Annotated in this window: 110 protein-coding genes, 4 tRNA genes, 2 pseudogenes and 1 riboswitch (2 of these 117 cut by a window edge); of the genes and pseudogenes, 49 read left to right on the top strand and 67 right to left on the bottom strand. The window is 46.8% G+C overall.

The window, feature by feature from the left end:
- From BMY75_RS03985 to BMY75_RS03895, 20 genes are all read right to left on the bottom strand, one after another.
- Nucleotides 1-115 carry the beginning of an elongator complex protein 3 gene (locus BMY75_RS03985; protein WP_074830041.1) on the bottom strand. Its footprint begins 899 nt before the window's first position, so the window shows 115 of its 1,014 coding nt (coding positions 1-115); its start codon is at nucleotides 113-115; its stop codon lies off the left edge, out of view.
- A gap of 488 nt (nucleotides 116-603) precedes the next feature.
- Nucleotides 604-1,302, bottom strand: a complete 699-nt coding sequence (rnc, locus tag BMY75_RS03980) for a ribonuclease III (protein ID WP_074830038.1) — start codon at nucleotides 1,300-1,302, stop codon at nucleotides 604-606.
- Nucleotides 1,302-2,306 carry a phosphate acyltransferase PlsX gene (plsX, locus tag BMY75_RS03975; protein WP_074830036.1) on the bottom strand — a complete coding sequence of 335 codons (1,005 nt, stop codon included), beginning with the start codon at nucleotides 2,304-2,306 and terminating at the stop codon, nucleotides 1,302-1,304. Before plsX ends, rnc begins: the two co-directional genes overlap by 1 nt.
- A 4-nt stretch (nucleotides 2,307-2,310) precedes the next feature.
- Nucleotides 2,311-3,027, bottom strand: a complete 717-nt coding sequence (locus BMY75_RS03970; RefSeq protein ID WP_139199692.1) for a hypothetical protein — start codon at nucleotides 3,025-3,027, stop codon at nucleotides 2,311-2,313.
- Nucleotides 3,028-3,035: 8 nt separating this feature from the next.
- Complete coding sequence (locus BMY75_RS03965) at nucleotides 3,036-3,779, bottom strand: hypothetical protein (protein ID WP_074830029.1); 744 nt, start codon at nucleotides 3,777-3,779, stop codon at nucleotides 3,036-3,038.
- A gap of 9 nt (nucleotides 3,780-3,788) precedes the next feature.
- The gene (locus BMY75_RS03960; RefSeq protein ID WP_074830026.1) at nucleotides 3,789-4,472 is read right to left on the bottom strand and encodes a hypothetical protein; all 684 of its coding nucleotides are present in this window, start codon (nucleotides 4,470-4,472) and stop codon (nucleotides 3,789-3,791) included.
- A gap of 103 nt (nucleotides 4,473-4,575) precedes the next feature.
- Nucleotides 4,576-4,992: a hypothetical protein gene (locus BMY75_RS03955; protein ID WP_074830022.1), complete on the bottom strand. Its 417-nt coding sequence runs from the start codon at nucleotides 4,990-4,992 to the stop codon at nucleotides 4,576-4,578.
- A gap of 227 nt (nucleotides 4,993-5,219) precedes the next feature.
- On the bottom strand, nucleotides 5,220-6,542 hold the full coding sequence (gene trmFO / locus BMY75_RS03950) for a methylenetetrahydrofolate--tRNA-(uracil(54)-C(5))-methyltransferase (FADH(2)-oxidizing) TrmFO (protein ID WP_074830019.1): 1,323 nt from the start codon (nucleotides 6,540-6,542) through the stop codon (nucleotides 5,220-5,222).
- A gap of 41 nt (nucleotides 6,543-6,583) precedes the next feature.
- A complete protein-coding gene (locus tag BMY75_RS03945; protein WP_074830015.1) occupies nucleotides 6,584-7,054 on the bottom strand; it encodes a GNAT family N-acetyltransferase in 471 nt (156 codons plus the stop codon).
- A gap of 6 nt (nucleotides 7,055-7,060) precedes the next feature.
- Complete coding sequence (gene topA / locus BMY75_RS03940; protein ID WP_074830012.1) at nucleotides 7,061-9,166, bottom strand: type I DNA topoisomerase; 2,106 nt, start codon at nucleotides 9,164-9,166, stop codon at nucleotides 7,061-7,063.
- 111 nt (nucleotides 9,167-9,277) lie between these two features.
- Nucleotides 9,278-10,417 (bottom strand): DNA-processing protein DprA, encoded by a 1,140-nt coding sequence (locus BMY75_RS03935; protein ID WP_074830009.1) that lies wholly within the window; start codon nucleotides 10,415-10,417, stop codon nucleotides 9,278-9,280.
- 2 nt (nucleotides 10,418-10,419) lie between these two features.
- Nucleotides 10,420-11,235: a TrmH family RNA methyltransferase gene (locus BMY75_RS03930; protein WP_074830007.1), complete on the bottom strand. Its 816-nt coding sequence runs from the start codon at nucleotides 11,233-11,235 to the stop codon at nucleotides 10,420-10,422.
- Nucleotides 11,236-11,388: 153 nt separating this feature from the next.
- Nucleotides 11,389-11,742, bottom strand: coding sequence for a 50S ribosomal protein L20 (rplT, locus tag BMY75_RS03925; protein ID WP_002847137.1), 354 nt, complete (start codon nucleotides 11,740-11,742; stop codon nucleotides 11,389-11,391).
- Nucleotides 11,743-11,794: 52 nt separating this feature from the next.
- Nucleotides 11,795-11,995 (bottom strand): 50S ribosomal protein L35, encoded by a 201-nt coding sequence (gene rpmI / locus BMY75_RS03920; RefSeq protein ID WP_074830003.1) that lies wholly within the window; start codon nucleotides 11,993-11,995, stop codon nucleotides 11,795-11,797.
- Nucleotides 11,996-12,019: 24 nt separating this feature from the next.
- A complete protein-coding gene (infC, locus tag BMY75_RS03915) occupies nucleotides 12,020-12,544 on the bottom strand; it encodes a translation initiation factor IF-3 (protein WP_024857901.1) in 525 nt (174 codons plus the stop codon).
- A gap of 679 nt (nucleotides 12,545-13,223) precedes the next feature.
- Nucleotides 13,224-14,435: an NADP-dependent isocitrate dehydrogenase gene (locus BMY75_RS03910; protein WP_074830000.1), complete on the bottom strand. Its 1,212-nt coding sequence runs from the start codon at nucleotides 14,433-14,435 to the stop codon at nucleotides 13,224-13,226.
- Nucleotides 14,436-14,521: 86 nt separating this feature from the next.
- The gene (locus BMY75_RS17860; protein WP_170844241.1) at nucleotides 14,522-14,686 is read right to left on the bottom strand and encodes a hypothetical protein; all 165 of its coding nucleotides are present in this window, start codon (nucleotides 14,684-14,686) and stop codon (nucleotides 14,522-14,524) included.
- Nucleotides 14,687-14,719: 33 nt separating this feature from the next.
- The gene (locus BMY75_RS03905) at nucleotides 14,720-15,790 is read right to left on the bottom strand and encodes a DUF456 domain-containing protein (protein WP_074829995.1); all 1,071 of its coding nucleotides are present in this window, start codon (nucleotides 15,788-15,790) and stop codon (nucleotides 14,720-14,722) included.
- A gap of 29 nt (nucleotides 15,791-15,819) precedes the next feature.
- On the bottom strand, nucleotides 15,820-16,014 hold the full coding sequence (locus tag BMY75_RS03900; protein ID WP_074829991.1) for a hypothetical protein: 195 nt from the start codon (nucleotides 16,012-16,014) through the stop codon (nucleotides 15,820-15,822).
- Nucleotides 16,015-16,146: 132 nt separating this feature from the next.
- Nucleotides 16,147-18,087 carry an aconitate hydratase gene (locus BMY75_RS03895; RefSeq protein WP_074829986.1) on the bottom strand — a complete coding sequence of 647 codons (1,941 nt, stop codon included), beginning with the start codon at nucleotides 18,085-18,087 and terminating at the stop codon, nucleotides 16,147-16,149.
- A 339-nt stretch (nucleotides 18,088-18,426) separates the two neighbouring features.
- On the opposite strand from BMY75_RS03895, the gene BMY75_RS03890 reads away from it, so the two are divergent.
- From BMY75_RS03890 to BMY75_RS03855, 8 genes are all read left to right on the top strand, one after another.
- Nucleotides 18,427-18,747 (top strand): hypothetical protein, encoded by a 321-nt coding sequence (locus BMY75_RS03890; protein ID WP_074829981.1) that lies wholly within the window; start codon nucleotides 18,427-18,429, stop codon nucleotides 18,745-18,747.
- 71 nt (nucleotides 18,748-18,818) lie between these two features.
- The gene (gene hisA / locus BMY75_RS03885) at nucleotides 18,819-19,592 is read left to right on the top strand and encodes a phosphoribosylformimino-5-aminoimidazole carboxamide ribotide isomerase (RefSeq protein WP_074829977.1); all 774 of its coding nucleotides are present in this window, start codon (nucleotides 18,819-18,821) and stop codon (nucleotides 19,590-19,592) included.
- Nucleotides 19,593-19,639: 47 nt separating this feature from the next.
- Nucleotides 19,640-20,071, top strand: a complete 432-nt coding sequence (locus BMY75_RS03880; protein ID WP_074829972.1) for an acyl-CoA thioesterase — start codon at nucleotides 19,640-19,642, stop codon at nucleotides 20,069-20,071.
- A complete protein-coding gene (locus BMY75_RS03875) occupies nucleotides 20,068-21,405 on the top strand; it encodes a GH25 family lysozyme (RefSeq protein WP_074829969.1) in 1,338 nt (445 codons plus the stop codon). The genes BMY75_RS03880 and BMY75_RS03875 overlap by 4 nt, the downstream gene beginning before the upstream one ends.
- A 5-nt stretch (nucleotides 21,406-21,410) precedes the next feature.
- Nucleotides 21,411-22,382, top strand: a complete 972-nt coding sequence (locus BMY75_RS03870; protein WP_074829966.1) for a biotin--[acetyl-CoA-carboxylase] ligase — start codon at nucleotides 21,411-21,413, stop codon at nucleotides 22,380-22,382.
- A gap of 34 nt (nucleotides 22,383-22,416) precedes the next feature.
- Complete coding sequence (locus BMY75_RS03865) at nucleotides 22,417-22,989, top strand: site-2 protease family protein (RefSeq protein ID WP_242940157.1); 573 nt, start codon at nucleotides 22,417-22,419, stop codon at nucleotides 22,987-22,989.
- A 2,347-nt stretch (nucleotides 22,990-25,336) separates the two neighbouring features.
- Nucleotides 25,337-25,669, top strand: coding sequence for a DUF1292 domain-containing protein (locus BMY75_RS03860; RefSeq protein ID WP_074829960.1), 333 nt, complete (start codon nucleotides 25,337-25,339; stop codon nucleotides 25,667-25,669).
- A 530-nt stretch (nucleotides 25,670-26,199) separates the two neighbouring features.
- A complete protein-coding gene (locus tag BMY75_RS03855) occupies nucleotides 26,200-27,303 on the top strand; it encodes a phosphonoacetaldehyde reductase (RefSeq protein ID WP_074829956.1) in 1,104 nt (367 codons plus the stop codon).
- Nucleotides 27,304-27,381: 78 nt separating this feature from the next.
- On the opposite strand, the gene BMY75_RS03850 is transcribed toward BMY75_RS03855, so the two are convergent.
- The 6 genes from BMY75_RS03850 to BMY75_RS03825 form a co-directional block, all read right to left on the bottom strand.
- Nucleotides 27,382-28,443: an ABC transporter permease gene (locus tag BMY75_RS03850; protein ID WP_074829953.1), complete on the bottom strand. Its 1,062-nt coding sequence runs from the start codon at nucleotides 28,441-28,443 to the stop codon at nucleotides 27,382-27,384.
- 20 nt (nucleotides 28,444-28,463) lie between these two features.
- Nucleotides 28,464-29,558 (bottom strand): ABC transporter permease, encoded by a 1,095-nt coding sequence (locus BMY75_RS03845; protein ID WP_074829950.1) that lies wholly within the window; start codon nucleotides 29,556-29,558, stop codon nucleotides 28,464-28,466.
- A complete protein-coding gene (locus BMY75_RS03840) occupies nucleotides 29,545-31,068 on the bottom strand; it encodes a sugar ABC transporter ATP-binding protein (RefSeq protein WP_074829947.1) in 1,524 nt (507 codons plus the stop codon). The genes BMY75_RS03845 and BMY75_RS03840 overlap by 14 nt, the downstream gene beginning before the upstream one ends.
- Nucleotides 31,069-31,237: 169 nt before the next feature.
- Nucleotides 31,238-32,311, bottom strand: coding sequence for an ABC transporter substrate-binding protein (locus BMY75_RS03835; protein ID WP_074829945.1), 1,074 nt, complete (start codon nucleotides 32,309-32,311; stop codon nucleotides 31,238-31,240).
- A 170-nt stretch (nucleotides 32,312-32,481) separates the two neighbouring features.
- On the bottom strand, nucleotides 32,482-33,180 hold the full coding sequence (locus BMY75_RS03830; protein WP_074829941.1) for a helix-turn-helix domain-containing protein: 699 nt from the start codon (nucleotides 33,178-33,180) through the stop codon (nucleotides 32,482-32,484).
- A 163-nt stretch (nucleotides 33,181-33,343) separates the two neighbouring features.
- Nucleotides 33,344-34,474 carry a GntR family transcriptional regulator gene (locus tag BMY75_RS03825; RefSeq protein ID WP_074829938.1) on the bottom strand — a complete coding sequence of 377 codons (1,131 nt, stop codon included), beginning with the start codon at nucleotides 34,472-34,474 and terminating at the stop codon, nucleotides 33,344-33,346.
- 392 nt (nucleotides 34,475-34,866) lie between these two features.
- Here BMY75_RS03825 and BMY75_RS03820 point away from each other — a divergent pair, with 392 nt between their 5' ends.
- From BMY75_RS03820 to BMY75_RS03790, 6 genes are all read left to right on the top strand, one after another.
- Nucleotides 34,867-36,369: an L-aspartate oxidase gene (locus BMY75_RS03820; RefSeq protein WP_074829933.1), complete on the top strand. Its 1,503-nt coding sequence runs from the start codon at nucleotides 34,867-34,869 to the stop codon at nucleotides 36,367-36,369.
- Between the two features lie 21 nt (nucleotides 36,370-36,390).
- Nucleotides 36,391-37,230, top strand: a complete 840-nt coding sequence (gene nadC, locus BMY75_RS03815; protein WP_074829930.1) for a carboxylating nicotinate-nucleotide diphosphorylase — start codon at nucleotides 36,391-36,393, stop codon at nucleotides 37,228-37,230.
- 290 nt (nucleotides 37,231-37,520) lie between these two features.
- Nucleotides 37,521-38,033 carry a DUF3592 domain-containing protein gene (locus BMY75_RS03810; protein ID WP_074829928.1) on the top strand — a complete coding sequence of 171 codons (513 nt, stop codon included), beginning with the start codon at nucleotides 37,521-37,523 and terminating at the stop codon, nucleotides 38,031-38,033.
- 127 nt (nucleotides 38,034-38,160) lie between these two features.
- Complete coding sequence (locus BMY75_RS17440) at nucleotides 38,161-39,003, top strand: DUF3592 domain-containing protein (RefSeq protein ID WP_081350439.1); 843 nt, start codon at nucleotides 38,161-38,163, stop codon at nucleotides 39,001-39,003.
- Between the two features lie 122 nt (nucleotides 39,004-39,125).
- Nucleotides 39,126-39,914, top strand: a complete 789-nt coding sequence (locus tag BMY75_RS03795) for a nucleoside phosphorylase (protein ID WP_074829924.1) — start codon at nucleotides 39,126-39,128, stop codon at nucleotides 39,912-39,914.
- A gap of 98 nt (nucleotides 39,915-40,012) precedes the next feature.
- Nucleotides 40,013-40,429 (top strand): tetratricopeptide repeat protein, encoded by a 417-nt coding sequence (locus BMY75_RS03790; protein WP_074829920.1) that lies wholly within the window; start codon nucleotides 40,013-40,015, stop codon nucleotides 40,427-40,429.
- A 73-nt stretch (nucleotides 40,430-40,502) separates the two neighbouring features.
- Here BMY75_RS03790 and BMY75_RS03785 read toward each other — a convergent pair whose 3' ends face one another.
- Both BMY75_RS03785 and rny read right to left on the bottom strand, forming a co-directional pair.
- Nucleotides 40,503-42,083, bottom strand: a complete 1,581-nt coding sequence (locus BMY75_RS03785) for an O-antigen ligase family protein (protein WP_074829917.1) — start codon at nucleotides 42,081-42,083, stop codon at nucleotides 40,503-40,505.
- Between the two features lie 73 nt (nucleotides 42,084-42,156).
- Complete coding sequence (gene rny, locus BMY75_RS03780) at nucleotides 42,157-43,722, bottom strand: ribonuclease Y (protein ID WP_074829913.1); 1,566 nt, start codon at nucleotides 43,720-43,722, stop codon at nucleotides 42,157-42,159.
- A gap of 594 nt (nucleotides 43,723-44,316) precedes the next feature.
- Here rny and BMY75_RS03775 point away from each other — a divergent pair.
- The 3 genes from BMY75_RS03775 to thrS all read left to right on the top strand — a co-directional run bounded on the left by BMY75_RS03775 (nucleotide 44,317) and on the right by thrS (nucleotide 47,383).
- Entirely contained in the window at nucleotides 44,317-44,715 is a 399-nt protein-coding gene (locus BMY75_RS03775) for a hypothetical protein (protein WP_074829911.1), read from the top strand.
- Between the two features lie 28 nt (nucleotides 44,716-44,743).
- Nucleotides 44,744-45,370: a suppressor of fused domain protein gene (locus BMY75_RS03770; RefSeq protein WP_074829907.1), complete on the top strand. Its 627-nt coding sequence runs from the start codon at nucleotides 44,744-44,746 to the stop codon at nucleotides 45,368-45,370.
- A gap of 69 nt (nucleotides 45,371-45,439) precedes the next feature.
- Nucleotides 45,440-47,383 (top strand): threonine--tRNA ligase, encoded by a 1,944-nt coding sequence (gene thrS / locus BMY75_RS03765; protein WP_074829903.1) that lies wholly within the window; start codon nucleotides 45,440-45,442, stop codon nucleotides 47,381-47,383.
- Nucleotides 47,384-47,441: 58 nt separating this feature from the next.
- Here thrS and BMY75_RS03760 read toward each other — a convergent pair whose 3' ends face one another.
- On the bottom strand, nucleotides 47,442-48,830 hold the full coding sequence (locus BMY75_RS03760) for a sensor domain-containing diguanylate cyclase (RefSeq protein ID WP_074829898.1): 1,389 nt from the start codon (nucleotides 48,828-48,830) through the stop codon (nucleotides 47,442-47,444).
- 353 nt (nucleotides 48,831-49,183) lie between these two features.
- Here BMY75_RS03760 and BMY75_RS17855 point away from each other — a divergent pair, with 353 nt between their 5' ends.
- The 4 genes from BMY75_RS17855 to BMY75_RS03745 all read left to right on the top strand — a co-directional run bounded on the left by BMY75_RS17855 (nucleotide 49,184) and on the right by BMY75_RS03745 (nucleotide 52,124).
- A complete protein-coding gene (locus BMY75_RS17855) occupies nucleotides 49,184-49,336 on the top strand; it encodes a hypothetical protein (protein ID WP_170844240.1) in 153 nt (50 codons plus the stop codon).
- A 426-nt stretch (nucleotides 49,337-49,762) separates the two neighbouring features.
- Nucleotides 49,763-51,220: a sugar transferase gene (locus BMY75_RS03755; RefSeq protein ID WP_074829894.1), complete on the top strand. Its 1,458-nt coding sequence runs from the start codon at nucleotides 49,763-49,765 to the stop codon at nucleotides 51,218-51,220.
- 51 nt (nucleotides 51,221-51,271) lie between these two features.
- Complete coding sequence (locus BMY75_RS03750) at nucleotides 51,272-51,988, top strand: tRNA threonylcarbamoyladenosine dehydratase (RefSeq protein ID WP_074829890.1); 717 nt, start codon at nucleotides 51,272-51,274, stop codon at nucleotides 51,986-51,988.
- A gap of 62 nt (nucleotides 51,989-52,050) precedes the next feature.
- Nucleotides 52,051-52,124, top strand: a tRNA-Arg gene (locus BMY75_RS03745).
- A gap of 104 nt (nucleotides 52,125-52,228) precedes the next feature.
- On the opposite strand, the gene BMY75_RS03740 is transcribed toward BMY75_RS03745, so the two are convergent.
- From BMY75_RS03740 to metK, 3 genes are all read right to left on the bottom strand, one after another.
- Nucleotides 52,229-53,731: an L-fucose/L-arabinose isomerase family protein gene (locus tag BMY75_RS03740; RefSeq protein WP_074829886.1), complete on the bottom strand. Its 1,503-nt coding sequence runs from the start codon at nucleotides 53,729-53,731 to the stop codon at nucleotides 52,229-52,231.
- 404 nt (nucleotides 53,732-54,135) lie between these two features.
- Nucleotides 54,136-55,254, bottom strand: a complete 1,119-nt coding sequence (locus BMY75_RS03735; RefSeq protein WP_074829883.1) for an acyltransferase family protein — start codon at nucleotides 55,252-55,254, stop codon at nucleotides 54,136-54,138.
- 3 nt (nucleotides 55,255-55,257) lie between these two features.
- Nucleotides 55,258-56,430 (bottom strand): methionine adenosyltransferase, encoded by a 1,173-nt coding sequence (gene metK / locus BMY75_RS03730; protein ID WP_074829879.1) that lies wholly within the window; start codon nucleotides 56,428-56,430, stop codon nucleotides 55,258-55,260.
- Between the two features lie 134 nt (nucleotides 56,431-56,564).
- Nucleotides 56,565-56,676, bottom strand: a riboswitch (SAM riboswitch).
- 256 nt (nucleotides 56,677-56,932) lie between these two features.
- Here metK and BMY75_RS03725 point away from each other — a divergent pair.
- The 4 genes and pseudogenes from BMY75_RS03725 to BMY75_RS18710 all read left to right on the top strand — a co-directional run bounded on the left by BMY75_RS03725 (nucleotide 56,933) and on the right by BMY75_RS18710 (nucleotide 57,836).
- A tRNA-Gly gene (locus BMY75_RS03725) sits at nucleotides 56,933-57,003 on the top strand.
- A 22-nt stretch (nucleotides 57,004-57,025) separates the two neighbouring features.
- Nucleotides 57,026-57,099 (top strand) — tRNA-Arg (locus BMY75_RS03720).
- Between the two features lie 5 nt (nucleotides 57,100-57,104).
- A tRNA-His gene (locus BMY75_RS03715) sits at nucleotides 57,105-57,178 on the top strand.
- Between the two features lie 292 nt (nucleotides 57,179-57,470).
- Nucleotides 57,471-57,836 (top strand): annotated as a pseudogene (locus BMY75_RS18710) (GrpB family protein).
- Between the two features lie 120 nt (nucleotides 57,837-57,956).
- On the opposite strand, the gene rpe reads toward BMY75_RS18710, so the two are convergent.
- From rpe to recQ, 7 genes are all read right to left on the bottom strand, one after another.
- Entirely contained in the window at nucleotides 57,957-58,604 is a 648-nt protein-coding gene (gene rpe, locus BMY75_RS03705) for a ribulose-phosphate 3-epimerase (protein ID WP_074829875.1), read from the bottom strand.
- 48 nt (nucleotides 58,605-58,652) lie between these two features.
- A complete protein-coding gene (locus BMY75_RS03700; protein WP_139199688.1) occupies nucleotides 58,653-58,982 on the bottom strand; it encodes a DUF6054 family protein in 330 nt (109 codons plus the stop codon).
- A gap of 145 nt (nucleotides 58,983-59,127) precedes the next feature.
- The gene (locus tag BMY75_RS03695) at nucleotides 59,128-60,378 is read right to left on the bottom strand and encodes a glutamate-5-semialdehyde dehydrogenase (protein WP_074829867.1); all 1,251 of its coding nucleotides are present in this window, start codon (nucleotides 60,376-60,378) and stop codon (nucleotides 59,128-59,130) included.
- 207 nt (nucleotides 60,379-60,585) lie between these two features.
- Entirely contained in the window at nucleotides 60,586-61,020 is a 435-nt protein-coding gene (locus BMY75_RS03690; RefSeq protein WP_139199686.1) for a DUF6678 family protein, read from the bottom strand.
- Nucleotides 60,992-61,333 (bottom strand): hypothetical protein, encoded by a 342-nt coding sequence (locus BMY75_RS03685; protein ID WP_074829858.1) that lies wholly within the window; start codon nucleotides 61,331-61,333, stop codon nucleotides 60,992-60,994. The genes BMY75_RS03690 and BMY75_RS03685 overlap by 29 nt, the downstream gene beginning before the upstream one ends.
- Before the next feature lies 1 nt (nucleotide 61,334).
- Nucleotides 61,335-62,189 carry a glutamate 5-kinase gene (gene proB / locus BMY75_RS03680; protein WP_074829855.1) on the bottom strand — a complete coding sequence of 285 codons (855 nt, stop codon included), beginning with the start codon at nucleotides 62,187-62,189 and terminating at the stop codon, nucleotides 61,335-61,337.
- A gap of 26 nt (nucleotides 62,190-62,215) precedes the next feature.
- Nucleotides 62,216-64,432: a DNA helicase RecQ gene (gene recQ / locus BMY75_RS03675; RefSeq protein WP_074829851.1), complete on the bottom strand. Its 2,217-nt coding sequence runs from the start codon at nucleotides 64,430-64,432 to the stop codon at nucleotides 62,216-62,218.
- Nucleotides 64,433-64,650: 218 nt separating this feature from the next.
- Between recQ and BMY75_RS03670 the strand changes: the two genes are divergently transcribed.
- Nucleotides 64,651-65,328: a DUF421 domain-containing protein gene (locus tag BMY75_RS03670; protein ID WP_074829848.1), complete on the top strand. Its 678-nt coding sequence runs from the start codon at nucleotides 64,651-64,653 to the stop codon at nucleotides 65,326-65,328.
- A complete protein-coding gene (locus BMY75_RS03665; RefSeq protein ID WP_074829845.1) occupies nucleotides 65,325-65,696 on the top strand; it encodes a DUF4363 family protein in 372 nt (123 codons plus the stop codon). The genes BMY75_RS03670 and BMY75_RS03665 overlap by 4 nt, the downstream gene beginning before the upstream one ends.
- 294 nt (nucleotides 65,697-65,990) lie before the next feature.
- Here BMY75_RS03665 and BMY75_RS03660 read toward each other — a convergent pair whose 3' ends face one another.
- Nucleotides 65,991-66,911: a LysR family transcriptional regulator gene (locus BMY75_RS03660; protein ID WP_074829842.1), complete on the bottom strand. Its 921-nt coding sequence runs from the start codon at nucleotides 66,909-66,911 to the stop codon at nucleotides 65,991-65,993.
- A 136-nt stretch (nucleotides 66,912-67,047) separates the two neighbouring features.
- On the opposite strand from BMY75_RS03660, the gene BMY75_RS03655 reads away from it, so the two are divergent.
- From BMY75_RS03655 to BMY75_RS03620, 9 genes are all read left to right on the top strand, one after another.
- A complete protein-coding gene (locus BMY75_RS03655) occupies nucleotides 67,048-67,260 on the top strand; it encodes a hypothetical protein (protein ID WP_074829839.1) in 213 nt (70 codons plus the stop codon).
- Nucleotides 67,257-67,730, top strand: coding sequence for a cyclophilin-like fold protein (locus tag BMY75_RS03650; RefSeq protein WP_081350438.1), 474 nt, complete (start codon nucleotides 67,257-67,259; stop codon nucleotides 67,728-67,730). The genes BMY75_RS03655 and BMY75_RS03650 overlap by 4 nt, the downstream gene beginning before the upstream one ends.
- 15 nt (nucleotides 67,731-67,745) lie before the next feature.
- Entirely contained in the window at nucleotides 67,746-68,282 is a 537-nt protein-coding gene (locus tag BMY75_RS03645; RefSeq protein ID WP_074829836.1) for a flavodoxin family protein, read from the top strand.
- Between the two features lie 13 nt (nucleotides 68,283-68,295).
- A complete protein-coding gene (locus tag BMY75_RS03640) occupies nucleotides 68,296-69,291 on the top strand; it encodes an alpha/beta hydrolase (protein ID WP_074829832.1) in 996 nt (331 codons plus the stop codon).
- Nucleotides 69,292-69,330: 39 nt separating this feature from the next.
- Nucleotides 69,331-70,437 (top strand): MBL fold metallo-hydrolase, encoded by a 1,107-nt coding sequence (locus BMY75_RS03635; RefSeq protein ID WP_074829829.1) that lies wholly within the window; start codon nucleotides 69,331-69,333, stop codon nucleotides 70,435-70,437.
- 19 nt (nucleotides 70,438-70,456) lie between these two features.
- Nucleotides 70,457-71,068, top strand: a complete 612-nt coding sequence (locus BMY75_RS03630) for a sugar O-acetyltransferase (RefSeq protein WP_074829824.1) — start codon at nucleotides 70,457-70,459, stop codon at nucleotides 71,066-71,068.
- 81 nt (nucleotides 71,069-71,149) lie between these two features.
- Complete coding sequence (locus BMY75_RS18630) at nucleotides 71,150-71,284, top strand: hypothetical protein (protein WP_278289112.1); 135 nt, start codon at nucleotides 71,150-71,152, stop codon at nucleotides 71,282-71,284.
- 1,378 nt (nucleotides 71,285-72,662) lie between these two features.
- Entirely contained in the window at nucleotides 72,663-73,013 is a 351-nt protein-coding gene (locus tag BMY75_RS03625) for a plasmid mobilization protein (protein ID WP_242940156.1), read from the top strand.
- 198 nt (nucleotides 73,014-73,211) lie between these two features.
- Nucleotides 73,212-74,918 (top strand): recombinase family protein, encoded by a 1,707-nt coding sequence (locus tag BMY75_RS03620; protein ID WP_074829820.1) that lies wholly within the window; start codon nucleotides 73,212-73,214, stop codon nucleotides 74,916-74,918.
- Here BMY75_RS03620 and BMY75_RS03615 read toward each other — a convergent pair.
- Genes BMY75_RS03615 through nuoE form a run of 3 tightly spaced genes read right to left on the bottom strand, consistent with a single transcriptional unit; the run spans nucleotide 74,915 to nucleotide 79,075 of the window.
- The gene (locus BMY75_RS03615) at nucleotides 74,915-76,657 is read right to left on the bottom strand and encodes an NADH-dependent [FeFe] hydrogenase, group A6 (protein WP_074829819.1); all 1,743 of its coding nucleotides are present in this window, start codon (nucleotides 76,655-76,657) and stop codon (nucleotides 74,915-74,917) included. The two genes, BMY75_RS03620 and BMY75_RS03615, sit on opposite strands and share 4 nt — an antisense overlap.
- 19 nt (nucleotides 76,658-76,676) lie before the next feature.
- A complete protein-coding gene (locus BMY75_RS03610) occupies nucleotides 76,677-78,569 on the bottom strand; it encodes an NADH-quinone oxidoreductase subunit NuoF (protein ID WP_074829816.1) in 1,893 nt (630 codons plus the stop codon).
- A 14-nt stretch (nucleotides 78,570-78,583) separates the two neighbouring features.
- Complete coding sequence (nuoE, locus tag BMY75_RS03605; protein WP_013499541.1) at nucleotides 78,584-79,075, bottom strand: NADH-quinone oxidoreductase subunit NuoE; 492 nt, start codon at nucleotides 79,073-79,075, stop codon at nucleotides 78,584-78,586.
- A 582-nt stretch (nucleotides 79,076-79,657) separates the two neighbouring features.
- Between nuoE and BMY75_RS03600 the strand changes: the two genes are divergently transcribed.
- Nucleotides 79,658-80,287, top strand: coding sequence for a cytidylate kinase-like family protein (locus BMY75_RS03600; protein ID WP_074829813.1), 630 nt, complete (start codon nucleotides 79,658-79,660; stop codon nucleotides 80,285-80,287).
- 146 nt (nucleotides 80,288-80,433) lie between these two features.
- On the opposite strand, the gene BMY75_RS03595 is transcribed toward BMY75_RS03600, so the two are convergent.
- From BMY75_RS03595 to polA, 4 genes are read right to left on the bottom strand one after another with little or no spacing between them, the layout of a single operon-like run.
- Entirely contained in the window at nucleotides 80,434-81,399 is a 966-nt protein-coding gene (locus tag BMY75_RS03595; RefSeq protein WP_074829808.1) for an RluA family pseudouridine synthase, read from the bottom strand.
- 41 nt (nucleotides 81,400-81,440) lie between these two features.
- On the bottom strand, nucleotides 81,441-81,989 hold the full coding sequence (locus BMY75_RS03590) for a DUF6707 family protein (RefSeq protein ID WP_074829806.1): 549 nt from the start codon (nucleotides 81,987-81,989) through the stop codon (nucleotides 81,441-81,443).
- Between the two features lie 40 nt (nucleotides 81,990-82,029).
- A complete protein-coding gene (locus BMY75_RS03585) occupies nucleotides 82,030-82,578 on the bottom strand; it encodes a DUF6707 family protein (RefSeq protein ID WP_074829803.1) in 549 nt (182 codons plus the stop codon).
- A gap of 23 nt (nucleotides 82,579-82,601) precedes the next feature.
- Complete coding sequence (gene polA, locus BMY75_RS03580; RefSeq protein ID WP_074829799.1) at nucleotides 82,602-85,172, bottom strand: DNA polymerase I; 2,571 nt, start codon at nucleotides 85,170-85,172, stop codon at nucleotides 82,602-82,604.
- Between the two features lie 590 nt (nucleotides 85,173-85,762).
- Between polA and BMY75_RS03575 the strand changes: the two genes are divergently transcribed.
- From BMY75_RS03575 to BMY75_RS03560, 4 genes are all read left to right on the top strand, one after another.
- Nucleotides 85,763-86,992 carry a peptidylprolyl isomerase gene (locus tag BMY75_RS03575; RefSeq protein WP_074829796.1) on the top strand — a complete coding sequence of 410 codons (1,230 nt, stop codon included), beginning with the start codon at nucleotides 85,763-85,765 and terminating at the stop codon, nucleotides 86,990-86,992.
- A gap of 186 nt (nucleotides 86,993-87,178) precedes the next feature.
- Entirely contained in the window at nucleotides 87,179-88,129 is a 951-nt protein-coding gene (locus BMY75_RS03570; protein WP_074829793.1) for an ABC transporter ATP-binding protein, read from the top strand.
- A 2-nt stretch (nucleotides 88,130-88,131) separates the two neighbouring features.
- A complete protein-coding gene (locus tag BMY75_RS03565; RefSeq protein WP_074829790.1) occupies nucleotides 88,132-89,262 on the top strand; it encodes an ABC transporter permease in 1,131 nt (376 codons plus the stop codon).
- Entirely contained in the window at nucleotides 89,249-90,391 is a 1,143-nt protein-coding gene (locus BMY75_RS03560; protein ID WP_074829787.1) for an ABC transporter permease, read from the top strand. Before BMY75_RS03565 ends, BMY75_RS03560 begins: the two co-directional genes overlap by 14 nt.
- A gap of 534 nt (nucleotides 90,392-90,925) precedes the next feature.
- Here the strand turns inward: BMY75_RS03560 and BMY75_RS03550 are convergent.
- The 4 genes and pseudogenes from BMY75_RS03550 to BMY75_RS03535 form a co-directional block, all read right to left on the bottom strand.
- Nucleotides 90,926-91,345: pseudogene (locus BMY75_RS03550) on the bottom strand (GNAT family N-acetyltransferase); the annotation flags it as partial.
- Nucleotides 91,345-91,818, bottom strand: coding sequence for a 2-C-methyl-D-erythritol 2,4-cyclodiphosphate synthase (ispF, locus tag BMY75_RS03545; RefSeq protein WP_074829776.1), 474 nt, complete (start codon nucleotides 91,816-91,818; stop codon nucleotides 91,345-91,347). The pseudogene BMY75_RS03550 and the gene ispF, both read right to left, overlap by 1 nt.
- 3 nt (nucleotides 91,819-91,821) lie before the next feature.
- A complete protein-coding gene (locus tag BMY75_RS03540; protein ID WP_074829773.1) occupies nucleotides 91,822-92,934 on the bottom strand; it encodes a bifunctional chorismate mutase/prephenate dehydratase in 1,113 nt (370 codons plus the stop codon).
- A gap of 188 nt (nucleotides 92,935-93,122) precedes the next feature.
- A complete protein-coding gene (locus tag BMY75_RS03535; RefSeq protein ID WP_074829770.1) occupies nucleotides 93,123-94,769 on the bottom strand; it encodes a leucine-rich repeat domain-containing protein in 1,647 nt (548 codons plus the stop codon).
- Nucleotides 94,770-95,410: 641 nt separating this feature from the next.
- Here BMY75_RS03535 and BMY75_RS03530 point away from each other — a divergent pair.
- Nucleotides 95,411-96,253: a D-alanyl-D-alanine carboxypeptidase family protein gene (locus BMY75_RS03530; protein ID WP_074829767.1), complete on the top strand. Its 843-nt coding sequence runs from the start codon at nucleotides 95,411-95,413 to the stop codon at nucleotides 96,251-96,253.
- A gap of 49 nt (nucleotides 96,254-96,302) precedes the next feature.
- Here the strand turns inward: BMY75_RS03530 and BMY75_RS03525 are convergent, their stop codons facing one another.
- From BMY75_RS03525 to BMY75_RS03495, 7 genes are all read right to left on the bottom strand, one after another.
- Nucleotides 96,303-96,737, bottom strand: coding sequence for a chemotaxis protein CheW (locus BMY75_RS03525; RefSeq protein WP_074829764.1), 435 nt, complete (start codon nucleotides 96,735-96,737; stop codon nucleotides 96,303-96,305).
- Nucleotides 96,730-99,153, bottom strand: coding sequence for a chemotaxis protein CheA (locus BMY75_RS03520; protein WP_074829762.1), 2,424 nt, complete (start codon nucleotides 99,151-99,153; stop codon nucleotides 96,730-96,732). The genes BMY75_RS03525 and BMY75_RS03520 overlap by 8 nt, the downstream gene beginning before the upstream one ends.
- 30 nt (nucleotides 99,154-99,183) lie before the next feature.
- Nucleotides 99,184-99,576 (bottom strand): hypothetical protein, encoded by a 393-nt coding sequence (locus BMY75_RS03515; RefSeq protein WP_074829759.1) that lies wholly within the window; start codon nucleotides 99,574-99,576, stop codon nucleotides 99,184-99,186.
- A gap of 9 nt (nucleotides 99,577-99,585) precedes the next feature.
- Nucleotides 99,586-100,401 (bottom strand): hypothetical protein, encoded by an 816-nt coding sequence (locus BMY75_RS18375; protein WP_242940155.1) that lies wholly within the window; start codon nucleotides 100,399-100,401, stop codon nucleotides 99,586-99,588.
- 14 nt (nucleotides 100,402-100,415) lie between these two features.
- Nucleotides 100,416-101,915: a PH domain-containing protein gene (locus tag BMY75_RS03505; protein ID WP_074829756.1), complete on the bottom strand. Its 1,500-nt coding sequence runs from the start codon at nucleotides 101,913-101,915 to the stop codon at nucleotides 100,416-100,418.
- Nucleotides 101,912-102,385: a PH domain-containing protein gene (locus tag BMY75_RS03500; RefSeq protein WP_074829753.1), complete on the bottom strand. Its 474-nt coding sequence runs from the start codon at nucleotides 102,383-102,385 to the stop codon at nucleotides 101,912-101,914. The genes BMY75_RS03505 and BMY75_RS03500 overlap by 4 nt, the downstream gene beginning before the upstream one ends.
- A gap of 268 nt (nucleotides 102,386-102,653) precedes the next feature.
- Nucleotides 102,654-103,112 (bottom strand): dockerin type I repeat-containing protein, encoded by a 459-nt coding sequence (locus BMY75_RS03495; protein WP_074829751.1) that lies wholly within the window; start codon nucleotides 103,110-103,112, stop codon nucleotides 102,654-102,656.
- Between the two features lie 298 nt (nucleotides 103,113-103,410).
- Between BMY75_RS03495 and pta the strand changes: the two genes are divergently transcribed.
- From pta to BMY75_RS03475, 4 genes are all read left to right on the top strand, one after another.
- Nucleotides 103,411-104,427, top strand: coding sequence for a phosphate acetyltransferase (gene pta, locus BMY75_RS03490; protein WP_074829748.1), 1,017 nt, complete (start codon nucleotides 103,411-103,413; stop codon nucleotides 104,425-104,427).
- 187 nt (nucleotides 104,428-104,614) lie between these two features.
- Nucleotides 104,615-104,980, top strand: a complete 366-nt coding sequence (locus tag BMY75_RS03485; protein WP_013483422.1) for an ACT domain-containing protein — start codon at nucleotides 104,615-104,617, stop codon at nucleotides 104,978-104,980.
- 61 nt (nucleotides 104,981-105,041) lie between these two features.
- Nucleotides 105,042-105,947: a phosphotransferase family protein gene (locus BMY75_RS03480; RefSeq protein WP_170844239.1), complete on the top strand. Its 906-nt coding sequence runs from the start codon at nucleotides 105,042-105,044 to the stop codon at nucleotides 105,945-105,947.
- Between the two features lie 135 nt (nucleotides 105,948-106,082).
- Nucleotides 106,083-106,616, top strand: coding sequence for a nucleoside/nucleotide kinase family protein (locus tag BMY75_RS03475; protein ID WP_074829744.1), 534 nt, complete (start codon nucleotides 106,083-106,085; stop codon nucleotides 106,614-106,616).
- A 411-nt stretch (nucleotides 106,617-107,027) separates the two neighbouring features.
- Here BMY75_RS03475 and thrB read toward each other — a convergent pair whose 3' ends face one another.
- From thrB to dtd, 7 genes are all read right to left on the bottom strand, one after another.
- Nucleotides 107,028-107,921: a homoserine kinase gene (gene thrB / locus BMY75_RS03470; RefSeq protein WP_074829741.1), complete on the bottom strand. Its 894-nt coding sequence runs from the start codon at nucleotides 107,919-107,921 to the stop codon at nucleotides 107,028-107,030.
- Nucleotides 107,922-107,946: 25 nt separating this feature from the next.
- Nucleotides 107,947-108,567, bottom strand: a complete 621-nt coding sequence (locus BMY75_RS03465; RefSeq protein ID WP_074829739.1) for a TIGR04100 family radical SAM protein — start codon at nucleotides 108,565-108,567, stop codon at nucleotides 107,947-107,949.
- Between the two features lie 117 nt (nucleotides 108,568-108,684).
- A complete protein-coding gene (locus BMY75_RS03460) occupies nucleotides 108,685-109,374 on the bottom strand; it encodes a histidine phosphatase family protein (RefSeq protein ID WP_074829736.1) in 690 nt (229 codons plus the stop codon).
- Nucleotides 109,346-110,146: a CPBP family intramembrane glutamic endopeptidase gene (locus BMY75_RS03455; protein ID WP_074829733.1), complete on the bottom strand. Its 801-nt coding sequence runs from the start codon at nucleotides 110,144-110,146 to the stop codon at nucleotides 109,346-109,348. The genes BMY75_RS03460 and BMY75_RS03455 overlap by 29 nt, the downstream gene beginning before the upstream one ends.
- Entirely contained in the window at nucleotides 110,134-110,607 is a 474-nt protein-coding gene (locus BMY75_RS03450) for a GNAT family N-acetyltransferase (protein ID WP_074829730.1), read from the bottom strand. Before BMY75_RS03450 ends, BMY75_RS03455 begins: the two co-directional genes overlap by 13 nt.
- 21 nt (nucleotides 110,608-110,628) lie before the next feature.
- Complete coding sequence (locus BMY75_RS03445) at nucleotides 110,629-111,102, bottom strand: hypothetical protein (protein WP_074829727.1); 474 nt, start codon at nucleotides 111,100-111,102, stop codon at nucleotides 110,629-110,631.
- A gap of 15 nt (nucleotides 111,103-111,117) precedes the next feature.
- Entirely contained in the window at nucleotides 111,118-111,582 is a 465-nt protein-coding gene (gene dtd, locus BMY75_RS03440; protein WP_074829724.1) for a D-aminoacyl-tRNA deacylase, read from the bottom strand.
- Nucleotides 111,583-111,877: 295 nt separating this feature from the next.
- Here dtd and BMY75_RS18370 point away from each other — a divergent pair, with 295 nt between their 5' ends.
- From BMY75_RS18370 to BMY75_RS03430, 3 genes are read left to right on the top strand one after another with little or no spacing between them, the layout of a single operon-like run.
- Nucleotides 111,878-111,979 (top strand): DUF6019 family protein, encoded by a 102-nt coding sequence (locus BMY75_RS18370; RefSeq protein WP_242940154.1) that lies wholly within the window; start codon nucleotides 111,878-111,880, stop codon nucleotides 111,977-111,979.
- A complete protein-coding gene (locus BMY75_RS18365; protein ID WP_242940153.1) occupies nucleotides 111,960-112,118 on the top strand; it encodes a hypothetical protein in 159 nt (52 codons plus the stop codon). The genes BMY75_RS18370 and BMY75_RS18365 overlap by 20 nt, the downstream gene beginning before the upstream one ends.
- Nucleotides 112,097-112,681, top strand: a complete 585-nt coding sequence (locus BMY75_RS03430) for a helix-turn-helix domain-containing protein (protein ID WP_074829720.1) — start codon at nucleotides 112,097-112,099, stop codon at nucleotides 112,679-112,681. Before BMY75_RS18365 ends, BMY75_RS03430 begins: the two co-directional genes overlap by 22 nt.
- A 67-nt stretch (nucleotides 112,682-112,748) precedes the next feature.
- Here BMY75_RS03430 and typA read toward each other — a convergent pair whose 3' ends face one another.
- Both typA and BMY75_RS03420 read right to left on the bottom strand, forming a co-directional pair.
- Nucleotides 112,749-114,563, bottom strand: a complete 1,815-nt coding sequence (gene typA, locus BMY75_RS03425; protein ID WP_074829718.1) for a translational GTPase TypA — start codon at nucleotides 114,561-114,563, stop codon at nucleotides 112,749-112,751.
- 290 nt (nucleotides 114,564-114,853) lie between these two features.
- Nucleotides 114,854-115,343 carry the 3' portion of a hypothetical protein gene (locus tag BMY75_RS03420; protein ID WP_074829714.1) on the bottom strand. It continues 383 nt past the right edge of the window, so only the last 490 of its 873 coding nucleotides appear in the window; its start codon lies off the right edge, out of view — the gene reads right to left on this strand; the stop codon is at nucleotides 114,854-114,856.

Here is a 115,343-nt window from a genome sequence, read left to right as displayed (position 1 = left end):
CAACGTCCTCTTTATGGGGGAGTTTCTGCTCACCGGTGATAGTCCTCTGGTCACAGAATGCGCACTTATGCGGACACCCCACGTGGGGTACGAATATTGATATGTTGCTGTGCATTTGTGCGCCTCTTTTCTGTTGGATTATTTGGGGTTCTTGATCTTAGGGACTGCGGTGCGCTTTCACGAACATACTGCGATGTACAGGGGGTCGCCCCTTACGGGTCGAGCCATCGGAAACGCTATCGCTGTCCGATGGCGGGCGCGTGCGGTCATTCACGCAGGTAGTTTGTGCGGATATCATGCTTTTGCAGACGCGGTATTTTTTGTGACCGCCCGCGCCTTTATTGGTCAGTAGTTTGCTATGCTCTTATAGTTCGCTATGCATTTGGCTTTGCGCCTTGGTGATTGAGGGCTCTGCCCTCAAACTCCCGCAAGCCTTTCGCGAAAGGCTTGACCCAAAGCTCTCTTCGCCCACTTCTTTGTTGTGCTTATCAAGCTCAGTCTGCGTCAAAGTTTCCAGCGCTCACCGCCATGCTATCCTAAGCACAGCGTACTCACCGCCCTCACCCACAATTATGAATTGTGAATTATGAATTATGAATTAGATCAGATCTTGATTCCCATAAGTGCCAAAGCTTCTTTCGCCGCATTCTGCTCGGCATTCTTCTTCGACCTGCCTATGCCCTCACCTATCACATTGTTGTTCAGCTTCACCTGCACAGTGAATCTCTTGTCATGGTCGGGACCGTCCTCGCCCTTTAAAAAGTACTCAACCTTTTCTTCGGGATTGCGCTGGATTATCTCCTGCAATACGGTCTTGTAATCATGGAATGTGTCCGTGTGCGCAGGGCTGATATCCTTTGGCAGAAAGTTCATTATGTGCTTTCTTGCCGCTTCTATGCCGCCGTCAAGATATATGGCAGCGATAACTGCTTCCATCGCATCCGATACTATCGAAGCACGCTCTCTGCCCCCTGTAAGCTCCTCGCCCTTGCCGAGAAAGATGAACTTTCCAAGCTCTATCTTATGGGAGAACTCAAACAGTGCTTTCTCACATACCAGCGATGCTCTCAGCTTTGTCAGCTCACCCTCGGGCAAATGCTTGAAATGCTCGAAGATGTAATCAGATACCACTATGGAAAGCACCGAATCTCCCAGAAATTCAAGGCGCTCGTTGCTGTGGCGCTGTTTTTTGTTCTCGTTGGCAAAGCTGGAATGTGACAATGCTTCATAAAGCAGCTTGTCATTCTTGAATCGGTAGCCTATTTTCTTCTGAAATACTTCAAGGCTCTTTTGCTCGTCCATTATTCCTGCACCTTCTTCATCTGCGCGAGTGCGTCTGTTATCGTATCGATAACACCTGTCTCGGTAAACTGTTTCGCCTGCCTTACTGCATTATAGAATGCCTTTGCATCCGAACTTCCGTGGGCTTTTATAACAGGCTTTGCAGTACCCAGCAGGGGTGCTCCGCCGTACTCCGAATAATCTATCTTCTTCTTGAAATTGTTGATATCTTTCATTACCATAACAGCCGCAAGCTTGCTCTTTGCACTGCTCTTGAATATGCCTTTAAGCTCGCCCGCAAAGAACTTGCCCATGCCCTCGTAGAGTTTCAGCATAAGGTTTCCGCAGAAGCCGTCAGCCACGCATACATCGCAGTCGCCCAGAGGGAGCTGTCTTGCTTCGATATTACCCACAAAATTCACGGGAGCTGTTTTCAGCTGTTTGTAGGTCTCCAGTTCAAGCTCTCTGCCCTTGGATTCCTCAGCGCCGATATTTGCCAGAGCTACTCTGGGCTTATCCACGCCCAGTATCTTATTCATGTAAGCACTGCCCATTATGCCGAACTGTACCAGCATCTCGGGACGGCAGTCTGCATTTGCGCCGCTGTCCAGAAGCATGGTAGGCTTGCCTGCGGTAGGCAGTATAGTCGCCAGCGCGGGACGCTTGATGCCCTTTATCCTCTTTACGATGAAAGTAGCACCCACTACCAGCGCACCTGTTGAGCCTGCGGATACGAAAGCGTCGCCCTCGCCCTCAGCAAGCAGCTGCATACCCACAGCCATCGAGCAGTCCTTTTTGCCCTTGATGACCTCGGTAGGTTCTTCGCATATCTCTATAACGGTATCGGCATGGCGTATTTTCAGTGCCGATATATCAAGGCTGTTCTTAGCCGCACAGTCCTTTATCTTCTTCTCATCGCCCACCAGAGTGATATCAACACCGAAATCCCTGTGAGCGTCAACTGCGCCCTTTATAACTTCCAGCGGTGCATTATCGCCGCCGAATGCGTCCATTACTATGTTCATTGTTTTACCTCCCTGTCTGTGATACAGCCGAGCCATACCATTCTGTCATCGTATACCCCTCTGGTAATTTTATCTCACCGCAGTCCTCTGCAAAGCTGTTCACAGCTACATTTATCACGGCTTTATTGTCACCGGGTATAGAATCTGTTTCATATTCTATGTCTGTAAGTCCGCCTGTTTTTTCATCATAAGTAAAAACTGTCCTGATCCCGTCAATATCAAATATTTCCCGAATGTTCCCGTCTGAAAAATTTTCCGCCGAAACGAAGTCCCCGCTTTCGGGCACATTTCCCAGAACAGTTTCTGCATTGTTTGCTCCGAAAAAGCCGTTGCTGTTCAGAGGCTTTATCTCCTTTTTTTCGGGATAGACTACCCATGTTTTGCCTTCAGTCTGATAGAATTCAATATCGCCGCTTTCAAGACCTACAACAAGATGTCTGTTTTCTCCGTTAACTTCAAGCACTCGTGACATCCTGTCTTCGCCTATTTTCTCATTTTCATAGTCAATGGTAACAGTTACATCTATCGTGAGCTTTTCGCCCTCCAGCTTTTCGGTAAAGGCTTTTGTCAGGCTGTCCTCATAGCAGTCAGCAGTCTCCATTGTCACAGTATCACTGTCACCGATGGCTGAGGAAACATTCTCATCATTGCTGTTTTTTTCGCAGCCCGATAATGCCAAACATATCACAACTGCGGTCAGATATATCAAAACTCTTCTCATTATGTCCGTCAGTTGCCCTCAGGCAGTTTTATCTCGTCAACGCCGCCTTCTGTGAAGCCCTTGTAATCCCGCAGATAACCTGCACCATCGCAGGATGTCAGTTTGCCGTCAGCATATGTGCATACGAAAGTCACGTTGGTCTCATCGACAAAAGTTTCCTGAACTGTACCGTCGCTGTATGTTTCAGCGCCTTTGAATTCAGATTCTGCAGGTGAGAAACCAAATACCATGGAGCATATATCACCCATAACATTTCCCATTGCAGTTATCTGGAGCTCGCCGTTTTCATCAGCCGAATAGCAGGCACCGTCTACGATGTAGACCTCGTTTATGGAACCGTCTGCATTGATGATGGTCTGGTGTCCGCCTGTGCCGTTGACCTCTAAGGTCTCCTCATACTGCAGCTGCATACCCTCGCCGCTGTCGATATCGTTCTGTGCATAAGTCACCGAGAAATTTCTGGTGTTCAGCTGATCTGCAAAGGCTGCTGTGAGGCTGTGCTCATAGCTGTCTGCCCCTGTGGGGCCCTGAGCTTCGCCCTCATCGGAGGCTTTGCTGTCTTCTTCCTCAGCTTTGCTGTCCTCAGTCTTGCTTTCCTCGGCTGCTGTGTCCTCTTCCTGAGTAGTCACCTTTGTAACAGCCCCGCCTGCAACTCTTGAATCGTTATCAGCCGATGATGTATCATTTTTACTGCCGCAGCCTGTCAGCATAATGCAGACCGCTGCTATTGTAATAAATATCTTCTTATCCATAAAGATCTCCTATCCGTAAATATCCTTATTTTCTATCGCTGAACGAACATTTTCGGGCAATTGCAGTTCGCCTATGCCCTCTCTGAATTCCAGCACCTCATAGTGTGCCCCGCTACCCTCGTAGCTTCTGAGGACACCGTCATCACCGTAGGTGAACAATGATCCGGAACCATCGCTCTTACCGAGCATCTTCTCGACAGAACCTTCTGTCCGTCCGCCGTACTTTTCGGCATCTCCGATTGTCACGCAGTGGAAAACACATTCTCTAACATGGTCGTCGTAGCCGTTGTCAAAGCCCTGATAGGTGACATTCGAGCTGCCCTCGTTAGTCACGCACCATATGCCGCCGTCAACTATATAAAGCTCGGCAGTAACAATGCCGTCGGTATTCTTGTATACGTCATGCAGTATATTCCCGCTGACTTCCACCTCTTCGATGACCTCACCGCCGCCTGAACGTTCAGACTTCAGCTTTATGGCAAAGTCGTGGCTGTCTATCTTCGCAAGAAATGCCGCAGTGCGGCTGTTGCCGTAGGTGTCATCGGCATAGACCTCTTTCTCCTCAGCAAGCTGTTCGGGAGTTTCAACTTTCAGCCCCGCAGTGCTGTTATCATCGGAATTGACCTCTGCCGCCTTGCCGCAGCCTGCCAGCATCATCAGTGCAAGCACAGCCGCCAGTGTTTTTATCTTCATACTCTCTCCATATCAAAATCCGTTTTTCTTTTCCCTGATAATGTACATCAGGATCACTCCCTGCTTTCACAAAAAGTGTTTATCTTCTTTACGTTTTCTTATGTCAGTATATATCCTTGCGGTCACGTATTTCATGTCTATACCATATAAGTATGCACAGACCTATACACACTGCAAGCGATATAGAAGATCCTATCAGCGCACATGGCACACATTTTGTCTTCATCTCACTGACTGTGTATACGTCGTAGTTAATGAATTTTTCGGGATGTTTCTTTATCGTGAGATTCAAGATTATATGCTGACCCGTTATCGCCAGACCTATCAGCCAGTGGAGCAAACCTTTTTTCAAATAGTCCTTTGGTTTATATCTGTTTGCGACACCAATGATCAGTGTTAAAAGGAAAATCACGATACTGACCATTACTACACCAACTATCCCGTCGTCCGAATATGCCATCTCGGTATACAGCTTTTCGCCGTGACCCACATTGAAAAGAGAATTTATCAGAAAAAGCATTGCTATTAACGGTTCAAACATATTTCCTGTAATATTTAAAATATTTCCAAAACTAAGCTGCCTTTTTTCTTCCAAAGGCTTTTTAAACCATCTCACTATCGGAAATATAAACGCGAATAATAATACTGCAATATCTGTAAGTCTTAAAAAAATTGACATTATTTTTCTCCTGCGCCCTTTACGCTTTCTTATCAGTACATATCCCTGCGGTCACGTATATGCATTTCTTACAGGTCTGCGATGAACCTGTCCAGGTCAGCAAGACCTCTCTCAGCCAGAAGCTTGTATTTCAGCTTCTTGTCCTTTATACGCTCGCCCCATTCGGGAAGTATGCCCATATTACAGCCCATAGGCTGGAAGTTCTCGGTCTCGGGAGAGCTTATATACTTGCTCAGCGCACCCAGCATAGTGGTATCGGGCAGGCTTGCAGGAGAAAGTCCCTGTATCTGCCTAGCCATGTTAAGCCCCGCGAATATGCCGCTTGCCGCACTCTCGATATAGCCCTCAACGCCTGTCATCTGACCTGCAAAATAAAGCGATGGTCTGGTGCACATATTGAACTGCTCGTTCAGCAGTTTGGGTGAATTCAGGAAAGTGTTCCTGTGCATAACGCCGTAGCGCATGAACTCAGCATTTTCAAGACCCGGGATAAGAGAGAATACTCTCTTCTGCTCCCCGAATTTCAGATTGGTCTGGAAGCCCACCAGATTGTACATACTGCCCGCAGTATTTTCAGCCCTCAGCTGTACCACCGCCCATGGACGTTTATCCGTCCGGGGATCTCTCAGTCCCACAGGTTTCAGCGGTCCGAAGCGAAGTGTGTCCTCGCCGCGCTTTGCCAGCACCTCAACGGGCATACAGCCCTCGTATACCTTGAAGCCGTCCTTGGCGAAATGCTCCTTGTCATGCTCTTTCAGCGGTGCGCTCTCGGCGGTGATGAGTTCGTTGTAGAAACGCTCATACTCCTCCCTGTCCATGGGACAGTTGATGTAATCCGCATCGCCTCTGCCGTAGCGTGAAGCGAAGAACGCCTTGTCCATATCTATGCTCTCAAATGTCACGATAGGTGCAGCAGCATCGTGGAAATACAGATACTCTCCGCATAGCTTGCCTATGCTCTCAGCCAGACCGTCAGAGGTCAGGGGACCCGTGGCGATTATCACATTACCCTCGGGTATCTCGGTGATTTCCTCCTCGATGACTGTGATATGCTCATTACTGCGTATGCGCTCGGTAACGGCATCGGAGAACTTCTCTCTGTCCACCGCCAGTGCGCCGCCTGCTGATACCCTTGCTTCCTCGGCACATTCCATAGTCACCGAACCAAGCCTGCGCATCTCTTCTTTAAGCATACCTGCCGCCGATTCTATCCTGTCGGCTTTAAGGGAATTGGAACATACCAGCTCCGCAAAGCCCTTATATTTATGCGCAGGGGTGAACTTCTTGGGCTTCATCTCATAAAGCTCGCAGTCGATGCCCGCTCTCGCAAGCTGCCACGCAGCCTCACAGCCCGCCAGCCCCGCGCCTATAACTTTTACTTTTTCACTCATTTATAGTTATCCTTATTGGTACTTTAGTCTGATAAACATTATCACTCTATGCCTATATCCAGCGGACATTCCACAGTCTTCATGGTCTCGGTAAATCCGTTCTTCTCATAGAACCTCAGCCCGTCACAGTTCTGCAGAAAGACCTGCGTCCTCACGAATACTGCACCGTGTTCAGCACCGTAACGCTTCACAGCTCCCATCAGCAGAGAACCTATGCCGCGGCTCCTGTGCCTTTCATCTACCGCCATATCCTGTATGTAGATGTTCTTCTCAGCTTTCAGACAGCCTATGTCCTTGGACTTCATCAGCAGTATATGCACAAAGCCAACTACTTCACCATCGACCTCTGCCACATATACCGCCTGTCTGTCGTCCTCAAACATACTGTCATCAACACGTCCGCCGCTGATCACAAAATGCTGTGGCTGATAGCGCACCGCGTCCTTTTCAAGCTGTGTGTACAGCCTTTCGAGGCTATCGGTATCACTTCTCTCAGCCCTGCGGATATCCACCACGGCTTATTCCTCGCCCTCGGCGCTCTCGCCCGAAAGGCTTCTCTGGTAGCCGCAGTCCTGCTTGTGGCATATGAGTATGCCGTTCTTTCCGCCCTTCTGGAACAGTGTGCTGCCGCATCTGGGACATTTCTCCTCGGTGGGTATATCCCATGTCATAAAGCTGCACTCGGGGTTGTTCTCGCAGCCGTAGTACTTCTTGCCCTTCTTGGACTTCTTCAGCAGTACTCTCTTTCCGCAGAAAGGACAGTCTCCGCCTGTTTCCTGAACTATCCTCTTGGTGTTCTTGCAGTCGGGGAAGCCCGAGCAAGCCATGAATTTGCCGAATCTGCCTATCTTTATCACCATAGGCTTTCCGCATACCTCACATACCTCATCGGTAGCTTCATCGGGGACTTTTACGCGCTTGCCCTCCATCTCCTTTTCAGCTACACCAAGCTCGCTGTCGAACTCCTTGTAGAACTTCTGCAAGGTATTTACCCAGCCTATCTTGCCGCTCTCGATATCATCAAGGCTCTTTTCCATGTTCGCCGTGAACTTCACATCAACTATCTTGTCGAAATGCTCGCTCATCAGCTCGTTGGTAACTTCACCCAGACTTGTGGGCTTCAGCTGTTTACCGTCTCTCTCAACGTAGTTTCTGTTGATTATAGTAGTAACAGTCGTAACGTAGGTGGAAGGTCTGCCGATGCCTGTCTCTTCAAATGCCTTTACAAGGGTAGCTTCGGTATACCTCGGGGGCGGCTGTGTGAAGTGCTGGTTGCCCGTTATCTCCTTGGGTGTCAGCTTATCGCCCTTCGCCAGCGGCGGAAGAACGTTCTTCTTCTCTTCCTCTTCGTCCTTGCTCTCTTCATAAAGCACGGTAAAGCCGTCAAACTTCACCGAATATCCCGTAGCCTTGAACATCACGCCGTTAGCCGCAATATCCACCGACATGGTATCCATAGTGCAGTTAGCCATCTGTGAAGCTATGAATCTCTCCCATATCAGCTTGTAAAGCTTGTACTGGTCATTGGTGACACCGCTTGCCTTTACAAGCTCAGGGGTTATGGCAGGGTTTGTGGGACGTATAGCTTCGTGTGCGTCCTGTGCACTGCCCTTTGTCTTGTATACCCTTGGCTTCTCGGGGATATAAGCATCGCCGTACTTCTCCTTGATGAAGTCATAGGCAGCTGCCCTTGCTTCGTCGGAGATACGCAGGCTGTCTGTTCTCATGTAGGTGATAAGACCCGTAGGACCCATATCCTTGATATCAAGACCTTCATAAAGCTCCTGAGCGGCTTTCATGGTACGTCTGCCCTGAAATCCCAGTCTTCTCGAAGCTTCCTGCTGTAAGGTGGAAGTTGTGAAAGGTGCAGCAGGGTTCTTCTTGCGCACGCTTTTCTTCACCTTGTCCACAATGAACTCTGCACCCTCAAGTCTTTTCAGCACGGCATCAGCATCAGCCTTGCTTTTAAGGTCAGGCTTTGCTCCGTCAACTGTATCCACCTTCGATGCAAAGGCTTTCTTGCTTGTACCCGCAAGGAACAAAGCATCTATCGACCAGTATTCCTGTGATACGAAAGCCCTTATCTCGTTCTCTCTGTCGCATATCATCTTCACCGCAACGGACTGTACTCGTCCTGCGGAAAGTCCGCGCCTTATCTTTCTCCACAGGAATGGTGAAAGCTTGTAGCCCACTATCCTGTCGAGTATGCGCCTTGCCTGCTGTGCATTAACAAGATTAAGGTCGATGGTACGGGGATTCTTCATGCCCGCATCTATACCGCTCTTGGTTATCTCGTTGAAAGTCACGCGGTTCTTGTCGTTCATATCCAGCCCCAGAAGCTGTGCAAGATGCCAGCTTATAGCCTCTCCCTCGCGGTCAGGGTCTCCCGCCAGATAAACGTGGTCGCTGGCTTTGGCTTTCTTCTTTATCTCCTTGATAAGGTTCTCCTTATCCTTGATGTTGATATACTGCGGTTCAAAATCGTTATCTATATCTACGCCCAACTTGGATTTCGGCAGGTCTCTCAGGTGTCCCATGGACGCCACTACCTCGTAATCACCGCTGAGATATCTCTTTACAGTTTTCGCCTTGTGGGGCGACTCTACAATTACAAGATCTGACAATTTATTTCTACTCCGTTTCCTGATCTAATTTATGCTTCACAGAACGTGACCGAATAATTGTTTATGAGGAATATCACACAGATATTCGTAGTTCCTGTCATGCACTGTGAATCATGAATCCAATTCGTATCTTTTCCCGGGGAGTGATATCACTATCCCCTCCAGTTCAAGCCCTGTCACACAGGTAAGCACTTCCATCATCGAAAGTCCGCTTATAGCCGTCATCTCATCAAGAGACATGGGGCTTTTTTCTTTCAGGAGCTCATATATCTTGCTTTCCACACCACTAAGCTCCCTTATGGGCTTTCTGATCTTTTCCTGTTTCTGTTCGGTATGAACATCACTGACACCCGCTTTCAGTCCATACCTCTCAGCAGATATCTCCTGCCTTTCAGCCAAAACCCTTACAGCGTCCGAGCCGTCAAATATGGGTATACAGCCTTTTCTCAGCAGATCTCTCTGCCCGAAATACCTCTTGCTGTACAATAGATGCGGCGGCACTACCATCACAGGTCTGCCCGTATCCATGGCACGCACAGCATTGTCAAGCCCCTTGCTGTCCTCCGAGGCTTCAGTTATCACCACCGCCGAAGCCAGAGCCACAGCCAGTTTGTTTCGCCTGTGAAAATTCATTCTCCCGCTGTACTCAGGTGAATATTCGCTTATCAGCAGACCTTTCTCCGCAAGCCTTTCTTTCAGCTCGCCCACATCCTTAGGGTACTCCCTGTCAAGTGAAGTGGGATACACCGCCAGCAATCTGCCCTCTCTCCCGAGAACAGTTTCAGCCGTGCAGGTATCAGAACCCTCAGCCAGCCCGCAGGATACTGTGAACCCTCTCAGGGCAAGGTCTGCACAAAGCACGTTTATCAGCGAAAGGGTGTACTTCGATGGTTCTCTCGTACCCACAGTGTGTATCACCGTGCTGTCATTGGCTATGCTGATATCTCCGCAGTAGAACGCCAGTGAAGGTGCATCATTCAGTTCGTACCACCTTTTCGGATAGTCCGCGTCACCTATGCACACCACCTGCTGACCAAGTTCATGAGCCCGTTCTATCAGCCTTTCAGCTTCATCAATACTCACCCGCTCAGCCTTTTCCTTTTCGCTGTCACTGAGGAAATCAGCCTTGCCCGAAAGTATCCTCTCGCACATCTCGGCTGGGTCATCGGTCTTTTCCATTACCTGCCAGAGCCTTTTACCACCCATGCCGAATACCATTCCAAGCAGGAGCCAGCCGCTGTATCTGTCCAACCTCAGCCCTCCAGTCTTGTCATCTCCCACAGGAAGATAGTTGCTGCCGTTGCCGCATTAAGCGAGTCGATATGACCGTGCATCGCGATGGATACCTTGTCACTGCAAAGCGCCACATGGCTCTCTGCCAGCCCTCTGCCCTCGTTGCCGATAACAACAGCACAGCCCCCCGAGAAGTCGTATTTCAGCACATTCTCACCGCCGCTGATAACAGCCGCCGCAGTAGGTATGCCTTTCAGTCTGAAAGCCTCAGTCACACGCTCAAAGTCCCTCTCCACGAAGATATCCACTCTGGGCATACTGCCCACCGCCGAGCGCACTGTCTTGGGGTTGTAGAGGTCAACGCAGTTGCCCGTCAGCACTATGCCGTCAAGCCCCACAGCGTCCGAGGTGCGTATCATAGTCCCCAGATTGCCGGGGTCCTGAAGTTCGTCCAGTATCAGATACTTTCCGCCCCTTTTGAGCGTATCCTCCGAAAAAGGCTTATCAAGCATCTTAGCCGTCACGAATATCCCCTGACAGGCATCGGTATCGCTTATCTTATCGGCTATCTCACGGGTTATAATGAATCTCTTGTCCTCCGGAAGAAGTTCAAGCTCACGCTTGTTTTCCGCCATAACGCCCTCAAAAAGCTCTTCAAGATAATATATGCCCTCTATCTCCATGCGCCCGCCGTTAAGAGTACTGTCCACCAGCGCATCAGTACAGCCCCTTATGCCCTCTATGACGAAAAGCCCTGTTTCACGACGGTATTTGCGGTTTGAGTACAGCTTTGCCAGCTGTTTTATCTTAGGGTTTTCCTTGGAAGTTATGACCATTGGGACGCACCTCTCCTCGTTATATTAGACAAACTTTCTTCAACATCGTTGTAACAGTTTATACAAATATTACAATTTAGTTACAACAACATTCTGTCCTCATTATAGAACAAAACACGCATAGCCGATTACGACCTGCGTGTTTCCTTACTATCAAAGAGCTGCCTTAGCCTTCTCAACTATTGCAGTGAAGCCTGCGGGGTCGCTGATAGCGATCTCGGAAAGCATCTTTCTGTTCAGGTTGATGCCTGCCTTGTTAACGCCGTTCATGAAGGACGAGTAGTTGATGCCGTTCATCTTGCAAGCAGCAGAGATTCTTGTGATCCAGAGTCTTCTGAAATCTCTCTTCTTCTGCTTTCTGCCGATGTAAGCATACTGACCGGACTTCATCACAGCCTGCTTAGCCATCTTGAAATGCTTGCTCTTAGCGCCGAAATAGCCCTTTGCAAGCTTCAGTGTCTTATTTCTTCTCTTACGAGTCATCATTGCTCCCTTAACACGAGCCATAGTTATTACCTCCTAGAATTATTACTAAAATTTTACTTCCCTACAACTCGTCTTACTTCTTGTAAGGGATAAGAGCCTTTATGTTTGCTATGTTGGTATCGTCAGCATAAGCACCGTTTCTCAGAATTCTCTTTCTCTTGTGATCCTTCTGATTGAGTCTGTGTCTCTTGTTAACGTGCTGGAACTTTACCTTGCCGGTACCTGTTACTTTGAAACGCTTCTTAGCGCCCGAATGTGTCTTGATCTTAGGCATTTGATTTATCCTCCTTAAAACTTATTACTTGCCTGCTTTCGGCGCAACGAACATTACCAGGCTGCGCCCCTCCATCTTGGAAGGCTTATCAACAACTCCCACCTCGGAAACAGCTTCCTTGAACTTCACCAGCAGTTCTTCACCGAACTGAGGGTGTGCAACAGTACGCTTGCGGAATCTTACCGATACTTTCAGCTTATCTCCGCCCTTGAGGAACTTTATCGCCTGATTTACCTTGGTCTCAAAATCGTGGGTATCGATGGTAGAGGACATTCTTATCTCCTTTATCTCGATGACCTTCTGATTCTTTCTCTGCTCCTTCTCACGCTTCTGCTGTTCAAACAGGAACTTACCGTAATCCATTATCTTGCAGACAGGCGGTGTAGCCTGGGGCGCGATCTTAACCAGATCCAGGTCTTTTTCAAATGCGATCTTCAATGCTTCCTCCGCACTGAGTATACCGAGCTGTGCTCCGTCAACGTCGATGACTCTGAGCTCCTTGTCTCTGATCTCTTCGTTGAGCTGATGTTCTTTGCTGCTAATAGTCAAGCACCTCCAAAATAAAAATTAAACGGGCACAGAACTTTCCGTACCCGTAATGATATCAATATCAGGCAGACTCACTGCCAAGTATTTATCACTGCGACCTTTTCGCTGCCCTATGGCGCTTGAGGTGAGAACGGAACTGTTCTGCTTTGTTTACTGATTAATTATATCACCCTCACCGACATTTGTCAAGGGGCATTTGTAAATTTTTTGTTATCCACAGGATAGTTATCCTTTTGCGATGCCATGCGGCCGCTTGCGCTCGTCTCCAAACAAATGTTCCACGTGGAACATTTACGTTCATCAACATACGTACTGCGATGGACAGGTCGCCCCTCGTTCCTCGGGTCGAGTCATCGGAAACGCTGTCGCTGTCCGATGACGGGCGCGGCAATAATTTACGGACATAGTTTGAGCGTGGACTATTGTTTTGTCCACGCTCTGATTTTTGTAGCGGTGACTGCGTCGACCGCGTGCCGCGCCCCTTTAGGTCGATAGTTCGCCGTTCTATTTACAGCACTATTACCACGTCGCTTTTACGCCTTGACCGAGAGGCTCTGCCTCTCGTGCTCTCCGCAAGCCTTTCGCGAAAGGCTTGAGCCAAAGCTCTTCTCCTTGGCATTCTATCCTCAGTAATGCTACGTTATCTTCCTGCCAACAATTATGAATTATGCATTATGAATTAGAAAAGCTTTGCTTTCAGTCTCTCGTCAACTGCCTTCAGGAAGTCCTCTGTGTTGACTTTCTGCTTGTTCTCCAGCTTGGAAAGCAGATACAGGTCGCCTGTCATTATGCCGTCCTCAATGGTTTGGATTGTTGCCTTTTCAAGACAATCAGCAAAGTTAACCAGCTCTGGCAGCTCGTCCAGTTCGCCTCTCTTGCGGAGTGCGCCTGTCCATGCGAACAGTGTAGCTACGGAGTTTGTGGAAGTCTCCTCGCCCTTCAGGTGCTTGTAGTAGTGTCTCTGAACTGTGCCGTGTGCAGCCTCGAACTCGTATACACCGTCGGGCGATACCAGTACAGAAGTCATCATAGCCAGTGAACCGTAAGCAGTAGCTACCATATCGGACATAACGTCGCCGTCATAGTTCTTGCAAGCCCAGATGTATCCGCCGTTGGAACGTACTACTCTTGCAACAGCATCGTCGATGAGGGTGTAGAAGTACTCTATGCCTGCTGCCTCGAACTTTGCCTTGTACTCGTTCTCGAATATCTCGCTGAAGATATCCTTGAATGTGTGGTCATACTTCTTGGAGATAGTATCCTTGGTTGCAAACCAAACGTCCTGCTTGGTATCCAGCGCAAAGTTGAAAACGCTCTTTGCGAAAGATGCGATAGAAGTGGACTTGTTGTGCATACCCTGTATAACGCCGTCGCACTCGAAGTTGTAGATAGTCTCGCGTGTCTCGTTGCCGTCCTTGTCGGTGCATACCAGTTCAGCCTTAGCGCCTGCGGGGCACTTCATCTCAACGTTCTTGTAAACATCGCCGTAAGCGTGACGTGCGATGGTGATAGGCTTAGTCCATGTAGGGATATAGGGTGTGATGCCCTTAACAAGTATAGGTGTTCTGAACACAGTACCGTCCAGCATAGCACGGATAGTGCCGTTAGGGGATTTCCACATCTCCTTCAGATCATACTCTGTCATTCTTGCAGCGTTAGGTGTGATGGTAGCACACTTAACTGCAACGCCGTACTTCTTGGTAGCGTTTGCAGAATCAACAGTTACTTGATCGTTGGTCTCATTTCTGTGAACCAGTCCCAGATCATAGTAATCCGACTTGAGGTCAACATACGGTGTTATCAGTATGTCCTTGATCTCCTGCCAGATGATCCTTGTCATCTCGTCGCCGTCCATCTCGACCAGCGGTGTTTTCATCTGAATCTTAGCCATAAAAATAGCCCTCCTTACTAATTTGCAAACAGCAGGGTCACACCCCACCGAATTTCCCATATCATCATAAATAAATATATCAGCTGTCAACTCAGCTTTCCGCTGCAGCCGTAGTTTGAAAGCATTACCACAATTATCATAATGCCCCATACAACCCTTACGATCGCATGATAAAATTTCTTATCCCTGTTGGGCATGATCTTTTCGATAGCCAGCCTTATGATACCAACTATCACCAGACAGATCAGCAAAATCACAACTACTCTTATAATGATCTATACTCCTCATGAAGCCTTGCGCATCTCTGCAAAGACCAGGGTCACAAATACCGCCGCTATCACAAAGAACACCGTCGCCACAGCGAATGGTATCATCTTGTATAAACACTCCTTGGCGGGACGTGCAAGCGTCTTTCTCAGTTTGATAAATTCAGCTATCAAAGCACCTATGCCGCCCAGCACTATGCCAACAGGCAGCATCTGTGTATCTTTTTCCACAAAAGGCAGAAGACTAAGCAGCCATGTAACAGCCAGTCCCCCGAGTATGCCAACCTCCACCGCGCCCATCACAAGGGATTCGCTGATGGTGTAATTCTCTTTGCCGTTATAGCGGATTATCGCACCGATAACGCCGCCAAGTCCCCATGGTATCATAAGGTCTGCGCCCTTTGCACCGAAGCAGTAAAAAGCTCCCAGCATAGCCGCAGATGTCAGTATATACCAAACCGCCGTCTTGAACATATTGACAAGTTCATCGCGGTTGCCCGAATAATTACCGTGATTATTAAAGATAGTCGCAAAGAACATAGCTTTGTGTATGTTCTCATCGCGGGCTTCATTGATGCTGTCACGAGCTTTCAGACCGCGTATCAGCGCAGTGGTCTCTTCCTGCCACTTATCATATTGTTCGTATATCGAGCCAGCATAGCTGTCCTTTTCCTCGGGTATCTCACCCACATAGGAATCCTTGGTGCCGTAGCCCCTGTCATATTTCAGACCTTCTTCTATCCACTGCTCATACTCCGTAAGCTCTTTTTCATGAACGGGAGCCTGGTTTTCCTCCATCTCCTTTATCTTTTCATCAAAGAATTCATCGTCCAGCCTGATATCATCAGTGCCGAAGAGCTTGCTCATACTTTTATCGCGGGTCGTCCCGAGGGCTACTCTGCCGTCAGCCAGAGAAGATATATCCTCTTCGAGCTTTTTCATCCTCGCACGGCTTGCAGTGCCTTTCGCAGGGATATCTCCCATTTCCATTATTTTCTCTTCAAAGTATTCCTCGTCCAGCGGAATATCGTCCGTCCCCATAAGGTCAGCCATATCCACGCGACGCCTGTTTATCTTGCTATCGGGCATAATATCCCCCTTATCTTCATAATTCTGTTTTACGTTCCTGCGCTGCGCCTTATAAGTGATATAACTATCAAAAGCACTATTACAATGGCACCGATGAGTTTTACCCTGTTCAGATACCAGTTAAAGCATCTGCCGGGAAAAAGTATCTTCAATACAAGCAAACATATCCCACAGAAAAGTATAACGCCGATATACTCCCAAGGACTTCTTTTCCTTGTTTCCATGGCTTGTCACCGCCTTACTTATCCCTGTTTTCTGTGACAAGCCATCGCCAATGCGATAGCCCGTCACAGAAAACATAAACATCACATCTGCGGGACACTATGCCCCGCAGACCGATGTATGATTTACTTATATTACTTGGAAAGCTGCTCTCTTGTGTAATCCAACAGACCGCCTGCAAGGATGATATCCTTGGTTCTGCCTGTCAGTTCGCAGAGAACAGGTATCTCTACGTTCTTGGACTTGTTTACAACAGTCAGCTGAGTCTTGCCTGCTTCGATATCAGCGCGTACATTAGCGATCTCGATCTCGTCGCCCTGCTCGATCTTGTCGTAATCAGCCTCGTTTACGAATGTCAGAGGCAGTATGCCTGCATTGATGAGGTTTGCTCTGTGGATACGTGCGAAGCTCTTAACAAGCACAGCCTTGATGCCCAGGTACAGGGGTGCAAGTGCAGCGTGCTCTCTGGATGAACCCTGACCGTAGTTGGAGCCGCCAACGATGATGGACTTCTCCATGTTCTTTGCTCTTCTGGGGAAATCCTCGTCACATACTGTGAAGCAGTGCTGTGAGATAGCGGGGATATTCGATCTCAGAGGCAGTATCTTTGCACCCGCGGGCATGATGTGGTCGGTGGTGATGTTGTCGCCCACCTTCAGGGATACCTGACATCCGATGCTCTCAACCAGAGGAGCAGTCTCGGGATAGGGCTTGATGTTGGGTCCTCTCAGTACCTCAACGCTGTCCATGTCAGTCTCAGCTACAGGAGGAACTACCATGTTGTCGTTTATCTTGAAGTGCTCAGGCACCTTGATCTCAGGCATATCGCCCAGAGTTCTGGGGTCTACGAGAACACCTGCTACTGCGGAAGCAGCAGCCAGCTCAGGGGATACCAGATAGATCTGACCGTCCTTAGTTCCCGAACGTCCGAGGAAGTTTCTGTTGAAGGTTCTCAGAGAGATACCCTTTGAGTTAGGAGCCTGACCCATACCGATGCAGGGGCCGCAAGCGGATTCCAGTATTCTTGCACCTGCTGCGATCATATCAGCCAGTGCGCCGTTCTCTGCGATCATGTTCAGCACCTGCTTGGAGCCGGGAGCGATAGCCAGAGAAACATCAGGATGAACAGTCTTGCCCTTGAGGATATGAGCGACCTTCATCATATCAACATAAGAGGAGTTTGTACATGAACCGATACATACCTGATCGATCTTCATGCCACTGAGTTCCTCTGCCGTCTTGATATTGTCAGGGCTGTGAGGACATGCTGCCATAGGTGTCAGCTTGCTGAGGTCGATGTCGATAACTTCATCGTATACAGCGTCATCGTCAGCCTTCAGCTCTGTCCATACCTCAGCTCTCTCCTGTGCTTTCAGGAAAGCCAGTGTGATCTCATCAGAGGGGAATATAGAAGTAGTAGCACCCAGCTCAGCGCCCATGTTTGTGATGGTAGCTCTCTCGGGAACGGACAGGGTCTTAACGCCCTCGCCGCAGTACTCTATTACCTTGCCTACGCCGCCCTTAACGGAAAGTCTTCTGAGAACTTCCAGTATAACGTCCTTAGCGGATACCCATGCAGACAGCTTGCCTGTCAGGTTTACCTTAACGATGTTTGGGTATGTGATGTAGTAAGCGCCGCCGCCCATAGCAACAGCAACATCAAGTCCGCCCGCACCGATAGCGATCATGCCGATACCGCCGCCTGTGGGAGTATGGCTGTCAGAACCGATAAGGGTCTTGCCGGGGATACCGAATCTTTCAAGATGTACCTGGTGGCAGATACCGTTGCCGGGTCTGGAGAAATAGATGCCGTGCTTTTTGCAGACAGAACCGATGAATCTGTGGTCATCAGCGTTCTCAAAGCCGGACTGGAGAGTGTTGTGGTCGATATAAGCCACGCTCTTCTCGGTCTTTACGCGGGGCACGCCCATAGCCTCATATTCAAGATAAGCCATAGTGCCGGTAGCGTCCTGAGTAAGAGTCTGGTCAATGCGAATACCTATCTCCTGACCCTTGACGAATTCACCGTCAACAAGGTGCGCTTTAAGAATCTTTTCAGTCAGTGTAAGTCCCATAAAAAACTTCCTTCCATGTTTATGATCGGGGGCGTATGCCCTCTATATATAATAATACATTTTCTATTATATAACAGAATGGGTATTATGTCAAGATAAAAACACGTCCCCGAAGCTGTCCTCCGTATTTTTGGGTATTTCTAACACGGCGGGGGCAGGTGTGTGAATATTTTTTATATTTTTCTTCCGCCGCGTAACAGGTTTGACATATATTACATGGTGTGGTATAATATCTTGTGGAAAAAGCGGACGGCAGGCGCGGAGACAGTATTGTTTTTAAAGGGCTTCCCGCCGATATTTTTAACTTTTGTGATGTAAACAAGACAGCGGGTGAATTAAATGACAGGAGAAGAATTTGTAAAACTCTGTTATGAAGAAAAAGAATCAACTCTTCGCGAATACTTCGATAAAAGCTCAAAGTCCGAGGTCGCTGAAAAAATAAGAAAACTGATACTATCGGGAGTAAGCGAAAGTGATCTTCATGAGCTGATAGATCTGGTCATGACAGAAAGCTATTACACACTGCTTCTCGGATTAGACGGCGAGACATCTTTAGGCGGCAAACAGATAACATATCAATTATATGATGAAAATAATGAGCTTCTGAATGAGTGCGGAGAGATCGAAGAAAATGCTTTTTCATATTTCATAGAAGAATAATGCAGATCCCTGTTTGCCTTATGAACACTCTTTATATATTGAATTTTTCTCGTTAACGGAGGTATGAGCGTATGCGATTCAGACCATGTATAGATATCCACAACGGCTGTGTAAAGCAGATAGTCGGCGGAAGCCTTGCGGACAAAGGCAACCATGCCCAGGATAATTTTGTATCCGAACAGGACGGCAGCTACTACGGCGAACTTTATAAAAGCCGCGGACTGACCGGGGGACATATCATAATCCTGAACCCCGCAGGAAGTGAGTTCTATGAAAAAGACTTGCAGCAGGCGTACTCCGCACTGAGTGCCTTTGAGGGCGGCTTGCAGATAGGCGGTGGTATCAATGACAAAAACGCCGCAGGATTTCTCGACAAGGGTGCCAGCCACGTTATCGTCACAAGCTTCGTTTTCAGGAACGGCGAGATAGACGAACACAATCTCACGCTGATGAAGAATGCCGTTGGCAAGAACAGGCTTGTCCTTGACCTTTCATGCAGAAAGCGGGGCGAGGATTACTACATCGTTACCGACAGATGGCAGAAGTTCACCGATACCAGACTCTGCCCCGAGACGATCGAACGTCTGCAAAACAGCTGTGATGAATTCCTTATACACGCAGTAGATGTTGAAGGCAAGGCAAAGGGCATAGAGGACGGCGTAGCGACCATGCTTGGCGATATCGAAGGTATGCCCGCCACCTATGCAGGAGGGATATCCTCCTTCGATGACCTTGAAAAGCTGAAGACACTCGGCAAAGGCAGGGTGGATTTCACCATAGGAAGCGCCCTTGATATCTTCGGAGGAAATATGCGTTTTGAAGAAGTATGCGGGTTTGACAAATAATGTAGGTCATATCCCGACCGTACATATGCGAAAGAAGGAACATAAAAATGAAAGAATACAGACCCTATCGCCGCAAGGCATATTACTATGAAACGGACAGAATGGACATCGTCCATCATTCCAACTACGTCCGCTGGCTGGAGGAAGCAAGGATAGACCTGATGGAACAGGCAGGCTGTCCCTTTGAATTCACCGAAAAGCAGGGCATAGTATCTCCTGTGCTCAGCGTTTCATGCGAGTATAAATACCCTGTCAGGTTCGGGGACGAGTTTGAAGTAAAGTGCAGACTGCTCAGCTTCAACGGATGCAGATTCAAGCTGGAATACGAAGTCAACAACCTGACAACAGGTCAGCTTTCACTCACCGCAGTTACCGAGCACTGTTTCACGGGTACAGACCTGCGACCTATACGTATGCAGAAGAAGTATCCCGAACTTTACGAGAACCTTTTGGAAGCACTGGAGGATAAGGGCGAATGAAGAAAGCTTTAGCCATAGCAGCAGCGGCACTTATGCTTGCAGGCTGCGGAGCGGATATCGAACCGAAAAAGGACGACACCTCTGCTGTTGTCACAGATAAGCAGACCACAGGGGACGAGGACAAGGCAGACAAGATAGTTGTGGAAGTTCAGGAAAAGCCTGCCGAGACCACAGCTCCCGAAAAGGACGAAAGCAAGCCCGAAACCAAGGCTCCCGCCAAGAAAAAAGCTGACCCCGACAAGATAAATGTGGGTTGCATGGATACGGTGGAAGTCTACCAGCGGATAAAGCTGAAAGACTTTGTTTTTGACAGCAACGCAAAGCTGAAAAACGGCGACGAGTACCTGAAGACCGACGAAACAGGCGAGCATGAAGTCACCCTGAGAATGGAGCTTGACGGCGGTGAAGCCGAAAAGAAAGTAAAGTATAACGTTGTGGATACCACTCCGCCCGTTATGCTTCTGGGTGATGATATATCCCTGAGTGTCGGTAACGATTTCAATATCGATGACTATGTGAGTTATGCCGACAACCTCGACCGCGCACCTGTGCTGACTGTCGAGGGCGATGTTGATACATCGGCTGAGGGCAGTTATCCTCTGACGCTGTATATCGATGATGCCAACGGCAACAGGCTCACAAGGTACATAAACGTGAATGTGGGCGTGCCTTCGTCTTCATCAGATGATGAGACCTACGACAACAGCACCATCGAATTCGGCGACTTTGTTGAGAATTACAGCGCAGACGGAAGAGAGTTCGGCATAGATGTATCCCGCTGGCAGGGGGATATCGACTTTGATGCCGTTGCCGAAGCGGGCTGTAAATTCGTTATAATCAGAATGGGCTACGGCAAATCAGGCGGAACCGACCTTGATGAATACTATTATAATAACATCGAGGGCGCGACCAAAGCAGGGCTGAAAGTCGGGGTATACTTCTACTCCACCGATACCACCATCGAGGGTGCGCGTGCCACCGCAAAGAAGATAGTCAAAACTCTTGACGGACACAAGCTGGACTTCCCCGTTGCTTTCGACTGGGAAGAATTTCAGAGTTTTCAGCGCTACGGCATGAGCATCCACGACCTTTCCGAGGTATACGAAGCCTTCGCAAGCGAACTTGAAAAGAACGGCTATGCAGCTATGCTTTACAGCAGTAAGAACTTCCTGGAACTTTTCTGGGAAAACAAGAACAACAGACCCGTATGGCTGGCACACTACGTTGAAGAGACTACCTACGAGGGCGACTGGTACATCTGGCAGCGCTGCGGTACCGGTCGTATCGACGGCATAAACGGCGCAGTTGACCTTAACGTACTTCAGGGAGAGTGATTGGCTTGGCTGTAAAAAACGAACTTATAAAACTCTTTGAACAGAACAGGGGCAGATACCTCTCGGGCGAAGAGATCGCCGAAAGTCTCGGCTGTACCCGCGGCGCAGTATGGAAAGCTGTTAAAAAGCTTCAAAGCGAGGGTTATGATATCTCCGCCGTGACTAACAGGGGCTACCGTCTTGACAGCGCTGATATGCTGTCCGCAGCGGGAGTAGAGAAATATCTTGGCGACAACAGCGGCATCAGCCTGACGGTCTATAAAGAGACGGATTCCACCAATACCCGACTTCGTGAACTTGCCGCAAATGGCGCTCCCGAGGGTACTGCGGTCATCGCAGGTATGCAGACAGGCGGTAAGGGCAGACTGGGCAGAAAATTCTTTTCGCCATCAAACACAGGACTGTACCTCAGCATATTGTTAAAACCCGAGATGACAGCCGCAGATGCTGTGCGCATAACCACCGCAGCAGCCGTGGCAGTTGCAGAAGCTGTTGAAAAGATAAGCGGCAAAAGATCCGATATCAAGTGGGTAAACGACGTGTACATGGACGGCAGAAAGATCTGCGGCATACTCACGGAAGCTTCATTCAACCTTGAAAACGGCGGGCTTGACTACGCAGTCTGCGGTATAGGTATAAACGTCTACGAACCCGAGGGCGGTTTCCCCGAGGATATCAAGGATATAGCAGGTGCCGTTTTGGATACTCCCGCTGAGGATATCCGCAACCGCATGGCGGCGATGGTGTTGGAAAACTTCATGGGATATTACCGCCATCTTTCCGAAAACAGCTTTTTGCAGGGATACCAGAGCAGACTGATGTGGCGCGGTGAGGATATCAATATCATACGCGGCAGTGAGATAACTCCCGCAAAGCTTATCGACGCCGACGAAAAATGCCGACTTATGGTGAGATATGAGGACGGCACCGAAGATACCGTATCCAGCGGCGAGATAAGTATCAGAAAAAGGAAATAATCAGCGCATCACCCGAATAGTATAATGATGGGTGATGAAAATGTTCCGTATCAGCGTTGGCGGCGTACAGTTGGGAATAAGCTTCAGCTTTCCCGCGGTGCTTGCACTGGTGCTGCTCACAGGCTGTGATGAAGGCAGTCTGCTGACAGCACTGATTTGCTGCTGCCTTCATGAATGCGGACATCTTTTTTTCATGCTTATATTCGGGCGCAGACCGGAAGCCATTACCCTTTACGGCGGCGGGATACGCATAACTCCGCAAAAAGGCAGGATAGACAGTTTCGGCAAAGATCTAACCGTACTGCTTGCGGGCTGCGGGGTGAATTTTCTGCTTGCGTTAGCAGGGCTTGTCACGCAGAGCATGAATTCCTTTGTGCAGATAAATCTTCTGCTGGGGGCGTTCAATCTTCTGCCTTTCAAGCATTTTGACGGTGGCAGAGCATTGGAACTTCTGACAGAGGGCAAAGGACTTCGGGCAGTGAGGTATACATTTATAATACTCACGGCGGCGCTGATAGTGGTCATGGCTGTGCGTGGGTTAGTGAGTGTGAGTTTGCTGATAACATTTGTGTTCGCAATCGCTGCTGAAGCAGCGGATGATGCGTAAGAAACTAAATCTCGCGTAAGCTGCCAAGGAAGAGAGCTTTGGCTCAAGCCTTTCGCGAAAGGCTTGCGGGAGCGCGAGGGCAGAGCCCTCGCATCAAGGCGCAAAACCAAAATGCAGAGCTGACTATAAGAGAACAGCGAACTTCCGACCTAAAGGGACGCGGCACGCGGTCGACGCAGTCACCGCTACAAAATTCAGAGCGTGGACAATCGACTGTCCACGCTCTTTCTATCTGCATAAAATTATTGCCGCACCTGAAATCAACAACGGTAGCTCGTTGATTTCTCGACCCGAGGAACGAGGGGCGAAACGTCCACCGCAGTACGTATGCTGATGAACGAAAATGTTCCACGTGGAACATTTGTTTGAGAACAATGCTGATACAAGCGCATCAAATCCCCGATCTACGATAAGTACAAGCATCAATATTTCATACATCAAAATATCAGCCCACGCAAATGCAGGAACAGCAAAGCCATTCCCGCGGCGGGCAAAAAAACAGGCTGCCGCATCGGATAGAACGGGCTTTTCACGGGATACATTCCACCCTGCACCGACACGGCGGTGAGCCGTTTTTATATATTATGCTCCCTCACATCATCAGGACACATTAAAAGAGAGCTGCCGTAAATCGACAGCTCTCATATTGATCCATATTAAGCCATTGGACTTTGATCCTTTCGTTTAATAAAATATATCAGTAAATCTGAAAATCCTTTGTCCGCACTGCAAGTAAACTCAAAACAAACGTGCAGACCTTTTATCAAATTTCCATCGGAACTAATTTCCTTTCGGTAAGAATAAATTTTTGTCGGGAAAAAACTTAACTTCTCATCGGATTTACTACCTTTCAATATATTTTATGTATTTCACTCCGCATCAGCGGAAAATTAAAATCAAGCCATTGGTTCAAAACCTTTCGTAGAAATTTAACGCACACGCGTTATAAATTCGGGACGTTCCGCTAAGCTTCGGAACTAAGCTGCATACACCTTCGGAATCACTCCTAACTTTCAGATATTCAGCAGTCTTGTGCGCATTTTCATAATGCACCACTCCCTATTATAAAAGTAAACGTGCTGCGGACCCACTGTCCGCCAAAGGTCGGATCATTAACCAACTATGCCATTGGTACCTTTCCTTTCAGAAAAATTTACGCTTATCGCGTCATTGTCGGGATGCTTCCTCTCGCTCGGAAGCTAAGCTGCAACACCCTTTGGACTCACTCCCATCTTTCAGATATTCAGCATTCTTGAGCGCATTTTCATAATGCACCACTCCCTATTATAAGATATGCGGCATTTTCAGCCGTACATTAAAGTCGAAATCAAAAACCAACTATGCCATTGGTACTGTTTCCTTTCAGTAGATTTGCGCCTACGCGCCAAATTCGGGATGTTCCTCTAGCTCAGGAACGAAGCTGCGTTGTACTTGGGACTCACTCCTTACTCTCAAATTCTCAGCAGTTTGCTCTGCATCTTCAAAATGCATCACTCCCAAACCTAATATTGTATTCGGCATCTCGCCGTAACAGTATCAAATCAACTTTATGCCATTGGAATTACGCCTTTCGGTTAAATTTGCGCTTCATGCGCCATCATCGGAGTGCTTCCTCTCGCTTGGAAGCTAAGCTGAATAGAACTGTGGACTCACTCCCTTCGTTCAGATATTCAGAAATATATCGTGCACTCTGCACCACTCCTGATCAATATCAACTTCCCCGTTCACGACGGAGATATTCAATTTTAAAGGTCTTGAGTATCCGCCTTGTATAAACGAATTGGTAATGCCTTCCGCCGACCCGCTTATCTCTTACTTAATAAAGTTTCACTGTCCGGAACTGTCAGCCCCTACGTCTGAGTCCTGTCCCCGGTAATTAAGAGATGCACGAGCCCTGAATACTCACAAGGCTTTCGCTTACATCCATCGGACTCGCTCCTTTCATATGATCTAAGATCTCACGGAGTCTGTACCACTTTGTAAGATGGACCCTCGTCCTGCACGAACTGCGGCACCTTTACTGTTACCCATGTTGATCTCAATTCTAAGGAACTATCAGCTTTATTATCAAGACCCGGCGATAACAACGTGCCCTCAGGCTCATCTCCGCCATCGCCTTATTGATTTTTATCTGCTTTCCTTTTCCTTGAATATACTATACCACATTTCTTGTTGGTTGTCAATAGTTTTTTTCAACATTTTTATAATTTTTATATTTAACATACAAAGAAAAGTGTTACAGAGCCTTCAGAAAAAACCGCTTGACTTATTTTGCCATTTGTAGTATAATATAACTGTTGCGGCGGTCAAAATATGCCGCATCTGGTCTTAAAGGAGGTCATTAGGTATGGACGAGCAGAAGAATGAATACACCCCCGATCTTTACGAGCTGATGGATGAGGACGGCAACAAGCAGACTTTTGAACTGCTGGACTGCATGGACTTTGAGGGCGAAAGATATTATGCGCTTACTCCTTTTTATGAGGAAGAAGATGCCGACAAGATACTTGACGAAGCTTCGCTGCTGGTGATACTGAAGGCGGAGTACGACAACGAGACCGGTGAAGAGATACTGGCTTCTATCGAGGACGAGGATCTGTTCGATCGTGTAGGCGCAGCTTTTGAAGAGCGTCTGGACGAGATGTTCGATTTCGAGGACGACGAAGAAGAGGGAGAATAATCCTCCCGCATTTGCCAATAATTTATAATGTACAATTTTTTAGACGGTATTTTGTCTAAATTACCGTTTGAAATTTACGATGGATTATGGTATAATGTAAACAGATCAAAGGAGCGGAAAACTCCTGTGAACAAGGTTTTTAGATTGCTACCTTGTTCGATCAAGCATAGCTTTTTAAATCCAACACTTATTAAAAGGGATTCGCACTCTTTCCGAAGATTGAAGACCTCCCGCCCGAACCGCATTTGCCGTTCGGCCTACGGACGAAGGGATCATGAGGCTGAAAGGTCGTTTTACCCACCCTGCACGTTGATGCGGGTTTACATTCTATGCGACGGCAAGGCGGCAATTTATCTTAAAAACAGAGCTGACAGGTTTCTGATCTGTCAGCTTTTCTTTTGATATAAAGACATTATTCCCAAATTATGCGACCGCATATTTTCGTATCAGCACCTACTGTGTCGTATGCGATGGCAGCGAGCGCATACCTGAAATAAAAGTCGTATAATATGGTATACGGAGGTAACATCATGCAGAGGATAGTTGACAACAGCACAGAAGCGCTTGACACCTATTTCAGAGATACAGGCGCTAAACGGATACTTCTTGTGGGTGGCAGATCAATGGATGGGCTTGCTGTCGGCAGATATTTTAATGAACTTCACAGGCGCACAGGTATAGAGGTCATCAGGTTCTCGGATTTCAAGCCTAACCCCGATTATACGTCTGTTCTGGCAGGAGTGAAACTCTACAAAGAAACGGGCTGTGATATGGTGGCGGCGGTTGGCGGCGGTTCAGCTATGGACACTGCGAAATGTATAAAAATGTATGTCACAATGGACGACAGCAACGATTATATCACGCAGAAGATAGTCCCCAACGACATTGAATTTTTCGCCGTGCCCACAACAGCAGGCACAGGCAGTGAAGCCACACGCTACGCCATAATCTACCACAATGGCAACAAAGTCTCGGTGACGGACAACAGCTGCATACCCACGGCAGTGATGTTCGATGCATCGGTTTTACGCACTCTCCCCGACTATCAGAAGAAAGCCACCATGCTGGACGCACTGTGTCACGCAGTTGAAAGCTACTGGTCGGTACACTCAACGCAGAAAAGTCAGGCATATGCGGCAGAAGCAATAAGGCTGATATTCTCGTCCATGGGCGGATATCTCGCCAACACCGATGCAGGCAACTCGGATATGCTGAAAGCTTCAAATATCGCAGGAAAAGCCATAAACATCACTGCCACCACGGCAGGTCACGCCATGTGCTACAAGCTGACCACGAAGTACGGTCTTGCCCACGGACACGCCGCCGCGCTGTGCGTAAAGGCGCTGTTCCCTTTCATGGCTGAAAATACCTCGCTTTGCAAAGATGACCGCGGTGAGGAGTATTTCAAAAATATGCTGAATGAACTGGCGCACATCATGGGCTGTGATACAGCATCAACCGCCGCTGAAAGCTTCGGTGCTCTGGTGGATAGCCTGGGACTTTCAGCACCAAAAGCCTCAGATGGCGACATCGGACTTCTGGCATCTTCGGTAAATGCCGAGCGCCTTAAAAACCACCCGGTACAGCTTGACGGTGATACCATCTGTGCTTTGTACAAACAGATAGTTTTGTGACGTATTTACAAAAATAAACAGGCGCGCCCCCGAAATGAACCGGGAACGCGCCTGTTTTTATACAGAAAGGAAATTGTATTATTGTTTTGCCGCTGCCGCGTTTGCTTTCTTGCGGCGGGCGATTATGATACTCTGGACTACAAGGAAGATGCAGAGCATACCTGCTACGGTTATGCCTGTCCACCATGCGTCATCGAGACCTGCAGATGATACTATGTTCTGTATAAGCGCCAGTGAAAGCACTCCGAACACTGTACCGATGATATTGCCGACGCCTCCCGTCAGCATGGTGCCGCCTATTATCGATGATGCTATCGCATTCATCTCGGCACCGCTCGCGTGCTGCGGCGAGCCGGAACCAACGTGCATAAAATACACGAAGCCACCTATGCCCGCCATCAGTCCGCAAATTAAATGAGAGAAGAATATTGTCCTTTTTACGTTTACGCCCAGCATCAGCGCACTTTGCCTGTTGCCGCCAACGGCGTAAAAATTCCTTCCGGGCTTTGCCCATTTCAGAAGTACAAACAGCAGTATCGCCAGGGCTATCGCCACTATAACACCTATCTCGATGTAAGCGGGGATATACTTGCCCCTTTTGTTGTACGTGCCCATGTATGGTATAAGTATCCTTGTGGCTTTAAGCTTTACAAAATCTTCATTAGCCACATTGAAAGGCTTGTTGTAAACGATGGTAGTCGCGCCTCGCGCGAAGAACATTCCCGCCAGCGTGACTATAAATGGCTGTATCTCCAGATACGCCACAAGGTAGCCCTGAACTAAACCGAATGCCAGACCTATGCCAACAGCCATCAGTACAGCCATCGGCAGACTTCCGCCCTTGTGGTCAAGATAGACCGCACAGCTCATGGATACCAGAGCCGTCACGCCGCCCACGGAGATATCTATACCGCCTGTTATCATAACAAGGCTCATTCCGCAGGCGAGTATTATCAGCGCCGCGTTAGCGTTTAATATATTAAAGAATGTCTGCGGTTTCAGAAAGCCCTTTTTCAGGAAGAGCACCGCAAATATGTACATCGCCACAAATACGCATATGGTTATCATGGTCAGCAGGTTGGTATCTGTCATTTTTGTGGGAGCTCTGAGTTCGCCGCTCCGTCTTTTTACTATTGACATAAAACTCTACCTCCTGTCCGTCAGGAATTCTGGGCTGCTGTCTTATCGGAACGCAGCTTCTTTATAAGTATTGAGAACTTCTCACGTACAGCGGGAGCACTCATGACTACGAGGATTATTACAACTACTGCCTTGTACGCTGGAAGTGCATCTGCCTTGACCTGGAATTTATAAAGTGTAGTTGTAAGGAACTGTATAACATATGCGCCGAGAACGGAGCTGCTCATGCTGAACTTACCGCCGCCCAGTGCGTTTCCGCCCAGTGCAACTGCAAGTATAGCGTCCATTTCAATATCCTTTGCGATCACCGAATAGTTTATGGTCGAAAGACGGCTGACCTTGATAAGCGCCGCGATAGCAACGCAAAGTCCCAGCAGGATATAAGTCAGCAGCTTTATTAGTTCGGGATTAAGACCGTTAAGTCTGGAAGTCTTCTCGTTTATACCTACCGACTGCACGTAAAGTCCCAGTGTGGTGAATCTCAGCAGAAGCCATGTAACCAGGAAGCACGCCAGTGCTATAAAGAAAGGTGTTGGTATCGGTATACCCGGGATATATGTGCCATAGTAGCTGAATGAGCGTTCGTTTACGTTAGGCAGCTGGTTATTGTTTATCCATGCCGCTATGGAACGTCCTGCGGTAAACAGTATCAGCGTTGCTATCATTGGCTGTATCTTGAAAAACGCCACAAGCGAACCGTTGAAAGCGCCGAACAGCATTGCCACAAGGCAGCTTACCAGAAATGCTACGATAACAGGAGCATGGAGAGTTTCGGGACTGGTCTCAGTTCCGCAGAGAACTCTCAGCAGTACCGAGCCCGCTATGGCGATGCCCGCGCCCACACTGATATCTTGTCCACCCGATGCCGCTGTTACAAGGGTCATTCCCAGTGCAAGTATGGCAAGCTCGGAGCCGCTGTCTATTATAGTTATAAGGTAGCCACTCAGGACGGGATTTCCGTCGCTGTTGTTACCCAGTGTGATCTTGAAAAATGACGGATCTGCGATGAGATTAAACAGCACAAGCAGCAGAAGCGCAGCTATGGGTATCATTATCTGATGCCTGAATAGACCTGCGATACCCGCCTTTTGGGGCTGTGCATTATTTTTCGCCATTTGTATCACCTCCCGCAATAGTCGCCATGATGGTATTCTGATTAAGCTGATCGCCTGTAAGCTCTCCAACGAGCTTCCTGTCTCTCATTACCAGCAGTCTCGAACAGGTACGCAGCATCTCGTCCGTCTCGGAAGATATGAACGTTACGCTCATACCCTCGGAAGCCAGTTTCAGCATCAGCTTCTGTATATCTACTTTTGTTCCGACATCTATACCTCTTGTAGGTTCATCGAGTATAAGGTACTTGGGCTCTGTCAGCAGCCATCTTGCAAGTATGACTTTTTGCTGATTACCGCCTGACAGGGACTTTATCGGTGTATTTACCGAGGCTGTCTTTATATCCAGCAGGTCGATATACTTGTTGGCATACTCCAGCGCCTTTGCCTTTGATATCGGTCTGAAAAAGCCTGTCTTTATCTGCAGGGCGAGTATGATATTATCCTTTACGGAAAGGTCGCCCACGATACCGTCACGCTTTCTGTCTTCGGGGAGGTATGCTATACCATATTTCATAGCCTGTCTCGGCTTGGTTATCTTTACAGGTTCGCCGTCGATCTTTACCGAACCGCCTGTGACCTTGTCAGCGCCGAATATAGTACGCACACATTCGCTTCTGCCCGAGCCCAGCAGACCAGTGAAACCGTTGATCTCGCCCTTGTGTATCTTGAAATCGAATGGGCTGATGCCCTCGGAAGAGCATAGACCCTCGCCCTCGTATACGGGCTTTTCGTCGTTCTTCTTGAATGTGGGGCTGTCGTTTTTGATATCAGCCATGTCATCAAGCTCTTTGCCAAGCATCTTTGATACCAGCTGAAGTCTCGGCAGTTTTTCGATCTCGTACTCGCCTACCAACTTGCCGTCACGCAGTACGGTTATCTTGTCACAGACTTCATACACCTGATCCAGGAAGTGAGTTACGAAGATTATACCTACGCCTCTTTCCTTGAGCTTGCGCATCAGCACAAACAGCTTGGCTACCTCGGATTCGTCCAGTGACGATGTAGGCTCATCAAGGATAAGCACCTGACATTCCATATCAACCGCCCTAGCGATAGCCACCATCTGCTGAACAGCGATAGAACAGCTTGCCAGCTGTTGTGAACCTCTTACATTTATGCCCAGCTCTTTCAAAAGCTCATCGGCTCTCTTGTTCATATTGCGCCAGTTCACACCGATGCCCTTGCCTCTTGCAAGGAAGATGTTCTCGGCAACAGACAGATTCGGGCAAAGGGATATTTCCTGATAAACAGTGCTTATGCCCAGCGCCTGTGCCTGTTTCGGCGAATTTATATGCACGGCGTTCTCACGTCCCCTGACGAATATCTCTCCGCCGTCCTTTACGTGTACGCCTGTCAGCACTTTTATCAGCGTGGATTTACCCGCGCCGTTCTCACCCATAAGTGCGTGTATCTCCCCCTCTTTAAGAGTAAAGTCAACATTCTGCAGAGCCTTTACTCCGGGGAAAGTCTTGTAGATACCCCGCATTTCAAGCAGTGAATCCTTTTGCATTTGCAGTCCTCCCGCTCGTGATCTCAAAATAAGTGCGGGGACATAATTGACCTCGCCTATGCCGCACCGCACTTACTTCTTTATCTGAAATTTATCATAGCCTTTGATTATAGTCCCGACGTCTGCCGAACATTGCCGGCAGACACCGGAAAAACAGTGTGACCTGTTATCAGATACCGTAGTTATCTACATCTTCCTGCGTGATGGTAGTTGCATCGAAGCCCTTCTCATCCATGATTATAGTCTTTTCAGAGAGAGTTTCGTCATTTTCAAGTTTGTCGATTATATCCTTGATGTAAGAGGACTGGAAAGGATTGCACTGTCCGTCATAGTTCCAGTTGCCGTCCAGCAGTTCTTTAAGTGCCCACTGGTTGCAGTCGAAGCCCATAACGATAACGTCCTTGCCTACGCCGTGGGATATATTAGCCTTATCAAGTGCTGCAACAGCGCCCTTAGCCATATCATCGTTCTCAGCATAGATTACATTGAAATCCTTGCCCGAGTCGATAACGGACTGAACTATCTGCTGTGCCTTTTCAGCGTTCCACTCAGCGGTCTGTTCTTCAACTATCTCCCAGCCGTCGGAAGCTGCTGTATCTGTCAGTGCCTGAGATCTGCCCTTCTGTGCAGCAGAACCCATAACGCCCTGAAGGTGTATTATCTTATAATCGGAAAGTCCCTGACCCTTCAGCCAGTCAACTGCGGTCTGACCTTCCTTAGCCATATCGGAAACGATGGAAGCTTCATACAGGCTCTCATCAGCATCGATGGTTCTGTCGAAGAGTATTACTCTTACGCCTGCGTCCTGAGCGTCCTGCAGAACTGTATCCCAGCCTGCGGTATCAGCTGCGGACAGAAGCAGATAGTCAACTTCGTCCTGAATGAACTTCTGAGCGGCTGTTATCTGCTCATCGTTCTTGAGGCTGTAATAGAAATCAGCCTTGAATCCGTTCTCCTCACAGAATGTAGCCTTGAGGTCCTTGTCGTTAGCGGTACGGTAGCCAGACTCGTTGGGGTCATTATTGATTATACCAACAGTGATCAGTTCGCCGTCATCAGCTGCTCCTGTATCTCCGCCCTCATCTTCGCCGCCGTCGTTATCAGCTCCGCCGTTATCTTTGGTGCCGGATTTGGCAGACTTTCCGCCGTTATCAGAGCCGCCTTCTGTATCTCCGCAGCCTGCGAACATTGCAGCGCACATCACCATACTTATTGCCATTGCCAAAATCTTCTTGACTTTCATCCTGATTTCCTCCTTAGATATTCATATCATGTGTTATCCTCCAAAGGTGTACTTTCGCCTTACACCTTTCGTGTTCTTAACTTGTACTTACATTATAATCAAATTGTGCATACATTTATACCAAAATATTTACTCAATTTGTTTAAATTTTTACTGTCACGTAAAAAAATCTACATACATATGTTTGCACTGTTCTGGAACTGTCTTGGAGTCTGTCCCGTACATTTTTTGAATATCTGGCTGAAATACCTGTAATCCTGAAAACCCACCTCGAATGCTATCTCATATATAAGCTTTGAAGTACAGCAAAGGAGCTCCTTTGAACGCTCTATCCTTATGCCTGTTATGTACTCGGATAGGTTCTTTCCTGTCTCGCGCTTGAACAATGCGCTGAGATAAGCAGGGCTTATACCCACAGCCTCTGCCACCGCAGTCAGTGAAAGTGCACTGCTCATATAGTGCTCATCGATGTACTCGCGGGCGTCTCTAACTACAGAATTACCGTTTTCATGACATTTTTCAACTCTCCAGCGTATGCACCGCTCCAGCATATCATGCATATTTTCCCGGGCTTTTTCCACCGTGGAAAGTCTTTCTTCTATCTCGTCAACTCCGCCAAAGCACGCTGTAAACTCCTCATCGGTCACTCCCAGCTGCCGCGTAAAGCTCCTGGCTTCCAGATACATATCGGTACAGACATAAAGTCTCAGCACCAATGAATGCAAGCCGTCAAATCCGACCTCATCCAGTACCTCGTCCAGCACCTTTCCGCAGCTTGCAGTACTGCCGCTCCTGAGCAGCTCACCTATCCTTTTGGTATCAAGTTTTCTTACATTGCAACATTCTTCCGAACAGCTTTTCTCTCTCATAAATAGTCACCACCACATTATCTTGTATGTACAACTATGCTCTTCCATTTTCATTTATTAAAAACGCACCCATGACCAAGGTCATAAGGTGCGCTGCTGTGTACATATCACCATCCGCACATAACGTTGCTCGCCGCTATGTGCGCAAACGGATAAACTCTCTCTATTTCACACCCTTTTTCCTCTGAACCGATTGTAATGTATTACCCATTCTAAGGTCTGTCACAGACTCCCTCACCACAAGTTCGGGAGTGAACAGCATATCCTTTGGCGATGTCTCACGCCCCTCTATCATATCAAGAAGCAGCTTTGCAGCGGCTTCGCCCAGCTTTTTCTGGGGATGATGCACCGTAGTCAGCGGAACTTCGCAGATGGAAGCATACCTTGAATCGTCTATACCAACTACAGATATATCCTCGGGCACCCTTATGCCGTTGTCCCTGCAAAGTTTCAGCAGCTTCACAGCTATCTTGTCGTTGTAGCAGACAACAGCGCTCTTGTCTTTCAGCAGACCCAGCAGCTTATCCTGAGTATAGCTGAATATATCGTTCCTTTCCGACGTTGCGAACCATATTACATTCCTCTCCGATTCGCGTATGCCGTGTGCCAGACAGCTCTGCATGAATCCGCTGTAACGCTTATGTCCCTGCAGATCGTCCAGTGCGAATACTCCCGCTATTTTTGTATGTCCGCAGTCGAACAGATAATCCGTGACCGTTCTGCCCGCTGCCTCGTCGTCCATAGCAACACAGGGCTGATCTGCCCAGGGATACTTCGCATTGAAGAATACCAGCGGTATCTTCTCCCGCCTTAACTTTGCATAAAGATCCACATTCGGGTTCGGCAGAGCGCTCTTTGAAGGCTCTACTATCAGACCCTGAACTCCGTTTGCCAGCATACTTTCAAGTGCCTGAGTTTCCTCATACACCTGATTGTGAGTTATCGCCAGCTGCATAGTGCAGCCCGCACTGCCCAGCACGCTCTCAACTCCCGTAACTATGTGCGGGAATATGTAATCGCTGAAATAAGTGGATATCACGCCTATGCTACCTCTTACGGATACCGGCGAGGATACAGATGACCTGTTTCCCACAAATGTACCGCTGCCGCGCACACGGACTATTACATTCTCACTTTCAAGCAGCATCAGCGCCTGTCTGACCGTCTGCCTGCTGACACCGTGGATCTCACACAGCTGTTTTTCGGTAAGAAAACGGTCATTGGGCTTCAGACCCTTTGACGCTATATGCTCCTTTACCCAGTCCACGATCATCAGATATTTATAGTTGTCCATAACTTCCCCCTCGATCTTATTATCGGTTGTATACCATGTATTTTCCAAATTTCAATATATGACTTTACTAATTTGAACAAATTATAGCACATATAAGAACACTTGTAAATACAACTTTAGGGTATTTTTCCCAATTTTGTATAGTTAACAGATTCATTATGAACTTATTTGGCGGTTTTGACCAAACATCTTCACATCTATCAAAGCGTACAAATTTTAATATTTCCAGATTTTGTATTTACCTGATAAAAACATATTGCGGCGAAATGCTCATTTTTTTGCATTAACTATTGAAATTCCGACACAGTTGTGTTATAATGGAATAAGTATACAGTTGACCATATACTGTTGCATTGATGTAGATCACTGCATAGCAAAGAGGGTAAAATTTTATGAGCAAAAATTATGATGTTATCATCGCAGGCTGCGGCGCCGCAGGTCTGTACGGGGCAGTAAATCTCCCTGCCGATCTGAAAGTTCTCGTGCTGGCAAAGCGCGAGCTCACGCTGTGCAATTCCGCGCTGGCTCAGGGCGGTATCGCAGGCGTTTACAAAAGCCCCGAGGATTCTCCCGAGTATCACAAGGAGGATACCTTTATAGCAGGCGGTTTTGAGAACGATCCCGATTCTACTGAGGTGCTTGTTACCGAGGCGGCTCAGGATATCGACAGGATAATACAGCTTGGCGTTGAATTTGATAAAAAGCCTGACGGCGACTATCACCGCACTCTTGAGGGCGGTCATGGAAAGCACCGCATCTTCCACCACAAGGACGCTACGGGCTATGAGATAGAAACTAAGCTTCTGGCTTATGTGCAGACACTTCCCAATGTTGAGATATGGGAAAACGCTCTGATGTGCGACTGCCACAAAGTCGGTGACGGCTTCTCTTTCCTTGTGCTGAAGGACGGCGAGTACATCACCTGCAATTCTCACAAGGCGATATTCGCCACAGGCGGCATCGGCAGAGTTTACGAGTTCACTACAAATTCTGCCATAGCTACAGGCGACGGTATCGCCAAGGCTTATGAGATGGGAGCTAAGATACAGCATCTGAGCTATATACAGTTCCACCCCACCGCTTTCAATAACCGCAAGACAAGGGAGTGCTTCCTGATATCCGAGGCTGTACGCGGCGAGGGCGCTTATCTGCTGAACTGCAACAAGGAAAGATTCATGCAGAACTACGACCGCAGACTTGAACTTGCTCCCCGTGATGTGGTATCACATTCCATAATATTTGAAGCAAGAAGAACAGGCTCGGACGAATTCTACATTGATATATCCCACAAGGATCCCGAGTTCGTCAAGAACCGTTTCCCCATGATATACAAAAATCTGCTTGAAGCTGGCTACGATATGACAAAGGAACCTGTGCCGATATTCCCCTGCCACCACTACCTTATGGGCGGCATAAATGTTGATACCTATGCAAGAACGAATATCGACGGTCTGTATGCCTGCGGCGAGTGTTCACACACAGGTGTTCACGGCAACAACAGACTTGCAAGCAACTCTCTGCTGGAAGCTCTTGTATTTTCAAGACGTGCGGCACACGATATCGCCGAGAAGATAGACAAGAACAAGGAGCTGGAAAGCTTCGATTACAAGATAGACGAGACCGCCGAGCATATCCCCTCGGGAATCCGCCGCGAGATAAGATCTATCATGCAGAAGGCATATTTTGTACTGCCCGATATCGGCAGCCTTCAGGACAGCCTTACAAGGGTAGCCCATATCCGAGAGAAGCTGGTAAAAGGCAATTTCAAGCTCGACCGCGATTATATCGAAGCAAAAAGCCTTGCAACAGTAGCATATATCGTGCTGACCGAGGCTGTTGAGATAGCTTTTGAAAGTGTTCCCCTTGATTACGTTGACTACGAACACGGATTCTGATGATACCACGGAGGTAAATTTATGAGACTTATGCAATTCCAGATAGATGATATCATCAAAACAGCTCTGCTGGAAGATATCAATTATATAGACGTGACCACCGACCTGCTGGTGAGCGATGACGCTGTCAGCACTGCAAAGTACGTTTCAAAGGACGAAGGCGTGCTCTGCGGCATTGAAGTAGCTCTGAGAGTTTTCAAACTGCTGGACGACAGAGTGTCTTTCCGAATTTTTATACATGACGGCGAAGTTGTACAAAAAGGCGACATCATCGCTGAGATAACAGGACCCACAAGGGCTCTCCTCAAAGGCGAGCGCACTGCACTGAATCTGGTGCAGCATATGTCGGGCATAGCTACCGCCACAAACAAGTGCGTTCAGCTTATCGCAGGCACTAAGGCAAGCGTGGCTGATACAAGAAAAACGCTCCCCGGACTCAGGGCTATACAGAAGTATGCAGTTACCGTGGGCGGAGGAAAGAACCACCGCTACAATCTCAGCGACTGCGCTATGCTGAAAGACACTCATCTCGATGCTTACGGCAGCATGACAGGTGCGGTGAACGCTCTGCGTGAAAAAGTCGGTCATACCGTCAAGATAGAAGTTGAAGTAGCCGACATGGAAATGCTGAAAGAAGCTCTCGACCTTGGTGTTGAGATAATCATGCTGGATAATATGTCCAACGAGGAAATGGCAGAAGCCGTTAAGCTCACAAACGGCAGAGCTCTGCTTGAAGCTTCGGGCAATGTTACCGAAAAAACTATCCGCGGTATAGCAGAGACAGGCGTTGATATAATCTCGCTCGGTGCGCTGACACATTCTGTCAAGGCATTCGATATCTCGATGAAGATGGTAAAATGATATAGTAAACGACATATTTATTTCTACATTCAGCGCTCGCAGACGCTGTGCTTTTTGTGGCTGTGAGCACTGAATGTCTTGAAATATATGTCGTTTACTATAACCTGCAATTGCAACTCATCATTGCGCAACTGCAAAGTTAGGTTGGTAGATTTTTACCGCGAAAAGTGATAGTATTATAATATGATCATTCAAGACAGACGACATAAATATTTGATTTATGTCGTTTGCTGTATATTACGGCATATGTAAACATAATACATATCACTGAATAAAACGGAGGACATACAATGAGAGTACGTACATCATTTGGCACAAACAGGAACGCCTCACCCGCCTTTGTGGTAGGCTTGGTTATGGCGATATTCATACTGGTGGGCGGAATATTAGGCACAGTAGGCATTATACTTGAAAAAAGCGATTCGAAGAAAAAGGAAGAATGCACCGTACCTGTTGAGGCTTATGTTTTCAAATACAAATATAACGAAGACGGTCTGGCTTCACCTATGTACAGCTATGAGTACGAGGGCGCTTCATACGAGTTCTCGGCAAATGCATATTCAAATGATCCGCCATATGATATAGGCGATAAGGCTGACATCATGATAGACCCTGATTCTCCCCATAAAGCATATGTTCCTGCAGATAAGACCATCTCCTTTATTACTACTTTGTTCAAGTTCATGGGATTCGGTTTCGTGGGCATCGGTGTGATAGTCGTTCTCGTCGGACTGTACTTATCTCACCTTGGCAAAAAGCAGGCGGAAAAGGACGATTTCAGCAGCTACGGACAGTGGCAGTAAAATGCAACTTTTCGTTGCGTAATTGCAAATCTGAGTTGGTAGAAAAATCATTTCAAAAGTGATAATATATGTATAAAGAAAAGCCAAGGGCTTAAATTTTATGTAGACTATACGGAGGAGAAAGAATATGGCAAGAAGAAACACACAGTCAAGTCCCGGATTTATGATCTTTATCGGGATAGTAATGGTCGTAATGTCAATGGTCATTTTCACGACCGGCAACAACACCAAAAAGATGCATAAGCGCTGCACACAGTCCACGAACAACGGCATTGTACAGTCGGTCACAAAACAGCGCAGAACAAGAAAAACCGGCAAGCACAGCAGAACTACATACTATGTTTATCCTACTTCCTACACATTTGATGTTGAAGGCAAGGCGTATTCAGGCTCATCTACCCTGAGTTCTGGTCAGAGAGTCGATGTTGGCACACGCATCACGGTTTACTACAATCCTTCCAATCCCGCCGCCGATCATTACACCAGATATGATGATACAGGCACAGGCGGAATGGTAGCTTCTGTATTCGTTGGTCTGATCGGTGTGATATTATTCGTTTCAGGCATAAAGACCAAAGCATCAAGGAGAAATATAGGCGGTGTCCGCGGCATGGCAGCAGGTGCTGTACTTTCAGGCATGAACGGAAATAACAACTACAATTATAACACCTATAACGGCAACAGCTACAATAACAACGGATATAATAACGGGTACAACAACAACTTCAATAATAACTATAATAACGGATTCAACGATACAAACAGCTACAACAACAATTACAACAACGGATATAACAATAACAACTATAACTCCTACGACAGCAACGGCTTCAACAGCTACAATAACGGTTATAACAACACTAACAGCTATAATAACGGCTACAACAACGATTATAACAACAGCTACAACAATAACAATGTATACAGCGGCAGCAGCAACAATTATAATGACTTCAATCAGCTGAACTGATATATTGACATTTCCAATCCTTCACCATATTATTGTAAAACATTTCGCACGGTACGGAAAAACTGTACCGTGCTGAATGTCGTTATTAGCTAAAAACAACAGATGTTCAAGGAGGTATCATCATGGCATCTATTCTTGACGGACAGCGGCAGTTCCACATACAGACACTTCCCGAGGAAGTGGGCAGATACGTTATTCTTCCCGGCGACCCGGGGCGTGTGCAGAAAATAGCGGCACTTCTGGATAACGCTGTACAAGTGGCAAACAACCGCGAATTCAATGTGTACACAGGCACACTCGACGGTGAAAAGGTAACGGTATGTTCAACGGGCATAGGCGGACCATCTGCGGCTATAGCAGTAGAAGAGCTTGCAAAATGCGGTGCGGATACCTTTGTACGCATTGGCACCTGCGGCGGAATCGACCTGAAGATATGGGGCGGCGATCTCATCATCGCAAACAGCGCCATACGTGCCGAGGGTACTTCATACGAGTATCTTCCCATAGGCTACCCCGCGGCGGCGGATTATTCCGTACTTAGGGCGCTGGCTGACAGCGCAGAGGAGCTTTCCACAGACGAGAACGGAAACCGCTATCATGTTGGCGTGGTACACTCCAAGGACAGCTTTTACGGTCAGGTGGAGCCCGAGCGCTCAGGCGTGGCGGATTATCTTCTGCCAAGATGGAAGAGCTTTGTAAAATGCGGCTGTCTCTCCTCTGAGATGGAGTGCGCTGCGATATACTCGGTGGGCATGGTCCTCGGAGTACGCTGCGGCTGCGTACTTACAGCCCTTTGGAACATGGAACGCTCCAAACAGGGCTTGCCAGATACCCTGACTGACGACAGTTCACGCGGAATAAAATGCGCGGTAGAAGCGATAAGAAAGCTTATACGCCAAGACAAAGCATAACGATACAGCAATTTTTACGCCATAGTATTTCCAATGATAATGTCGGACATACTATGGCATTTCTGTTGAGATCTTTAACCCGAAAGGCGGTGCATACCGTGGATAATTGTATTGAAAAGAAAAGCACAGATGATTATGCCGAAGAAGGCAACATACTATTTAATAAAGAAGAATACGATCAGGCTATAAAAATATGGCTGGAGGGGCTGGCTTCATTAAGCAAGCCGATAAACGCGCAAAGTGAAGCAGTGTGGTTCCAGACATCTATCGCAGATGCCTTTTTCATGCAGGGTAAATTCGAGAAAGCATATCCGTATCTTTGGGACGCAAAATCAAATCTTTCAGGCGAGGGTTACTGTGACCCTTTTCTTATGCTTCGTCTGGGGCAGTGTTCACATGAATTGGGAAAAGAAGATGCCAAGGAATATCTTATGCGTGCCTATATGCTTGCAGGTGAAGAGATCTTTGGAAGCGAAGATGAAAAGTATTTTGATCTTATCAGGGATATGATATAAGTCAAGCCCCGGGGTCTATACCTCGGGGCTTTGAATCTGTATGCGTATCAGGATAAGGCTTTTCGCCTTTTTATCATTTGCTGTTTGTCTTAGCCTTATCTGATTTTCCCTTAACAGAAATATCCCAGCAAAGACCTGCCGCGATGAACATTATGTAAGTCGCGCTGAACCATGTGGTGTTGAACCATGCCTGGATCACATACGCCAGTACCGCCGCAAATGCTGCTGCGGATACCCAGTCGGATTTTCCTTTGACGAAGCCTGCTGCGAGCTTTATGCCCTTTATCAGCGTAGCCATAAGGAAGACAGCGTACAGTATCAGTGTGATAACGCCCTTCTGCATGGCGGTATCCATATACTCATTATAGCTTCGGTCCATGGTGAGGTTATACTGCGTGAGAAAATAAATACCGTTATCGGGTCCAACGCCCAGCGCAGGTTTGTTCGAGATAACATTTACCGCATCACCGAAGAGGTAATCATAGATACCGCGGGTATCGCTATCCTTATCGGTTATGCCGCTTACGTAGTCATATCTTTCATAGTGACCTATCGACCTCACAACATAGCTGTCAGTGAATATGACATTCTCATCATTGAACTTTGCTGTGCCTGTGCCGAAGAGTGCGCCTGCCGCGATTCCCGATACAGCCAGAGGAATAAACACCGCAAGTGCGCCCTTGCCGCCCTTTGCTGCCTTTATAACTGCCACTATCAGCACGATGAGTGAAGCTGCACCTATTCCGAGAACGCCTGCATAAACATCTGTCAGGCAGGCAGCAGCAGCCATTATCGGGGCAGCTATACAGTAAAGTATCCTGCGCTTTTTGTTGTCATCAAAAGCCGCGCCGCCGATAGCCAGTGCAAATGCCACCGTCAGAAAAGCTGCCAGCGCATGGGGCGAAGTAAGAAATCCGCTTGCGACCCTGCTCTTTACGTATACTCCGAAAGATGTATAGTTCTCCTCCTGTGATATGTATATCTCGCCCTTTGAAGCATCTGCAACATCGGTGGTGCTGGGATAGAGGAAGAGATTTTCAAAATAATTCTTTGTAACAGACGATACACCGGGGATAGCTTCGACAATACCTACTATCGCCTGAAATGTTCCCATGCCTACAATGAAATCGGAGAGCGTCTTTTTTCTGTTGCCGTCACCGAGCGCTGCCGCCGCGGCAAAAAGCCCAAGCCAACCCAGCGTCATCAGAAAACCGTCATGTCTGCCGATATAGCCCAGCAGAGAATCGTGCTTGCTGCCTGCCGCCAGTGCCGATACCAGCGTCGATACCAGCAGCAGTATCGGCAGTATCAGCGTTTTGTTGTTTTTAAGATCCACAAGACCTTTCTGCCTTGCCACATCAAACACCAGATAGCCCAGTCCGCCCATTAGCATGACCATCGATGCCGAATAGAATATAAAATTATCACTGAGGTAGTGAGGCATACCCTCCTCAAAATACATCTCAATATGCTGGGTGTAATACGCAGGTATCAGCACCAGCGATATTATCAGCACTGCCAGCATACAGAAACGGCTGCACATCTTCTGAGCGCCGTCAAAGTCCATATTCAGAATAAAATCTGATTTTTCCGTTGAGCCGAACAGGTGCTTGTGCCCCTTGTTCAGCGTATCTGTTTTTTTATCCTTTGCCATGATGCGCCTCTTTATTATATTATTTTTTATAAAAAAAGCGGACAGGTCATTGCCTGTCCGCTATTGTCAAGCCTTACTTGGCATACTCCACTACTCTGCTTTCTCTGATAAGGTTCACCTTGATCTGTCCGGGATAGTCCATCTCTGTTTCTATCCTCTTCGCGATCTCCCTTGCCACCAAGACCATCTTTTCGTCGTTGATCTTGTCGGGCTGGATCATGATCCTTACCTCTCTGCCTGCCTGTATTGCGAAAGATTTCTCTACGCCGTCATAGGAAGTACAGATCTCTTCAAGCTTCTGTAATCTCTTGATATAGTTTTCATAGTTCTCGCTTCTCGCACCGGGTCTTGCCGCGGAGATAGCGTCTGCCGCCTGTACCAGCGCCGCAACGACTGTTCTTGTTTCAACGTCGCCGTGGTGTGCTTCGATAGCGTGGATAACATCGGCATTTTCCTTGTACTTCTTACATACATCTACGCCTATCTGAACATGAGAACCTTCGATCTCATAGCTCAGCGCCTTACCTATATCATGGAGCAGTCCTGCTCTTCTGGCGAGATTTGCGTCAACACCCAGTTCAGATGCCATCATGCCTGCCAGATGTGCAACCTCGATAGAGTGATTGAGCACGTTCTGACGGTAGCTGGTCCTGAATCTCAGACGACCCAGCAGCTTGATAAGCTCGTGATTAAGACCGTGAACATTGGTCTCCAGCACGGCTCTTTCGCCCTCCTGCTTGATCTTGAGTTCAACTTCTCGCTTGGCTTTCTCTACCATCTCTTCGATGCGGGTGGGGTGGATACGGCCGTCCTGGATAAGCTTTTCAAGCGCTATCCTTGCGACCTCACGCCTTACCTGATCGAAGCAGGAAATGGTGATAGCCTCGGGGGTATCGTCGATGATAAGGTCAACACCTGTGAGAGTTTCAATGGTACGGATATTTCTTCCCTCGCGTCCGATAATCCTACCCTTCATCTCATCGTTGGGCAGTGCCACAACAGATACAGCGGTCTCAGAGACCTGATCTGCTGCACATCTCGCAATAGCAAGCGAGATATACTGCCTTGCCTTGGCATCGCACTCGTCCTTGATCTGAGCGTCATAGTTAGCTATCTTGACAGCCTTCTCATGTACCAGATCGCCCTCAAGCTGTGCCAGCAGATATTCCTTAGCCTGATCAACTGTCAGACCCGATATCTTCTCCAGCATATCCAGCTGTGAATGTTTGATGCGTTCAGCCTCAGCCACCTTCTCGTCGGCGGACTTCAGCTTTTTCTGAAGTGTTTCTTCCTTCTTTTCCAGATTGTCCAGTTTCTTGTCGATGCTCTCTTCCTTCTGCTGGATACGTCTTTCCTGTCTGGATACTTCACTTCTTCTTTCTTTCAGCTCTTTTTCAGTTTCCTGGCGGGACTTATGTATTTCGTCCTTTGCTTCCACCAATGCTGACTTTTTAAGAGTCTCTGCGTTTTTCTTCGCTTCCTCTACTATCTTTTCTGCTTCCGCTTCGGCAGAGCCTATTGCTGCTTCGGCAGTTTCCTTTCGATAGTCGATTCCCTTCTTAAAACAAATGTAGCCACTGATAGCTGCGCCAAGAACAAGAGCCGCTACACAAAGACCGATTGCCAATCCAATACCCATTGTATAGCATTCCTCCTTCTTGAAAGTACAGAGTCTTTTTCCTCACGGACACCCCTGTATCCACGAAAAAAGCCTCTGCCCGATATTAAATTGTAAAGATACATTTAGCATGAATAGTTTTATGGTAAACCGCCTCCGCGGGACCGATAAAAATTTTAATGCATAATATTATTGTATAACAAAACGCCGAAAATGTCAAGGTGTTTTTTAGATATTCTGCTAAAAATTTATTTTTTGGGGATATGCCCTAAAATCCCCCTTGACAAACGCATTAAAGAGTGATATGATAATTTTATGATATTATAAATCGATGATGGGGAAGCCGTTTGGCATATAAAGCGCATCACAGAGAGTTCTGCACAAGCTGAAAGCGGGACATCGCAAAGCTTCACGGATACCGCCCCCGAGTGCGTCCAATACACGCCGCAGTTCTGCGTTAAAGACTAAATGAGGCACACTTCCGCAAAGCGGTGCTGTGCGAACCTGGGTGGAACCACGTTATTTACGTCCCATGGGAGTATCATGCTCCTGTGGGACTTTTTATTTTCGCATTATTTTTGCACACGTAACAGAACAATAGGAGGAAACGTAAAAATGAAGAACAGAAAGACATTCGCAATGATATGCTATTTTATATGCATCGCTGCCTGTATAGGTGCAGGAGTGGTATCATTTCTTGCATACAGGCATTCGATAACCTACACACTGGGATTTTTGCTTTTTGTGCCGATATGGATAGGCGCCTACTGGTTCCTTGGATTCTTCAATGCACTGGCAAGGGAGAAAAACGGCAAAAAGACAAGATTCATAGTTAAAAAATCGCTTACCAGAGGATTAAGCGCAGTGGCTAATATATTGAGCGTACTGCTTCTGTGCTTCTGGGTCTACGCTTATATATTCATGGTACTTCCCGCCAACAAGGCTGACGGCAAAGCAAAAGCCGGCGCACAGCAGGTCGTATCATGTGGCGTGGTATGCGATAACATAAACTGACCCGAAACAATGTGAACGGAGGGATATCATGAAAGTCGGAAAACCCGAGACCAGCGGCTGGGACGCTATAACCGCAGAATTTGAAAGGATATATCCTGATCAGACAGCGCCTATACACTATGGTACCGTAGTACCCTATGAACTGGGCGGCAACGACCCGCTGAACGGTATAAGCATCTATGACGGCGGTGATTTCTGGCACTTTGTCAGCTACGGTCTTACCGAGCTTTACGAAAAAGAAAGCCAGGACAAGGAGTGGAGCGGCTTCGGCTATGAGCTGACATTCAAGCTGAAAAAGAACTGCTATACCCCCGAAAACGAAGCCAACGAACTGAAATGCGTTGCAGGACTTCTCCAGCAGATAGCAAGGATAACCTTCAAGAACGGCGAGATATTCCAGAACAATGAGTACCTGTACACAGGTCAGACCGCGGGCATAGACTTTGAGCAGAAGTCTCCGCTGACAGGCTTCATCTGCATCAACGACCCGTCGGTAAACACACTTGAAACACCTAACGGCAGAGTGGAATTTATCGAAATGATCGGCATGACCGACGCAGAGCTGAAAACTCTCGGCTCCCATGAGAGCGTGGCTGAGATATACAAGAAGCTCGGCAGCGATGTTACCGACTATTACAGAAAATCAATAGTATAAACAAAGCAAAATATCCTGCGGGCAGGCAATATTCACCCGCAGATGGTAAAAATGAAAGGCGGAATAGTAATGATAAAGCTAACGTTAAAAGACGGCTCCGTAAGGGAGATCGAGCAGGCTGTACCTGCAAGTGAGATAATCAAGGGTATAGGCATGGGTCTGTACAAGGCTGCCTGTGCCATCAAAGTAAACGGCGAGGTCAAGGATCTGAGAACTGTTATCGACAGCGACTGCGATTTTGAGGTACTGACTTTCGATTCCAAGCAGGGCAAGGAGACTTTCTGGCATACTGCTTCACACCTGCTGGCACAGGCTGTCAAGAATCTCTATCCCGATGCAAAGCTGGGCAGAGGTCCTGCTACGGAGAACGGCTTCTACTATGATTTTGAAGTTGAAAATCCCTTTACTCCCGCTGACCTTGAAAAGATACAGGCTGAGATGAAGAAGCTCGCAAAGGAAGGTTTTGAGCTTGAAAGATTCGAGCTTTCCCGCGATGAAGCCATCAAGCTGATGGAGGAAAGAAACGAGAAGTACAAGATCGAGCTTATCGACAAGCACGACAGCAAGGGCGAAAAGCTTTCATTCTACAAGCAGGGCGATTTCGTTGACCTCTGCGCAGGTCCCCATATAATGAGTGTTGCTCCCATCAAGGCTGTTAAGCTGACACAGTGTACAGGCGCATACTGGGGCAAGGCTGAGGACGGCATACAGATGTCCCGTATCTACGGTACTGCATACCCCAAGGCTTCCATGCTGGAAGAGCACCTGAAAGCTATGGAAGAAGCAAAGCTCCGTGACCACAACAAGCTGGGCAGAGAGCTGGAATACTTCACAACTGTTGACTACATCGGTCAGGGTCTGCCTATCATGCTGCCCAAGGGTGCTAAGGTTATACAGACTCTCCAGAGATGGATAGAGGACGAGGAGTACAAGCGCGGCTATCAGCTGACAAAAACTCCTTTCATGGCAAAGCGCGATCTCTATAAGATCTCTGGTCACTGGGATCACTACAGAGACGGTATGTTCGTACTGGGCGACCCCGATGACGAGACAAAGGAATGCTTCGCACTCCGTCCTATGACTTGTCCTTTCCAGTATCAGGTATTCCTGAACAGAAAGCGTTCTTACAGAGATCTGCCTATGAGACTTGGCGAGACTTCCACACTGTTCCGTAACGAGGACAGCGGCGAGATGCACGGTCTTATCAGAGTACGTCAGTTCACTATCTCCGAGGGTCATCTGATACTTCGCCCCGAACAGCTTGAAGAAGAGTTCCGCGGCTGTCTCGACCTTGCAAATTACTGCCTTGAAACGCTGGGTCTTGCAGAGGACGTAAGCTACCGTTTCTCTCAGTGGGATCCCAACAGAACGGATAAGTACGAGGGTACTCCCGAGCAGTGGGACGAAGCTCAGGGCACAATGAAGAAGATACTGGACAATATCGGTCTTGATTACGAGATAGGTATCGACGAGGCTGCTTTCTACGGTCCTAAGCTGGATATCCAGATCAAGAACGTATTCGGCAAGGAAGATACACTCATCACCATACAGATAGATATGCTGCTCTCCAAGAAGTTCGGCATGGAGTATGTTGACAAGGATGGCAAGATGCGCAATCCTTATATCATCCACAGAACTTCCATGGGCTGCTACGAGAGAACTCTGGCTCTGCTGATAGAGAAGTACGCAGGCGTGCTCCCCCTGTGGATGGCACCCGAGCAGGTACGTATACTGCCCATCAAGCCCGAGCACAATGACTACGCTTACGACCTCTGCGAAAAGATGCGTGCTCTCGGCATGAGAGTTGAGGTAGATGCTGAGGACGATAACATTGGTCCTAAGATCAAGCAGGCTAGATTCGACAGAGTTCCTTATATGTTCATCGTAGGCGATAACGAAGTTAAGGACGGCACTGTAACAGTACGTTCCAGAAAAGAGGGCGAACTTCCCGCTATGCCCGCAGACGATGCTATCGCTAAGTTGAAGGAAGAGATCGATACAAAGGCTAAGTAATACAAAGTATGTATAAGCCAAAAGCGATGTACCTATTTTCAGGTACATCGCTTGTTTTTTACTGTATCTCTATCTTGTTTCTGCCGTAGTGCTCATCTTTGTCAGCATCACAAGCCGCTTTGACTTCAACAAATACCTGACGGTAATTCTTGTGCTTTTTGCGGTCGTAGGTAACAAAGCCCTTTGCGACCGAGAGAATATTATCACGGACGTGTTCTTCGTTGTACTTTTCAAGTTCTTTCTCAAACTCTGCAAAAAGGTCTTTCATCTGCCAGTTCTGCTTCTGGTCTGTCAGTATAATGAACTCGTCGCCTGTTACATGATAAACATTTTCTTTGCCGAATACGTTTTTCAGCACCTTTGCACATTCAAACAAAAGCTTTTCACCGGCTTCAAAACCGTGGTGAACATATATCTTCTTCAGACCGTTGATATCAAAAAACGCCGCTGAAAAATCAGCTTTGCCCGCAGATATCTGCTCGTCCAGCTCTTTTATCCTGTTTCTGTAACACGCCTTGTTCTTAACGCCCGTAGTGCCGTCTATCTCCGACCTTGCTTCAACATACCTTGCAAAGGAACGCATTTTATCGTATACCTTTTCAATACTTGAAGTTACTGCTTCATATTCGTTGGGGGTATGTTCATCGTATGTTTCACCGCTTGCCAGTGTTTTCAGCACCGTACTGTCAGCATCGGGCAGCATTTCAAGTCTTTTTAGCGAACCCGCCATGATGATCTTGTCGATCTTCTGCGTAACATCGTCGAGGTCGTCAAGCCTGTTCAGCATGGCTATAAAGCGCTTCCTGTTCTGTGACATGATTATAAATGACAAAATTATACCTATCGTCACAGCGATACAGGTAACTATAACAGCTACCGATGTCTGAGAATTAAGGGCTTTTTCGTACCAGTCTGCGCTGAAATCAACGCCTATGATACCTACTACCGAGCCCTCGGTATCGTAAACAGGGCTGTACGCCGAATAGAATCTGCCCCAGTCGTCACTGTGAGGTGATTTATCAACATCTGATCTGCCATTAGCTGCATTTACTATAGCATCGGTAGTTTCGAGCGTCTCACCGAAATCCGCAGGGTCTTCCCTGTCAGGGTCGATGGTAAATGTGAAAGTATTGTTGGGACCCGGTTTTACACCGTAGATATAGTCAAGTTCGATATTATCCTGAAATGAACGGAGTATATTAAGCGTCCTGTTATATTCTTCGGTGTCCTTATCCTCAGCCGTAATATTTTTCAGCACATCACCGTCGATCTGTGCGGCGGCAGTCTTAGATACATCAAGCATTCTTTCTTCTATCTGGGCGCGAAGAGCGTTTTTTGATACATTTACAAGTATAACACCCATCAGTATATTAGTAGTAAGCAAAAGAGCAAGTGCAATAATAAAATTACGCATACTTGTTTTTACATTGGTTTGTTTTCTATCCATAGTACACCTCTTTTCGCCATTTTAAAATATTGATAAGTAAATATCAATATTATTAAGATTCATAGAAATTTCACATGAAGTTCTTTTGTTTATTATAGCATGATTGTCAATTGCTGTCAAGTAAAATGTCACGTTTTTATAGTATTTGTTTTGCGTTTTTGTTACAACACACAAAATCTCACCGAGCAATATGACTTCCCGATAAAAACGCAGTAAACCTGTGGGAAACTGTCAAGGAAGAGATCTTTTGGTCAAGCTTTTCGCGAAAGGATCCTAACGCCGGACAAGCGGATACGTCACGAGCTTTTCTGTAATGTTAAAAATGCGCTCGATACCAACGGAGATGTAAGCTGATGAGAATCATACGAACTTCCGATTCAATAGGCGCAGGCAATACCAAATTATACGACCGTATGCTTTCGTATTTTTTTGCGCGTGAACTATTTGCCCGCGCACATCATCGGACAGCGACAGCCACAGCCGACGCAGTCGTTGTTATCCGATGACTCGACGCGAGGGACGAGGTGCGAAATGTTCAATGCGTCGTAGATGTTTATGAGCGTAAATGTTCCACGTGGAACATTTGTTTGAAGTTGAACGGATACGAGCACAAGCGAACGCATCAAATATCCGACTATTCAAACAAAGCCTGATTTTATTATGCACATCAGATATTCATATTCAGACACAACAAAGTTCAGCGAGCTTGGATTCGCAAAACAGATGTTTTTGTATGAAAGTTTGTTTCAGCGAAATTACACATCTGTCCCAAAAACCGAACATCAACCGCCGCATATATGTGTCGAATAACTGAAAAAAGCCCGAGAATACTTGAATAATCAAAAAAAGTGTGCTATAATGATAACCTGATAGTTTGTAACTTGATAAATATATCGATCGAAATATAACAAAACCAAAAAGGATGTCATATATTGGATAATATTACAAAAAACCGCGAACAGTATAAGCGGCTTCTGAATTTTATTGCCGCACTGGTGATCATCCTGTTCTTTGTAATGGGATTCTCATTCGTGTGGTATAACTATTATAACAGTAAGATGCACGACCCCTTCTGGCATTACGGCAACTTCCTGATGATAGGCATTTACTGCGTGATGTACGCGACTTTCACTAGCCTGTTCAACGGCTTCAGACTGGGATATTCAAAGTTTCTGGGACTTTTCGGCTCTCAGGTGCTGGGTATTCTCAGTACCAACGCAATGGAGATAGTCCTCATAGCCCTCATCGGCCGTAACCGAATGGACCTTTCTACCATGTTTGTGCTTGCCGCAGTTGAACTAGTATTCGCATACCCGTGGAGCTACATCTTCACAATGATATACACCAAGATGTACCCGCCGAGACGGCTGATAATCATCTACGGCAACTCGAATGCCAAGTATCTTGTAAATAAAATGGCTCAGCGAACGGATAAGTATAATATCTGCGCAGCCGTAAGCTGTGAAGAGAGCCTTGATGAGATAGAAAGGCGCATACTCCGCTACGAGGGCGCTATAATCACCGATATCCCCGGCGACCTCAGAAATAAGCTGGTGAAATTCTGCTTTGAACATTCCATCAGAACTTATATCAACCCCAAACTCTCGGATATCATTATCCGCGGCGCGGACGATTTCCACCTATTCGATACCCCGCTGCTTCTCTCACGTAATGACGGGCTTAAATTTGAGCAGCGTATGCTGAAGAGATTCTTCGATATCTCACTGGCAGGCATTATGTTCCTGATACTTCTGCCATTCATGCTGATAACAGCTCTGGTGATAAAACTCTACGACGGCGGTCCTGTCCTGTATTCACAGGTCAGACTTACCACTAACGGACGTAAATTCAAGGTGCTGAAATTCCGAAGCATGATAACCAATGCCGAAAAAGGCGGAGCACAGCTCGCAGCTGAAAACGACGATCGCATAACCCCTGTTGGCAAGGTCATCAGAAAGATACGCTTTGATGAACTGCCTCAGCTGATAAATATCCTCAAAGGCGATATGTCCTTTGTAGGCCCCCGCCCCGAGCGCCCCGAGCTGGCAGAACGCTATGAGCTGACAATGCCGGAATTCAAATACAGGCTGAAAGTCAAGGCAGGTCTTACAGGATACGCCCAGATAATGGGCAAGTACAACACCACCCCCTACGATAAGCTGAAACTCGACCTTATGTATATCGAGCACCAGTCCATCAGGGAAGACCTGAGGATAATCCTCAGCACTGTGCGGACAGTATTCGTTCCCGATGCTACCGAGGGTGTTGACGATGAAAAGCCCATCGAAACAAAGCGTGACCTCATCGAGCACGATTTCAGCAAAGACCTCGGCATGACCGAAGAAGAGGTAGTCGAATACGAAGAAGAGAACGGACTGCCAAAAAGATAAAACTATCAACGGCGGAACGCTTATGCGCTCTGCCGTTTTTGGAGGTAAAATATGAAAGAACAGTATGCACGAAGCGAACTGCTTCTCGGCAGTGAAGCTATGGAAAAACTCAGTAACAGCCGCGTGGCAGTTTTCGGCGTGGGCGGAGTAGGCGGATTCGCCGTGGAAGCCCTCGCCAGAAGCGGAGTGGGTACCATCGACCTCATCGACAGCGATACCGTCAGCACTACCAACCTCAACCGCCAGATAATCGCCCTCCACAGCACCGTCGGCAGATACAAGACCGAGATAGCCGCTGAAAGGATACACGATATCGACCCCGATATAACCGTAAATGTACATAACTGTTTCTTCATGCCCGAGACCGCCGATGATTTCGATTTCACACAGTACACCTATGTGATAGATGCCATCGACACCGTCACAGGCAAGATAGAGATAATAATGAAAGCCAAAGCCGCAGGAGTACCCGTGATATCCGCCATGGGCGCAGGCAATAAGCTTGACCCCACCGCATTCCGTGTGACTGATATCTATAAGACCAAAGGCTGTCCTCTGGCAAGGGTGATGCGCCGCGAACTCAAAAAGCGAAACGTGGCACACCTGAAAGTTGTCTACTCCGAGGAAGAGCCCATAACTCCCCGCACAAGTTCCGAAGAACCACAAAACGGCAGACGTTCCGTTCCCGGTTCCGTGGCCTTTGTTCCCTCCGTGGCAGGACTTATACTTTCAGGGGAAGTCATAAAGGATATCATATCGGCAGACTGAAAAAAATTTGAAAAAGGTCTTGCATTTTCCTCTGAGATATGATATAATAATTAAGTTGATAAGTCGCTGTAGCTCAGCTGGATAGAGCGGCCGCCTCCTAAGCGGCAGGCCGGAGGTTCGAATCCTCTCAGCGACGTTTTCCCCGAAGATTAAGGCTTCGGGGACTTTTTTTATCCCAAAATCTACATACAAAAAAAGACTGCCGCGTCACTTCGCAGCAGTCTTTTCTTTTAAAGCAATTTATTTGTAAGGGTTCTCGCCAAAATATCTTGTGGAAGCAGGTCTGTTGTACTCTCTGTCTTCAACACCCAGGAACTTCAGCACATCGAACAGTGCCTTGCCGTGGTGACCGAATACAACTGCACCGTGATGAGGATAGCCCTTCTCCAGCAGTACATATCTGTAGAATCTAGCCATCTCCTTGATGCCGAAGATACCGATAGTACCGAAGGAACGAGTAGCTACAGGCAGGATCTCACCCTCAGCTGCATAAGAACGCAGAGTTGCATCAGCAGTGGACTGAAGTCTGAAGAATGTGATCTCGCCGGGCTTGATGTCGCCCTCAAGAGTACCTCTTGTGATATCAGGCTCAACATCAGGCTCAAGACCTCTGTGCATGATGAGCTGATACTTCATAACAGGGTTGTTCAGGATGCAAGCAGAACCGTTGCCGCAGTGGAAGCCCATGAATGTATCTCTCTGAGTGTAATCGAACTTGCCCTCGATATCCTCTCTGTAGATATTGCCGGGAACAGTGTTGTTGATATCCAGCAGAGTAACTATCTCGTCGGATACGCACTGACCGATGTACTCGGAAAGAACGCCGTAGATATCAACCTCGCAGGATACAGGGATACCCTTTGCACCCAGTCTGCCGTTTACATAGCAGGGAACGAAGCCGAACTGTGTCTGGAATGAAGGCCAGCACTTGTTAGCGAATGCAACGAACTTTCTCTCGCCCTTGTGAGCCTCTGCCCAGTCAAGCAGAGTCAGCTCATACTGAGCCAGTCTGGGCAGGATGCCTGCCATCTTGTTACCGTCGCCCAGTTCCTTCTCCATATCAGCGATAACTTCGGGGATACGGGGATCATCCTTGTGCTCGTTGTAAGCTGCGAACAGGTCAAGCTCGGAGTTCTCCTCGATCTCAACGCCCAGGTCATACAGTCTTGCGATAGGTGCATTGCAAGCCAGGAAGTCCTGAGGACGGGGACCGAAGGATATGATCTTCAGATTTCTCAGACCAACAACAGTCTTTGCGATAGGAATGAATTCGTTGATCATATCAGCAACTTCGGGAGCAGTACCAACAGGATACTCGGGAATGTAAGCAGTTACGCCTCTCAGCTTGAGGTTGTAGCTGGCATTGAGCATACCGCAGTAAGCATCGCCTCTGTTGTCGATAAGAGCAGAGCCGCAATCGTCCTCGGCAGCTGCAACGAACATTGCAGGACCGTCGAAATACTTAGCGAGCAGTGTCTCGGGGGTCTCGGGACCGAAGTTGCCGAGATATACAACGATAGCGTTGCAGCCTGCAGCGTTAACTTCGTTGAGAGCCTGTCTCATGTGGCATTCGTTCTCGATGATGGTAGGACATACAAAAAGTCCCTCTGCGCCGTACTTTTCGGTATAAGCCTTAGCTACGGCATTTCTTCTGTTTTCTGACAGGCTCATGGGGAAGCAGTCTCTTGAAACTGCCACCAGACCTATCTTTACTTCAGGTGTGTTTGCAAGCTTGTTGCTCATGATAATTACCTCCGTTTTGGTGCGCTGCCGCTGTGTGTGCCCCGACGTTTCCGCCGACAGCCGAGCGCATATAAACTGCGATCTTCATCGTTGCACACATTATAACACATATACAACTTAGTGTCAATTCAAAAAGTTGGCATTATATCACCATTTATTGCGCAGTTTATGCGCTTTTCTTTAGGAGAATGTTCGTTATTTTATTCGTATGTCATTCATGTTCACAGACAATATACATACAACATCTGTGAGATCCCGCCAATGATGTACGTACCGCATGCAGAATTTCGATATATAAGGTATGTACATATCGAAATGCCCCGCAATTTATGCAGAGAACTCTCAGGATACCAAAAAGCCACAGCAGTTCCGTCTTTAGACCGGAATTACTGTGGCTTGATTTTTTATGCTGTCTGAGCCTGTTTATTGGCATTATGCCGTTTCCATGCGTTCCATGCTTCGCCTGCAGCAAATGTTATTGCTGTGAACACTGCCGTGAAGATCAGCGCTGTTATTATCCTGTCTTCACTGCTTTTGTAGGAGTAGCGTGCAGCTGTCAGATCGATGGCTGCTATCTGCGAAAGGTATATCGGCAGCGAAAGTTTTCCGAGGAAGCAGAAAAATCCGTTTGAAAGAGCTTTCGTGCCGCAGGTCACTCCCGAAAATGCCAGAGTTACCATTATAAACAGCAGTACCAGACAGTAAAGCTCGTACTTTGTCGGCAAAAGTGATATCACATACAGCGAAACTCCTGCAAGACAGCCGAACTCTGTCAGGGTGAGAAGAACTTTCTGTGCAGTGGTGAACTGCTTCTTTTTCATGTATGCCGAAAGCTCGAATGATGTGAATCCCAGTGCGACTTCTGCCACAGCACGGAGAACTGCTTTGAAACAAATACCTGTCCATGTGGTGACACCTGTCAGCTTCTTATCGGTATATATAAGATATCCACAAATCAGCAGTGCCGCCAGAGGTGCTATGTATTTTGCGAAAGCATCGTAATACTTGGTGAGTATAGGATAAAGTATCGCCATGGCTATCAGCATTGCGGAAATATACCATTCCAGATGATTCGGGTTGGTAAAATTCGCGCCGCTCATCTGTATAAGGAACAGGTTCGGTATTGAATCGGCAAAGGCTTTAACTGTCGCTATCGGTCTCAGCTCGCGGGTGTATGTGTACACTGCGAATGCTATTGCAAATGCAGGCAGGTGCTGGGGCATCAGCGAAAGGTATTTCCGCTTCAGAAAATCCAGGCCCTCTTTCGGTACGAAAGCTTTTTCACCCTCTGCTTTGGCGGCAAGCTTTTTGCTTACTGAAGCCGCCATCAGCCAGCCCGATACCAGGAAGAAAAATTCCACGCCCATGGCACCGTGCCTGAAAAAGCCCACATCTAGCCCGCCTGTGAATTTCTGCGGCGGAAGAAGATATTTTCCTATATGGAAAAACAGTACGTACATTGAAAATATGAATCTGTACAGCTCTATCTTACCGTTGCGGCGGGCTTTCTTTTTTTCTGCCATCGTTTATTTTAAAGCATCCAGGAGAGCCTGAACCTTGTCTGTACGCTCCCAAGCTACGCCCAGATCTTCTCTGCCCATGTGACCGTATGCAGCAAGCTGCTTGTACTGAGGCTTTCTGAGATCGAGCATATCGATGATAGCTGCGGGGCGGAGATCGAAGATATCGTTGACTGCTGCGCTGAGTCTTTCATCGGATACCTTGCCTGTGCCGAAGGTATCAACGAGTATGGAAACAGGATTTGCAACGCCGATAGCGTATGCAAGCTCAACTTCGCATCTGCTTGCGAGACCAGCGGCTACGATGTTCTTAGCCACATATCTTGCGGCATAAGCTGCGGAACGGTCAACCTTCGTGGGATCCTTGCCGGAGAAGCATCCGCCGCCGTGACGAGCATATCCGCCGTAGGTATCAACGATGATCTTTCTGCCTGTAAGACCGCTGTCGCCCTGAGGTCCGCCGATAACGAATCTGCCTGTGGGGTTAACGAAGTATGTGGTCTTGTCATCCAGAAGTCCTGCGGGGATAACGTGCTTGATGACCTTCTCGATGATGTCAGCTCTTATCTGCTCCATGGATACCTTGGCATCGTGCTGAGAGGATACTACAACTGCATCAATCCTTGCGGGCTTGCCGTCAACGTACTCAACAGTTACCTGAGTTTTTCCATCGGGTCTGAGGTAAGGCAGAGCGCCGTTCTTGCGAACTTCTGTCAGCCTGAGAGCCAGCTTGTGAGCCAGTGATATAGGCAGGGGCATGAGCTCGGGAGTTTCATCGCAGGCATAGCCGAACATGATTCCCTGATCGCCTGCACCTGTATCGAATGCGTTTTCATCTCTGCCCTCGAGAGCGTTGTCAACGCCCATAGCGATATCGGGAGACTGCTTGTCGATGGTTGTCATAACTGCGCAGGTATGACCGTCGAAGCCGTACTTTGCTCTGTCATAGCCGATGCCTACAACTGTATCGCGTACTATCTGGGGGATATCCACCTGTGCCTTGGTGGTTATCTCGCCCATGCACATTACCATACCTGTGGTGGTAACGGTCTCGCAGGCAACTCTGGAATAGGGATCCTGTTCCAGCATAGCATCGAGGATAGCATCTGAGATCTGGTCGCAGATCTTATCGGGGTGACCCTCAGTCACCGATTCGGAAGTGAAAAGAAATCTTGACATTATAGTTCCTGCCTTTCTTAAAAGAAACTTTGTCGGTATACCGACATATACTGTTGTTAACCGTTAAATCAACAGCCAATAAAAAGCCTCTCAATTCCGAAGAAAAGAGAGGTGAGATCTTTTTTATAAAAAATTCCTCATCTTTCGGAAATAACCGCAGGATTTGGCACCTTGACGAGCTGCATATACAGCATACAGGTTGCCGGGCTTCACAGGACCTGATTCCTCCACCACTCTTGATAAGGCTATTAAATTTAACGTCAATTATTATACTACATAATTTCGCGTTTGTCAACAATCTTAACGTTTTTTTTACAAGATATTCCAAACTAACTTTTTATAGAGAGGTATAGGCTGAGTCTATTTGGTGTGAAAGACCATAAACGGAGTTGGATTTTAAATAATTTTAAACAAATGATAGAATGTTTGAGAAAGTGCTTGACAAATCCTGATTGTCGTGGTATAATTATTTTCGTTGACTGGTCAAGTCAATGACCCAAATGCGGGTGTAGTTCAATGGTAGAACTCCAGCCTTCCAAGCTGGCCACGTGGGTTCGATTCCCATCACCCGCTTTTACTGTTGAATGCAGTATATGCGTCATTAGCTCAGCTGGATAGAGCAACCGCCTTCTAAGCGGTAGGTCACTGGTTCGAATCCAGTATGGCGTGTTATGGTGGGTATAGCGTAGTTGGTTAACGCGTCAGATTGTGGTCCTGAAGATCGAGAGTTCGAATCTCTCTACCCACCCTACAGCTTCTCGTAAATACGAGGGGCTGTATTTTTTTATATATACCTTATTATGGTACCGGATTTGCAGAGGACTTGGCTATGGAAAAAGAACTCTCGGAAACGACGCCGGAAGAATTATGGGAATTATTTCTCATATTCCTGTTTCCCCACGACGATAAATGGAATGGATACTACAAATAGATAGAAACTACTATCACAGACCTTCTGACCGGTTATTCTGTTACAAGGATAAAGCCACATTAGGAGCACAGCAGTGCATGGCATACGGGCAAAGAATATCGTTGATGTGATGGTCGAGATATCTGAAAAAGCAGACATGGAAGAAATATCTCACATTCCGGAGCAGAATGGATTTATCAGAATGTCCGATAAAAACAGACGCATCGCACTCAACAAGGGATATACAAATAAGGGCTTTGCGGATAAGGTCTAACATATACATCTCAGATACGCAGGTGATAATGATGCGCTGTATTTTCGCGACTATCTGAACGAGCATCATGATATCATCAAAGAATACGAATCGCTAAAACTAAAATTATGGAAGAGATATGAGCATAACAGAGATTCCTATACCGATGCAAAACCGATTTCGTCCGAAAATGGACAGCGGAAGCTCGTAGGTTATATGGAAAAAGATACTAACAGATCATAGAACATTTGCAAAGCAACTCGTTTGATCGCTTCTATTTATGGCTTTATTATCATGTCGCTTTTATAAAAAAATGCCCTGAAGCACTTTAAATGCTTCAGGGCAAAATCATATAACATTATATCATTTCAGCGAACCCACTGCCGCTACTCTGTCTTCGGCACCGAAGATGTAGGAGCCCGAAACGAATACATTAGCGCCTGCTTCACGGCAAAGCTTTACAGTCTCACCGTTCACGCCGCCGTCTACTTCGATGTTGACCTCCGTACGTCCCATGCTATCCAGAATGTAGCGTATCTCGCTGATCTTTTCCAGAGTATCAGCAACGAATTTCTGTCCGCCGAATCCAGGCTCGACAGTCATCACAAGCACCATGTCCACACTGCCAAGATATGGCTTTACTTCCGAAACAGGTGTCCCGGGCTTTATGGATATACCCGCACTTATCCCGTGGGAATGTATCTTGTCTATAACAGCCTGCGGGTCGCTCGCCGCTTCAAGGTGGAATGTGATGTTGTCCGAACCCAGTTCCGCGTAATCATCGATGTAGCGTATAGGGTCGGTTATCATCAGATGTGTGTCCATGGGCACCGATGCCGCTTTTCTTACGCATTTCAGCACAGGTGTGCCGAAGCTTATATTATTTACGAAAACGCCGTCCATGACATCACAGTGAAGCCAGTCAGCACCCGCTTTCTCAATGCTTTTTATCTCGTTTTTCAGATCTGCCAGGTCACAGCCCAGCAGAGACGCCGATACAAGATCTTTCATATTTACACGACCTTACCTTTTTAATTCGTTTTTTATAATACTCCCTTTTTACAAAAGTGTTCCTTCAGGATCTATCACAGAAAAACCATACGCTTTTAAAAATTTTACAACGCGATTGACTGCACTGTCTTCAGATCCGCTTGAATAACCCAAAAGTCCGCTTTTTCCACCGCTTGAAACAACTTCAACAAATATTTGATCGATAGTTTGTTCAACAATTACTGTCAAAGTAAGGGTAGAGTTTATTCTGAAATAATAATCTTCAGCAATAAAGATCATTATTTTCCGTTTTGGTTCAATGATCTTTTTTATAAAAACACCGTCATCGGAAACAGTATTTGAAGAAAACCAATCGTTCAGAATTTTTTCAATGTCCACATTATAATTTGTGATCAGTTTACTACTTCGCATTATAGCACCTCTGAATCCCAATCTATATTGACAACACAAAAGTCAAAAGGGAATTATATTACTTTCCAAAAGAGATGTCAAGCACCGAGAACGTCTGCCGACTTATCCCTAATTACTTTCTTATCTGACCGTTGCCTGTTACGATGTACTTGGTTGTGGTCATCTCACGCAGACCCATAGGTCCTCTTGCGTGAAGCTTCTGTGTTGATATACCCAGTTCAGCACCCAGACCGAACATCTCGCCATCGGTGAAACGTGTGGATACATTTACGTATACAGCCGCCGCATCTATCCTCTTCTGGAATTCCTGAGCAGAGAACAGGCTCTCGGTAACTATGCACTCGGAGTGGCCTGTGCTGTACTTGGATATATGCTCGATAGCCTCAGCCAGATCGTCAACTACCTTTATAGCTATGATATAATCCAGGAACTCTGTTGCATAGTCGTCCTCATCAGCAGGAACGACACAGTCGCCCAGTATCTGCTTTGTCAGCTCACAGCCGCGTATCTCAACATTGTGCTCATCAAGACGCTTTTTCAGCTTGGGCAGGAACTTCTCAGCCACATCGCGGTGTACAAGACAGGTTTCCACAGCATTGCATACCGAAGGTCTCTGAGTCTTGCCGTTGTCAACGATATCAACAGCCATTTTCAGGTCAGCCGAAGCGTCAACATATACATGGCAGTTGCCTGTGCCTGTCTCGATAACAGGTACGGTAGCTGTCTGTACAACAGCCTTGATAAGCTGTGCGCCGCCGCGGGGTACAAGTATATCGATGTACTTGTTTGCTGTCATCATATCGTGGGCGATACCTCTGTCGGTGTCCTCAACAAGCTGAATTATGTCAGGGTCGAATCCAGCTCTTTTTACTGCAACACGCATCAGGTCAGCCAGACATTTGTTGGAATTTATAGCTTCCTTGCCGCCGCGGAGAATGACTGCGTTGCCGCTTTTAAGGCTGAGTATAGCCGCATCAACGGTAACATTAGGACGTGCTTCGTATATCATGCCAACAACGCCCATAGGTACGCGAACTCTCTCTATCTTCATGCCGTTGGGACGAGTGCTTCCGTCAACTACCTCGCCAACAGGGTCGGGATATTTAGCCAGTGCTTCGCAGGCATTTGCCATGCCCTCTATCCTCGCATCATTCAGCGCAAGTCTGTCCAGCAGAGATTCTGTCATCTTGCGTATCCTGCCGTTTTCGAGGTCGACAGCATTAGCCTCGATGATCTCCTTTTTGCTGCTGCGGAGTATATGCGCGATCTCCAGCAGTGCATCGTTTTTCATGTCAGATGAAGCAAAAGCGATAGTGCCTTTTGCAGCCTGTGCCTTCTGACCAAGTGTGTCTATGTAACCCATAATTAACGCTCCTTTCAAGCATTGTTTTATCTGACTATCCCTTTACCACACCAATTAAAATGCCGATTCGACAAGGATATATTATGCTGACGTTATCTTCCCCCGCCAGCGGCGGGGGAAGATAAACCGCCAAACTCTCATTATATTCCTTTAAACGATGTTTAGTCAGGTGTGTCAGGGGAATAACCATATTGTTTTATTCTGTTATCAGCGATATCCGTATATACAGTAAACGCCGTTTTCTTCTTCGTAAGGTATGGAATATTTTTTAAGTATCCATTCAAGTTCTTTCCCCGCATCGATGTTCTCGGGGGCAATAAGTTTACCGCGCACCTTTTGGGTGCATGGTCGTATCTTCACCCATTCCACCGCGAAAGCGCCGTTGAATAAGCCCTCATATACATATGCTTCGTGCCAGTTCATGTCCTCAGCACAGGGACTTTCATCTGTAAGAAATTTCAAAGTGTAGGGCGGCTGAAATGGCATATCGTTCATCATAGCACGCCGCAGGATATCCCATTTTTCCTCGCTCATACAGCTTTCAAGGCTCTTATTCTGTGCCGTCTGCAGGATCGTTTCTCTCAGTTCGTCAGCGTTCATGATGCACCTCGGTTCAAAGCCCCAGTATCGTAAAACAGCCACACTCCTCGAATGCGTCTTCGACCCAGTAAGCCGCTTCGTCAACTATCTCTTTCACGATGCCGCCTTTCTTTTCCGCCAGACGGCAGACTTCTTCCCAATCCTCGGGATAGATGAGATTAACGCCGCAGTCATCGTACTCGGACAGAACCTCTTTCAGTATATCCTCGATACCGCAGGTATACATTATATCGTCATGCAGGAATATCGATCCGTCATTATGGTAGCGATCGCCTTTATCCCAGTCCCATTCGCCTTTGAAAAACTCATAGTATACCGTGCTGATGCGCTGGTTGTTATGGACGAAATATTTCATCTTACTCCTCCACGATATCGCTGTCACTGCTTTCGTCCACCTCAGGCTCTTTCTTTTCAGCAGGTGAACCCTTAGCCTTGAACCTTGTTCCCAGACTGCCTGTCTCAAACAGGTAGTACAGATTATCAGGGTTCTTGCCGTTGAGTATTATCATATCGATACCATTGTTTACAGCTATCTCAGCGGCTTTTATCTTGGTTATCATACCGCCTGTGCCCATCTTTGTGCCTGCACCGCCTGCCAGCTTTCTGATATCGTCGGTGAGTTCTTCAACTACGGGTATCAGCTTTGCATCAGGGTCAAGACGAGGGTCGGCATCATAAAGCCCGTCAATGTCGGACATTATTATCAGCAGGTCGGCATTTGCTATCTTAGCCACAGTAGCCGCCAGGGAATCGTTCTCGCCCACTTCAAGCTCCAGCTCATCGATGGCAACGGTGTCGTTCTCGTTGACTATTGGTATAGCACCCAGCTGTATAACTCTCTCCAGAGCGTTCTGCACGTTCTGTCTTCTGTCCTCTATCAGCACGAACTTTGTCAGCAGAAGCTGTGCCACATTTATGCTGTATTCCGCGAAAAGCTTGTCATAAAGGTACATCAGCTCGCACTGACCCACAGCCGCGCACGCCTGCTTGGTCGGTGTGTCCTTAGGTCGGTCAACAAGACCTATCTTGGACATACCCAGACCGATGGCACCGCTGGAAACAAGTATTATCTCGTGACCCGCATTCTGCAGGTCAGCCAGATTCTTTACCAGTCCCTCAACGCGGCGTATATTCAGTCTGCCCGTGCGGTGTGTCAGCGTAGAGGTACCCACCTTTACGACAACTCTCTTCTTATCTTTTAAATATGACATTTGATCTACCTCTTTCGTCTGTATGCTCAAAGTATCTCCCCAAGATTCTCATACACAAATTCCTGTGCGGCACGAGGGAAAAGTACCGTTTTGTAAGCCCTGTTGAGAGATGATATCTTCTCTCGCTCGATTATCCCCGCTTCCTCCGAAAGTATGGTAGCCGCCAGACGTTTCTGACCGTTCTCCACCTTTTCCGTGAGGTAGTTCTCGCTTATGAGCCAGCTCTTTATAGCCTCGCTGACAGGCTTTTTATCGGCGCTGAGTCCCAGCTGAGTGAGTATCTCGTCACACATCTGCGGCAGTGATAACTCCTCGTCCATGCCCTGAAGACCCTCTGCACCGCTCTTTATCATATCAGCCAGACTGCCGCTCTCAGCGGTGTCGGACTGCGCATTTTTCCTTTCGGGGTGTTCACGAAGATACTTGTTTATCTCCGCCGTGAAGTACATTCCGTACCTCTCCTGCTTAACCTTGCCCACTCCCGGCACTTCCAGAAAATCGCTCTGTGTAACAGGCATACGCACGCACATCTCACGCAAAGCCGAATCTCCGAAAACTATGTAGGCAGGCATGGATATCTCCTCCGCAAGCTTTGCACGAAGTTCCCGCAGACGCTCAAACAGTTCCCTGTCGAAGGCAGTAACGCCGAGGTCTTTCTTCCTGCGCTCGGGCTCTTCCTTGCTGTGCTTCGGCAGACGCATACTCACCTTCTTGTTCTGCATCAGCACCTCAGCAGACCTTCGCGTCAGTATCAGCGTGCTGTGCTCGCCCTCGGTGAGATAGCCCTCAGCCTGCAAGTACCGTATCTCCGACCGTATCTGCGTTGTGGATACATCTTTCATTATAGAATAGGTGGAAAGTGTATCAAGCCCGAACTGCTTTATCTTCGCATTGGCAGAACCTTTCAGCACCGCGGATACCACCACCGCACCGAAATGCATATTCCTCTGATGGAGCCTGTATACGCAGGAAAGTATCTTCTGGGCATCCACAGTTATATCCGTAAGCTCCGTCTCTCCCAGACAGTTGGAGCAGTTGCCGCAGTTGCATACTCGCTTTTCACCGAAGTAATCCAGTATGAACTGTCTCAGACATCTGCCTGTGTTGCAGTAATCCGTCATCTGCCGAAGCTTCTGCATATCCCGCTTTTTGACAAGTTCAAGAGCTTCATCATCAAGGTCAGTGTTGTCCCGTGAATTCTCGATAAGATACTTGTTGGTGACGATATCTCTTGCGCCGTACAGAAGTATGCACTTAGCCTCACTGCCATCACGTCCCGCACGTCCAGCTTCCTGATAATAATTTTCAAGATTTTTGGGCATATTATAATGGATAACAAAGCTGACGTTGGATTTGTCTATACCCATGCCGAAAGCGTTTGTCGCCGCGATGATATTCACGCGGTCGTATATGAAATCATCCTGATTCTTCTTGCGCTCCTCAGCCGAAAGCCCTGCGTGGTAGCGCGTGCAGGCGATTCCGTCAGCAGTCAGCTTTTCGCTGACCTCATCCACCGCTTTTCTGGTGGCACAGTAGATTATCCCGCAACTGCCCTTGTTTTCAAGAACAATCTTCTTCGTCTCGGCATACTTGTCCTTGGCGTGCTTAACCCCGAAATACAGGTTCTCACGGTCAAATCCCGTGGTCACGCTGACAGGGTCGTAAAGTCCAAGCATACGCACAATGTCCGACCTTACCTGGTCAGTAGCCGTAGCCGTAAAAGCACCGACTGTGGGTCGGTACGGAAGCTGTTCAAGAAATTCCGATATCCTCAGATAATGGGGACGGAAATCCTGTCCCCACTGTGATACACAGTGGGCTTCGTCCACAGCCACAAGAGATATCTTAACCGTCCTCGCAAGCCCCATAAAAGATGGTGTGCAAAGCCTTTCAGGGGCAACATATATCAGCTTGTACATTCCCCGCGAAGCATTAGCGATAGCGGTGTTGTACTGCTGTGTGGTGAGGGAAGAATTGAGATAAGCCGCCCTCACTCCCGATTGTATAAGGCTGTTGACCTGATCTTTCATCAGTGATATCAGCGGAGATATGACAAGCGTTATGCCGTCAAGCATCAGCGCGGGTATCTGGTAGCACATGGATTTTCCCGCGCCTGTGGGCATTATGCCCACAGCGTCGCGTCCGCTGAGAAGCGCATCTATCAGAGGCAGCTGTCCCTCACGGAAATCCGTATGCCCGAAGAAATCCCGCAATACGCTGTATTTATCCGAAAAATCGGTCATTGAAACATCACTCTTTCCGAGATAAACGTTGCAGCAGTCAATTTGACCGCCCAATTATACATACACAGTATATTATATCACACTCCGTCGAAAAATGCAACGGGGTAAATTTTTAATTCATAATTCATAATGCATAATTCATAATTATTGGCAGGGGCGGGAGTTCAGTGTTCTGTCTTGTGGATCGCTGCCAACAATTACAAAAAGTGAGGTACACAATGCTAATAGTTTTTATCCGCTCGATCATCCTGTATTTTGTAATAACCGCCGCCGTCAGGCTGATGGGCAAACGGCAGATAGGCGACCTCCAGCCCAGCGAACTGGTGATAACCATGCTGCTATCCAATATCGCCACCCTCACGGTAGAAGATATCAGCATACCCATGATAATGGGCATCGTCCCTGTTTTTACACTGGTCAGCATCGATGTGATAGTATCCTATCTCTCCCTTAGGTCGCGCCGTATCCGCCGAACTGTCAGCGGTTCATCAAAGCTGATAATCTCCAACGGCAGGATAGACCAGAAAGCCATGCGGGAACTCCGTTTCACCACCGATGACCTCATGGCGGCACTCCGCGCCCAGCAGATTTTCGACCTTGCAGATGTCCAGTTCGCCGTAGCCGAGACAACAGGCACCATCTCCGTCTGCCCCAAGAAGACCGCCGCACCGCCCACGGCAAAGGACTTAGGTCTTGCCCCTGCTGACACCGACCCGCCCGTCATGCTGATAAGCGACGGTGAAGTCTCCACCGCCGCTTTGAATTTTCTCGGGCTTGATATGGAATGGCTAAACAAGGTAGTCAAAGCCGATGGCGCTTCTATCCCCGAGATATTCATAATGACCGCCGAAAACCCCACAAAATATACTATTATAAAAAAGGAGCCAAGAAAATGAAACGTCTGCTGATAAGCCTCACTCTCCTGACCACTATCCTCACCGCGGGTATATTCTCCGCCGCCTATGTCCGAAATGCCGATGCCCGCATACAGGATCTCTGCGCTGAGATAAGGGAACAAGCCGTCGCAAACACTGACCCATCTGCCAATATCAATGAACTCTGCACCTGCTGGCAGAACCACTGCAAGATACTCTCATTCCTCGAAAACTTCAACAGCGTCACAGCCATCTCCGCCGAAATGAGCCGCCTGCCCGCCCTATCCTCAGCTGACCCCGCCGACCTGATCGAACAGATAGATTTCATCTCCGAACAATGCCGCCTGCTATCCCAGCGCCATATCCCGAACCTGCATTCTTTACTTTGAGTGATGGGGCGCCTACAGAGTGCGAGCTTTATTGTGGAAGACCCTTTTGATATAGGTTTCTCACAACGTACACATGACAGCCAAATCGATCATTTCTTCCCTACTTTTCAAACTGATATGAATGGATATTTATCATAGGATTCCCGACGATGAAGTCGATAGACTGAAAAACGCTGTAATAGCGTAGAGTTTTGACTCTGAAAGTCGATATTTGTGACCGAAATGTCGAGGATACGTTTTATATGAAATAATGAATCCCGAAGTTGACTTATAAGGTTGGCTTCGGGATTGTTTTCAAATATTCATTATATTCTTACTTAGATCACGACTCGTTAAGGATATCAAGTCTTTTCTGAATTGCTCTAAAAATGTGCTTGCAGCCTTTGTGAATACAGGATAGCGTTTCCAGATGAAATAGCTGACTGCCTCCCTGCGCGGTTCAAAAGGTCGGAAGCATAGGCGGCTGTCACCACTGACATTGATCAGTTTATCCAGTGAGATAGCACTGCCGATGCCTTCATTCACCATGACAGAAGCGTTGTAGATGAGGTTATACTCAGCAACGATATTCGCATCAGGTGCCTGTTCTGCGATCAGTTCAGATAGCATTGTACTGTGATTCGGTTGGCGTGGAATGATCAGATCAAGTCCTGCAATATCTGCAACTGTAACTGTTTCCTTCTTCGCAAGCGGCTCGTTACGGCGCATCAGTACGCCCCATGTATCGTGCAAAGGTATCTCAATGGCTTCGTATTTGGTTCGGTCTACATTCCCGAAAATCAGCCCGAAATCCATCAGCCCGTGTTCGAGCTTTTCCATGACATCAGTGCCGTTGCCGCTGAAAAAGCTGTAATGAATATTGGGATAATCTTTTCTCAGCTTGTGTGCGGTATCTGCGATCAGTTTGATCGCATAGGTCTCTCCCGCACCGATATACACCGTTCCGGACACATTGTCATTGCTCTGCCTGACCTCCTGCTCGGTTTTATCCATAAGCTCCACGATCTCCTCCGCACGCTTGCGGAGTATCATGCCCTCCTCGGTCAGTGTAACGCCTTTGTTGGAACGGATCAGTAGAGGCTTTCCAAGCTCATCTTCCAATTCCTTCAACTGACGGGACAGCGTCGGCTGTGAAAGATAAAGCCGTTCTGCCGCAGTAGAAAAGCTCTGTTCTCTTGCGACCGCAAGAAAATATCTGAGTACACGAATATCCATACACTCCGCCTCCTTTTGTATATCATACCACATATCACTATAACTGTCAAGCATAGCAGTCTATTCAATATAGGTATTTGCTATTTACAGATGACCATGTTATAATGAATACAACAAGAAAGTCGGGGGTGAGCATATGAAAGAAAGTATCAGGCAAAATCTGATCGATGCCGGTTGTGATGATGTATTTATCGAGCAATTCGATACCTGTTCAGGTGACATAAAACTATGCGAGAAAATGCTTGCCGCTCACAGAAGAGAGCTGCTCGATGAGATACATAATAAGGAACGGTGCATAAGCTGCCTTGATTATCTGGTGTTCATGATGAAAAAGGAGGACTTCCTATGAAACTGATAGAGATCATTATTTCAATATTGATAGGATTGATGAGTTCCGCTTGCGGAGCTCCTGTATCAAGCGGTTCGGGATCAAACACCTCAGATGTAATGGAGGTTTCACAAATGGAGATCATAATAGATGTAAACGATAATAAACTGACAGCCGAACTTGCAAACAGTACCGCCGCAAAAGAACTCGCCGAAAAGCTGAAATCAGAGCCGATCACCGTTACGCTGAACGAATACGGCGGGTTTGAAAAGGTCGGAGACCTTCCATGGTCTCTCACTAAAACCGATGAACAACTATCAACAGAACCGGGCGACATAATGCTTTATCAGGGAAATCAGATGACGATATTCTATAACTCCAATTCGTGGAGCTACACAAAGCTCGGACATATTGAGAATACGACACAGGAAGAATTAAAGGCATTATTCGGTGAGGGCGATGTGACTGTCACGCTCTCGCTGAAAGAATAATCAGGAGGAAACATCATGAAGAAAGTGCTTGTCATATCATCAAGTCTGCGAAAAAACTCAAACTCCGAACAGCTTGCGGTTTCTTTTGCAGAGGGCGCAAAGTCAGCAGGACATGAGGTGGAGCTTGTATCTCTGCGAGATAAGGAGATCAGGTTCTGTGTAGGCTGTCTTGCCTGTCAGAAAACACAGCGGTGCTTTATGCACGATGATGCAGATGCGATCCGTGAGAAGATGCTTCACGCCGATGTGCTTGTGTTTGCAACGCCGATCTATTACTACGAAATGAGCGGTATCCTGAAAACCATGCTCGACAGAGCGAATCCGCTGTATCCATCTGACTATCGGTTCCGTGAGGTATATGCCCTTGCAGCGGCAGCCGAAGATGGGAAACACGTTCCCGAAAAGGCTTTCTCAGGCATTGAGGGCTGGGTGGACTGCTTTGAAAAGGCAAAACTGGTCGGCACGCTGTTCTGCGGCGGTGTTACTGCTGTCGGAGAAATAAAAGATAACCCGAAACTGAAAGAAGCCTATGATATGGGCAGAAAGATCTGAGGAGGTACTGAACATGAAAGAAGAAATGCTGACTTTAACCACTGAATGGGACAAGACTTTCCCGAAGTCCGATAAGGTTGACCACAAGAAGGTCACTTTCCACAATCGCTACGGCATTACACTTGCCGCTGATATGTATATCCCAAAGAACGCTTCGGACAAGCTCCCTGCGATAGCTGTCAGCGGACCCTTCGGTGCGGTCAAGGAGCAGAGCAGCGGCCTGTATGCGCAGACACTCGCAGAGCGCGGCTTTCTGACCATCGCCTTTGATCCTTCTTTTACAGGTGAAAGCGGCGGACAGCCGAGATACATGGCTTCTCCCGACATCAATACCGAAGATTTCTCCGCTGCCGTTGACTTCCTCTCCGTGCAGGACAATGTCGATCCTGAGCGGATCGGTATCCTCGGCATCTGCGGTTGGGGCGGTATGGCGATCAATGCGGCGGCTTTGGATACCCGTATCAAGGCGACTGTCGCTTCCACGATGTATGATATGACAAGAGTCGCTTCAAAGGGATATTTTGATTCTGAGGACAGCGAGGAGAAAAGATATGCGAGCAAGGTGGCTATGAATACCCAGCGTACAAAGGATTATGCAAGCGGTGAATATGTCCGCGCAGGCGGTGTTGTTGATCCTCTGCCCGATGACGCACCATATTTCGTCAAGGATTATCACGCATATTACAAGACTGAGAGAGGTTATCACCCTCGTTCTCTCAACTCCAACAGCGGTTGGAACGTGATCGGCTGTATGTCGTTTATCAATATGCCGATATTGCAGTACAGCAACGAGATACGCTCAGCTGTGATGATCGTTCACGGTGAAAAGGCTCACTCCTGTTATTTCGGCAGGGACGCTTACGAGAATATGACGAAGGACAGCAAATACACCGATAACAAGGAACTTCTCATTATTGAGGGAGCTTCTCATACCGATCTGTATGACGGCGGTGAAAAGAAGGTCATTCCGTTTGACAAGCTGGAGAGCTTTTTCAAGGAGAATATGTAATTATTCACATGAAGTATAAAATACCAGGTGGTGGATGTAATGAAAGCACTGAAAAAATGCGGGAAAGTCCTGCTTATAATTGTGATATTGCTTGCAGTAATACTCTTGATCGGCTTGCTTTTCCTGAAATTCTATCCTCCCATCGGTGATGCTCCGGGCAAAGACGAGCAGAAGGAATACGCCGACAAGACCGACCTGTATTATGATAAGCAATTCCATAACGAGAGTGATTTTACAGTAATGACAGGAGATCAGGACAAAAAAAGCAGCAAGACGGTTCCCGATAAAAAGCTCCCTGCCGTAAAGATCGAAAGTGTAGAGCGAGCTGCTGACGGAGAACTGAAAGTAACATGGCTCGGTCATTCGACCTCTCTTATTCAGCTTGGAGATAAAAATATCTTTATTGATCCCGTGCTGAGTGACCGTTCATCGCCTGTGGGCTTTGCAGGACCGGAGCGCTTTTCGGAGCTTGCCCTTGAAATAGAGAATGTCCCCGATATTGATGTGCTTTTCATCTCACACGACCATTACGATCATCTCGATTACAATGTCATCAAGGCGATAGACGGCAGAGTAAGTCACTATGTTGTGCCGCTTGGCATTGACGTGATGCTGAAAGGCTGGGGCGTTGATGAGAGCAAGCTGCACCCTCTGTACTGGTGGGAGAGCATCGAGCTTGACGGAATTACATATACGCTCACTCCCGCACAGCACTACACAGGCAGAAATCCGCTTAAAATGAATGTCACCTTATGGGGCGGACTGTATATCAAGAACAGCACTCACAGCGTATATTATTCGGGAGACACCGGTTATTATGATGTGTTTGAACAGGTCTACGAACGATTTGGTGAAACAGAGCTTATGCTTGCAGATTCGGGACAGTATGACAGCGGCTGGAATGAAACGCATATGTTCCCCGAACAGACCGTGCAGGCGGCAAAGGACGTTCACGCAAAGTGGCTGATACCTGTGCATTGGGGAGCGTTCGTGCTATCAAACCATTCATGGTACGATCCGCCCGAAAGAGCAGTCAAGGCTGCTGAAGAACAGGGCGTGAGCCTTGCGACACCGAGGTTGGGGCAGACTGTAAACTATGACGATGTTTCTTCTTTCAATGAACATTGGTGGGAGAAATATAAATAATATATCGGAGGAAACAGCTATGACAACGTCAACTCAAGAATTGCAAAAATTTCTCGACTTCATGAACAGCGGCAGTCAGGTCACGGCTGAATGCGGTGTTCATCAGACGATGCACAGGCTCAGTCAGGAGGCTATCCGTATCACAATGGAGATCAATAATCACTATCATACTCCTGATGAGATCAATGCGCTTATGTCGGAGCTTATCGGAGAGCCTGTTGAGGTAGGGCTGTTTCCACCGTTTTATACGGATTGCGGAAAGAACATTCATCTTGGCAAGGGCGTGTTCATCAATGCGGGCTGTAAGTTTCAGGATCAGGGCGGTATCTACATCGGTGACGGTGCGCTGATCGGACATAACACTGTGCTGGCTACGCTGAACCACGGACTTCTGCCCGAAGAACGTCACGATCTGATACCGAAGCCAATTCATATCGGCAAAAATGTATGGATAGGCTCAAACTCAACTGTCCTTGCAGGCGTGACGATCGGAGACAATGCCGTTATCGGTGCAGGCTCGGTAGTCACAAAGGATATTCCCGAAAACATGATAGCCGTGGGAAGTCCTGCGAGAGTTATAAGGAGTATATTTGACCAAGTAACTCAATTCAGCAAGCAGAAACAACTTTGATCTTTATATTCTTTTGACATAAAACCTATCGAGACGATGATGCAGGAAATTATGGAGTAAAGAAAAGGGATAGCACTTCAGATGTTCAGTCTTTGCATCTATGGTAAGTCTTTCGGAGCGGTGGAAGAACTGGTGAAACAGATAATATTAAGAATGATATACGAAGACTTCTGCACACAAATCAGCAGAAGCCTTTTTTCTTTCCCCGACCATTAGGTCGCTTCGGGGAGGTCTCGGAGGGGTGCGGGTGTCCGGTGGACACCTCTGCCGAAGGCAGAAGCACCGACCGAGGCGACAGCCGAGAAGTCCCCTCTGAGCAGGTAGTACCGCGCAGCCTATGCAAAGCCCGCCCTCAGTCGGGGTTTGTATAGCCAGCGGTGCTACCTGCCTATGCTGCCGTTTACGCAGCATGAACAATTTTCGTCGCGCTTTTTGCGCGGCTGACTGCACGATCATATAATAATACACGACAGCGATACCGAAATGCACTTTGTTCGGTACCGCTGTTTTTTTATGCCTATTTTTCATACCATTTTTGCTTCAATTCAATATCAAGCGCGTATGCGCCGCACGATTTTTTGGGTATCAATGGAATTTTGCATCGAATAATTGATCCTTTTTCACTCAATGACAAATCGGGGAATATGTGCTATAGTGGAACTTGACGAAGGAATCATAGTTATACAGGACTGATAGTCAGTTATAAAACAAGGCTGTCGAACATTTTGTTCGGCTGCTTCGTCTTCTCGTTTACAGAATATTTACAAAATAATTTTTCAAAAAGGGGGTACGCTGCGTACCCCCTCCGGGATGCAAAACCACGCAATTTCGTACTTTTGAAAAGTGAAAATAGGCACCGATGCTTCGCAAACCCTTAAAAATCAAGGCTTTCAGAGGGGGGACGCAGCGTACCTTCTAATCTATCATGATATGTGTTAAGATATATTCACTGCAAGGGACAACGTTTTTAGAGGGCAAAACACATAAGGTTGCAAGTGAGAAGTACAAGCCGACCGGTTCAATGAAAGCTATGCAGTCTTAGCGGTGGTCAGTATCATTAACTGAAAGGAGCAGTCCATCGTATTGAGAAGAATGCTATCAAAATCTACTATGCTTTTAGTCGCAGTTGCAGTTCCAAGTATTGGGAGATCAGTCAATGATATCCCGCGTCCGCCAAACGCTGAATACTATCTGCGGTAGTTTGATATGCTTGCTTTTGCATCGCCTGAACTGATAGTTGTCAGATATAATTGCCACACATCGGATAAATACAGCTGCGTATCTCCGCAGATAGTTATGCAACTATCAAAATCGCTCAAAGCATACGCGCTAATTATGTACCTGTTGTATATCGGCGCAGCGATAATGAGTATTTGGATAACAGCCCTATTGGACATTGGTAAATTCGATTTAAGAAACGGATTTATGACCAAAATTTTTTCTTGCAGAAGCAAGTATAGATTCTTTCGTATACCGAAAGAATCCGTATACCGATTTTGCGATACCCCGCAAAATCGTGTTTAGGGAACCCTCTGCCCTAAACCCAAAACCCTCATTCGAGGAAGCAAATAATCAAAGCAATAAAAAGAAAGGAATGATCATTATAGCCAGAAAGTATAAGCAGGTTCATCGTAAGGAACTGACATTTGACCTGAAGGATTGGGAGATGATAGAGCGCAGGGCTGAGGCTTGTCACACCGACACTACTAAGTATCTTCGGACGATGATATTGGAAAAACAGCCTATATTTTATGACTTTAATGAATTGGCTCCGATGGTAAACGGCATGAGAATAATATCAGGCAACATCAACCAGATCGCAAAAAAGATGAACGCGACCAACAACATTTATGCGGAGGATGTTATAGTATTAAAAAAGGAAGTGGATGAGCTTTGGCGTCTTTCAGATTTGTATCTCTCCAATCTACAGCCCAAAAGAGTTTGAAGTACATACTGAATTTTGACTTCGCCAACTTGCAAATGCAGCTCGTTTACGACCGGTTCGCCCGCGACCGTTTTAACAGTACTCCGCCTTTGGAGGGTATCAAGCTGTATTGATCTGATACTTATAAAAACTATGGACAGCCAAGTCGAAAAGTGGTATAATAAACATGATCGATTTGGCTGTCGGAAAGGAGTTAGAATGACACAGCCAAACAAAATAACTGCATTATATTGCAGACTTTCACAGGACGATGCCAATTTCGGCGAGTCCAACAGTATAACCAATCAGAAGAAGATGCTTGAAAAGTATGCTTATGATAACGGTTTCGAGAATTGCAGATTTTTCGTTGACGACGGATACAGCGGTATCAGTTTCGATAATCGTCCCGCATTTCAGGAAATGTATTCCGAAATTGAAAACGGCAATATCGGAACTGTTATTACAAAAGACCTTTCGCGTTTCGGAAGGAATTATCTCCTTGTCGGACAGTATCTTCAGATCATTTTTCCGCAGTATGGTGTGAGATATATCGCGGTCAACGATAACGTAGATACCATTCAGGGCGACGATGAATTTACGGAGCTGAGGTCGTTATTTAATGAGTGGTATGTTCGTGATTGCAGCAAGAAGATCAAAGCTGTAAAGCTGGCACAGGCTATGCGCGGCGAGAGGGTGAACGGGTCTGTTCCATACGGATATATTCTTTCACCCGAGGACAAAAATCGGCTTATTGTCGATGAAAGGTTTGCGCCCGCGATACGGGATATGTTCAGGATGTACGCCAATGGGGATGGCGTGATAAACATTATTCGTCACCTGAAAGCGTGCGAATATCCGAAGCCTGCGGTGATGAAGAAGCTGCAAAACGATCCGGGGTTTGATGTTTCATCGGTTGCCGATCCTTATGTCTGGTGCAAGCGCTCGATAAATATAATACTTGATAATCCCGTCTATCTTGGGCATACATACACTCACAGGTCGGGTAAGGCTTCCTATAGATCGAACAAGAAGGTCATGTATCCGTCGAATCAGCAGTTTGAATTTCTGAACACGCATAAACCGTTGGTCGATAACGATACATGGAATACAGTTCAGCGCAGAAAGGCGGACCGACCCAAAGTAAACAGGCAGAGTGAAGTTGACAGTTTTTCGGGACTTCTGTTCTGCGGAGACTGCGGCACAAGAATGTCAGTCCACCGTGAGAAAAACAGACCGAGGATATATTACACCTGCGAAGGCTACCGCTCGCGCAAAGAGCGTTCCGACCAATGCACCACGCACTGCATAAACAAGAAAATAGTTGAAGCCGTAGTGCTTGATGATCTGTTGAGAGTCACATCAGAAGCGAGGAATAACCGCGAGAAGTTCATAGAGCTCTGCAAGAATAATTCTTCAACAGCATCTAAAAAAGAGCAAGCCGCCAAAAAACTGGAACTAACAAAAGCCGAGAAACGCTTAGCGGAGGTCAAAAGAATGTTCGTGAAGATCTATGAGGACAACGCGCTTGGAAAGCTGTTCGACGAGGATTATGCTATGCTCTCAGGGACGTATAAAACAGAGCAGGCACAGCTCGAGCAGACTATTTTTGAACTAACGTCTGAATTGAACAAGATCAAAGATGATGAGCAGAATACCAATCGTTTCCTTAGTGTGGTGGATAAATACACCGATATCACCGAGCTGACGTATGACCTGCTCAGAGACTTTATTGATAAGATCTACATCTACGAAAAGGACAAAGTAAACAAAACACGAAGGATCGAGATATTCTATAACTTTGTGGGTAATAACCTTTCTTCAGAAAGGTTTTCCCCAGTAATTCCCGCACCCTGTAAGCTACCCCATAACACAGAGCCAAAAACAGCCCGCAGAAATTTCTGCGGGCTGAACGTATTAGCATATTAGTCCTGATACTTGCCTCTCTTAACGTAGGTAGTATGCAGATACTTGTGAGCGTTGTGAGCGCCGGGAGCTTCAAAGAAGTCCTTGTACAGCATATCGCAAACAGGGCTCTCGTGAGACATTCTGAGATTCATGCTGCTGTCTGCATCGTACAGAGCCTTAGCTCTGATAGCCTTGAGGTCAACGAAGTTTCTAACAGCGTCGCTCTGAACAGGCTGACCGCCGCCGTTGATACAGCCGCCGGGACAAGCCATGATCTCAACGAACTGATAATCTCTCTCGCCGGAGAGTATGCCGTCGATGATCTCTCTTGCGTTAGCAAGACCGGAAGCAACTGCTACCTTAACGGTAACGCCGCCAACAGTGTAGGTAGCTTCCTTCAGACCCTTAGTACCTCTTACATCGTGGAACTCCAGAGGCTCGCACTTGCCGTCCAGCTTAACAGCTGCGGTTCTGAGAGCAGCCTCCATAACGCCGCCTGTTGCGCCGAAGATAGCGCCTGCACCGGAAGCGATCTCGAAAGGATCGTCGAACTTCTCGTCAGGCAGAGCGTTGAAGTCGATACCGGCTTCTCTGATCATTCTGCCCAGCTCACGAGTTGTGAGTGCAACATCAACGTCATCATAATCGCCGTTTCTCTGCTCTTCTCTTGTTACCTCGAACTTCTTAGCAGTACAAGGGATAACGCTGACTACGAACAGGTTCTTGGGATCGATGCCGTTCTTCTGGCAGTAGTAGCTCTTGAGAACTGCGCCGAACATCTGCTGAGGAGACTTGCAGCTCGACAGATGAGGCAGGAAATCAGGATAGTAGTGCTCACAGAACTTTACCCAACCGGGGCAGCAGGAAGTGAACATAGGCAGAGTGCCCTTGTTCTGTATTCTCTCGATGAGCTCGTTAGCTTCCTCGATGATTGTAAGGTCAGCAGTAACGTCCATGTTGAAGATGTTAACATCGCCCAGTCTTCTGATAGCAGCGACCATCTTGCCCTCAACGTTAGTACCAACAGGATTGCCGAACTCTTCGCCCAGAGTAGCTCTGATAGAAGGAGCGGTAAAGAATACTACCTTCTTCTCGGGATCTGCGATAGCGTCCCAAACCTTCTTCTCGCTGCTCTTCTCAGTAAGAGCGCCAACAGGGCAGGATACGATACACTGACCGCAGCCTACGCAAGCTGTAGAAGCAAGAGGCATATCGAATGCGGAACCAACGTGAACGTTGAAACCTCTTCTGATGTTGCCGATAACGGAAACGCTCTGTACATTCTTACAAGCAGCAACGCATCTCATACACTGGATGCACTTGTTGTTATCTCTTACCAGGAAAGGAGTGGAGTCGTCGATAGGCTTATCCATTACCTCAGGCATGAATCTGTCTTCATCTGCACCGTAAGCAACGCTGAGCTTCTGCAGCTCGCAGTTGTTAGCTCTTACGCAGGACAGACACTTCTTCTTATGATTGGAAAGCAGCAGTTCCAGAGTAGTCTTTCTGGACTTTCTAACCTTGGGAGTATTGGTGAATACTTCCATACCCTCTGCTGCGGGGTGAGTACAAGCAGCAACAAGACCTCTTGCACCTGTGATCTCAACTACACAGATACGGCAAGCACCGATGCAGTTAACGTCTTTCAGGTAGCAGAGCGTGGGTATATCCACATTGGCAGCCTTGGCAGCTTCGAGAACGGTGGAGCCTGCGGGAACTTCCACAGGGATGCCGTTAATTTTCAGATGAATCATTTCCATAGTTTATACCCTCCTCTGCTTACTTCTTGATGATAGCGCCGAACTTACAGTTGTTCATGCAGACACCGCACTTGATACACTTAGTGGTATCGATAATGTGAGGATTCTTAACAGTACCTGTAATAGCGTTTGCGGGACAATTTCTAGCGCAGAGCGTACAGCCCTTGCACTTGTCGGCGATGATCTCATACTGGAGCAGGTTCTTGCAGACACCGGCAGGACATTTCTTGTCCTTGATGTGAGCAAGATACTCGTCGCCGAAATACTGAAGTGTAGACAGAACAGGGTTAGGAGCAGACTGACCCAGTGCACACAGAGAAGATGTCTTCATGTGTGTAGCCAGATCCTGGATCTTCTCCAGATCTTCCATCTCGCCCTTGCCGTCAGTGATCTTCTCCAGCAGCTGGAGGAGCTTTCTTGTACCAACACGGCAGGGAGTACACTTACCGCAGCTCTCATCAACAGTGAAGTTGAGGTAGAACTTGGATACATCGACCATACAGTTGTCCTCATCCATAACGATAAGTCCGCCTGAACCCATCATGGAGCCCAGAGCAGCGAGGCTCTCGTAGTCGATAGGAGTATCTATGTGCTGTGCAGGGATACAGCCGCCCGAAGGACCGCCTGTCTGCGCAGCCTTGAATGCCTTACCATCAGGGATACCGCCGCCGATCTCTTCGATGATCTCACGGAGAGTAGTACCCATGGGTATCTCAACCAGACCAACGTTGGTGATCTTGCCGCCCAGAGCGAATACCTTAGTACCCTTGGACTTCTCAGTACCCATAGCAGAGTACCATGCAGCACCCTTTCTGATGATCTGTGCGATATTAGCGTATGTCTCAACGTTGTTCAGCAGAGTAGGCTTGCCGAACAGACCCTTAACAGCAGGGAAAGGAGGTCTTGGACGAGGCTCACCTCTGTTACCCTCGATAGAGGTCAGCAGAGCGGTCTCTTCGCCGCATACGAACGCACCTGCACCGAGTCTGATCTCGATGTCGAAGCTGTGGCCTGTGCCGAGAATGTTCTCGCCCAGCAGACCGTACTCTCTTGCCTGATCCAGAGCGATCTGGAGTCTGTTAACAGCAACAGGGTACTCAGCTCTTACGTATACATAACCCTGGTGAGCGCCAACAGCGTAGGAAGCTATTGTCATAGCCTCGATAACAGCGTGGGGGTCACCCTCGAGGATAGATCTGTCCATGAATGCGCCGGGGTCGCCCTCGTCTGCGTTACAAGCAACGTACTTAACATCGCCGGGAGCGTCCTTTGTGAACATCCACTTTCTGCCGGTGGGGAAGCCTGCACCGCCGCGTCCTCTGATACCGGAATCGAGAACTTCCTTAACTACCTCATCGGGAGTCATGGAGGTCAGTGCCTTGTAGAGTGCCTGATAACCGTCAGTAGCGATATACTCCTCGATATCCTCGGGGTCGATAACGCCGCAGTTTCTCAGAGCGATTCTCTTCTGCTTTCTGTAGAAGTTAGTCTCATACAGAGATATGATAGAGCCGTCCTCGTGAACAGTCTCCTGATACAGCAGATCCTTGCAGATCTCGCCGTTTACGAGGTGCTCGTCAACGATTCTCTTGATGCCCTCGGGAGTAGCCTGTGCATAGAAAGCACCCTCGGGGTATACAATAACGATAGGGCCGAGAGAGCAAAGACCGAAGCAGCCTGTTCTTACAACGAGTACTTCGTCAGCGATGCCCTTTGCAGCCAGCTCATCTTTCAGAGCCTTCAGAACGTCCATAGAATGTGAGGACTGGCAGCCGGTACCGCCGCATACGAGTACCTGCTTGCGGTAGCCTGTTTCCTTGGCGAGCTTTTCGCCCTCCTCAGCGATTATTGTCCTGACTTTAACGATATCCGCCTTAGCGGCTTTGATCTTATTCAGTTCTTCGATGGTCATACTGCCTTACCTCCTTACTTGTAGCTATCCAGGATCTTTGCGACCTGTTCGGGTTTCAGCTTGCCGTAAACGTCCTCGTCTACCAGCATAACGGGAGCCAGACCGCATGCGCCAACGCAGCGGCAGGAATCGATGGAGAACATACCATCAGCAGTACACTCACCGCTCTTGATGCCCAGCTTTGCTTCAACAGCCTCCAGAATCTTATCGGAGCCCTTAACATAGCAGGCAGTACCGAGACAGACGCTGATCCTGTGCTTGCCCTTGGGGGTAAGAGAGAACTGGCTGTAGAATGTTGCAACGCCGAATACCTCCGACAGTGAAACGCCCAGTCCATCAGCGATCATCTTCTGGACCTCGATAGGAAGATAGCCGTAGATCCCCTGAGCCTCCTGCAATGTAGGCATCAGTCCACCGGGCTGGTCATGGTGCTTAGCAATGACTTCCTTAAGCTGTGCCTCCTGCTCAGGAGTACCCTGAAAAGGAATAACGGTTTTCTCAGTCATAAAATAACCTCCTTAATTGATTTTGCATAACAAAATATACTGATCATGCGCTGCGCGTATAACGACAGTCATCATCCTGCGCGAAATGTGCAAAATGGAGAAATTTCTCCGGACATAAAAACAAAGCCGTCTGTTATACCTTTTTACATAGGGGATATAAGTGCGTATATGCCCTATAAATCAAGGCGCAGCCAACATTATTATTATACATTATTTCGACTTTCTTTTCAAGCATTTTAGAAAAATTAATATACAAACTTAATTGCAATTTTTTATGCATTTTTACGCAAAATGTTCGGTTAGTTATATATAATTCAGTTAGTTTAAACTAATTTTTAGCCAGTACCCCACATTTCCGACCTCCCAAACAAGCCCCATAGGTTATGAGGTATATATGATTTTATATGCCTGCAGGATTTCTTTCATTTTCATACTGTTAAATTAGTTTTTAACGAAACGTCAATTGATAAAATGCACAAAATATTTTCGCTAAATTTGTGAATGATTTTTTGCAATTTTTGTATACAAAACACAAAAAGTATGCTATAATAAATTCAGTCCAAAGGAAAGGAGCGATGTTCCATGAGGTCTATCATAACTATCAGCCGTGAATTTGGCAGCGGCGGCAGAGAGATCGGCAAACTGCTTGCCAAAGATCTTGATATCCCGTTCTATGATAAAGAGCTTCTGGAAATGGCTTCCAAGGACAGCGGGATATGCGAGGAGCTCTTCGTCAAGAACGATGAGAGCTATACCAACAGTTTCCTGTTCTCCCTTGTAATGGGCAGCTATCCTGTGTCCGCAGACGGCAGGATAAATCCCGACCTTCCATTGAACCACAAGATATTCCTTGCGCAGTTCGATACTATCAGGAAGCTGGGAGATAAAGGACCATGCGTGATAGTCGGCAGATGTGCAGACTATGTACTAAGGGATAACCCCAATGTCATCAACTTTTTCCTGACAGGAGATATGTCAGATAAAAAAGCGCGTATACTTGGAAGATACGATATCGAAAAGGACAAGGTGGAGGACTTCATCAAGAAGACCGATAAGCGCCGTGCATCCTACTACAATTATTATACCGACCAGAAATGGGGCGCAGCTCCCAATTTCGACCTGTGCATAAATACCTCCAAGACAGGTATACAGGGTGCGGTACAGCTCATGAAGGAGTATATAACCATCAAGGAGAATTATAAATCCAAGTGAGCCATTAACTAACGACATTCATGTTTTTAATTCATTTTACTTTCCTTACTACGAAAAGACACCGAGCCGGGAGGTCGGTGTCTTTTTGTGTGTAAAAAGGCGGTTGACCGGTGAGAAATGCCAAAGAGGAGAGTTTTTTTTGCTTTTTACAGCTGAAAAAATTTCTCCCTGAACCAGACTTTCTTTACTTCAAAACTCTTACCGTCCAGATATTCCAGACAGCCGCTATCGGTGGTGAATTTGAATGTGAGTTTATAGGAACACAGCGCCTGGGTCTTCACCCCGAGGGCGCGGTTTATTTTGTTGCTGCCGTATTTTCCGTCGCCAAGCAGAGGGTAGCCGATGTGGGCGAGATGGGCTCTGATCTGGTGTGTTCTGCCTGTGACAAGGTCAACTTCAAGCAGTGCAAGATCGGACTGTTTATTCTCGGCGAGGACTTTATAGCGTGTTATCATGGTCTTGCTTCCCGGAAATTGCTTGTCCTCAACGCGGACTACTTTTGTCTTTTCGTCACGGCGATGGAAGGCTTTCAGCTCGGCGGACTTTTTATTCGGGATACCTGTGGTCACGCAGAGGTAGAGTTTTTCAAGTTCTCTGTCCTTGACTTTCTGATTCAGCACCCGCAGGCTTTCGGCATTTTTGGCACATATCACTATACCAGAGGTATTCCTGTCGATGCGGTTGCATAGGGCTGGAGTAAAGCTGTTCTCGGTATCGGGGTCGAACTCGCCTTTATCGTAGAGGTAGTGCAGTACCCTGTCGATGAGGGTATCAGCCGAGCCACTTTCGTCCTCATGGACAACAAGACCGCAGGGCTTATCGCAGAGGAGTATATTTTCGTCCTCGTACACTATTTCGATATCCTTTGGAGCGGTGAGAAAACGGTGGGCTTCATCACGGACTTCGGGAAAAAATTCGTCATTGATATAAAGCTGTACGCTGTCGCCCTCGCTGAGTTTTGTGCTTATCTCACATCTTTTGCCGTTGAGCTTTATGCGCTTTAACCTGATATATTTGTACATCAGGTTTTTCGGCAGTGCGGGGACTGCCTTGGTGAGAAATTTATCCATGCGCTGTCCCGCATCGTTTTTATTTATGCTGAATTCTTTCAAATCTATCCTCCGCCTATTTTTTATCGTGATGTTTTACAGCCTTATTTTACCTGACGTAAAATGTCTACAAGTTCCTTGATATCGCTTTCAAATTTTTCATCGGGTACAGGAAATTTACCTGCTTCTCGGTACCTTATGGCTGATTGAAGTTTACAGAAGCGCCAGCCGTCAGCCAGTGATCTGGGGCGATTTTTGAGCTCTTCCGCTATGTTGATATCCATATCTATCATGTATGAATCTACCAGATTTACGTATAATTCAGGGTGGCGATGTTCGTTGATCTTATTTATCAGAACTTGGGATCCTTCTGTTAAGCCCCGCTCTCTGAGCACTCTTGATTTCAGGCTCATCACCATATCGGTACTGAACCAGATATCGTAATTTCCCGAAAACTCCATATCCTTTAGCAGGTCACAGACTTCGATCATTTCATCGTAGTAGCCGTAGATATACAGCCATGTCGCCAAAGCGGATATATTCTGAAGATCTCTGCTTGATTTAAAACTGCACTTTTTCAGTATCTTACTGCACAGGCTTCTGACTTTCTTTTTATCAACAGTGATGCTTATGCGCTCGATCAATTCTGTCATACTTAACCGACCTTCTTATTCATCGTGATGTTTTACAGCCTTATTTTACCTGACGTAAAAAGGATACAAGCTCCTTGATATCGTTGTCAAATCTTTCATCCGAAATGGGGAATCCACCCGGTTCTCTGTAATTTATTGCAAATTGAAGCTTGCAGAATCTCCATCCATAGGCTAATGATCTTGGATGATCTTTTTCTTCCTCTGCGATGTTTTCATCCATATTTTCTTCGTATTCATCTACAAGATTTACATAAAGACTAGGATCGCGCTGCTCATTGATTTTATCTACTAATAACTGAGCTTCTTTAAGCATTCCTCTTTCTCTGAAAACTCTCGCTTTAAGACACATGGTCATCTCAGGGATAAACCATAGATCGTAATCACCTTCAAATTCCATATCTTTCACTAAGTCGCAAACCTCTATCATTTCATCATAGTAACCATAGATATATAACCATGTTGCTAAACCGGATATGTTCTGGAGATCTCTGCTTGATTTAAAGCTGCACTTTTTCAGTATTTTGTTACAGTAACTTCTGACTTTCTTTTTTTCAACAGTATTGCTGATACGCTCGATCAATTCTGTCATACTTAACCGACCTTTCGTGGGTACTAGCCCTTTGCAAGATACCAGCTTTCGCCCTCGCCGACGGATACCTCCATAGGCACTGAAAGCTTGACTGCATTTTCCATTTCTTCTTTCAGCACTGCGGAAGCCCTGTCTTTATCCTCGGGAGTGACTTCGATAATAAGTTCATCGTGTACCTGTAATATCAGCCTTGCATCCAGCTTTTCTTCTTTAAGCCTTTGGTAGACCTTTACCATTGCTATCTTGATGATATCTGCCGCCGCGCCCTGTATTGGGGCATTCATTGCGGCACGCTTGCCGAAAGCCTGCATGACTTTATTGGTCGCTGAAAGCTCGGGGATATAGCGTCTTCTGCCGAATATGGTAGTGACGTATCCGTTCTTTATGCCGTCCTCTACTGTCTTATCCATGAACTGTGATACCTTTGGGAAGTTATCGAGATAGTTCTTGATATACTGCTTGGCTTCTGCCACGCTGACACCTATATCCTTGGACAGTGAGAACGCACCTATGCCATAGATTATGCCGAAGTTTACTGCCTTTGCGGCTGACCTCATCTCGGGGAGCACCATATCCGCGGGTATGCCGAATACCTGTGAAGCTGTCATGGCGTGGATATCCGTGCCTTCCTCGAAAGTCTTTCTCATATTCTCATCGCCGCATACTGCCGCCAGTACACGGAGTTCTATCTGGCTGTAATCCGCATCAAGGAGAGTACAGCCTTCACCTGCAACGAAGAATTTACGCATATTGCGCCCTATCTCCTTGCGGACAGGGATATTCTGCATATTGGGCTCGGTGGAGCTTATACGTCCCGTGCGGGTCTCGGTCTGTTTGAATATGCTGTGTACTCTGCCATCGGATTCAACTTCTTTCAGCAGACCGTCAACATAGGTGGAGCTGAGTTTTGTCAGGGTACGGTATTCCAGCACAAGGCGTACTATTGGGTGCTTGTCTGCCAGTTCTTCAAGAACTTCCGCATTGGTGGAATAGCCCGACTTTGTCTTCTTCTTGGCAGGAAGTCCCAGTTTTTCAAATAGGACTTCGCCCAGCTGTTTGGGTGAAGCGATATTGAATTCACCGTCTGCAAGATCATATATCTGCTTGGTAAGGGCTTCGATATCCTTTTTGAGCCACTTGCCGAATTCACGTATACCGTTGGTATCTGCACGTACACCGTAATGCTCCATAGATGCCAGAACTTCACATAAGGGCATTTCCACCTCGTTGAAGAGTTTTAGCATCTCGGTCTGTTCAAGCTGTAATTTAAGGTTTTCGGAGAGGGGTATCAGCGAGCATACATCTGCGAAATCACCCATATCTGAGCGGTAAGTTACCTTATAGGTAAGGCAGAGATTCTCGGCGGTGTACTCCCCTGCCTGAGAATTCAGCAGATATCCTGCAAGGTCACAGCAGAATGTGAGACCATTAAGGTGTGTGCCGTTATCAAAAGCGAATCTATGGGCTTTTTTGCCCTCGAAAGCAACCTTTTCACAGGGGCTCTCGAAAAATCTCAGGGCGATGCCGTCAAAATCCCAGTCACCAAAAGCGATGGCATAAGCCTTATCCTCAAAGAAGACCTGAAGCTTATTGCCGTCAAAGATGAAAGCCGTCTGCTTGCCCTCGGTCATCTGAGCGATAGCATCATCGTTAAGGGGCAGACCTGTTTCGTACTTGGGCAGGTCTTTGAGTTTGAGCTTTGTTTCCTCACCTGCATCGGCTGAGGTACTGTCAGCACCTGTGAGTTTGAGCCTTTCCATGAGCCTGAGCATTTCTAGCTCGGTGAGGAAAGCTTTAGCTTCGGGGGCATCGGGCGGCATTAGCTTGTAGCTCTCGACTGATCTTTCAACGGGAGCTTCAAGGCATATCTCGGCAAGGAAATGGCTGTCAATTGCATCCTGATGACCTGCTTCGAGCTTTGCGCGGTTGCCCTTTGTTATGGTGTATTTATCCAGATCGGCATAGAGGTTTTCAACAGTGCCTGCCTGCTGTATAAGATTAAGGGCAGTCTTTTCGCCTATGCCCTTTACACCCGAGATATTATCGGAAGTATCGCCCATCAGCGCTTTGACCTCGATCATCTGTCTGGGGGATACGCCGTATTCTTCCATAATGCGTTCGGGGGTATATATCTTGGTCTCCTTGGAGCCTGCTAGGCGGACGGTAACACGCTCATCAACAAGCTGGAAGCTGTCGCGGTCACCTGTGAGGATATAGCACTCGTTACCGCTGTCGGAAGCGGCTTTTGAGAGAGTGCCGAGGATATCATCGGCTTCGTAGCCCTCACACTCAACGGTCTTTATGCCCAGAAGCGCGAGAAGCTGTTTTATCAGGGGCATCTGCTGAGCCAGTTCATCGGGCATACCCTTGCGGTTAGCCTTGTAGGACGAATTCGCCTTATGCCTGAAAGTGGGGGCTTTAAGGTCAAAAGCCACAGCCACGCAGTCGGGGTGCACCTCTTCGATCTCTTTAAGATATATATTCATAAAGCCTGTGAGGGCATTGGTGCATATGCCCTTTGAGTTAGTGAGTATGCGTATGCCGTAAAAAGCGCGGTTCATTATGCTGTTGCCGTCTATACAAAGCAGTTTCATCTGTATACCTCCTGATCTGGTTAGCAGTGTTCTGTACTATTATACCACATTACGAGCTATCATGCAAGCAGGGCAGGAGAATTATGTAATGAACGCAAAGACGATGGTGCCGACGATCTGTCACCGCATGAAAAACATACCCAAGTATATTGCGCTTTAGTACGCTAAACATTTTACTGTATTTACTGTATTTTACTGTAAGGGTAATATAAAAACTTCGATAATTAAAATTACCATATATTGGTAATAATCTGCGTTTTTTTACTTTTACTTCTACACGTACATTTTTTACAGTAAAATAAAAAATCAGGCTGAAACGAAGCTTTTTCGGGGGGTAATTTACTGTAAATCTAATACAGTAAATTACAGAAAAATCAGTAAAATGCTTATCACACTAAAGCAAAATGACATTATCAGTCTATACTTACAGATAACAGGAGTGCAGAGCAGATCACGCGATAGTTCATCATTCGGTATAAAACAGAATATTTCAAATTAAAACACAAATCCATCACATAAATGCTTTATAATGTAGTCTGTATTACTCTGAAAATAAACCCATATGTGATATTAGGAAAGGAAAGATATCCATGTTAAAAAAGATGATGGCTGTTCTGCTGGCTATGACATTATGTGTTGGCTCGATGGCAGGCTGCAGCAATAAAGACAAAAAGGATAAAGATAAGAAATCCTCCGAGACTACTACTAACGAGGACGAAGCAGCAGGTCCTCAGCAGGAGGAAGTTCTGCCTGTTGCATCGCTGACTATAGACGGTGAGGAGATAGACACCACTGATTACGTTATGTGCAATATCGACGGTATAGACATTTCATTCGATCTGTTCAGGTTCTTTTATTTTGAGGCGCTTGCACAGTACGAACAGTTCGGTATCGATGCAAATGCCCTCAGGACTAATGACGAGACTTATCAGGCATTTCTCAATTATGTTATAGACTCTATCAAGAACCGTCTTGTTACCGATAAGCTGGCTGAAACTCACAACATTGAGCTGGACGATGAAGACCAGAAGGTCATCGACGGTAATCTGAGAAAGTGCAAGGAAGAATACAGCAACGAAGAAGAATTCCAGAAAGAAATGCAGAGATCTCACCTTACATACGATGTGCTGGAGAGGATGTTCATAAATGCACAGACATATAACAAGGTCATGGCTACACTGTTTGATAAAGGCGGACAGTATGCGACCACAGAGGAAGATTTCCTGAAACTTATACAGGATCCCGAGGAGTATGCCCACGCGGTCTATGTAATGATACCTTTCTATTCGCAGGTAGAGCTTGATGACAGCACTGCAGCCACCTACGATGACAAGACCCTGTCGCAGAAGATAAGTGCAAAGAACAATGCTTACAATGCCCTTGACGCTGACGCCAAAGCAGCAGAGGCGGCAAAGGCTAAGACAGTTGCTGAGGATGTGCTGAAACGCGCTCAGGACGGAGAAGATTTTACCCAGCTTATCGAAGAATACGGCTGGGATACCGAACTTGATGAAAACCCGAAAAATGGTTACTATATGCGCCGTGACAACACAGGCGGATTCCCCAAGGCTATGCTGGACGAGGTATTCTCTCTTAAACCCGGACAGGTATCGGAAAATCTTATTGAGGACGGCACTTACGGTTACTTCATCGTAAAACGTCTTGAGCCTGATATGAACTATATCAACGAGAACATAGATACAATGATCGCAACACACGATCAGCCCATGATACAGAAGATGTTCACTGAAACAATGGATGCAATGACCGTAACTTACTGCGGTATTTGGGATAAGCTTACTTATGACAGCATCACCTGATGAGTGAATAACCGAACGATCACAAAGAACGACTAAAGCATAGCGCCGCGGTCGTTCTTTTTTTGCATATGAGAAAATGACATTTGTCACATCACAAAGTGATACCCGACACTACAAACCGCAGTTGGAGTATGATATAATACAGACAATGAAAGAAAACAACAAAAATATACGGAGGTTAATGATATGGCTGATACAGTTATAAAAATAGACAGTCTGGTAAAAAGATACGGCGAGCTTATCGCACTGGATCATCTGTCACTGGAGATAAAGCAGGGAGAGGTCTTCGGGCTTCTGGGACCTAACGGCTCCGGCAAGACCACAACTATAAACTGCCTGCTTTCTCTGCTTTCCTACGACAAGGGAACGATACAGATATTCGGCAAGGATATGAGCCCCACAGCTTACGACATCAAAAGAGATATAGGTGTTATAATGCAGAACGTTGCAGTGTACGATGAGCTGACAGTGCAGGAAAACATCGACTACTTCTGCGGGCTTTACATCACCGATAAGGAGCAGAAGGCTCAGTACGTCGAGGACGCTATTAAATTCGTGGGGCTTGAAGACTTCAGAAAGTTCCGTCCCAAGAAGCTTTCGGGAGGTCTGCTGAGAAGACTGAACATCGCCTGCGGCATCGCCCACAAGCCTAAGCTCATAATCCTGGACGAGCCCACGGTGGCGGTAGACCCTCAGAGCAGAAACAAGATACTCGAGGGTATCGAGGAGCTTAACAGGAACGGCGCTACCATAATATACACCTCCCATTACATGGAGGAAGTCGAGCAGATATGCACCCGCATCGCCATAATGGACAAGGGTAAAAAGATAGCCGAGGGCACCAAGGAAGAGCTCACGGCTATGATCAAGAACACCGAGACCATCAAGGTTACTTTGCACGAACTGCCCGATGAAGTGCTTTCGGAGATAAGCGCTCTGCCCCACGTATACAGCACGGATTTTGCAGAAGAAAGGCTGACGGTATCATGTTCGGGCGGCAAGCACAACCTGATAAGAGTGCTGGAAGTTCTCCAGAACCACGATATGCACATCGGCAGAGTTACCACCGAACAGCCTACCCTCAACGATGTTTTCCTTGAAATAACGGGCAAGGCTCTCAGGGATAAGGAGGAATAATAATGTTCTTCAACGAGTTGAAATACTTTATCCTCTCCACGCTGAGAGAAAAAAAGCTGATATTCTGGCTGATACTTTTTCCGATGTTTATGGGTACCATGTTCAAGCTTGCTTTCAACGGACTTTCAGAAAAGGAGTTCAGCTTCAAAGCGATACCCACTGCTGTAGTAGAGATAAAAGAGAACAGCATATTCCACGAAGTAGTCAACAGCGTATCAGAAGGCGATAATCCCTTGCTGAAAGCCAGCTTCACCGACAAAGATGAAGCGGAAAAGCAGCTGAACGAAGGAGATATAGAGGGCATCATCTTCGTTGACGACACCATAAGCCTTAAAGTGGCAGGTTCTGATATGGAAGAAACTATACTTAAAGCCTTCACGGACAGATATCTGACACAGGAAAAGCTTATGACGGAAGCTGCCAAGAAAGACCCTTCAAATATACCTGCCATGACAAAGGCTATGTCCGAAGAGATGAACGTGCTGAAAGAAGAGCCTATCGAGACTTCCAGCAACGACAGGTACATAACCTATTTTTACAATCTTCTGGCAATGGTAGCTCTTTGCAGTTCTGTAACAGGGCTCTCGATAGTTACTGCCAATCAGGCTGACCAGTCACCTCTCGGGGCAAGAAAATGTTGTTCACCCACACCTAAGCTGATAAGCACACTGGCTATAATGCTTGGCTGCTGGGCGGTAAGCGCTGTATGCATGGTGACAACCGTATCATTTATGGCATTTGTGTTGAAGATAGAATTCGGCAGCAGACTTCCCCTTGTATATGCAGGCGGTATACTTGGCAGCATAACAGGCACTTCCATGGGCTACATGATAGCTTCACTGGTGGGTGGCAGCACTGAAAAAAAGAACGCTGTGGCAATGACGGTATCCTTGAGCGGAAATTTTCTCAGCGGACTTATGGTAGGCGATATAAAACCCCTTATCATGGAAAAAATGCCCCTGCTGAACGAACTCAATCCCTCTGCGGTGATATGCGACAGTTTATTCTACCTGAATATCGACAAGGGCTATGACAGATTCATTGGCAAGATGCTGACACTGCTGGCGATGACTGCGATATTCACAGCTATAGGTTTCATTTTCACAAGGAGGAAAAAATATGCAAGTATTTAAGCTGTTCATGCTGATACTCAAAAAGAAGATAAAGCTGATAATACTATTCACCGTAATATTTATGGTATTTTTCCTTGGTTTTTTCTTCGGCGGCAATACAGAGGATAAATTCACCGAGAGCAGGCTGAAAATAACCATCACCGATAATGACAACACCCCCGAGAGCAAAGCGCTCATAGAATATATCGGTACGAAGCACGATATCGTGACTTCAAATATAGATATGAAAGACGCGCTGTTTTTCGGCACGGTTGACTATGAGCTCACCATAAACAATGGCTATGCCAGAAACCTTGCCGACGGAAAGACCGAGGGTCTGTTCACGAGCCGTCATGTTTACAACAGTTACAGTGTGGCATACATGAGCAGTTTTCTTGATGAGTATGTCAGCTGTGTAAGAGCCTGCACAGCCGCAGGCGATGATATGACATACGCAGTAAAAAAAGCTGCGGATGCTATGGACACAAATACCGAGGTCACGATGATAACTTCGGAAGCGGGAAATATAAACGGTCTGATGAGCGGAAAAGGATTTTTCAGATACCTTCCTTATATCCTCCTTTCACTGATGATATGCGTGCTCTCTCCTGTTATGATGTCCATAAACAGCAAGGAAGTTCGTTTCAGGACAAACTGCTCGGCTGTCCGCCCCGTATCCTTCATGATGCAGATACTGCTTGGCTGCGTTATCTATGTGCTGGCGATATGGGTGCTGTTCATGACATTAGGTATTTTACTGGATAAAAGCGCATTCAGCGGCAGCGGTTGGCTTAATATTGTAAACAGTGGAGTATTTGCGGTAATATCGGCATTCATAGCTGTACTGGTGTCAATGCTTCTGCCGTCACAGCAGACAGTAAACCTTGCCAGCAACGTGATAAGTCTGGTCATGAGTTTCATGTGTGGTGTATTCGTACCGCAGACTATGCTTGGCGATACGGTGATATCCATAGGCAAGTTCCTGCCTGCATTCTGGTACATCAAGGTAAGCGATATGCTGACGGGCGCACAGATATTCAATGCATCTAAGGCTGCGCAGTATCTGCTTATCGAGGCAGGCTTCGCTGTGGCGCTGGGTATCATCGCCACACTTCTGTACAAGACTAAGCTTCGCAGTGCTGAGCTTTGAGTAACGGATATAAGAAAGGCAGATACTTCGCGCATGAAGTATCTGCCTGTTGTTTGAAACCTAAGTGCTTTACAAATGGTGATTTCGTTTTTCGAACATCAAAAAAAGCTCTTCGAACGTTCGGAATTCTTTTTCTTGGTGCAGTCTGATATTTGCTTTGAACTGGAGATTGCTGGTTTTCACCCCTCGTTCCTCGGGTCGAGAAATCGGATTCGCTTCGCTGTCCGATTTCGGGCGCGGCAATAATTTACGGACATAGAAAGAGCGTATGCATTGGTTTTGCATACGCTCGATTTCTTTGATATTGCCGCGTTTTTTTGTCATGACGGGTAATTTCGCTGTTCTATTTACAGCACTATTGCCGCATCGCTTTTGCGCCTCTCGAGCTCTCCGCAAGCCTGCTAGCGCGAGGCTTGACCGCGCGCTTTGTTTCCTTGGCACTTTACTCACACTTGTTTACAAAATACACTCCATTTCAGTGCATTTCCAGTCCTCGCCATGATAGCTGTAAAAGCCCACATCTGTGCCGACGACCCTGAACCCTGCCGCGAGATAGCAGTTCATCGCCGCGGGATTGTTTTCAAAAACGCCGAGGGTTATCTTCTCAGCCTCAAGAAAATCTCGGGTGTATTCCTTTGCAAGCTCCAGCATTTTTCTGCCGAGACCCTCTCCACGCCTTTCGCTGTCAACGATGACAAAACCAAAGCGGGCAATTTTCTTTTCCTCGTCGGTAAAACGGATTATCATGTGCCCGCAGATGCCTTTTTCATCACAGGCTGTGAACTCAAAAAAGCTGTCATTATAAGCCTGCCCTGCATAATGGGCATTCAGTTCATCAGCTGTCAGCGGGAATTTTCCGAACCTGTCCGCCGACCACTGTCTGAAACCGTATTCGTCCTTTATCCAGCTGACTATCTTTTCAGCATCACAGGACTTATAAGGTCTGAAGCGCATCATACTTCTTCAAGCAGTACAACTGCCGTAGCTGATATGCCCTCGCCGCTGCCTGTAAAGCCCAGATGTTCCTCGGTAGTGGCTTTTATGGATATCTGAGAGATATCACAGCCTATGGTGTCAGCTATCTTTTCGCGCATATCCATTATGTAAGGCGCAAGCTTGGGCGACTGACAGCATATGGTCATATCGGCATTTGAGAAAACATAATTGCTGTCATCAACATATTCCATTACCCTGTCCAGCAGTTTAAGGCTGTCCGCGCCCTTGTAATCAGGGTCGGTATCAGGGAAATGCTGACCGATATCACCCAGTGCCATCGCCCCGAGAAGAGCATCCATCAGCGCGTGGACGAGAACGTCTGCATCAGAATGACCGTCGAGACCCATTTTATAGGGGATATCAACACCGCCGAGGATAAGCTTTCTTCCCTCGACAAGCCTGTGTACATCATAGCCGTGACCGATACGCATATCTTATACCTCCTTATAGTTGCCTAAGAATTTGAAATAATTCAGTTCGTGTGAAAGCTCACTGAGAAGCGTTGTGACTTCCTTTTTGCCGATATCGCCCTTGAAATCCAGATAGAACATAACATCGAAATCCGTGTTGGCTATGGGCATACTCTCTATCATGGTCATGTTCAGACCTGCCACCGAAAACTTTGTCAGCAGTCTGTAAAGGGAAGACGACTGATGTGGCAGTGCCAGGCATACCGATATGGTATCAGCATTATCCGCCTTGAAAGTTTCGTGGGATATGAGAATGAACTTGGTGTAATTCTCCGCCGCATTCTGCACACCGGTGCGGAGTATCTCCAGACCCAGTTCTTCGGCGCATTTTTCCGAACATATCGCCGCACAGGGTTCGGTGCTTTCCTTTACATAGCAAGCCGCAAGGGACGTATTCGAGAAACTGTGCGCCTTGTATGCGCCCCTGTTTATCAGGTCGGAGCACTGTCTGAGAGCCTGTTCATGTGAATATACATCGTGTATATCTTCAAGCCTTACGCCTTTTCGCGCTGCAAGGCAGTGGGATATCTTCAGCTTTGCCTGTGCGCATATCTTGAAATCGTACTGGCGCATGAGTTCATAAGTCTGCACCACAGAACCCGCAGTCGAATTGATTATGGGCAGTATGCCGAATTCAGCCGCACCTGCCGAGACTGCCTTGAATATCTCCTCAAAGCTGTCAAAGAACATGGTATCAGCGTCCTCGAAAAGCTCACTACACGCTATGTGGTTATAAGAACCGAAAGTTCCCGGTACAGCCACCCTGTGCCTGCCCGAAAGGTCAAGCCTCTTGAAAGGGATAAAACCCGTATTATCGAACATTTTGCGGTATTGCAGACATTTTGATATATCCATCATCGTCTGGAAATACACCCTTGTGGCACCTTTGAGTTCATCGGGGGCACCCTCGGTCACCTGTGCGATGACCTGCTTCTCCCTGTCCTTCTGAAAAACGGGGAGACCGTTCTCTATCTTATAATCGGCGACCTTGCCGCAAAGCTCCATGCGCTTTGTAAAAAGCTCCTGAAGCTGCTTATCTACGTCATTTATTTCAGCTCTGATATCGTTCAGATCCATATTTATCACCTGCAACACTGTATTTTCACCCCTTATTTTACCACATTTCAAAGAATTTTGCAATAGTTTTGTCCCAATTTAGATATCCGTCCGAATAAATAATCATGGCTATCCCTTTAGCAATACTATAATAGAAAAGACAGGTATCCTATCGCGGATAACTGTCTTTTGCTTTGTTATCATATTTATTATTTAACAGTGACGCTGAAACTGCGGCTGTTGATGGCTGTTGTATCCCACTCGCCGTTGACCTTGGCGCAGATCACCATTTCGGCTATGCTGCCCGGTCTCAGTTTGGGAGAGGTGAAAGAAGTCTTGTTGGTACAGGTATGTACTTTCCACTTGCCCGCGATCTTAACTGCAACTCCGTACTCTTCAGCACCCTTAACAGCGTTCCAGGTCAGTCTGAACTGGTGGAACTCCTCGTTGTATTCTATATCTGTTACCGTTGGGTACTTGTAAACAGGAGCATTAGGTGTAACGGTTATCGCGTCCGAAAAATTAGTATACCACTCGCCATTAAACATTGAGATGACAGCGACCCTGTATTTAGAGCTTGGTTCCAGACCACACAGTTTGTATGTATTTTCTGTTGTCTTTTCGACAATGACCCACTCTTCGTTTACATTAACTACGATCGCATATTTTTCTGCTTTTTCGACCTGTCCCCAGCTGAGCGTGACACAGCATTCACCGGGAACGGCTGTTGGCATCGGATTAACTTTATCGTCAAGAAGTGTGTAGGACAAATTGTTCTGTTTAGCATACTTCTCGCCGGCAGTTCCTTTATAGCAGCGGATCTTGAAATTTTGGATCCTGCCGCTGTCATTATAACCGAAAGCCTTGTCACCAATGCTTGTAACATTTTCGGGGATAGTTACGCTTAAAAGTTTTGTACAGGATCTAAAAGCATTCTTGCCAATGCTTATAGAGCGGTTCGGGATATTTATGTCGGAAAGAGCTGTACAGTTTTGGAAAGCATTCGCTCCAATGCTAGTAACGCTGTCAGGGATAGTTACACTCGATAGACTTGTGCAGTTTAGGAAAGCATTACCGTTGATTTTTGTAACGCCGTTCGGGATAGTTATGCTCTTAAGCCTTGAACAGTTATAGAAAGCATCATTGCATATTTCTTTAACGCTGTTCGGTATAGTTATGCTTTTAAGGCTCGAACAGTTAGAGAATTCATTGCCGCCAATGCTCTTAAGGGTGTCGGGGAGAGTTACTTGTTCAAGACTTTTGCAGCCCATGAAAGCACCGTACCAGAGGTAAGTAACGCCGTTCGGGATAGTTATGCTTTTAAGACTCGAACAGTCTTTGAAAGCCTCCGAGTCAAAACTCTTAACGCTGTCGGGTATAGTTATGCTTGAAAGATTTGTACAGCCCTCGAAAACATTGTTGTCGATGCCTGTAACACCATCGGGGATAGTAACAGTTGAAAGATTTTTACAGTACCTGAAAGCACATTCGCCAATGTACTTAACTCCGTTTGGTATGGTTATGCTTGTAAGATTTGTACAGCTATTGAAAGCAAAGCTGCCTATCTTTGTAACGCCTTCCTCAATGACTGCTTTTTTTATGAAGTTGCTATATTTGGCCCACGGTTGTTTTACTGTACTCCAATAATTCGCCATCTCTCCAGTTCCGCTGATAGTCAGTGTACCCTCATCATCGAGAGTCCAGGTCACCTTCGCACCGCAGGTGCCGCTTGCTTTGGTCACTGCCGCACTTGCAATGAGATCAAAATTCAGATCAGCCGCATTTCCAAGTGTAGCTCCACCGCCCGAAAGAACAAGCATTGATGCCACAACTCCGCATATGATTTGTTTTTTCATAAGATCGCCTTCCTATTTTTTAATCTGACAATCCCTTTACCACACCACTTAAAATGTCGATTCGACAGGGATATATTATGCTGACATTATCTTCCCCCCGCCGCTGGCGGGGGGAAGATAACCGCCAAACTCTCATTATATTCCTTTAAACGATGTTTAGTCAGGTGTGTCAGTGGGATAACCATATTTTTTAATAAAATTGATAGTTGATGGATCACTAAACAAATATTTTAACACATTGCTATTATAGCACATACATACCGAAAAAACAATAGCTTGAGAAAAATCAATTTTTATTATTGCTATCCATTTAGCGCACAACTTCATCCCCCTATAATATTGTATAGAATGGTGTGTCAGCGGGATAGACCTATTTTATATTATTGAAAAAGCAATTATTGACATAGATATCGATATAGTGTATAATATATCCAAACAAGCGCAGACACAGTGTTTTCGCGGTATAACGCTTTAAAGGAGCAGATACCGTGCCGAGCTGCATATGCCCAAATGCGGCGGCGACCTGCTTTGCAGTTATTGCGATTTCAAATGCGCATCCCGCAGGATCTAGACATCACAAAAAAAGGACAAACCGGTACAACACCCCGCAAGGGAAAAATCTGATAATGGAGGCATAGACTATGAAAAAAGGAACAAAACTCATCATCTCGGCGGCTGCGGCTGTTACAGCTGCGGTCATCGCAGGCACCATGTGTGCATTTGCGGCAAAAGCGGGCAACGGCGATGTCAATGGCGATGGCAAGGTCAACATCACCGATATAACCCTCACTGCGGCATTTGTCAAGGGCAAGAGGATGCTTTCTGATAAAGCGCTGGCAGCGGCAGATGTAAACGGCGACGGCTCCGTAAACAATACGGACATCACAAGGCTCGCAGCCTTTGTAAAAGGAAAACGAAATCTCGATGGTTCCGAGTTTGCGCCGACAGGCCCTGTTATCGAAGTAAAGAACGGAGTTACATACGTTGACGGCATACTCGTTGTAAACAAGAGCTACGCTCTGCCCCAGAATTACGGCAACGGACTTACAGCGGAGACCCAGAAAGCGTTCAACAATATGCAGGCTGCCGCATGGAACGACGGCATATCCCTAAATATATGCTCGGGATTCAGAAGCTACTCATATCAGAGCCAGCTTTACTGGAGCTACGTGAACAGAGACGGTCAGTGGGCGGCTGATACCTACTCCGCAAGACCGGGACACTCCGAGCACCAGACAGGACTTGCCATAGATATCAACAATGCAAGCACATCTTTCAACGGCACCCGCGAAGCCAAATGGATAGCCGCACACTGCGCCGATTACGGATTCATACTGCGCTATCCCTACGGCAAAGAGGACAAGACAGGCTTCATGTACGAATCCTGGCACGTAAGATACGTCGGTAAAGACCTGGCAAGAAAGATAACCGATTCGGGTCTCTGCCTTGAAGAATACCTGGGCATAGATTCCTACTATCACTGATACATATAATAAACGGACGAAACGCAGAATGCTTTCCGTCCGTGTTTTTTTATGTCCTTGCAACAGCCTCGGGGTCGAGTATGGATATCTTCGGCTTGTCTTCGCGGATAACGAAGCCCTTTACCAACCCGTTATCCACAGGAGAACGGGCTATCATATCGGAAGTGACGTTTTCAACATCGCTGACCCTGTCCACCACCAGACCGCACTGCATGGTGTTGACCTCGATAACGATAACACAGCTTCTGTCATCGTACTCCCCCTGAGGAAGTCCCATGCGAAGCCTGAGATCCATAACAGGCACAGCCTTACCGCGGTGATTCATCAGCCCCAGAACATAGGGCGGAGCTGTGGGTATCAGGGTAAATTCGGGCATCTCGATGATATCCGCAACGCTGAGTATGTAAAATCCGTAATGCTCTCCACCTACGGTAAAGGTCAGCAGCTGACCGCCGTTATCAAGAAGTTCGTAAATATCAGCCATTAGCAGCCTCCTCCCCTGTTTCACCGCCCAGCAATGAGAACATATCGAGTATTATGGTCATACTGCCGTCACCAAGTATAGAACAGCCCGCAAGACCCGCTTCTTTCAGGTGAAGTCCGTCAAGCAGCGGCGAGAAAGGCTTTACCACCACCTGCTGATCGCATACTATCCTGTCCGCCAGCAGTACGGCTTCAAAAGCGCCTTCGCGGCAGTATATGCAAATGCCCTTTGTGGGGTCGGTTATGTCAGTTTCCAGCTGAAGCTTTTCACCCAGCCTTACCAGCGGCAGACACTTGTCCCTGAGATATACGAACTCATTGCCGTCAGGGTCGGTGATAACACTTTCCGACTTGCAGGAGAATGCTTCTCTTACCGACAATGCAGGTATGGATATACTGCTGCTGCCTATCTCAACACTCAGCACATCGACGATAGAAAGGGACAGGGGTATCCTTATGGTAAAGGTACTGCCCTTGCCCAGTTTTGAGTTGACTGTCAGCTTTCCGCCCACCTTTTCGATATTCTGCTTTACAACGTCCATGCCCACGCCGCGGCCGCTGTACTGGGTAACTGTTTCGTTGGTAGAAAAACCTGCGGCAACAACAAAATTGAATATCTCCCTTTCGGTGTACTCGCTCTCTGGCTTTGTCAGCAAACCATTCTTCTTCGCCTTTGCCATTATCTTAGTGGCGTCCATGCCCGCGCCGTTATCCTTGCAGGATATCACAACTTCATTGGATTCATACCCCGCACTCAGGGTAACAGTAGGCGGATTTTTCTTGCCGGAAGCCGCGCGTACCTCGGGAGTTTCTATACCATGGTCAACAGCGTTCCTGACGATGTGCATCAGCGGGTCGCCAAGCATATCGATTATGGATTTATCAACCTCGGTATCCTCGCCCCTGAAAACCAGATTGGCATTCTTTTTCAGCGTGTTGTTCATATCGCGGACTACCCTGTTCATCTTCTGGAAAGCCGTCGATACTGGCACCATTCTCAGAGACATTACAACGTCCTGTAATTCGTCCGTAAGCTTTTTCAGCTCACGTGAGGATTTGTTGAAGCGGTCAAGCTTGGTCTCCAGTCCCCTGAGGTCGGGAGAGGAAGTTACCGCACTTTCAGCGATAACTATCTCCGAAACAAGGTCTAGGAGCTTATCAAGCTTTTCCAGCTTGACAGTAAGCATACTCTGCTCTTTTTTCTGAGCCTTGGCTGCGGGCTTCGGGGACTGATCGGCAGGCGCTTTTGGCTCTTCCTGATCTTCAGCGGGAACTTCCGCTGTGGATGTGCTCTCGGCTTTTGGTGCTTCTTTTGCTAAGTCGTTCTTATCGACCCTGCCAGCGCTTTCAACATTGATACCGCTTTGGAGCATCTTCTCAACAGCGGAGGTATCGTCTGTGATAAGTTTTATGTAAAGACCGTTTTTCTTGATGGCATCATCAGCATCATCACCGTCCATGTCAGGCGGAACAGTGCGGCATACCTCGGATACCGCCCCCAGCTTTCTCAGCAGTACTATCGCCCTTGCCGATGGCATAGCACAGCTTTCGCTGTATGTTACCCTGTATGTCAGAAGTTCTTCACCGTCATCTGGCAGAAATATTCCCTCGGGGATATGCACCGCAGGCTTGACAGCACTTCCCTTTCCGCCCGATGCAGATCTCAGTTTGTCTTTGGTAAACAGCTCAAAGTTTTCAACATTCAGCGCCGAAGAAAGTACCTTTTCAACAGCATTGCGGTCATCGGTAACAAGCTTTATGTAAAGCCCCGCGCTCTTTATCTGACCATCTGCATTATCATCGTCCATATCCGCAGGAATAGTCCTGCAAACCTCTGCAAAAGCCCCCAGCTTGCGTATCAGCACTATCGCCCTTGCAGACGGCATCTGGCAGGCATCGTCATAGATGAGCTTGTATGTCAGCATATCCGCAGGCTCGTTCTCATCAAAGATATCGGCAGGAACGTCAGCGCTCTGTTCATCAACGACTCCGCCCTCGCCCTTGAAAAACGCTGCCAACTCGTGTATCTTCCCGATCATCTCGGAAAAATCGGTAAGCGGTATATCCTCATCGGTAAGATTTTCTAGCTCGGCTTTCAGGGCATCACTGCTTTTGTAAAGCAGGTCGAACAGCGCCGCCTTGTCCGTGCGTACATAGGTCTTCTCGCGTATTATGAAAAACATATCCTCCATCGCATGGGCAAGGGTAGACATATTCTGTAAGCCCATCATCGCCGCCGAACCCTTTATCGTATGCATGGTACGGAATATCTCAGCGATGTCGCTCTCTTCTATCATGGATATCTCTTCCGCCTGTTCGGCACGCATGAGTATCTCGTCAAGGTTTTCAAGCAGTTCGCCCGTTTCAAACAAAAAGGTATCGACCATGCTTTCCATGCTCTCATCAAATTTTGGCATATACTATCACCACCCGTTTTTCAGATGTTTTTATATCGAATCAAAGAATCTCTCTGCGTATATCTCCTGCGCTCTGCTGTCGGGGAATATATCCGCTCCCGCAGGGTCGAATATCCCCACTGCGTTTTTCATCGATGGCTTTTCACCTAGCTTCACAAGATACACCCTGTCGCTTCCCGCCATCATGCCTGACTGCAAAGCGTTCACCAGCGCACCTGCACAGCACATACCGTACCCCGCCGAGAGAAGAACGTCCCTCAGCTTTCTGAAAGCTGTAAGATAGTCCTCATCCTCACCGACGAATATCTTGCCGTCCATCTGTGCAGAAAACTTTATCGTTTCGCCGTTATCGTCCTCTTTTACAACGATATCAGAAAAAGTACCGTCTGCAAGTTTTTTCAGCTTAACAGGATATTCTTCCATAGTCCCCTCCTAGTCCGTGGCAGATGCGGCTATAACTACAAATCTGCCAATCGTTCTGTCATATATGGTATAATACATAGAGCCCCACCATTCATTCCCGTCGTCAAAATATTCCGACCAGTCATGGCTCCAGCTGTATATCTCGGTGTCCTGTACCCCTTTCGGGAACAGCATGGAGTTTATGCGCCTGAAATCATCGACATTATAGTGAGAACCATAGGGCGGGTCGATAAAAGCGCGGTAGTATCTGCACTTCTGTAGGAAATCAGGGCCGCCGAAGAATTCTTCCGTACTGACAGCTTCACACTTCATCATATCCGTAGCATAGCTCAGCGCATATCCATCGTCTGCCACGCTTAAACTGTTAAACATCTCCATAGCGAACAGCGCCGCATTTCTGTGAGACCTTTCGCCCTCATAATGCTCATGGCTCTTCATGATAAAATACTCTATAACACTTTCATCATAGCCCTTATAGACCTTTTCAAAAGATTCATCTCTTATGAGGGTCATGCCTTTGCTTTTTTCAAGCTGTGGAGTGACATCTTCCTTTTTAACCTCGAACCATGTTTCTCCGTCTTCGCTCTCAACATCATCGGGGTATCTTGTATCGATAACATAATAGCTGTCATGTTCTTCCTTGATAAAGCACCTCACCACGCCCTCCCGAGGGCAGGTATCGTCCGTATCATCATAAGCGAATATAGGCAGTTTATCTTTAAAAACGTGTATATTCCCAAAGCGGTCGGTGAGTTCTGCTTCCGCCCACATGGGGTATGTGCCATAATCGGTTATCTTTGTTATAATGAGTTTAGCCTCCGCCATATCTTATCCTCATATCATATATTTTCCAGCAGACCCGCTTTCTGCATGGCACAGGTCAGCTTCTCGTAATTCAGTCCCTTTACCACATGGCAGCTTGAACCCTCTGCCGAAGTGTACACATAAAGGTGACAAGTCCCGTTCATCCGCTGAAAAGGGTTTCTCCTAATCATTATCTTGCTTATCCTGTCTATCCTGACAGAAGCCCTGTGAAAGCGGTAGAATCTGCAATAAGAAAGCATACAGTGTCCGCCCTCAAAGCCCACCGCCGTGTGGAATGCCGCATTGACCTTTACTATCACCAGCCACACCAGCGGCACAACGGATATCACCGCCAGATTTGTCAGAGCGCTCTTCCAGTCAGGGATAGTTTTTATCACCATCTCAAAGCGCGGTATCAGCCTGCAAAGGAATTCATATAACGCTCCCGGCAGAAGACATATCAAAAGCGGCAAAGTCACAAATCTCCTGATATCTCCCCAGCCTGTGCGCACATCGTATCCCACAGAGGGCATATTCGGCATAAGCAGTCTTACGGAAGTCTCCGCCGATATAGTGGTAGTTATTGGCACCAGCGCCGAAAGTTCCAGTCTGCGCTTGCCGTAGCCCGTGCAGTGCAGCTGCACCGAACATATGCCGAAAAGCTTCATGAACATGGACTGCTGATAATCGATATAATTTATCCTCTCGCGCATTATGATATGCCGCCGCTTTGTACCCTTGCCGCTGCTTATCAGCAGCATATCCGCACACCGCGTACAGCTGAATCCCCAGTGCCGCAAAAGGTTTGATATAAAAGATACAAACCAGCTGCCAGCTACCACCAGCGCCGCAACTATCAGATACTTGGGTATATGCAGTGTCATTTTTTCCAGCTGAGTATTCACCTTTGCCAGAAATTCTTCCTCTATCTCACGCCCGACTATCCTGTACGCCTGATATATAAAGGTCAGAGTAAGCAGCATACCCGAAAGTGTGGAAGAAAAAAGCAGCGAAAATATCAACAGACTTCTCTTCTGAGTGTTGAAAATGTACTTCGGCTTGTTGCGGCATCGCTGCGTGGCAAGCTCGTATATCCTGAATGCCTGTTTCTGGCTGATATCAAGCCGTATATCCGTGTTCTGTATGCTTTTTGCATCCGTATCGATATATACCGTACACGCTCCCAAAAACCTGAATATATACCCCTGACACAGTGACATTGAAGACATCTCGCTGAAATACACCTGTGTCTTTTCAATGCCGAAATAACCCGTGTGAGCGATTATGCTGTCTTCTTCTATCTCGAAGTATATGAACACCCAACGCAGTATGCCGTATCCGAATATCACCGAAAGGGTAAGTATATCCACCCAGTTGGTCTTTACCCAGCTTTGAAAATCGAACTGTGTCGCGATAAGGTATTTTGCAAGAGGTATCAGCAGAAGCCAGAGATACTTTGCGATATACATTATGATCTTTACAGGGTGCTGCCGCCGCCTGAAAAACCCGCGTATGCCCTTGTATTCGTCTTTCATTCCTCTATCCTGCTCCTGATGGAATTGTTTACCAGATTCATTATCTCCTCAGCATCCCGCCTGTTTAAAAAAGGTATCACCAGCCGTGAACCCAGAGCGTTGAGTATTATGAAATTCATACCCGTCAGCCTGCCCAGAGGGAGCAGTATGCAGGTAACAGATTTCACCGCCGAGGTCAGCATGAACTGCTTTGAAGTGATAAAAAGCCCGCTTTGGGCGGTAATCTCCTTATCCGATACAGTGTAGCCCGCCTTATGGAAATAAAATGGCAGCACAAGCACAGCGAAAAGCGCCGCAATGACCCACAAAGGCAGCAATACATAGTAATCCGCAAAACTGCTGTGTATATGGGCGTACTTCTCCATAAGGTCAAGCACCAAGTTCAGCGCGAACCTGATGAAAAAAAGTATAGCACCCAGCAGCGCATATATAAGCGCCAGCGGTCTTTTTGAAAGCTTGTAGATCTTCATATCCTCTGCTCCTAAGTTATGGTAAATGTATACTTTTATGGTTTTTCCCGCCTGTGCCGACAGTTATACATATTAAGTATAACACATTTCAACCTGCTTTACAAGTACAAAAGCAAAAATAATTCACAATTTATAATTTTTATTTCGCTATTTTCGACACAAATACATATGCGTTAGTTTTTCGCTTCCTCTTTGATGTTTATTAAACAACAAAAAAGCCATGCATTAAAGCATGGCTTTTCAAATCTCAGGAGAGCCCTACGGATAATTAGTGAACACCCCAAGTTAAAGTCTTATCGAGAGTTCTCTTTCCTTTTAAGTGTGCTGCAAGAATAACAATATCTGTAACATTAACTTTTCCATCAAAGTTTATATCACCAAAGTGTGAGATAAAATCTTTTTCATAAAACGTAGCACCGCCATTTCCAAGCACCAGAATCGGCATGTTTCCGTGATAGTACTCGGCTGGAGCGCCCTTGACATAAGCGGTCAAACGTCTAAAGTCCTCATCGTCCAAAGTACCATTTCTATTTAAATCACCACGCAAATGTTTTATTTCATAATGACTTGATTTTTCGTTCCATGTTATATTGAGTCCATCCTTTTTGAATAAGATGGGCTTTTTATCCCAATAATCAGCACTTGCAGTAATTCCGCTAGATATCATAGTAACAGCAGAAACCGCTGCCATCGCGAGTGAGATGATTCTTTTTTTCATTGTTTTCATTTGTCTTTCCTACTTTCTTTCAAAAAATATTTCAATGATATACATGGTATCACTCATTATTATATATTTGAGCTTCATATCATTGTATTTTTATTATACATCTAATTGTGAGATTTGTCAATATATTAACCATTTTATTGTAGACAAGCCACAATTTATTTAACACAACACCCGCGCAACTGCCAAAAATTATGAATTGTTAATTATGAATTATGAATTACCAAAGGGGTTGAAATATTACGGAAAGTGTGTTATAATCATAAAGTAAATTTTGATTTTCTCATGGAGGTTTAAAATTATGGGAATGTTTGATAAGCTGATAGCTAATCTCAAGGCTGAAAAGAAAACTATCGTATTCACCGAGGGCAGCGATGCCCGTATACTCAACGCTGCTGACAGACTTCTGAAAGAGGGTCTGATGGGCGTTATCCTCTGCGGCAATGTTGACGATGTAAAGTCCGCTGCAAAGGCTGGCGGCTTCAATATCGACGCGGCTGAGATACTCGACCCCGAGACTTATCCCGAGATGGACGCTCTCGTTGCACAGATGGTAGAGCTGAGAAAGGGCAAAATGACCGAGGAAGAAGTTAGAGCTGCACTGAAGAAGTCCAACTACTTCGGCACAATGCTGGTAAAGGCTGGCAAGGCTGACGCTCTGCTGGGCGGCGCTACCTATTCTACCGCTGATACAGTAAGACCTGCTCTCCAGATCATCAAGACCAAGAAGGGCAGCAATCTGGTAAGCTCCTCCTTCATCCTTTTCAGAGAAAAGGACGGCAAGGAAGAGAAGATAGCTATGGGCGACTGCGCTATCAACCTGGGCTATACCGACAGACTTGACAAGGAAGGCAACGTAGTTCTCTCCGCTGCAAGACAGCTGGGTGAGGTCGCAGTTGAGACTGCAAGAACAGCTGCATACTTCGGCATTGACCCCAAGGTAGCTGTACTGAGCTTCTCCACCTACGGTTCAGGCAAGGGCGGCACTGTTCAGCTGAGCCACGATGCAGTTATCGAGGCTAAGAACATCGATCCCGAGCTGGTTATCGACGGCGAGTTCCAGTTCGACGCTGCTGTATCCGCAGAAGTTGCTAAGACAAAGTGCCCCGACAGCAAGGTCGCAGGTCAGGCTAACACATTCATCTTCCCCCTCATCGAGGCAGGCAACATCGGCTACAAGATCGCTCAGAGACTTGGCGGCTATGAGGCTTACGGTCCTATCCTCCAGGGTCTGAACGCTCCTATCAACGACCTCTCCAGAGGCTGCAACGCTGATGAAGTTTACAAGATGGCTATCATCACCGCAGGCATGGCTTGATAGTAAAGCAGTATAATTACCCCAAAAACAGTCCCAGCCATAAAGGGCAGCGCTGATTTAGATGTTTTTCGCCATAGTATTTCCGATGTCAGGTCAGAAGTACTATGGCGTTTTTATTGACAGTGCTGAGATGCTGTGATATAATTGTTACTAACATAAATCGGAATTTAGGAGGGGGAACGGACAAATGGAACTGAAAAGAATTGAGTATGATCTGACTGTTTGCAAAGTAAAGGATATATCAGATATAGATATGACCGCAAATTTTTATTTTATTGGAAAAACGGATGAAGAATTATCCTTGGTTTGCAAAACAGAAGATGTTCCGGCAGAAACCATTGAACGGGATGACGGTTGGAAAGGCTTTCGTATTCAGGGAATACTTGATTTTTCGTTGATAGGTATCTTATCAAAGCTGTCAGGCATCCTCGCTGAACATAAAATAGGTATCTTTGCAGTATCAACATTCAATACAGATTATATTCTTGTGAAGAAAGAAAACTATAATAGAGCTTTAGAAGTCTTAGCTTCTGAAGGATATAGAATAGTTTAAATTCTGATTTAGGAGAACAGACATGAAAATATAAATCGGAGTTTATAGGCAGGTGCTTAGATTGGACGATAACATTATATCCAAATTATGCAAAAAGTGTTTTTCTGAAATTCCACAATCAATTGAACGATGTTCGGTAGGACAAGGCAACTATGTCTTTATTGTTCAATTAACTGATACAACGTATGTCATTCGGTGCAGTCCCGAAAAGAACGCTTACAATGATACAGTATATTGGTTGGAGAAATTGGCATTTATAGAAATACCTATCCCTAAAATCGTTGCCAAAGGCGTATTTGAAGATACCGAATATATTATCCTTACATATTTTGAAGGAAAGGATATCGGACTTGTATATTCACTTCTTAGTGATGAGGATAAGAGGACTATTGCAAGTGAAATTGTGTGCATTCAGGAGCGTGTCGCAGCATTGGAATTAGAAGATATTCCTTCCGAATGGACATGGCACTCCGAAATTAATTATATGCTTGACCGAGCTGAAGAGCGTATTGCGGCAAACGAATATTTTGATATTGAAAAAGTAGATAGACTTCGCAAATCAGCAATAGCTTTAGATAAGTATTTTGACAGAATAGAGCCAATAGCATATTTAGATGATGTAAGCACTAAAAATCTATTGATACATGACGGGCATATATCCGGGATAGTTGATATAGATTGGATAGGCATCGGAGATAGCCTTACTTATGTTGCACTAACAAACATTGCTCTCCTGAACATGGGATATGATACAGATTATGTAAAATACATTCTGAAAGAAATGAATCTGAGCAGTATTCAGAAAAAAGCATTTTTGTTTTATTCACTTATGTACTGTGTTGATTTTATGGGCGAGCGCGGAATGCATTTTACGGATAAGTATATAGAGGTAAACGAACAAATTATTGACAGACTTAACAGTATCTATGACTTGCTATGGAAAGAATTTGAGGAACACAGTCATTGAAATATAGTGATAAATTCTGATTTATTTCACTACTTACAGACCCGCCGTCACACAAAACTTTAATGCTCCGCTTACCAATAATAGGCGGATACGAGCCGCCCGCCCGAGGGCAAATTCTGATTTAGGAGAGCAAACATGAAAATAATAGCGATCGGAGCCGTCACAGCAGGCGGAAAAACAACTGTTGTAAACGCATTAAAAGCCAGACTTCCAAGAACAGCATCGCTTCACTTTGATGATTATACATTCGACGGAGAACCCGATGATCTTACCCAATGGGTATCGAAAGGCGAAGAATTTTATAATGTATGGGACTTATCACCATTAAAAGCAGATGTTGAAAAGATCATCAACAGCGAAGAATACGATTATCTGCTGCTGGATTATCCATTTGCATATCAGAATAAAATGATGAAAGACTATCTCGACTGCTGTATATTTATTGATACGCCGTTAGATATCGCAATGGCACGAAGAGTGCTCAGAGATATGAAAGATGCTTCTGCGGATGATATTCGCAATGAAATGAATACCTATCTGAAATTTGCAAGACCTTGTTATATTGATATGCTGACAGAAATTTTGCCGGACTCTGACTATGTGATCGATGGTGCAAAAGAACTTGAAACAATTATCAATGAAGCAATTGAGATCATTTTAAAATGCTAGATCCTGATATATCTTAGCAGGCAAATACAATGCCCCGAAGCACTTTGAAATGCTTCGGGGCTAAACTTCTTTATGGCTGTTTTGGAATAATGATGCAGTCATAGGTATCATGAGGTCATCGTGCTTTTACGAAGCGATACGAAAATATACGAACGTATACGAGATCATACGATCGTATACTTTGCAGTATAAATCAATCTGACTATCCCTTTACCACACCATTTAAAATGCTGTATCGACAGGGACATATTATGTTGACGTTATCTTTTCCCCCGCCGCAGGCGGGGGAAAAGATAACTGCCGTACTCTCATTATATTCCGTCGTTCGCTGTTAAGTCAGGCGTGTCAGCGGAATAAACATATAATGATAATGCGGTCGCATACGATGGGATGCGACCGCATATTTTCGTATCATGAATCTATCAGAACAGTGCCGTCGTTATCGATGGCAAGCTCCTTTACCTGCCAGCCGCCAAGTCCCGCATTGTCCAGCGAGAACTTCATCTTGCCCGCAAAGTACTGGTTTTCAACATCAACTATCGACATCACGGTAGGACCCGCGCCGCTTATGTAGCTCGCATACGCACCGTGAGTGTAGGCGATATCAAATACTTCCCTGCAACCGGGGATAAGCTCCATTCTGTAAGGCTGATGAAGCTTGTCATGAACCGCCGTCCGCAGATTCTCAAACTTGCCTGTCAGCAAAGAAGCCGAAAACAGCGCCGCTCTCGAAAGATTGTACACAGCGTCCTTGTGAGATACCTCCTTGGGCAGACAAGCACGGGCTTCCTCGGTCTTCAGTTCAAAATCAGGTATCATAGCCACAAATTTCAGCTTTGTGTATACCTCCTGCTTTACCCAGTGGACTTTCCTGCCATCGAACACCGCCGTAACTATACCGCCCAGCAATGCAGGTGCAGTGTTGTCGGGATGACCCTCTATCTGCGCCGCAAGGTCAACAAGGTCGTCCTTTGTCAGCGGGTCGCCAAGCATCTTGTTAGCACCCACAAGTCCCGCGATTATGCAGGCAGAAGACGAACCCAGTCCTCTCGCCATGGGGATATTGTTGGTCTGACGAAGTTTCAGACCCTCCAGCTTCTTACCGCATACGGCATACAAGTCCTTAGCGGAAAGATATATCAGATTTCTCTCATCACAGGGAACTGCGATATCATCAGATGAAGCGATATCGATAACATCGCTCTCCTCCATCTCAACATAGTTGTAGTAATTCAGCGCAAGTCCCAGCGCATCAAAGCCCGCACCAAGGTTAGCCGAGGTGGCGGGTATCTTAATGTTTATCATTTTACTTCCTCATTTCCAAAGGGCATCATTTTGTTTCCAGCGGACGAACTCTCAGCGTCACGCCTATGCTGTCAGCAACCGCCTGGGATTTAGCTATCTCCTCTTCGCCGATAACATCGACCACAGTGAGTATAACATTGGGCACATACTTTTTCATGGTCTCAGCGAATGAGAGCATTTCCGCAAAGCAGTCCTTGTCAGTCCACTTCGGGCGGGTTATCGCCATATAAGCCTCGCTGTCCGAAGCGTTAAGGCTGATTGAAACAGTATCAATAAGTCCATTGAAATCCTGCTCGGTCTTTCTTCCGTGTATCAGGTTCGCCAGACCGTTTGTATTGAGCCTGATGGGCGTATCGCATACCGAGCGAATATACTCAGCGGTTTTCAGCAGGATATCCAGTTCACTGGTAGGCTCGCCGTAACCGCAGAAAATTATCTCCTTGTAAGAAGAAAGGTCACGTGTTTTAAGGTTTTCAATGACCTCATCAAAACTTGGCTGATGTTCCAGCCACAGCGGGTCGGAGCCGTAAGCGCCGTCATCATTCTGTCTCAGGCAGAATGTACAAGCGCAAGGACATTTGTTTGTGATATTCAGATAAAGCTTACCCCATAGCTCATAGGATATGGTCATAGCTGTTTTTTTCATTTTCCATTCCTCCGTTTATATTAATGCTCAACTCATACATATTATAACATACCCAGCATAAAAGATAAAGCATAATTTTACACAAAAAAAGACCGCACACGGCAGTCTTTTAAAGTATTATTTTGCTTTCAGCTGAGTTCTCTCATACTCTTTCAGATGATGTGTGTCATTGAACGTGCATATCCTGAAATTTGCCTTATCGCCGTATCTGTCATCGGTGCAAAGTTCTGTCACTGCTGTGAAATCCGCATTGAACCCCTGCCATACTATCATCGGCGAGATATTCAGCAGATGCGCCGTAACTGCGCACATCGCCCCGAAATGGCAGAACATAGCTATGGTGTCATCGCACTTCCGCTTGACTTCGTAATGTCTGCCGTTTCGGATAAGCCCGTACTTCGCCAGCACCGCATCAACTCCTGCGTTTACACCCTGTATACGCTCGCCCATACCTGCCGCTTTCATAGCGGGATGCTCATACCAGCCCTCTTTTTGGTAGAATTCGGGTATCTCCGTCCAGTAATCGGGGGGCACATCCCAGACCATTTCTTTTTTGCCGCTATCGGGATTTTCCCACATCAGGTCAAATTCGTGAAGCCATTCGCAGACCTCTGCCTGCTTGTCGGGATATTTTTCCAGCGTTGCCTCACAGGTCTCCCGTGCCCTGCCCATAGGCGAAACATAAAAGTCCTTTATATCCTCACCCGCAAGCCTTTCCGCCAGCAGCTTCGCCTGCGCGATACCTGTTTCTGTTAGGCAGTCCTTAGCATAATCGGGCTCACCATGCCTGAGTATAAGTAACCTCATTTTTACCTCCCTGTGATCTGTTTTCCACTTTTTCTTTTCTGAATAGAACTATCAGCGAAACCACGAACATCACCGCATATGCCGCAGGTCTCAAGGACAGCATCGCTGAGAAAATCTCCGTATCTTTCCATTCAGTATAGCTTCCTATATTGATGATGATGTCATAAACAAAATGGAGTATCATCGGCAGTAATATATTGCCTGTCTGCAAATAAACTACCGCAAATGCAAAGCCTATTATGCTTGTTTCTATGAATCTGGAAATGTCCCAGCTAGTCAGTATGTGTATCAGACCGAATATGACTGCCGAAAATGCCGCAAACCCGAGTTTTACCGCAGTTCCGCCCTTGGTATACCTATAACCCTCACACATCAGTTCGCGATTCAGTATCTCTTCAAAAAAGCCTGTGGTCAGCTGCTGTAATATCACCCGCGATATCAGCAGACCCGCAGTAAGCCCCGTTACAGCCTTTGCACCAACGCAGAAGGATGCCGCGGTATATACAAAAAACAGCAGAAATCCCGCCGATGCTGCAAATGCCGCTTTTGGGTGATGGAACCCGAAAACTTCCTTTGCGTCTTTGCCGTAAAGCTTTTTCAGCAGATACAGCACCACCAGCCCGAACACCAGTCTTAATGCACTGCTGAATATGTACCACGGTGTACCCTTGAGAAAGTTCAGTGCAACTATCAGCGATATCGATACAAAAACGATCTCCACCATTACCCCCGCTACTATCCCGCACAGGCGTTTATCCTTCAGCACTCCCATAACATTATATACTCCTCATCATTTTCTTCTACTATCTTAAACCCGACCTTTTTGTAAAGCTTCACAGCGTAATTTGCTTTCTGTACCGCCAGTGAAGCCCTTGCAAAGCCCGCATTTTTCAGGACTTTCAGCATCTCAGTCATAAGCGCCGTGCCTATGCCCTGACCTCGGTACTCTTTGTACAGCGATATCGCAAATGATGGTGTGTCGCTGTCAATATGACCGTAATCCTCCATTATCCGCGTCCATACCGCCCCGACTATCCTGCCCTCACATTCAGCGAACAAGGCATTATCTCCCGCACGCGTACCGAAGTCCTCGGTATACACCTGCAATTCGGGCTTTTTTATGATATCCCTCGGCGGGGGTTCTACCCCCTCGGGGATAAAAATCGCCTCATACAAAAAATCCTCCAACAGAGGATATTCGTCCTTTTCGGGCTTTCTTATGGTATATTTCATGTTTCTCCTTTCTCACGGCTATTATCTCTCTTTTGTGCCGAATACTTCTTTCGCAGCCCTGAGTCTTTCATTATCCTGTGCGCACAATTTCTCTATCTGCTTCCACACATTCTCATTTTGTTCCTGACGATCCAGGTTTTCTCTGAAGATCTCCAGATCTGCTTTTTTGTAGCTGTAAAAAAGCATGGATATGTACTCATGTACATAGGAACCCTTATCTTCTCCGAGTCTGCACAATCCTTCCGCCAGCTGACGGAATCCTTCTTCTTTTCCCATCTTTTCGGCTATCATAAATGTCATGCTGACAGCCTTGTGATACTGTTGAGGGTGTATCTGAGTGAACTCAGTTTCAAAAGTACTGCATAATCTTTTTACCGCATCTTTTTCCGCGGTAAAATTTCCCGAACGCACATCATCATAGAGTTCATCGAACCTTTCAAAGTTCTCCTCTTCAAAATGATGCATATTATAGATAACTTCGTCTACCGAAAACATAAATACATCCCGCCTTTATGGTCTGAGTATCTCTCCGTCAACGCACTCTATCATCACTGTGAAAGGTCCGTCGTTTTCAAGGCTGACTTTCATATCCGCACCGAAAATGCCTTTTTCCACCTTGCCATTTATGCGTTCGTCACAGCATTTGCAGAAATACTCGTACAGTTCATTCGACCTGTCGGGGGCACCCGCATTGACGAACGAGGGACGATTTCCCTTGTGGCAATCCGCATACAGCGTGAACTGGCTGACGCAGAGTATATCTCCGCCCACGTCATTCAGTGAGAGATTGGTCTTGTCATTCTCGTCTGCAAATATCCTGAGTTTGCAGACCTTATCCGCCAGCTTTTCGCAATCCTTTTCATCGTCCCCGTGACCTGCGCCCATCAGTATCAGGAAACCCTTGTCTATCTCACCAACGACCTTGCCGTCAACTGCCACCCGCGCATAATTCACGCGCTGAATAATTACCTTCATATTTTCACCTCAATGATATTTTGAACGCGTGCTATCTGCACTGCGGTCATTTTTCTGAATGTCAATACATTTTAGTTTAGCATATTTTTTCTGATATTGCAAGTGTGAAAAAGCCCTGCCCACACTTAATGCCCTGTGTCGGGGCAACGCGATCAAAGCCGCGCAGATACGCGATGTAAAAGACCTTTTACATTACCCCGAACGCCCTTTTTGTAAAAATGTTTGGGTGGATTTTAGTCTGAGAGGGTGGTAAAATATCAGCAGGAACCAAAAACGGGCGGGAGGTGAAAGGGTTATGCATGAACCGGGGATATCGGCGGGCACAGCGGTGATAGTGCTCATCTCGCTTTACTTTGTGATAAAGCGGGCGGTAAAAAATGGTATTACTGAGGCTTAACGTGCCATCACAGGCAGGGATACCGCTGAGGATAACGAGATCCGAGAACTGCTCGGACTTGAAAAAGAAGATGAGATGTGATATCATAGTGTATATCACATCTCGGGAGGATACAACATGGAACTGGGTGCGCAGATAAAGAGACTCCGCAAGGAACGGGGCTGGAATCAAGATGAGTTTGCCGCAAGGGCTTATGTCAGCAGGCAGACTGTTTCAAACTGGGAGAATGAAAAAAGCTATCCCGATGTCCACAGCCTGATGATACTCTCCGACATCTTTGGCGTTACCCTGGACGAGCTTGTCAAAGGAGATGTTGAGACTATGAAAAAAGAGATAGACAATGCAAGTATCGATGAATACAAACTCTGGGCGAATATATATTCTGTGATGTTCATCATCGCACTACTGCTGCCCTATCCGCTGTCAAGGTTTTTCGGTTGGTGGGGAGCTGGCGCATGGCTGTGCTTCATGGCAGTGACTATCGGAGTGGCTTTCAAGGTGGAAAAGCTCAAAAAGAAGAACAATGTGCAGACTTTCAAGGAAATAACCGCCTTTCTCGAAGGTAAGAGCCTTGATGACCTCGAACAGATGCGTGAGGAGGTCAAGCGCCCCTATCAGAAAGTTCTGCTTGCCATCGGTGCAGGCGTGGCGGCACTCGCCGTAATGATGATAATGCACCTGTTATTGGATGTGCTGAAATAATTATCCGTAATACACAATGCGCCCCCCGCAGACCTGCGAGGGGCGCATTAGCTATGAATTATAAAAATCACATCTTCGCTCTGTCTTTAGCTCTCTGCTGATTGCTCAGGGTTCTCTTTCTGATACGTATGCTCTTGGGTGTTACCTCCAGCAGCTCGTCATCAGCCAGGAATTCCAGTGCGTCCTCCAGCGACATATTTCTGGGCGGGATAAGACGCAGTGCATCGTCAGAACCGCTTGCACGGGTGTTGGTCAGATGCTTTCTCTTGCAGACATTTACAACCAGGTCATCAGACTTAGGTGAAGCACCAACAACCATGCCCTCGTATACCTGAGTGCCGGCTGTGATGAACAGCTCGCCTCTCTCCTGTGCATTGTACAGACCGTAGGTAACTGCCTCGCCTGTCTCAAATGCTACCAGTGAACCCTGTGCTCTCTTGGGGATATCGCCCTTGTAAGGCTCGTAACCCTCAAATACGGAGCTCATGATGCCCTCGCCCTTTGTATCGGTAAGGAACTCGCTCTTGTAGCCGAAAAGTCCTCTTGCAGGGATAAGGAATTCAAGTCTCATTCTGCTGCCGATAGGATTCATAGCCTGAAGCTCGCCCTTACGGCTGCCAAGCTTCTCCATTACAGAACCAACGCAGTCCTCGGGAACATCTATAACAACTCTCTCGATAGGTTCGTTGAGCTTGCCGTCTATTTCACGGTAAAGTACACGGGGAGTGGAAACGCCCAGCTCGTAACCCTCACGGCGCATATTCTCGATGAGTATAGAAAGGTGCATCTCACCTCTGCCCGCAACACGGTAGGTATCAGCATTGTCGGTCTCGGATACTCTCAGGGATACGTCCTTCAGCAGTTCCTTGAAAAGCCTGTCTCTGATGTGACGGGTAGTAACGAACTTGCCCTCTTTGCCTGCAAAAGGCGAGTTGTTTACCGAGAATGTCATCTCGACGGTAGGCTCGCTTATCTTTACGAAAGGCAGAGGCTCGAACTTGCCAAATTCGCAGATGGTATCACCGATGGTGATGTTCTCGATACCGCTGATGCAGACGATATCACCTGCCTTAGCCTCGGTGCAGGGAACTCTGTTCAGTCCCTCAATCTGATACATGGTAACTATCTTGCCGCGGTATTCCTGCTTGGTGTTGTGGAAGTCACCGATGGAAACGTCCTGATTTACCTTCATAACACCGCGCTCTATCCTACCGATAGCGATACGGCCTACATACTCGTTGTAGTCGATAGCAGATACCAGATACTGCATACCGCCCTCTTCTTCAACCTCGGGAGCAGGTACATAGCTGAGAATCATATCAAACAGAGGTATCATATCGGTACCGCCGTCCATTGTCAGCGAAGCAGTACCGTCTCTGCCCGAGCAGAAAAGTACAGGGCTGTCCAGCTGCTCATCGGTAGCGTCAAGGTCAAGAAGGAGCTCAAGAACTTCCTCAACTACCTCTTTAAGACGAGCGTCGGGACGGTCGATCTTGTTTACAACGATTATGATCTTGTGACCGAGCTCCAGAGCCTTCTGCAAAACGAAACGGGTTTGAGGCATAGGGCCTTCAGCAGCATCAACCAGCAGAAGAACGCCGTTTACCATCTTCAGTACACGCTCAACCTCACCGCCGAAATCAGCGTGGCCGGGAGTATCGATAACGTTTATCTTAACGTCATTGTACTTTATAGAAGTATTCTTCGCCAGGATAGTGATTCCTCTCTCACGCTCGATATCGTTAGAGTCCATGACTCTCTCTTCAACAGCCTGATTCTCTCTGAACGTACCGCTCTGCTTGAGCATCTGATCGACAAGTGTGGTTTTACCGTGGTCAACGTGGGCGATTATAGCCACATTACGCAGATCTTCTCTTACCATTTTTCTTCCTCCCATTTTTTTGCAGAAGTTTTTTCCTACCTGTTACTTATTTATTCCCATTCTTTTAATTGAGCCCAAAGTTCAATAATTTGGGACCTTTCTGAGGGCACTGTAAAGTGCAATTTAACGAAATGCCCCAAACAGCAAAATAACCCTGCGCTCAGCGCAAGGTCACTTTCAGACAATATATTATAGCATATCATTATGAGTTTGTCAAGCATTGTTAAATTATTATTTTTGTCTGACGTTTCTCAGCTTCTTTTGTTATATAATTTATACGGGGGTTAAGCCTATCTTTCCGAAACAGTGTAGGTATCCCGCTCAATATGGACATCATATTCCCTCTTATCACCGTCGGGAGATTCCAATACCATCACCGTATCCCCTGCGCGCCTGAAATCGGCTTGTATCATATACTCATCGATATCCTCTGTATACGCGATCTCAACACTGCCGTATTTATCATCTGCGAGGTATACCGAATAGTTCTCATCAAAACCGCCCTCTTCTTCGCTCATTATACAAGCACTGTAAACAGGGGGCTTAACCAGACAAAGTACAGTCAGTCCCACTACGCACACTCCTCCGACAACCGCACCAACTGTCCTTATCTTCTTTCCGCTGAATATCAGCACAGGGTAGAATATCATCATGCAGGCGCAGAACAGCGCTATCAGTATATATTTCGGCATCGAGAACTGAAACTCAGAAAAATATTCCATATACGAAGTTCCCGTAAGTAATATCATCGGCAGAAGTATCAGATATCCCCACCATTTG

Origin of the sequence: Hominimerdicola alba (genome assembly GCF_900109655.1) — a bacterium.
GTDB classification, from domain to species: domain Bacteria; phylum Bacillota; class Clostridia; order Oscillospirales; family Ruminococcaceae; genus Hominimerdicola; species Hominimerdicola alba_B.
This window is presented reverse-complemented; position numbering and strand designations above follow the sequence as displayed.

Coding starts and splice junctions, on each gene's coding strand:
- BMY75_RS03520 (WP_074829762.1), bottom strand. CDS start 99,153: ATGCCAAAATTTGATGAGAGCATGGAAAGCATGGTCGATACCTTTTTG.
- BMY75_RS03795 (WP_074829924.1), top strand. CDS start 39,126: ATGGCATCTATTCTTGACGGACAGCGGCAGTTCCACATACAGACACTT.
- BMY75_RS03600 (WP_074829813.1), top strand. CDS start 79,658: ATGAGGTCTATCATAACTATCAGCCGTGAATTTGGCAGCGGCGGCAGA.
- BMY75_RS03750 (WP_074829890.1), top strand. CDS start 51,272: ATGAAAGAACAGTATGCACGAAGCGAACTGCTTCTCGGCAGTGAAGCT.
- BMY75_RS03665 (WP_074829845.1), top strand. CDS start 65,325: ATGAAACGTCTGCTGATAAGCCTCACTCTCCTGACCACTATCCTCACC.
- rny (WP_074829913.1), bottom strand. CDS start 43,722: ATGGGTATTGGATTGGCAATCGGTCTTTGTGTAGCGGCTCTTGTTCTT.
- BMY75_RS03445 (WP_074829727.1), bottom strand. CDS start 111,102: ATGTTTTCGGTAGACGAAGTTATCTATAATATGCATCATTTTGAAGAG.
- BMY75_RS03530 (WP_074829767.1), top strand. CDS start 95,411: ATGAAAAAAGGAACAAAACTCATCATCTCGGCGGCTGCGGCTGTTACA.
- BMY75_RS03620 (WP_074829820.1), top strand. CDS start 73,212: ATGACACAGCCAAACAAAATAACTGCATTATATTGCAGACTTTCACAG.
- BMY75_RS17440 (WP_081350439.1), top strand. CDS start 38,161: ATGGCAAGAAGAAACACACAGTCAAGTCCCGGATTTATGATCTTTATC.
- BMY75_RS03645 (WP_074829836.1), top strand. CDS start 67,746: ATGAAGAAAGTGCTTGTCATATCATCAAGTCTGCGAAAAAACTCAAAC.
- BMY75_RS03450 (WP_074829730.1), bottom strand. CDS start 110,607: ATGAAATATACCATAAGAAAGCCCGAAAAGGACGAATATCCTCTGTTG.
- BMY75_RS03630 (WP_074829824.1), top strand. CDS start 70,457: ATGACAACGTCAACTCAAGAATTGCAAAAATTTCTCGACTTCATGAAC.
- BMY75_RS03905 (WP_074829995.1), bottom strand. CDS start 15,790: ATGCCCGATAGCAAGATAAACAGGCGTCGCGTGGATATGGCTGACCTT.
- BMY75_RS03910 (WP_074830000.1), bottom strand. CDS start 14,435: ATGGCTAAGATTCAGATGAAAACACCGCTGGTCGAGATGGACGGCGAC.
- BMY75_RS03930 (WP_074830007.1), bottom strand. CDS start 11,235: ATGGTCATAACTTCCAAGGAAAACCCTAAGATAAAACAGCTGGCAAAG.
- BMY75_RS03865 (WP_242940157.1), top strand. CDS start 22,417: ATGAAAATGTTCCGTATCAGCGTTGGCGGCGTACAGTTGGGAATAAGC.
- BMY75_RS03515 (WP_074829759.1), bottom strand. CDS start 99,576: ATGGAAGAATATCCTGTTAAGCTGAAAAAACTTGCAGACGGTACTTTT.
- BMY75_RS03840 (WP_074829947.1), bottom strand. CDS start 31,068: ATGCAAAAGGATTCACTGCTTGAAATGCGGGGTATCTACAAGACTTTC.
- BMY75_RS03465 (WP_074829739.1), bottom strand. CDS start 108,567: ATGAAAAAAACAGCTATGACCATATCCTATGAGCTATGGGGTAAGCTT.
- typA (WP_074829718.1), bottom strand. CDS start 114,563: ATGGTAAGAGAAGATCTGCGTAATGTGGCTATAATCGCCCACGTTGAC.
- BMY75_RS03535 (WP_074829770.1), bottom strand. CDS start 94,769: ATGAAAAAACAAATCATATGCGGAGTTGTGGCATCAATGCTTGTTCTT.
- trmFO (WP_074830019.1), bottom strand. CDS start 6,542: ATGAGTGAAAAAGTAAAAGTTATAGGCGCGGGGCTGGCGGGCTGTGAG.
- BMY75_RS03455 (WP_074829733.1), bottom strand. CDS start 110,146: ATGGGAGTGCTGAAGGATAAACGCCTGTGCGGGATAGTAGCGGGGGTA.
- recQ (WP_074829851.1), bottom strand. CDS start 64,432: ATGACCGATTTTTCGGATAAATACAGCGTATTGCGGGATTTCTTCGGG.
- dtd (WP_074829724.1), bottom strand. CDS start 111,582: ATGAAGGTAATTATTCAGCGCGTGAATTATGCGCGGGTGGCAGTTGAC.
- nuoE (WP_013499541.1), bottom strand. CDS start 79,075: ATGACTGAGAAAACCGTTATTCCTTTTCAGGGTACTCCTGAGCAGGAG.
- BMY75_RS03570 (WP_074829793.1), top strand. CDS start 87,179: ATGGCTGATACAGTTATAAAAATAGACAGTCTGGTAAAAAGATACGGC.
- BMY75_RS03890 (WP_074829981.1), top strand. CDS start 18,427: ATGACAGGAGAAGAATTTGTAAAACTCTGTTATGAAGAAAAAGAATCA.
- rnc (WP_074830038.1), bottom strand. CDS start 1,302: ATGGACGAGCAAAAGAGCCTTGAAGTATTTCAGAAGAAAATAGGCTAC.
- BMY75_RS03485 (WP_013483422.1), top strand. CDS start 104,615: ATGGAACTGAAAAGAATTGAGTATGATCTGACTGTTTGCAAAGTAAAG.
- BMY75_RS18375 (WP_242940155.1), bottom strand. CDS start 100,401: ATGGCGGAGGCTAAACTCATTATAACAAAGATAACCGATTATGGCACA.
- metK (WP_074829879.1), bottom strand. CDS start 56,430: ATGTCAAGATTTCTTTTCACTTCCGAATCGGTGACTGAGGGTCACCCC.
- BMY75_RS03505 (WP_074829756.1), bottom strand. CDS start 101,915: ATGAAAGACGAATACAAGGGCATACGCGGGTTTTTCAGGCGGCGGCAG.
- BMY75_RS03610 (WP_074829816.1), bottom strand. CDS start 78,569: ATGACCATCGAAGAACTGAATAAGATCAAAGCCGCTAAGGCGGATATC.
- BMY75_RS03575 (WP_074829796.1), top strand. CDS start 85,763: ATGTTAAAAAAGATGATGGCTGTTCTGCTGGCTATGACATTATGTGTT.
- BMY75_RS03785 (WP_074829917.1), bottom strand. CDS start 42,083: ATGGCAAAGGATAAAAAAACAGATACGCTGAACAAGGGGCACAAGCAC.
- BMY75_RS03685 (WP_074829858.1), bottom strand. CDS start 61,333: ATGAAATATTTCGTCCATAACAACCAGCGCATCAGCACGGTATACTAT.
- rpe (WP_074829875.1), bottom strand. CDS start 58,604: ATGAAAGATCTTGTATCGGCGTCTCTGCTGGGCTGTGACCTGGCAGAT.
- pta (WP_074829748.1), top strand. CDS start 103,411: ATGGGAATGTTTGATAAGCTGATAGCTAATCTCAAGGCTGAAAAGAAA.
- BMY75_RS03880 (WP_074829972.1), top strand. CDS start 19,640: ATGAAAGAATACAGACCCTATCGCCGCAAGGCATATTACTATGAAACG.
- BMY75_RS03760 (WP_074829898.1), bottom strand. CDS start 48,830: ATGGATAGAAAACAAACCAATGTAAAAACAAGTATGCGTAATTTTATT.
- thrS (WP_074829903.1), top strand. CDS start 45,440: ATGATAAAGCTAACGTTAAAAGACGGCTCCGTAAGGGAGATCGAGCAG.
- BMY75_RS03845 (WP_074829950.1), bottom strand. CDS start 29,558: ATGGCGAAAAATAATGCACAGCCCCAAAAGGCGGGTATCGCAGGTCTA.
- BMY75_RS03965 (WP_074830029.1), bottom strand. CDS start 3,779: ATGGATAAGAAGATATTTATTACAATAGCAGCGGTCTGCATTATGCTG.
- BMY75_RS03460 (WP_074829736.1), bottom strand. CDS start 109,374: ATGAGGTTACTTATACTCAGGCATGGTGAGCCCGATTATGCTAAGGAC.
- BMY75_RS03560 (WP_074829787.1), top strand. CDS start 89,249: ATGCAAGTATTTAAGCTGTTCATGCTGATACTCAAAAAGAAGATAAAG.
- BMY75_RS17855 (WP_170844240.1), top strand. CDS start 49,184: ATGAGAATCATACGAACTTCCGATTCAATAGGCGCAGGCAATACCAAA.
- ispF (WP_074829776.1), bottom strand. CDS start 91,818: ATGCGTATCGGTCACGGCTATGATGTACACAGGCTTGTCGAGGGAAGA.
- BMY75_RS03770 (WP_074829907.1), top strand. CDS start 44,744: ATGAAAGTCGGAAAACCCGAGACCAGCGGCTGGGACGCTATAACCGCA.
- BMY75_RS03500 (WP_074829753.1), bottom strand. CDS start 102,385: ATGAAGATCTACAAGCTTTCAAAAAGACCGCTGGCGCTTATATATGCG.
- BMY75_RS18365 (WP_242940153.1), top strand. CDS start 111,960: ATGGTATTACTGAGGCTTAACGTGCCATCACAGGCAGGGATACCGCTG.
- BMY75_RS03775 (WP_074829911.1), top strand. CDS start 44,317: ATGAAGAACAGAAAGACATTCGCAATGATATGCTATTTTATATGCATC.
- BMY75_RS03655 (WP_074829839.1), top strand. CDS start 67,048: ATGAAAGAAAGTATCAGGCAAAATCTGATCGATGCCGGTTGTGATGAT.
- thrB (WP_074829741.1), bottom strand. CDS start 107,921: ATGATAAACATTAAGATACCCGCCACCTCGGCTAACCTTGGTGCGGGC.
- BMY75_RS03895 (WP_074829986.1), bottom strand. CDS start 18,087: ATGGGACTTACACTGACTGAAAAGATTCTTAAAGCGCACCTTGTTGAC.
- BMY75_RS03650 (WP_081350438.1), top strand. CDS start 67,257: ATGAAACTGATAGAGATCATTATTTCAATATTGATAGGATTGATGAGT.
- BMY75_RS03835 (WP_074829945.1), bottom strand. CDS start 32,311: ATGAAAGTCAAGAAGATTTTGGCAATGGCAATAAGTATGGTGATGTGC.
- BMY75_RS03900 (WP_074829991.1), bottom strand. CDS start 16,014: ATGGAAACAAGGAAAAGAAGTCCTTGGGAGTATATCGGCGTTATACTT.
- BMY75_RS03960 (WP_074830026.1), bottom strand. CDS start 4,472: ATGAAGATAAAAACACTGGCGGCTGTGCTTGCACTGATGATGCTGGCA.
- proB (WP_074829855.1), bottom strand. CDS start 62,189: ATGTCATATTTAAAAGATAAGAAGAGAGTTGTCGTAAAGGTGGGTACC.
- nadC (WP_074829930.1), top strand. CDS start 36,391: ATGAGACTTATGCAATTCCAGATAGATGATATCATCAAAACAGCTCTG.
- BMY75_RS03970 (WP_139199692.1), bottom strand. CDS start 3,027: ATGAGAAGAGTTTTGATATATCTGACCGCAGTTGTGATATGTTTGGCA.
- BMY75_RS03660 (WP_074829842.1), bottom strand. CDS start 66,911: ATGGATATTCGTGTACTCAGATATTTTCTTGCGGTCGCAAGAGAACAG.
- polA (WP_074829799.1), bottom strand. CDS start 85,172: ATGAAACTGCTTTGTATAGACGGCAACAGCATAATGAACCGCGCTTTT.
- BMY75_RS03855 (WP_074829956.1), top strand. CDS start 26,200: ATGCAGAGGATAGTTGACAACAGCACAGAAGCGCTTGACACCTATTTC.
- rplT (WP_002847137.1), bottom strand. CDS start 11,742: ATGGCTCGTGTTAAGGGAGCAATGATGACTCGTAAGAGAAGAAATAAG.
- BMY75_RS03625 (WP_242940156.1), top strand. CDS start 72,663: ATGATCATTATAGCCAGAAAGTATAAGCAGGTTCATCGTAAGGAACTG.
- BMY75_RS03695 (WP_074829867.1), bottom strand. CDS start 60,378: ATGGGTTACATAGACACACTTGGTCAGAAGGCACAGGCTGCAAAAGGC.
- BMY75_RS03475 (WP_074829744.1), top strand. CDS start 106,083: ATGAAAATAATAGCGATCGGAGCCGTCACAGCAGGCGGAAAAACAACT.
- BMY75_RS03825 (WP_074829938.1), bottom strand. CDS start 34,474: ATGGACAACTATAAATATCTGATGATCGTGGACTGGGTAAAGGAGCAT.
- BMY75_RS03635 (WP_074829829.1), top strand. CDS start 69,331: ATGAAAGCACTGAAAAAATGCGGGAAAGTCCTGCTTATAATTGTGATA.
- BMY75_RS18630 (WP_278289112.1), top strand. CDS start 71,150: ATGTTCAGTCTTTGCATCTATGGTAAGTCTTTCGGAGCGGTGGAAGAA.
- plsX (WP_074830036.1), bottom strand. CDS start 2,306: ATGAACATAGTAATGGACGCATTCGGCGGCGATAATGCACCGCTGGAA.
- BMY75_RS03495 (WP_074829751.1), bottom strand. CDS start 103,112: ATGAAAACAATGAAAAAAAGAATCATCTCACTCGCGATGGCAGCGGTT.
- BMY75_RS03955 (WP_074830022.1), bottom strand. CDS start 4,992: ATGCTTTTTCTGATAAATTCTCTTTTCAATGTGGGTCACGGCGAAAAG.
- BMY75_RS03540 (WP_074829773.1), bottom strand. CDS start 92,934: ATGGATCTGAACGATATCAGAGCTGAAATAAATGACGTAGATAAGCAG.
- BMY75_RS03565 (WP_074829790.1), top strand. CDS start 88,132: ATGTTCTTCAACGAGTTGAAATACTTTATCCTCTCCACGCTGAGAGAA.
- rpmI (WP_074830003.1), bottom strand. CDS start 11,995: ATGCCTAAGATCAAGACACATTCGGGCGCTAAGAAGCGTTTCAAAGTA.
- hisA (WP_074829977.1), top strand. CDS start 18,819: ATGCGATTCAGACCATGTATAGATATCCACAACGGCTGTGTAAAGCAG.
- BMY75_RS03430 (WP_074829720.1), top strand. CDS start 112,097: ATGGAACTGGGTGCGCAGATAAAGAGACTCCGCAAGGAACGGGGCTGG.
- BMY75_RS03670 (WP_074829848.1), top strand. CDS start 64,651: ATGCTAATAGTTTTTATCCGCTCGATCATCCTGTATTTTGTAATAACC.
- BMY75_RS03830 (WP_074829941.1), bottom strand. CDS start 33,180: ATGAGAGAGAAAAGCTGTTCGGAAGAATGTTGCAATGTAAGAAAACTT.
- BMY75_RS03640 (WP_074829832.1), top strand. CDS start 68,296: ATGAAAGAAGAAATGCTGACTTTAACCACTGAATGGGACAAGACTTTC.
- BMY75_RS03860 (WP_074829960.1), top strand. CDS start 25,337: ATGGACGAGCAGAAGAATGAATACACCCCCGATCTTTACGAGCTGATG.
- BMY75_RS03615 (WP_074829819.1), bottom strand. CDS start 76,657: ATGGAAATGATTCATCTGAAAATTAACGGCATCCCTGTGGAAGTTCCC.
- BMY75_RS03590 (WP_074829806.1), bottom strand. CDS start 81,989: ATGACAGAATTGATCGAGCGCATAAGCATCACTGTTGATAAAAAGAAA.
- BMY75_RS03820 (WP_074829933.1), top strand. CDS start 34,867: ATGAGCAAAAATTATGATGTTATCATCGCAGGCTGCGGCGCCGCAGGT.
- BMY75_RS03875 (WP_074829969.1), top strand. CDS start 20,068: ATGAAGAAAGCTTTAGCCATAGCAGCAGCGGCACTTATGCTTGCAGGC.
- BMY75_RS03735 (WP_074829883.1), bottom strand. CDS start 55,254: ATGGCAGAAAAAAAGAAAGCCCGCCGCAACGGTAAGATAGAGCTGTAC.
- BMY75_RS03525 (WP_074829764.1), bottom strand. CDS start 96,737: ATGGCTGATATTTACGAACTTCTTGATAACGGCGGTCAGCTGCTGACC.
- BMY75_RS03740 (WP_074829886.1), bottom strand. CDS start 53,731: ATGAGCAACAAGCTTGCAAACACACCTGAAGTAAAGATAGGTCTGGTG.
- BMY75_RS03850 (WP_074829953.1), bottom strand. CDS start 28,443: ATGTCAATAGTAAAAAGACGGAGCGGCGAACTCAGAGCTCCCACAAAA.
- BMY75_RS03810 (WP_074829928.1), top strand. CDS start 37,521: ATGAGAGTACGTACATCATTTGGCACAAACAGGAACGCCTCACCCGCC.
- BMY75_RS18370 (WP_242940154.1), top strand. CDS start 111,878: ATGCATGAACCGGGGATATCGGCGGGCACAGCGGTGATAGTGCTCATC.
- BMY75_RS03585 (WP_074829803.1), bottom strand. CDS start 82,578: ATGACAGAATTGATCGAGCGTATCAGCAATACTGTTGAAAAAAAGAAA.